This is a genomic window from Curtobacterium sp. VKM Ac-1395 (genome assembly GCF_015350975.1).
GTDB lineage: Bacteria > Actinomycetota > Actinomycetes > Actinomycetales > Microbacteriaceae > Curtobacterium.
On sequence record NZ_JADKRX010000001.1, the window covers coordinates 762,733 to 877,297 of the forward strand.

A 114,565-nucleotide genomic window follows, 5' to 3' on the forward strand; every position below is an offset into this window, starting at 1 on the left:
ACGGGTCACTGGAAGATCGAGAAGTTCCTCGGTACCGGTGCGTACACGATCGACATCACGCAGAAGAACGTCTCGACCGGTGACGTCACCGGTGAGGCGAAGGGCCTGCAGTTCAACCAGCCCGCCTCCTGATCACCACCCTCATCGGCATCGACGTCCGTCGATGACCGCGGCCGGGTCCGGCACCAGCCGGGCCCGGCCTTCACGCTTCCCCCTCGCGGTACGACCACACCGTGAGCTCGCAGACAGGAACGAACAATGCGCACCACCACTCGGATCGGCATCACGATCACCGCCTCGGTCCTCGCGGCCGTTGCCCTCGCGGGGTGCTCGGGCAACGGCGACTCCACGGCCACCAAGACGCCCACCGCATCGCCCACCGTCGCGACCGCGACGGGCGGTGTCGCCGATGACACCGGCGCCTGCGTCGACCGGGTGTCGACGCCGATCAAGAGCAAGGCCGAGTTCTCGATCGACAGCTGCGACTTCGTCGACGTGATGGGCACCGGCAACACGATCACGGCGGGGAAGCTCGAGAAGCTCATCGTCGAGGGCGACGGCAACACGATCACGGTGAAGTCGGTGAAGGAGGTCACGACCTCGGGCAAGGACAACACGATCTACTACAGCGGCTCCGAGCCGACGCACCACGAGGTCGGCTCCGGCACGACGCTTGCACCGGTCTCGAGCAAGAAGTAGGAGCGCGAACGCGCACACCCGGCAACGCAGAACGCCCCCGCAGCCAAGAAGGCTGCGGGGGCGTTCTGCGTGGTGTCAGCGCGTGGGTGTCACGACGATCGGGTCCGAGACCTCTGGGGTGCCGGTGACCGGGGTCATCGTCACGGCGAAGCGGTAGCCACCGTTGCCGACGTACTTGCCGACCTTCCATGCACCAGTCGGGCCGACGACGGTCTCCACCGGTGCGAGCCCGGCGCCCGGGTCGATGTCGATGCGGGCGTCCACCGGTCCGGTGCCGGAGAACTCCAGCACGGTGTTCGGGGTGAAGGTGGACCCGGTCGTCGGTCCGGTGACGGCGAACGGCTGATCGGCGCTCGCGGGGGCCTGGTTGAGGCGGAAGCCCGTGACCTCACCGGTGGTGGTGCCTGCGGTGTTCGTCTGGGTGACGTCGAACGTGTAGGCGCCGGTGCCGAGGTAGCGGCTGGTGGTCCAGGTGCCGTCGTCACGGACCGTGGTCGTCACGTCGGCGGAGGCGAAGTTGCTCACGTGGAGGGTGACGGTGTCGCCGGGCGTACCGGTGCCGGTGAAGGTGACCTGCTTGCCCTTCTGGTCGGAGCCTGCGCCGGGGCTCGTGACCGCGAAGGGCTTCGTCACGGGGGCCTGGTTGAGGCGGAAACCCGTGACCTGACCGGTGGTGGTGCCTGCGGTGTTCGTCTGGGTGACGTCGAACGTGTAGGCGCCGGTGCCGAGGTAGCGGCTGGTCGTCCAGGTGCCGTCGTCACGGACCGTGGTCGTCACGTCGGCGGAGGCGAAGTTGGTCACGTGGAGGGTGACGGTGTCGCCGGGCGTGCCGGTGCCGGTGATGGTGACCTGCTTGCCCTTCTGGTCGGAGCCTGCGTCGGGGCTCGTGACCGCGAAGGGCTTCGTCGTGCCGGCGTCGAACGCGATGTCCCGCATGACCGAGGTGCGTCCGTCGGCAGTGGTCTGCGTGAACGTGATCTGGTACCCGTCACGAGCGGTGAGGTCGGCGTCCGCCTTCCACGTCCCGACGCCGGACCGCGAGCCGGTTGCCTCTGTGCGGAACAGCTGGTGGCCGTCCTGGTCCGTGGCGGTGATGGTCGCACCGGCCTCGGCCTTCCCTGAGAAGGCCCGCGCGCCGGGCTCGTAGGTGTTGTCGTCGGCGATGCCGTCGACCTGCAGGAGGCGGGGGAGGTGCACGCGCTCGGACGTCCCGCTGAAGTCACGGCCGTCGAAGACCAGGTTGACCATGTCGAGTTGCTTGCCGGTCGCGGCGGCGGCGATCGTGTAGCTCCACAGGGCATCGGCGCTGGTGGCATTCCCGACGACGCGGTCGCCGTCGAGGATCCAGAGCCCAGGAGCGCCGTCGTGCTCCCCGACCACCTGGATGCGCCCGTCCGGGTGGACGAACACGGACCGGAGGGACGGTGCGGCAGCAGCCGGGTCGACCGGCAGCTGCTCGAGTGCGACGGGCACGCGGGCCGACGAGGTGCCGTCGGCAGTGCGTCCGACGACGTAGACCGTGGAGTCGACACGGTCCTGCGGGAGCCGTGCGGCGTAGCCGGTCTCGCCGAGGTCGGCGTCGGCGATGGTGGTGCCGGCTTCGTCCTGCACGACGACCGAGTCCATGTCCTTCGCGACGGAACCCGCCACGACGAACGAGCCGTCGAGGACGCGCCCCTTCTGCGCGACCGTCGGCGCCTGCGGCGCGTCCGATGCCGCCGGCGAGAACCGGACGTCGCGGAGCTCGTTCGTCCGGCCGTCGGTCGTCGTCTGCGTGAGGGTGATCACGTGGTCGGAGGCGGTGAGGTGGGCATCGGCGTTCCAGGTGCCGGTCCCGTTGCGCGCCTCGCTGACCTCGGTCGTGAAGAGGGTGGCACCAGAGGTGGTGTCCTTCGCGACGACGGTGGCGCCGGCGGTTGCACTGCCGGCGAAGTGGGTGGTGCCGGGCGTGAACGTGTTCTGCTGCTGCAGTCCATCGATCGTGATGGTGCGGGGGATCGGGATCCGCTCGCCGCGGGTCTGGGTGCCATCGGCGGCGGTGTGTACCCGGATCACCTCGAGACCGGCGTCCTGCAGCCGGTTCTGCACCGTGATGAAGAACGCACCACCGCCGGTCGAGCGGTCGTACACCGTGTCACCGAGGACCAGCCAGAGGTCATCGCCGCCAGCGTCGCCTGCGAGGATCCGGGATCCGAACGGCGTGCTCCAGTCCTGGTGGAACGTCGGCGCCGTCAGCGAGGGGTCGACGGGCAGCGCGTCGAGGTCGGGAGCGTCCTCCTGCGCGGTGGAGTCCGACGACGAGGCGGCTGTGGGAGTGGTGGTGGCAGCGGTGGCGACCGCGGGCGTCAGCAGACCGACGCTGAGTGATGCGGTGACGATGCCGCAGACCACTGCGGTGGTGCGGAAGGGGGAGGGTGCCATGGGGGCTCCTTGTGTTGGGGGAACCAGTAGCATACGCACATGTGGTATTTGGGATTCGAGGGTATGCCGAGAGCAATGGGAACAACCGTTCCAGTGGCCCCGGGTACGCTGACGCGGTGCCAGACTTCGCCGACCGCTTCCGCCGCGACCCCGACGACGAGCCGGACCTCGTCGCCCTCGACGGCACGGACCGCTTCATGCTCGACGAGGCACCGCACGTCCACGGGGACGCGGTCCGAGCCCCGGGTGCCGTCGTCGTGGTCGACGACGTCCGCGGGTTCCTGACGCTCGGCCTCATCGCCCTGCACGGCGCCGCGAACGTCCGGGTGGTGCAGGACTCCCTCGTCGGACAGCGCGCGCTGCAGGCCAACGCTGGGACGTTCGGCCTGCGCGGGTTCCACCACCCCGACTCGTTCGAGGACGCCTTCCGTGACGCCCGACTCGTGCTCCTCCGGCTGACGAAGTCGCACGACCGCCTGGACGAGATCGCCCGCGCGGTCGCCCGCTTCGCCGCCCCGGACGTCGTGCTGCTCGCGGGTGGGCGGACCAAGTTCATGACGCTGTCGCAGAACGACGTGCTCCGGCGGTCGTTCGGGGACGTCGTGGCGTCACGGGGGCGTGCGAAGTCCCGGCTGCTCGTCGCGCAGGACCCGTTGACCGCCGCTGCGAACCGCGCCGCCATCACGTCGCCGTGGCCGAAGCAGGTGCACCTGGACGAGCTCGGCATCACGGTCGCGGCCCACGGCGGGGTCTTCGCCGGGGCGTCGCTCGACCTCGGCACGCGCGTGCTCATCGAGGCGATGGACGCCGCGGTGCCCACCGCCCGCGTCGCCGTGGACCTCGGCAGCGGCAACGGCGTCATCGCGACGGAGATCGCCCGGCGGCGTCCGGCGATCCGGGTCATCGCGACGGACGTGTCCTCCGCAGCGGTGCGGAGCACGCGGATGACGGCGGACCTCAACGGCGTCGGCGACCGGGTCACCACCGTGCGGAGCGACGCCGGTGACGAGCTCGACGAGGGCTCGGCGCAGCTGGTGCTGTGCAACCCGCCGTTCCACGCGGACACCACGGTGAGCACCGACGCGGCCGAGGCGATGTTCCGGAACGCGGCCACGATCCTCCAGTCCGGGGGAGAGCTGTGGTGCGTCTGGAACTCGCACCTGCGCTACCGGCCGGTGCTCGAGAAGGCCGTCGGACCGACCCGTCAGGTCGTGCGGACCGACCGCTTCACGGTCACGGCGTCGCGACGCCCCTGACCGACAGGACCGGAGATGCCGAAGGGCGGCTGCGCAGATGCGCAGCCGCCCTTCGTCGTCCCGCCGGATCAGGCCGGGACGTAGTCGAACGTGTCGGGGTCGGGGCCCGTGCGGTGCCCCTTGTCGAGCGTGGTGATGTCCGTCATGTCCTCGTCGGAGAGCTCGAAGTCGAAGATCGCGAAGTTCTCCTCGACGCGGGCACGGGTGACCGACTTCGGGAAGACGATGTCGCCGCGCTGGATGTGCCAGCGGAGGACGACCTGCGCCGGGGTCTTCTGGACGGCGCCGGCGATCCGGACGATGGTCTCGTCGTCGAGCACGAGGCCCTGGGCGATCGGGGACCAGGCCTCGGTCGCGATGCCGAGCTCACGGTCGACGGCGCGGAGCTCGTCCTGCGCGAGGTACGGGTGCACCTCGATCTGGTTGACGGCCGGCGGCACGTCCGTCTCGGCGATCAGGCGACGCAGGTGGTGCGCCTGGAAGTTCGAGACGCCGATGGAGCGGGCGGTGCCGGCGGCGTAGAGCTCCTCGAAGGCCTTCCACGTGGGGACGAAGTCCGACACGGTCGGGAGCGGCCAGTGGATGAGGAAGAGGTCGGTGTAGCCGCCGAGCAGGTCGGCCGACTTCTTGCCGTTCTCCAGCGCGAGGTCGTGGTCGTGGAAGCCGTTGTTCAGCTTCGAGGTCACGAAGATCTCGGAGCGGTCGATGCCGGACTCCGCGATGGCCTCGCCGACCTCTTTCTCGTTGCCGTACATCTCGGCAGTGTCGATGTGGCGGTAGCCGACCTCGAGCGCGGCCAGTGTGGCTGCCTTCGTCTCGGAGGGATCGATCTGGAACACACCGAAGCCGAGCTGCGGGATGGTCTTGCCGTCGTTGAGTGTGATGTTCGGAACGGTCATGAAGCCAGACAACCAGCCCGCACCCGACGCGCACCCCAGCAACACCCAGACTCAGAGCCGACGGGGGGTCGTCCCCCTACGCCAGCGCCGCCGCGATGTACGCCGCCAGCGCCTGACCGTAGGCGATCGCCGGGTCCTCGGCCGCGAACGTCCGGTCGACCCCGGCGATCGTCGCGGTGACGGTGTGCACGACCCGCTCCCCGGCGGCGACCCGCGTCAGGCCGACGAACGCCGGCCCGAGGAGCTCGCGGAGCTGGTCTTCGCGGGGCAGCCAGAGCGACTCGTCGGCGGTGACGGAGTCGAGGGCCCACTCGGTCGTCCCGTTGAAGCCGAGGATGGTGCCGGAGGGGTGGTCGTGACGCTCGACGGTCATCTCGGAGACGGTGTAGACGTCCTCGTCCACGCCGGGCTTGTCGATGACGAACCGGTCCCCGGTCTCGGGGTGCCAGCGGAGTCCTGCGTCGCGGAGGGTCTTGGCGAGTTCGACGGTGATCACGACACCAACCTGCCACGCTCGGGCGGTACACGTGTTCCGGATGGCAACCCGTACTAGCATCGCGGAGCACCCATCGTGCGCGGGCCGTCGACGCTCCGCGCGCGCGACGCGACGACGCCCGGACGACCGGTGCCGTGCCTCCAGGCCGTTGACCGGCCACGGGACGGAACCGAGACGGGCCAGACCGCGGCGGACCGCACCAGCGGCCCGTCCAGAGAAGGACCCCGCATGACCCTCGACCGCGAGGAACTCCGCGACGCCTGGACGGTCTCGATCGTCGAGGACAGCGCCCCGGCCGGCGTGCCTCCGGAGGTGCGCGACGCGCTCCGCGGCGCCGGGATCAGCGCGACCGTCCCCGGTCAGGTGCACACGGACCTGGAGCGCGAGGGCCTGCTGCCGGACCCGACCCACGACCGGAACGAGGCCGCCACCCGCTGGGTCGGTCGTGCGGACTGGACGTACCGGCGCACGGTCGACGTCGACCCGCGCGGACACGAGCGCGTGGACCTGGTCTGCGAAGGCCTGGACACCGTGACGGAGCTGACCGTCGACGGCGTGCAGATCGGCGCCACCAGGAACATGCACCGGCGCTACCGCTTCGACCTGCTCGACGCCACGGGCGGCAGCAACACCGCCACCGAGCGCGAGCTCGAGATCCTGTTCGAGTCGCCGTACCGCGAGGCCGGCCGGGTCGCCGCCCGCGCCGGCAGCATGCCCGGCCCGTACGACGAGCCGTTCCCGTACGTCCGCAAGATGGCCTCGAACTTCGGCTGGGACTGGGGCCTGACCGCGGTCACGAGCGGCCCGTGGCGCGACGTCGCGATCGAGCGCTGGTCGACCGCACGCCTGCGCGACGTCCGTCCACTCGTCGACGTCGAGGCGGGCGAGGGCGTGCTCGACGCCCACATCGCGTTCGAGCGCTCCGGCATGAACGACCTCGACCAGGACGGCGAGGACGACGACCTGGTGCTCGTCGTGACCGTGTCCGGCGAGACCGTCGAGGGCACGAAGACCCGGCAGCGGTCGCGCGCGCAGGTGACCCCGAAGGAGAACGAGACCGTCGTCACGGTCCGGATCCCCGAGGCGCGTCTGTGGTGGCCGCGGGGCTACGGCGCACAGCCGCTGTACGACGTGTTCGTCGAACTGCAGACCGTGGAGGGCGAGGTCCTCGACCGACAGACCTTCCGCACCGGCTTCCGGTCGACGCGCATCGACACCACGCCGGACCAGATCGGCCGTCCGTTCAACATCCACGTCAACGGCACGCTCATCGACGTCCGCGGCGTGAACTGGATCCCCGACGACGTGATCGTGTCGCGCGTGGACCGGCAGCGGTACCAGGGCCGTCTGGCGGCGGCCGCCGACCTCAACGCGAACCTGGTGCGGGTGTGGGGCGGGGGCGTCTACGAGTCGCACGACTTCTACGAGGCCTGCGACGAGCTCGGCCTGCTCGTGTGGCAGGACTTCCCGTTCGCCTGCTCCGCCTACCCCGAGGACGAACCGCTCCGCAGCGAGGTCGTCGCCGAGGCCCGCGACAACGTCGCCCGGCTGTCCCGCCACCCGTCGCTCGTGGTCTGGAACGGCAACAACGAGAACATCTGGCTGCACGACGCCGACGGCTGGGGCGACGAGCTCGGTGACCGCGGCTGGGGCCTCGACTACTACCTCGACCTGCTCCCGACGATCGTGGACGCCGTCGACCCGTCGCGCTTCTACACGGTGGCGTCGCCGTGGTCCGGCTCCGAGTCGCTGCCGGCGAACGACGTCGACCACGAGACCCACCACTCGTGGGACGTCTGGAACCGGCTGTCCGACGACCACTACCGCGACTCGGTGCCGCGCTTCGTCTCGGAGTTCGGCTGGCAGGCGCCGCCCGCCTGGCGCACGCTCCGCGACGCCGTGTCGGACGACCCGATGACGCCGACGTCACCAGGGGTCGTGCACCACCAGAAGGCCGCCGACGGCATGGGCAAGCTCGCACGCGGTCTGGAACCGCGTTTCGGCACCGTCCCCGACGGCGACCTGGACCGCTGGCACTGGCTGACGCAGCTCCAGCAGGCCCGCGCGATCGCGACGGGCGTGGAGCACTGGCGGTCGCACTGGCCGCGCAACACGGGCGTCATCGTCTGGCAGCTCAACGACCTGTGGTCGGTGTCGTCGTGGTCGGCGATCGACTCGGCGGGGCGGCTCAAGCCCCTCGCGCACGAGCTGCGTCGTCTGTACGACGACGTCCTGCTCGCCATCCGTCCGGTGTCCACGGTGCGGACCGCGCCCGGTGGCGCGCCGGCGGACACCGCCGGTCGGCCTGGAGGCTCGGACCAGTCGACCGCGTCGCTGCCGGTCCCCGACACGGCCGGGTCCACGGCACGTGGGGACACCGCGGTCATCGACCGTCCGGTGGCACCGATCGAGGTCGTCGTGCGCTCGACCCGGCGGGGCCTCGACAGCGTGGTGCGCGTGCGGCGGATCGACATGGCCGGGCAGACCCTGGCCGAGGTGCACCTGCCCGTGCGGCTCGACGGCGCGGGGGTAGGGGTCGTCACCCTGCCCGAGTCGGTCGGCATCGTGCAGGACCGCACCGGCGAGCTCGTCGTCGCGGACATGGACTGGCGTCGTGCGGTCTGGACCCCGTCGGCGGACAAGGACATGCGGTGGCAGCCCGCGCACTACCGCGCCGCGTTCTCCGAGGCGGAGGACGGCGACGGGCTCGAGCTCGTCATCGAGGCGGAGTCGCTCGTGCGGGACCTGCTCCTGCAGCCCGACCGCGTGCAGCCCGAGGGCACGGTCGACCGCGGGTTCATGACGCTGCTGCCCGGGGAGCGGGTGTCGTACCGTCTGCGCGGCGTCACCGAGGCCGACGTGCCACGTCTGACCGAGGGACCGGCGATGTGGACCATCGACCGCGAACTGTCGATATCCGACATACCACAGTGATATCCTGGGCGTCGCGCCGCTGGTGACCGGTACCCGTGGTCTCGGCGCACGGGACGGACGACCTCCTTCCCGCTCGTAGGAGGCCCCTGATGTCACTCGCGATCCGCACGGTTCCCGCAGCACGCCCCGAGTCGCCCCCTCCTGCTCCGCGATCGGCCCGGCGTCGAGTCGGCGGTGCCGGGATCGCCGTCGTCGACCTCGTCCTCCTCCTGGTCGCGTTCACGGTCGCGCACTTCGCCCGGTTCCCGTGGGAGCTGTCCGGTGGTGCGGTGGACGCCGGACGTCTGGAGATCCTGGTGGCCCCGGCGGTCGTCATGGTGTGGATGGTCCTGCTCTCCGCCTTCCGGACGCGTGACCCGCGCATCGCCGGGGTGGGCGGCGACGAGTACCGCCGCCTGGTGACCGCGAGTCTGGTCACCGGTGCCCTCGTCGCCGTCACGGCCTACGCGGCGAGCATCGACATCGCGCGGGGATACGTCGCGATCGCCTTCCCGGTCGGGCTCCTGCTGCTCGTCGTCGGGCGCAAGGTCGTCCGGACGCGGCTGGCAGCCCGTCGTGCCGCCGGCGACCGGTTGATGGACGTCCTGCTCGTCGGTGACCTCGAGGACGTCCGCTACGTCGGTCGTCGGATCGCGTGCAGTCCGGGTGCCGGGTACCGGGTCCGTGCCGTCGTCACCGACTGTGAGCCCTCGGGGTCCGAGGTGCCGCTCGGCTCCGCGACCGCGACCGCGACGGCGACGGCGACGGCGACGGCGACGGTGCCGGTCGTCGGTCGGGTCGCGGACGTGCTCGACCTGGCGAGGACCTCGGGCGTCGCCGCGGTCGTCGTCGCCGGGGCGATCGCCGGCGGGCACGAGCGACTCCGGCGGCTCGGATGGCAGCTCGAGGAGCTCGGCGTCGAGCTCGTGGTCTCGTCCCCGATCGCGGACGTCGCCGCCGGCCGCGTCCACGAGCGACCGGTCGACGGGCTGCCGCTGATGCACGTCGAGACGCCCGTCTACACGCGCCGGTTCGGCAAGCGGATGCTCGACGTGGTCGGTGCCGGTGTCGGGCTGCTGCTCCTGTCGCCCGTCTTCGCGGTGCTCGCGCTCGTGATCCGACTCGACGACGGCGGCCCGGTCTTCTTCCGACAGACCCGGGTCGGGCGGGGCGCCACCGAGTTCTCCATCCTGAAGTTCCGCACCATGTGCACGGACGCCGAAGCCCGCATGGCTGCCCTGCACCGGGAGAACGAGGGCGCCGGACCACTGTTCAAGATGAAGGACGACCCGCGGGTCACGCGCGTCGGGGCGTTCCTGCGACGGACCTCGCTCGACGAGCTCCCGCAGCTGTGGAACGTCCTCGTCGGCACGATGAGCCTGGTCGGACCCCGTCCCGCGCTGCCGCGCGAGGTCGCCCTGTACGAGGACTTCGCCGACCGCCGACTCCTGGTCACCCCCGGCATCACCGGGCTCTGGCAGGTGAGTGGCCGGTCCGACCTCGACTGGGCCGACGGCGTCCGGCTCGACCTGCACTACGTCGAGAACTGGTCCTTCGTGCACGACCTGGTGATCCTCGCGCGGACCATCCCGTCGGTGCTCCGGTCCCGCGGTGCCTACTGACCGCGGTTCCTGAGCGGGAGGTGACCGTTCGACCCCCTGTTCTGGGCATCCAGCGCCGACCGAGTTACCATTGGACGAACACGGGCTTCCGCCGGGTGGATCGACGATGACCCGCTGACGGCGAACAGTTCCAGAATCAAGGAGTCATGATGCTCGGAAACCTCACCGGTATGCACCTGCTGATCATCCTCGGCATCGTGGTGCTGCTGTTCGGTGCGACGAAGCTCCCGGCCCTCGCCAAGGGCCTCGGCCAGTCGATCAACATCTTCAAGAAGGAGATGGACATCGACGACAAGAAGAGCAAGAACGCCGACGGCACGGTCCAGAACACGACCGTCGACCCCACTGTCCCGCAGACGCCGGTGGTCTCCCAGGCCCCCGTCGTGAACCCCGGCCCCTCGGCTCAGCCGAACGCCACCACAGACCACCGGATCTGATCCGGCCCTGCCCCGTTGCTGAAGCCCCGGTGATCCCACACCCGGGCTTCGTCATGCCCGGCGCTGTGCACGCGCGTTGCTGAAGCCCCGGTGATCCCACACCGGGGCTTCGTCATGCCCGGCGCTGTGCACGCGCGTTGCTGAAGCCCCGGTGATCCCACACCGGGGCTTCGTCATGCCCGGCGCTGTGCACGCGCGTTGCTGAAGCCCCGGTGATCCCCCACCGGGGCTTCGTCATGTCCGGGTGACCTGTGACCGCCAGGACCACGCGGTCGGGGCCCAGGGGGCGGATGATGACGGGATGACCTCCTCGCCCGCCCCGGTGCACACCGCGCCACTCCGTGACGACCGCCGCGTGGTGCTCGTCGTCGCGATCCTGTCCTCGTTCGTGGTGGGCCTCGACTCGAGCGTCGTGAACGTGGCACTGCCGGCGATCCGGACGGAGCTCGGCGGGGGACTGGTCGTGCAGCAGTGGACCGTCGACGCGTACCTGGTGACGCTCGGGTCGCTCATCCTCGTCGCCGGCTCCCTGTCGGACCTGTTCGGCCGGGTGCGGATCATCACATGGGGGCTCGTCGTGTTCGGCATCGCCTCGATCGTGTGTGCGATCGCCCCCACCGGTGAGGTCCTCATCGTCGCGCGGGCACTGCAGGGCGTCGGTGGTGCCCTGGTCACCCCCAGTGCCCTCGCGCTCATCGTGGCGGCGTTCCGCGGTGCGGCGCAGGCGAAGGCGATCGGCACGTGGACGGCGTGGTCGAGCGCGGCGTCGATCCTCGGTCCGGTCGTGGGCGGGCTGATCGTGGACGGCATCGGCTGGCGCTGGATCTTCGTCGTCACGGCGGTGCCGATCGCGGTGACGATCCCGCTCGTCCGCCGGATCTCCGGGGACGTGGTCGCCGGGCACCGTCCGCGCGTGGACGTCGTCGGTGCGGTGCTCGCCGTCGTCGGGGTCGGCGGTGTGGTGCTCGGGCTGATCGAGCAGGAGCGCCTGGGCTGGGGCTCGCCGGTGGTCGTCGCGGCGCTGGTCGTCGGCGGGGCGGCGCTGCTGGCGTTCGTGCCGTGGGAGCTCCGGGTGACGCGGACCTCGGGCGCCCCGCTGGTGCCGCTGGAGCTGTTCCGCGCCAGGAACTTCGCGGTGGGGAACATCGCCACGCTGTCGATCTACGGTGCCCTCGGCATGGTCTTCTTCGTGATCACCCTGTTCCTGCAGGAGGTGTGGGCGTTCCCCGCGTGGCTGGCCGGCCTCGCGACGCTGCCTCCGACGGTGGTGCTCCTGCTGCTCTCGACGACGGTCGGCGGCCTGGCGGGGCGGTTCGGCCCGCGGTGGTTCATGGCGGCGGGGCCGGCGGTCGCGGCCGCCGGTGCACTGCTCATGGTGACGGTGGGTGACGACCCGTCGGGGTACTGGTTCGCGGTGCTGCCGGGGCTGGTGCTCGTCGGGCTCGGGATCACGCTCATGGTCACCCCGCTGACGAGCGCGGTGCTCGGGTCCGTGCCGCAGTCCGAGGCCGGCGTCGGCTCCGCCGTGAACAACGCCGTCGCGCGCATCGCCGGTCTCGTGATGGTGGCGCTGGCGGGTGTGGTGCTCGGCGGCGAGGTGAGCGTCGGCGGAGTCCACCGCGCGATGGTCGTGATGGCCGTCCTGCTGCTGGCGGGGGCACTGGTGAGTGCGGTCGGCATCGTGAACGTACGATCACGCGAGGCGGAATGACTGCCAGCGTTGTAAACTTGAGCCAGTAGGACTCAAGTGAGTCCGAGGACTTCGTGACCACACGACCACCGCAACGAAAGGACGACAACGCATGGCGAACCTCCAGGGCGCTCCTGACTCTGCGGAGCAGCAGAAGACCGCCCTCGAGCAGTACGGCGTCGACCTCACGGCGATCGCGAAGAGCGGCAAGCTCGACCCCGTGATCGGCCGCGACGCCGAGATCCGTCGTGTCTCGCAGGTGCTGACGCGCCGCACCAAGAACAACCCGGTGCTCATCGGCGAGCCCGGCGTCGGCAAGACCGCCGTCGTCGAGGGGCTCGCGCAGCGCATCGTCGCCGGGGACGTCGCCGACTCCCTCAAGGACAAGCGACTCGTCTCCCTCGACATCTCCTCGCTCATCGCCGGCGCGAAGTACCGCGGCGAGTTCGAGGAACGCCTCAAGGCCGTGCTCAAGGAGATCAACGACTCCGACGGGCAGGTCATCACGTTCATCGACGAGCTGCACACGCTCATGGGCGCGGGCGGCGGCGAGGGCTCGGTCGCGGCGTCGAACATGCTCAAGCCGATGCTGGCGCGCGGCGAGCTGCGGATGATCGGCGCGACGACGCTCGACGAGTACCGGCAGTACATCGAGAAGGACGCCGCCCTCGAGCGTCGCTTCCAGCAGGTCTACGTGGGGGAGCCGAGCGTCGAGGACTCCGTGGCGATCCTCCGCGGGCTCAAGGAGCGCTACGAGGCCCACCACAAGGTGACGATCAACGACTCCGCCCTCGTGGCCGCGGCGAGCCTGTCGAACCGGTACATCTCCGGCCGGCAGCTGCCCGACAAGGCGATCGACCTCATCGACGAGGCTGCGTCGCGCCTGCGCATGGAGATCGACTCCAGCCCGGTCGAGATCGACGAGCTCAAGCGGAGCGTCGACCGGCTGCGCGTGGAGGAGTTCGCGCTGAAGCAGGAGCGGGACGACGCCTCGAAGGCCCGTCTTTCGACCCTGCGCACCGAGCTGCAGTCGCGCGAGGAACGCCTCCGCGAGCTCGAGACCCGCTGGCAGGCCGAGCGGGCGTCCCTGAACCGCATCGGTGAGCTGAAGCAGCGCATCGACGAGCTGAACATGGCCGAGGCCAAGGCGAACCGCGAGAACGACTTCGAGACCGTGTCGCGCATCCGGTACGCGGAGCTCCCGCGCATCGAGGCCGAGCTGGCCGCCGCAGAGCAGGCCGAGTCCGCCGACCGGATGGTGAACGACAGCGTCACCGACGAGGACATCGCCGCCGTGATCGCGCAGTGGACGGGCATCCCGCTCGGGCGTCTGCTGCAGGGCGAGACCGAGAAGCTCCTGCACCTGGAGAGCGAGCTCGGGCGCCGGATCATCGGGCAGCGCACCGCCGTCAGCACCGTGTCCGAGGCCGTCCGGCGCACGCGCGCGGGCATCTCCGACCCGGACCGTCCGACGGGGTCGTTCCTGTTCCTCGGGCCGACGGGCGTCGGCAAGACCGAGCTCGCGAAGGCGCTCGCCGAGTTCCTGTTCGACGACGAGAAGGCCCTCGTCCGCATCGACATGAGCGAGTACGGCGAGAAGCACTCGGTCGCGCGGCTCATCGGCGCCCCGCCCGGGTACGTCGGGTACGAGGCCGGTGGGCAGCTCACCGAGGCCGTCCGGCGTCGCCCGTACTCCGTGATCCTGCTCGACGAGGTCGAGAAGGCGCACCCCGAGGTCTTCGACGTGCTGCTCCAGGTGCTCGACGACGGGCGACTCACCGACGGGCAGGGTCGCACGGTCGACTTCCGGAACACGATCATGGTGCTGACGTCGAACCTCGGTTCGCAGTTCCTGACCGACATGGCCCTGACGCCCGAGCAGCGCGAGACCGCGGTGCGGGAGCTGGTCCAGCAGGCCTTCCGGCCCGAGTTCATCAACCGACTCGACGACATGGTCGTGTTCCAGGCGCTCACGGAAGAGGACCTCGGGCAGATCGTGTCGCTGTACGTCGACCGGCTGGCACGCCGACTCTCCGACCGTCGCCTGGAGCTCGCGGTCACGCCGCAGGCCCGCGGCTGGCTCGCCGAGCGCGGGTACGACCCGGTCTACGGGGCGCGGCCGCTCCGTCGGCTCATGCAGCGCCAGATCGACGACCAGCTGGCGCGGGCGATCCTGGCCGGGGACGTCCGGGACGGCGACACCGTCCGCGTGGACGTCGCCGCCGGTGGCGACGCACTACTGGTGGAGCCGTTCGAGCTCGCGGAGATCGTCGAGGAGTAGCGCTCCGGACGGGAGGCCCGGTGCCGGTCCCTGGGACCGGCACCGGGCCTCCTGGCCTACCGTCGGCCCCATGCCTGAGATCCGTGCGTTCCGTCGCCTCACCGACGCCATCGAGGGCGCGAGCATCCTCGACACCGCCGTCGACTTCGACCGCAAGCTCGTGCAGTTGACCGCCAAGCCGCGCGCGCTCCGCCAGCTGCTGCACGGGGTGCCGTTCGGGCACCCGATCCACCCGCTCATGGTGCAGGTGCCGCTGGGTGCCTGGATCTCCGCCGCGGTGCTCGACCTGCTCGGCGGCACGGGCAACGCGAAGGCCGCGAAGACCCTGATCGGTGTCGGGATCACCTCCGCGGGCAGTGCGAGCATCGCCGGGTACGTCGACTGGTCCGAGCTCGACCGGGAGCAGCTCCGCACCGGCTGGGTGCACCAGGCCGTCAACTGGGTCGGCATCTCGCTGTACGGGCTGTCCTGGCTGCAGCGGAAGGCGGGCAACCACTGGGCCGGCAAGGTCACCGGGTTTGCCGCGCTCACGGTCGTCAGCGTCGGCGGGTACCTCGGCGGACACCTGGCCTACCGGCAGCGCGCGGGTGTCAGCCAGCACGGCGAGGTCCCGTTCGACGCGTCGCGCTGACGTTGCTCGGTGACGGCTGATGTCAGCCGGTTCAGAGGTATGTCACGTGCAATGTGCGCATGCGCATCCTCGTGGCCGACGACGAAACCGCCCTCGCTGACCTCATCGCGACGGGGCTGACCCGGCAGGGCATGGCCGTCGACGTCGCCTACCGGGGTGACGTCGCCGACGAGCTGTTGGCGGTGAACGACTACGACGTCGTGGTGCTGGACCGGGACCTGCCCGGCGTGCACGGCGACGAGGTGGCCCGACGTGTCGCCGGCAGGGGGAGCGTCACCCGGGTCCTCATGCTGACGGCGGCGACGACCCTGTCCGACCGCGTCCACGGACTCGAACTCGGCGCGGACGACTACCTGACGAAGCCGTTCGAGTACCCCGAGCTCGTCGCCCGGGTCCGAGCACTCGGACGGCGGAGCGTCGCCCCGGTCGCGCCCGTCCTGGAGCGCGGCGGTCTGGCCCTCGACACGAACCGCCGGATGGTCACCCGGCACGGACGGCCGCTCGACCTGACCGCGAAGGAGTTCGGCGTCCTCGAGACCCTGCTGCGAGCCGACGGACGGGTCGTCTCGGCCGAGGAGCTGCTCGAGAAGGTCTGGGACATGAACATCGACCCGTTCACCTCGGCCGTGCGGGTGACGATGTCGAAGCTCCGCCGGAAGCTGGGGGACCCCGACCCGGTGCGGACGGTGCCGGGTCAGGGCTACGCGCTGTGACGCGCACGTGGAGCATCCGGGCCAGGACCGCCCTGGTGTTCGCGCTGGCGTCGATGGCGCTCGCCGTGGCCGTCGTCGTGTTCACGAACCTGATGTCGCAGGCGGCCCTCGGGAGCGCGGGGACGGTCGCGACGCTGCGGGACCCCACGGCAGCAGCGCAGGAACGTGGTGCGGAGCTGGCGTTCGTCCGGGTCGTCGCCGTGCAGCAGTGGCAGTGGGCGGCGGTCGGCGTCGCCGGGGCCGGCGTGGTGGCCGGCGGGATCGGCTGGCTCCTGAGTCGGCGGATGCTCCGGCCGATCGACCGCATCACCGACACCGCGACCAGGATCTCCGCCGCGAACCTGCACGAGCGGATCGCCCTCGACGGCCCCGACGACGAGCTCCGGCGGCTCTCGCGGACCGTCGACGACCTGCTCGACCGACTCGAGACCGCGTTCGAGAGCCAGCGCCGGTTCGTGGCGCAGGCGTCGCACGAGCTCCGGACACCCCTGACCGTGCAGCGCGCGGCGATCCAGATCGGGCTCGCCGACGGGGTCGACGCCGAGGAGCTGGCCACCGTCCGGGCAGGTCTCCTCGAGCAGAACCGTCGCACCGAGCACCTCGTCGAGTCGCTCCTGGTGCTCGCCGAGGCCGACCGGGGACTCGCCGGCGACCTGGCGCCCGTCGACCTCGGCTCGCTCGCCGCGGACGTCGTCGCCGGGGTCGCCGGGCCCGCCGACGAGGCGGGGGTGACCGTCACGCTCCGGAGCCACACCGAGCCTCCAGGCGGTGCCGGTCCGCTCGTCGGGGAGCCGACCCTGGTGCGGCAGCTCCTGGTGAACCTGGTCGGCAACGCCGTCGAGTACAACGTGCCCGGCGGGTTCGTCCACGTCACCACCACGCAGGCCGGGATCGCCGTCGAGAACTCGGGTCCGCTCGTGCCCGGGGACGTGGCACCGCTGCTCGTGGAGCCCTTCCGGCGGTGCGCGGACGCGGTGCCCGGACGACGCCACAGTGGTCTCGGGCTGTCGATCGTCGCGTCCGTCGCACAGGCGCACGGGTGGCACCTGCGGGTCGAGGCCCGCCAGGGCGGCGGCCTGCGTGTGCGCGTCGGTGTTTCGTCGATGTGACCTGACGGGGACGCGGGCCGCAACACCCGTTCCGCTGTGCTGGATGCATGGACACCACCGACACCACCAGGACCACCCGCCGGACCCGCGCGCTCCTCGCCGCTGCGACGGCCGTGCTGCTGCTGCCAGGACTCCTCGCCGCCTGCTCGGGCGGATCGCCCGACGGCGACGACACGGCCACCGGTTCGTCGACGGGCGGATCCGCCGCGGCGGGCTCGTCGCTGGCCGCGTGCATGCGCGACCAGGGCTACGACATGCCGGACCCCGACGGTTCGGGCTCCACCATGCAGCTGAGCACGCCGGACGGTGTCGACCCGGACCAGTACCGCGACGACCTGCAGCGCTGTCTCGGCGACGGGACCGGGGCGGGCGACGCGCAGGCAGCGAAGCCGATGGGACCGAGCCCGGAGCAGGCGCGGAAGGCCGCCGCGTGCATCCGGGAGCACGGCTTCACCGACTACCCCGACGACGAGGCGGCGAAGGCGCAGTACCACCCGGACGACGAGGCGGCGTTCGAGGAGGTCGCACAGACCTGCACCGAGGAGGCCTTCGGCGGGAGCCCGGCCGGGGTCGCACCGTGATCGCCTCGGGACGGACGCGGCTGCTCGTGACCGTGGGACTCGTCGCCGTCCTCGCCGCCGGTGCCGGCACGTGGGCGCTCCTGGAGGCGCGGATGGGGGCATCGGCAGCGGCGTCTGCCGGTGGGGGTGACCGGTACACGGGGCCGACCGGGACCGTGACGCGGGGCGACCTCACCGACTCGGAGGTGTTCGCCGGGTCGCTCGGACACGGGACCCCCACCGGCGTGCCCGGCGCCGCGTCGGGCACGATCACGTGGCTGCCGGAGCCCGGGCAGGTGGTCTCGCGTGACGAGCTCCTGTACGCCGTCGACGAGCGCGCCGTCCGGTCGATGTACGGCACGGTGCCGCTGTGGCGTGACCTGGAGCGCGGGACCTCGGGCACCGACGTCCGGCAGCTCAACGAGAACCTGGCGGCGCTCGGGTACGACGTGGCGCAGGACGACGTGTTCGGCCCTCGGACTGAGCGCGCGGTCGAGCAGTGGCAGCGCGCCCGCGGGCACGACGTCACCGGGGTGCTCACGGCGGACGACGTCGCGTTCGTCGACGGGCCGGTCCGGGTGGCGTCGGTCGACGGGCAGCTCGGACAGCCCGCGAGCGGCGACGTGCTCCACGTGACGAGCACGGAGCGCATCGTCACGGCGACGGTGTCCCAGCGCGACGCCGAACGGCTGGCGGTCGGCACGGCGGTCGACGTCCGCGTGAACGGGGCCGGGGACGCGATGTCCGGCGAGGTCACGGACGTCCGACCGGCCACCGGCGACGACGCCACCACGAAGGTCGACGTGTCGGTGTCCTTCGACGCCGGTGACCGACAGCTCCCCGCGGCGGCCTCCGCCCGGATCGAGGCGCAGGGCACCACGGCCCAGGACGTGCTGTCGGTGCCGGTCGCGGCACTGGTGGCGGCCGACGACGGGCGGTACGCCGTCGACGTGGTGCGTCGCGACGGCAGGACGGAGCGCGTCCGCGTCGTCCCCGGGCTCACGGCGTCGGGGCGCGTCGCGGTCACCGGGGACGTCGCCGCGGGCGACCGGGTGGTGGTGCCAGCATGAGCGGGAGGACCGCTCCCGCGGCGCGGCCGCACCCGGGCAGGCTCGCCGCGGGTGCGGACGCCGCTGGTCCGGTGCTGTCGCTGCGGGACGTGACGAAGGCGTACGGCGACGTGGGAGCGCTCCGCGGGGTCACGCTCGACGTCGGCGCGGGGGAGCTCGTCGCCGTGGTCGGGCCGTCCGGGTCGGGCAAGTCGACGATGCTGAACGTCGTCGGCACGCTCGACCGGCCGACCACGGGCACGGTGACGATCGCCGGGAACGACGTCGCGACGATGACCGACGACGCGCTGTCGCTCCTGCGGGCGCAGCACATCGGCTTCGTGTTCCAGCACTTCCACCTGCAGCAGGGAGCGACCGCAGCGGAGAACGTCGCCGACGGGCTGCTCTACAGCGGCACGACCCGGTCCGAGCGACGTCGGCGTGCACGCGAGGCGCTCGACCGCGTCGGGCTCGGACACCGCGTGCACCACCGCCCGCCGGAGCTCTCCGGCGGCGAGAAGCAGCGCGTGGCCATCGCGCGGGCGGTCGTGGGGGCGCCGACGATCCTGCTCGCGGACGAGCCCACCGGGGCGCTCGACACCGCGTCGGGAGCGGCGGTCCTGGCACTGCTGCGCGACCTCAACGCGAGCGGGACGACCGTGCTCGTGATCACGCACGACCTGGAGCTCGCGGCGTCGCTGCCCCGACAGGTCCGGATGCGCGACGGTCTCGTGCAGGAGGACTCCGCGACCACGCCCACAACCACCACCACGGCCGCCGCGCTCGCCGCGTCGATCGGGGACCCGCGGTGAGCGGGCGTCGGACCCTCGGACCCGGTGACCTGCTCCGGCTCGGGGTGTTCGGGCTCCGCACCCGCCCGGGCCGCGTGGTGCTGTCGGCACTCGGCATCGCCATCGGCATCGCGGCGATGATCGCCGTCGTCGGGATCTCGACCTCGAGCAAGGCGGAACTCGACCGGGCGCTCGACGCCCTCGGCACGAACGTCCTCACCGTCACGACGGCGCAGAGCATCACCGAGACGCCCCCGCTGCCGCCGACGGCGCTCGGGTCGGTGCTGCGCCAGGACGACGTCGAGGCCGCCGCCGCCGTCGGCACGGTCGAGGGAGCCCACGGCTACCGGACCCCGTACGTGCCGGAACCCGAGACGAAGGGCATCGGCGTCATGGCCGCGGAGGGCGACGTCCCCGCGGTGCTCGGCGGCTCGGTGCGGTCGGGGCGCTGGCTCGTGGGCGGGGCCGACGCGCCCGACCAGGTCGTGCTCGGGGCCGCGGCCGCAGCAGCGCTCGGGATCGACCACGTCCGCGCCGACTCCCGCGTCTGGCTCGGTGGTCGCTGGGTGCAGGTCGTCGGGACGCTCGCCCCGATGGCGCTCGCCGAGGACCTGGACGCCCAGGTGTTCGTCCCGCCGAGCACGGCTGCGTCGCTCGGCTTCGACGGGCACCCGACCGCCGTGTACTCCCGCGTCGACCCCGCGCAGGTCGTCGTGGCGCGAGACGTGCTGGCACGTGCGATCAGCCCCGGCTCGCCGCAGGACGTTGGCGTGAGTCGACCGTCGGACGCCCTCGCCGCGAAGAACGCCACGGACGACTCCTTCACCGGGCTGCTCGTCGGCATCGGCGGCGTGGCACTGCTCGTCGGGGGCATCGGTGTCGCGAACACCATGGTCATCACCGTGCTCGAACGGCGGGCCGAGGTCGGTGTCCGACGCGCACTCGGTGCTCGACGACGCGACGTCCGCGACCAGTTCCTCGTCGAGTCGCTCCTGCTGTCGTTCCTCGGCGGCGTCGCGGGCGTGGTCATCGGTATGACGGTGACGGTCGTCTTCGCGATCGGACAGGGGTGGCCGGTGGCGATCCCGCCGTGGGCGGTCCTCGGTGGGCTCGGCGCGACGGTCGTCATCGGCGGGGTGTCCGGGTGGTACCCGGCGGCGCGCGCATCGCGCATCCCGCCGACGAGTGCGCTGGCGGCTGTGTAGGGGTGTCCACTCCACCGCCTGGAGGCCCGGTGCCGGTCTGCGAGACCGGCACCGGGCCTCCAGGCCGTCCTGGTCCGGACCCCGATGTGCACTGCGGATGATCGGTGGTCATGACCAGTTCGTCAAGCATCGGTCGCGATTCGTTCGCCATCCGTGATCCCCCGGAAACACGCGGATCACGGGTGTCCACAGGGACCGATCCAACGGTTGACACGGGGCGTCCCAGGGTCTTCTATTGCGGAATACGCAACGACCTTTCATAAAGGCCGGACCTAGGGAGTCAACGTGACACGCACGCGATTCACTGCACTCGGTGCGCTCGGCCTGGCGGCCGCGCTCGCCCTCACCGGGTGCTCCGCAGGGAGCAACGGCGCTTCCGACAGCGGCACGAAGTCCATCGGCACACCCGATGGGAAGGGCAAGACCATCACCGTCTGGATGATGAACGGCGACCTCAGCGAGAAGGTGCTCGACGCCGCCCAGACGCAGTTCACCAAGGCCACCGGAGCGAAGGTGAAGCTGCAGACCCAGCAGTGGGACGGCATCACCACGAAGCTGACCACCGCACTGGCCCAGTCGGACGCCCCCGACGTCGTCGACCTCGGCAACACCCAGGTGCCGGTGTACGCGGCGACGGGTGGGCTCAAGGACCTGACGCCGTACAAGTCGGAGCTCAAGGGCGGTCAGGAGTGGCTCTCCGGACTCGAGGGCCCCGCCACCGTCGACGGCAAGCTCTACGGCGCACCGCTCTTCGCCGGCAACCGTGCGGTCATCTACAACAAGAAGGTCTGGGCGGACGCGGGCGTCACCGCGGCACCGACGACGTACGAGGAGCTCACCGCCGACCTCGACAAGGTCAAGGGCGCGAACACGCGCAGTGACTTCTCCGCGTTCTACATGCCCGGTCAGTACTGGTACGGCGGGCTGCAGTGGGTGTGGGACGCCGGCGGGCAGATCGCGACGGAGAAGGGCGGGAAGTGGACCGGCACGCTCGACTCCGCCAAGGCCGTCAAGGGTCTGGACGCCTGGAAGCAGTTCCAGAACGCGTACTCGGCGACGTCGACGCAGGACATCAACACGGACAAGCCGGCGCAGTCGGACATCTTCGCGCAGGGCAACACCTCGGCGTTCCTCGGGTCGGCGTGGGAGATCGGCTCGATCACCACCGCCAAGCCGGAGCTGAAGGACCAGATCGGCACGTTCCCGATGCCGTCCGTGTCCGGATCGGGGACGCAGCCGGTGTTCCTCGGCGGCTCGGACCTGGGCATCCCGGCGAAGTCGGCGAACCAGGACCTGGCGCTCTACTACCTGAAGATCCTGACCTCGAAGAAGTTCCAGCAGGACCAGGTCTTCGGGGTGGACGGCTGGGAGCCGAACTCCACGCAGCTGCTCTCGGCGGTCGCCGGTGACGTCGACACGCTGCACAAGCCGTACTTCGAGGCCGCCTCGACGAGCCGTCCGACCCCGGCGACCCCGGGCTGGTCGACGATCGAGGGCGACGCGAGCTTCCAGTCGATGTTCGCCGACGTGGCGACCGGCCGGAAGACGGCGGAGGAGTCGGCGAAGGACTTCTCGAAGCACCTCACCTCGGCGCTCAACGCGAGTCTGTAGTCGATGACCTCGACCGCTGACACGGCGACCGGTCCGGCAGCTGCCGGGCCGGTCGCCGGCGCTGACGCCGTTGGGGCCGCCGGTCCCGACTCCGGACGCTCCGGGCGTTCAGGCCGCACGGGGCGTCCGGGTCGACTCGGACGCCCGGGGCCCGGCCGGCGGCGTCCGGTCACGGCGTCGCGGGCACCGCTGGTGCTCCTGGCCCCGGCCGCCGTGATCCTGCTCGCACTCGTCGTCTACCCGCTGGTCCGGCTCGTCGTCATCTCCTTCCAGGAGTACGGCCTGCGCGCGATCTTCACCGGGCAGGCGGGGTTCGCCGGGGTCACGAACTACACGAACGTGCTCACCGACGCGAGCTTCTGGCCGGTCATCCTGCGGACGATCGTCGTCACCGCGGCGATGGTGATCGGCACGCTGCTGATCGGGATGGCGGTGTCGCAGCTGCTCACGCGGCTCGGTGTCGTGATGCGCACGGTCGTGAGCGTGGTGCTCGTGCTGGCCTGGGCGATGCCGAACGTGGCCTCGAGCCTGGTCTGGCAGTGGCTGTTCCAGCCGTTCTACGGCGTGCTCAACTGGGTCGTCACGCAGATGCGGGTGTTCGGCGACCACACGCAGGACAACTGGGCGTCACACCCGGCGCAGGCGTACACGATCGTGCTGACGCTCGTGATCTGGCAGGCCGTGCCGTTCGTCGCGCTGACGCTGTACGCCGCCCAGTCGCAGATCGCGCCGGAGTACTACGAGGCCGGCTCGCTCGACGGCGCCACCACGTGGGCGATGTACCGGGCGATCACGCTGCCCGCGCTCGCACCGACCCTGCTGCTCGTGACGATCCTGTCGGTGATCTGGGACTTCAACGTGTTCAACCAGATCTGGTTGCTCACCCGCGGCGGTCCCGAGGACGCCACCCTGACGCTCGGCATCTGGACGTTCGTGAAGTCGTTCGTCTCCAACGCCTACGGGCAGGGCGCGGCGATCGCGGTCATCTCGACCGTCATCCTCGGCGTGCTCTCCAGCTACTACATCCGCCGGCTCGTCCGCAGCGGGGAGGAGGACCTGTGACCAGCACCGAGGCACGTCCCGTCGTCCGGAGCCGCCGCAAGCGCCCGCGGGTGCTCGCCAACACCCTGGCGGTGCTGTTCTGCCTGGTGTGGGTGTTCCCGATCTACTGGATGGTGAACACCGCGTTCAAGCCGGCGGACGAGGTCACCACGATGACCCCGATCTGGTTCCCGCTGCGCCCGACGATCGAGAACTTCACCCGCGCGCTGACGCAGGAGGACTTCCTCGGGTACCTGCGGAACTCCGCGATCGTCGTGGTGGCGGCCGTGCTGTTGTCGATCGTCGTCGGGTTCCTGGCGTCGGCGGCGCTCTCGCGGTTCCGGTTCCGCGGGCGTCGGGCGATCCTGGTCGGGATCCTGTTCGTGCAGATGATCCCGTCCGGCGCCCTGCTCATCCCGCTGTTCCTGTCGTTCCAGTCGCTCGGGCTGCTCAACAGCTACCTCGGGCTGATCCTGGCGTACGTCGCGAGCGTGCTGCCGTTCTCGATCTGGGTGATGCGCGGGTTCTTCGTCGCGGTGCCGGTCGAGATCGAGGAGGCGGCGAAGACCGACGGCGCCGGGACGTTCCGGATCATGTGGAGCGTGCTGCTGCCACTCGTCATGCCGGGGGTCATCGCCACGAGCGTCTTCGCGTTCATCGCGGCGTGGAACGACTACCTGACGGCGTACGTGATGCTCAAGGACCAGGCGATGTACACGCTGCCGGTCTGGCTGGCGGGCTTCTCGACGAACAAGGGCACGGACTTCGGCGGGCTGATGGCCGCGAGCGTGCTGTTCTCGCTCCCCGTGGTCGTCTTCTTCCTCATCGTGCAGCGCCGCCTGGTCACGGGCATGACGGCCGGTGCGGTGAAGGGGTAGCACGTCGGGTGCTCTCAGCGGTCGTCGATGCGGTCGAGCACCGGGCCGAGGGCAGCGTCCATCCTCGGCGTCAGGGCACGGGCCATCGTGTCGGTCAGGTGGTTCGTGTCGCGGTAGACCAGGACGTCCCACAGCACCGGTGCGCAGCGGTCCTGGCAGGTCCACGGCACCGGGTCGACGACGGGGACGCCAGCCGCGGCCGCGGCGGCCGCCTGCGCTGCCGAGCGGGCCGTGTCGGTCAGGTCCCGCACCGGTTCGGCACAGGCGGCGACGTCCTCGATCGATGCGGAGAGGCACCGGCCGGGGGTCCGCTCCCACGCAGGCGTGTCACCGATGACCACGACCTCGGCCCCCGTCGCCGTGATCCGCGCGATCGTCCGTGCGACGGCATCGCGCCAGGTGGCGGCGTCGGCGTCGGACCGGTACCCGTTCGCGGCGTCAGCGAGGACCACGAGGTCGGGTCGCATCCGCTCGAGCCGCCTGAACGCATCGCGTCGCCAGACGTCGCACTCGCGGTAGCTCCGTCCGAGTTCCTGCGCACGCACGGACAGGTCCGCGCTCGGGCACGACGACTTGGTCATGGTGACGAGGGCAGCGTCGTGCCGTCCGGCGACGGTCGCGAGCGGTGACGTCCACTGCGCGGCGTGCGAGTCGCCGAAGAGGACCACGCTCCGCTGGCCCGCCCCGTACCGGCAGGCATTCGTCGACAGGGTCGCGAAGTCGCCGTGGCAACCGTCTCGGTAGACGGGCGGCAGGTCGGCAGCTGCGTCGGCGATGCCCGGCGTGAGGTTCGCCGGCACCGTCCGCGGCGCCCATGGACCACGGAGGACCGCCGCCGGGGTCGCTGACGGCGCTGCCACGGTGCTGCGGAGCGGCGGGAGCGCGGTCGCGGGGACGACGAGGACCGCGGTGGCCACGACCCCGGCCACCACCACGAGCGACCGGGTGCCGTCTCGGCGCGCCCAGTTCGACGTCCGTGTCTCGACGAGCGCGTGCCCGCCCCAGGTGAGCACCACGGTGACGGCGAGTGCGGCGATGGTCTCGGCCGGGCCGAGCGGTCGGTCGAGGGCGAGGGCGGGGACGACGAGCACCGGCCAGTGCCAGAGGTACATCGAGTACGACCGGTCGCCGACCCACCGCATCGGTCCCCACGCCAGGGCACGGCGGACCGGGTCGTCGTCGTCGCCGGGCAGGACGACGAGCAGGGCGCCCGCGACGGGGACGACCGTCAGGGGCCCGGGGAACGGCGTGCTCGCGTCGAACAGGACGGATGCCGTCACGACCAGGCCCAGGCCGACCGGGGCGGCGGCTCGTCGGACGAGCCGAGGGCACCGGAGGGCTCGACGGCGTCCGCGGACGGCCGCGATGGCCGCGAGCGCGCCGACCCCGAACTCCCAGGCGCGGGTGTGCACGCCGAAGAACGTCCACGGTCCGCTGACGGTGCTCCCGATGAGGGTGGCTCCGATGCTGAGCGCGCAGAGCACGGTCGTCAGCGCGAACGCGTGACGTCGGAGTGCGGGCACGGCGACGACACCGGCGAGGAGCAGCGCCCACACGACGTAGAACTGTTCCTCGACACCGAGCGACCAGAACTGCTGGAAGGGCCCTGCCGCGTGGTCGGCGAGGTAGTCGGTGCCGGCGCGTGCCAGTCGGAGGTTCTCGGCCCCGACCACCGCCGCGAGCGCATCGACGCGGGCCGCGACCCGGTCGAGCGGGGGCAGCAGGACGTGGACGGCGAGGACGGTCGCCGCGACGGTGACCGTCGCCGCGGGAGCGAGCCGGGCGAGGCGGCGTCGGAAGAACACGACGAGCCGGATGCGGCCGTGGACCGCGTGGTCGCGCAGCAGGTTGCCGGTGATCAGGTACCCCGAGATGACGAAGAACACGTCGACGCCGACGAACCCGCCCTGGACTCCTGACGCGCCCGCGTGGAAGAGCACGACGCCGAGGACGGCGACCGCGCGGAGCCCCTGGATGTCTGGCCGTTGCCGGCGTGCCCCCGTGTTGCGGATCATCCTCCGATACTGGAGTACCAGGTGTCAGTCCGCGACTTGTCCACATGTCGGGAACCAAGTGTTGTGTTTGTGTGGGTTCCTGTCGTAATGTGCTCAAAACCAACGGGAACGAAGGAGTTCGGGCATGTACGCAACGGAGCGCCACGACGCCATCGCCGCCGCCCTGCAGGACGCCGGCCGGGTCTCCGTCGCCGACCTCGCCGAGCACTTCGACGTCACCACCGAGACGGTCCGCCGCGACCTCGACCTGCTCGAGACCGCCGGGGTCCTCCGCCGCGTGCACGGGGGAGCGGTCCCCGTCGGGCGTTCGAGCGTCGTCGAGCTCAGCGTCGCCGAGCGCGAGGGCCAGCACGGCTCCGCCAAGTCCGCGATCGCCCGGGCCGCGATGCGCCTGGTCCCGCCGACGTTCACCGGCTCGATCGCCCTCGACGCGGGGACCACCTGCGCCGCCGTCGCGTCCGAACTGGCACGGTGGGAGCCCGCCGAGGCCGGCGCCACCATCACCGTCGTGACCAACTCGGTCCCCATCGCCGCCACTCTGCAGCACTCCGCGAACGTCGAGCTGCACCTGCTCGGTGGGCGCGTCCGCGGGGTCACGAGCGCCGCGGTCGGCACCGCCACCGTGCAGCAGATCGGCGCGCTCCGCCCGGACATCGCCTTCGTCGGCACGAACGGCCTGTCCGCCGGGTTCGGCCTCAGCACCCCCGACGAGTACGAGGCGGCGGTGAAGGGCGCCTACGTGCTCGCCGCCCGTCGCAGCGTGGTGCTCGCCGACGCGGCCAAGCACGGCGTCGAGGCGCTCATGCGGTTCGCCCGCCTCGACGAGATCGACACGCTCGTCACCGACCAGCAGCCGCCCGCCGACCTGGCCGGGGCGCTCGCCGAGTCCGACGTCGAGGTCGTCGTCGCATGAGCACCCGCATCGTCACCGTCACGCCGAACCCCTCCCTCGACCGCACCATCGAGCTCGCCGGCGAACTGCAGCGCGGGGCCGTGCAGCGGGCGACCCGGTCGACGGCCGAGCCCGGCGGCAAGGGCGTCAACGTCTCACGGGTCGTCGTCGCCAGCGGCGGGGACACCGTGGCCGTGCTGCCCGGGGACGACCTCGACCCCGTGCTGCTCGGCCTCGCCACCCGCGGCATCCCGACGGCAGCGCTGCCGATCGGCGCCCCGCTCCGGTCCAACGTCACCGTCACGGAGCCGACCGGCACCACGACGAAGTTCAACGAGCCGGGCCCCTCGCTCGCCGGACGCCTCGACGACCTGGCCGCCCTCGTCGCGGACACGGCCGACGCCACCGCGACCGGCCCCCGCGCCCGCTGGGTCGTCATCGCCGGGTCGCTGCCGCCGGGGCTGCCCGACGACGCCCTCGCCGTCCTGGTCCGCGCCGTCCGTGCCCGCCACGGCGACGCGGTCCGGATCGCGGTCGACTCGTCCGGCGTCCCGTTCACCGCGCTCCTGCAGTCCGGGGAGCGGCTCGACCTGCTCAAGCCGAACGCCGAGGAGCTCGCCGAGGTCGTCGGCGGAGACCCCGACGCCTACGAGCGGGACCTCGACCTGGCGGCGGCTGCGGCCGAGCGGCTCCGGGCACGCGGGGTCGACACCGTGCTGCTGACGCTCGGCAGCGCGGGCGCCGTCCTCGTCGGCCCCGACGGGGTCTTCGCCGCGACGGCCCCGCGCATCGTCGCCCGCTCGACCGTCGGTGCCGGCGACTCCGCCCTCGCGGGGTACCTCCTCGCCGAGGTCGCCGGGGCACCGCCCGAACGGCGGTTGGCGCAGGCCGTCGCCACGGGAGCCGCCGCGGCCGCACTGCCCGGCAGTGACGTCCCCGCCCTCGACCACACCGACCCGGACGCGATCGTCGTCGTCCGGCGCACCCCCACCGACACGAACAGCACCCCCACCGCAACGCCACTCGCGTCACTGCAAAGGAGCACACCATGACCGCTGAGCGAACCACGAGTCCGGGACTCATCAGCGTCCCCCTCGTCGGCCTCGACGAGGACCTCGGAGCCACCTCGGCCGACGTCATCCGCGTCCTCGCCGACCGCGTCGCCGCCAGCGGCCGCGCGGCCTCGGGCGAGTCCCTGGCCGCCGACGCCATCAAGCGTGAGGCCTCCGTCGGCACCGGCGTCCCCGGTGGCATCGCGATCCCGCACGCCCGGTCGGCCTCGGTCACCGAGCCGACGCTCGCGATGTCCCGCCTGGCCAGGACCGTGCCGTTCGGTGCACCCGACGGCGACGCCGACCTGGTCTTCATGATCGCCGTGCCCGAGGGCGCCGACAAGGACCACCTCACGGTCCTCTCGACCCTCGCCCGTGCCCTCATCCGCGAGGACTTCACCGCTGCCCTCCGCGCCGCGACCACCCAGCAGGAGATCGTCGACCTGGTCGACCGCGAGGTGACCGGCGAGGTCGCCGACGCCGGCGTGACGGGCGCACCCCGAGCCTCCAGCCCGGCCGCGCCGACCACGGCACCAGCCGCCGGCCGGAAGGTCATCGTGGGTGTGACGGCCTGCCCGACCGGCATCGCGCACACCTACATGGCCGCCGACGCACTCGTGGCCGCTGCGCAGCGCGCGGGTGCCGAGATGCACGTCGAGACGCAGGGCTCGTCCCAGGTCGAGCCGCTCGACCCTGCGCTCATCGCCCGCGCCGACGCCGTGGTCTTCGCCGTCGACGTCGACGTGCGCGACCGCTCCCGGTTCGCCGGCAAGCCGCTGGTCTCCGGCCCGGTCAAGCGCGGCGTGGACGAGCCCGACGCGATGATCGCCGAGGCACTCCGCGCGGCCGACGACCCCAACGCCGCCCGGGTCTCCGGCTCCGCGGCCGAGACCGGCACGAGCACCGCGTCCAACGAGCACTTCGGGCAGTCGCTGAAGCGCTGGCTGCTCACCGGCGTCTCCTACATGATCCCGTTCGTCGCGGGCGGCGGGCTGCTCATCGCGCTCGGCTTCCTGCTCGCCGGGTACGGCATCGCGCTGACGCACGGCGACTCCGGCCAGAACAACGCCGTGTTCACCCTGACGAACTTCACGCTCGTCGACCTGCCGCCGCAGGGCCTCGGGTACTACCTCGGCGCCGCTGCGTTCCAGATCGGCTCCGTGTCGCTCGGGTTCCTCGTCGCCGCGCTCGCCGGGTACATCGCGTACGCCATCGCCGACCGGCCCGGCATCGCGCCGGGCTTCGTCGCCGGGTCGATCGCCGTCTTCATGAACGCCGGGTTCCTCGGCGGTCTGGTCGGCGGTCTCATCGCCGGTGCCGCCGCGTACTGGATCGGGCGCATCCCGACCTGGCGCTGGCTGCGTGGCCTGATGCCGGTCGTGATCATCCCGCTGTTCGCGTCGATCATCGCCTCCGGGCTCATGCTGCTCGTGCTCGGTGGGCCGATCGCGTGGCTGATGACCCAGCTGACCGAGTTCCTCAACTCGCTGTCCGGCGCCTCCGCGGTGCTGCTCGGGATCATCCTCGGCCTGATGATGGCGTTCGACCTCGGCGGTCCGGTGAACAAGGTGGCGTACGCGTTCGCCGTCGCCGGGCTGGGTGCCGGCACCGCGACGAACGTCGTGCCGTTCGAGATCATGGCCGCGGTCATGGCCGCCGGCATGGTGCCGCCGCTGGCCCTGGCGCTCGCCTCGACCGTGCTGTACCGGAAGGGGTTCACGAAGCCCGAGCGGGAGAACGGCAAGGCCGCGTGGCTGCTCGGTGCGTCGTTCATCTCCGAGGGCGCGATCCCCTTCGCCGCGGCCGACCCGCTGCGGGTCATCCCGGCGTCGATGGTGGGTGCCGCGGTCACGGGAGCGATCACGATGGCCGCCGGGGTCACCTCGCGTGCGCCGCACGGCGGGATCTTCGTGTTCTTCGCGATCGGGGGCATCTGGATGTTCGTCCTCGCGATCCTGACCGGCACCGTCGTGTCGGCGCTCGTGCTGGTCGCGCTGAAGAAGTGGGTGCGTCGGGCTCCGGCGGCGGACGCCGACGGTGCCGAGGCTGCTGCTGCCGACCAGGCGGCCGTGGCCGGCGAGACGGTCGGGCAGCGGGCGCCGGTGGCTGCGTAGGGCTGCTCGGTCCGACGGACGGGAGGCTCGGTGCCAGCTGGCACCGAGCCTCCCGTCCGTCCGGGGTCCCGTCCCGGCGGTCAGTCGGCGATGTTGGCCGTGACGGCGTCGATGTAGGCGGCGCGCTCCTCGCGGGAGTGCGGACGGCCCGGGACGCCAGGGCGTTCCTGCCACGGGAAGGGACCGGCCTCGTGGCGGTACTCGATGCCCATGGCCTCGAGCCGGGCGAGGTGCTCCACGAGCCGTCCGCGGAAGTCGTCCAGGTCGCGGGGTCCGGCGACGTCCGCGGACCAGAGGGCCTCGGCCAGGGCGGCGACCCGGGGGAAGAGCTGGTAGTCGAGCTTGCGGACGGTGTCCACGTGCTCGGTCCACATGTTGCCCTGGCCGCCGATGACGTGGGCACGCTCGGCCTCGGTCAGCGATGCCGGCACCGGGTCGAACGCGAAGACGTCGTCGACGGTGAGCACGATCGACACCGGGATCGGCTCGTTCGGCAGGTCGCTCTGCCGGTAGTCCAGGTAGGCCTGGTCGTCCGGCACGGAGATGACGTCGTGCCCGCGGCGCGCAGCCGTGACGGCACCCTGCAGCCCGCGCCAGGACAGCACGGTGGCGGAGGGGGAGAGCGTGCCGCCCTCGAGGATCTCGTCCCACCCGAAGGCGCGACGGCCGTGTGACTCGACGTGCGCGGCGAGCTGGCCGATGACCCAGGCCTGCAGCTGCTCCTCGTCGGCCAGGCCCAGCTCGCGGATGCGCTCCTGCGTGCGGGGGTCGGTCTCCCACTGCACCTTCGGGCACTCGTCGCCGCCGATGCCGATGTAGGCGCTCGGGAACAGCTCGACGACCTCGTCGAGGACGTCCTTGAAGAAGGAGATGGTGGCGTCGTCGGCGTTCAGGACGTCGTCCGCGATCCCCCACTCGGTCCAGACGTCGACCGGGGACTCCGGATGCACGCCGAGTTCCGGGTAGGCGGCCAGGGCAGCGCGCACGTGCCCGGGGGTCTCGATCTCGGGGACGACGGTCACGAACCGGTCGCTGGCGTAGGCGACGATCTCGCGGATGTCGTCCTGCGTGTAGTACCCGCCGTGCGGTCGGCCGTCGAAACCGGCCGGTCGGAGGATGCCGTCCGGGCCCTCGACGTGTGCGCCGACCTGCGACTCGGCACGCCACGACCCGATCTCGGTGAGCCGCGGGTACTTCCGGATCTCGATGCGCCAGCCCTGGTCCTCGGTGAGGTGGAAGTGCAGGCGGTTGACCCGGTGTGCCGCGAGCTGGTCGATGACCCGGAGGACCTCGGCCTTCGTGCGGAAGTGCCGGGCGACGTCGAGCATCACGCCGCGCCAGGCGAAGGCGGGGGCGTCCTCGACCTGTTGCGCCGGGATCGTCCACGGGCCGGTGCCGACGCGGCCCTTCCGGTACACGTCGGCGGGGAGGAGCTGCAGGACCGCCTGGACCCCGTAGAAGACGCCTGCGGGGCCACCGCCGACGACCTCGACGTGGTCGCCGTCGACGGTCAGTCGGAAGGACTCGGCGCGGTCGTCGCCTGGCCCGGCGAGGAGGGTGTCGTCCGACTCGTCCACGCGGAGGGAGATGCCCGCATCCTCCGATCGGTCGGCATCACGGACCGGCAGGCCGGTCGAGCCCCGCAGGGTCTGCTGGAGGTACAGTCGGACCGGCTCGCTCGGCGCATCGGCGGCGATGCGGGTCGACGGGGTGATCTCGAACGAGCCGACACCGGGTGTCGACAGGCGCGGGCGGGGGATGAGCATGTCGGCGTCCACCATTCCTCAATGATCTTTCGTAATGTGGAGGCTATGGCCGTGAGCGAGACCCTGTCAACGATCCCGAGCGGGGTCGACGGGAGCTCGCCCGCGACCCTCCGGCTCCTGAACTCCCGTGCGCTCCTCGACGAGCTGTTCCGCGACGACTCCTCGTCCACCGTCACCGAGCTGAGCCGCCGGGTCGGGCTGTCCCGCCCGACGGTCGAGGCAGCCCTCGCCGACCTGGTGGCCGCCGGCTGGGTGCGCGAGGCCGACGCGATCGCGACGCCGAACAAGGCGGGCCGACGGGCCAAGCGCTTCCGGGCCGACGCCGGAGCGGGATCGGTGCTCGGGGTGGACCTCGGGCTGCACGGCATCGTCGGCGTGCTCGCCGACCTCCGCGGGGACGAGCTCGCCCGGGTGGAGGAGGTCTACACGGACCTCGCATCCGCCGACCAGGCATGGGCGAGCGTGCAGGACGTCGTCCACCGGCTGACGGAGCACGTGGACCAGGACCGGCTGCTGGCCGCCACGTTCGGCGTCCCGGCGGTCGTGGACCGCAGCGGCGAGATCGACTACACGGTCGCGGTGCCCGAGTGGGTCGAGCGCCGGGTCCCGGGACGCATCCAGGAGCTGCTGCCGAGCGCGGTCACGTTCTTCGACAACGACGCCAAGCTCGCCGCGACGGCCGAGACGATGTGGGGTGGCCTGCACGGGGTCCGCGACGGCCTCTACCTCGTGATGGGCCGTCAGATCGGCGCCGCCTTCCTGGTCGAGGGCACGCTGGCGCGTGGCGCCCAGGGCGCGGCGGGGGAGATGGGCGGTCTGGCGTCGACCGGGTGGCCGGAGGCGCCGACCAGACTGGAGGCCCGGATCCCGTCCGGCGCGGACGTCGAGTCCGTCATCCTGGCGGCGGGGCAGGGCGACGCTGCCGCCCAGGACGCCGTCCGGGCGCTCGCCGAGGACGTCGCACCGGGGGTGGCGCAGCTCGTCGCGACGCTCGACCCGGAGGTCGTGGTGGTCGGGGGCGAGGTCCTGCCGGCAGCCGAGGTGTTCTGCGCGGCACTCGCCGACGCCGTCACGCCGCTGCTGCGGCACCCGGTGTCGATCGTGCCGTCGTCCGTCGGGCGGGACGCCGTGGCCCGGGGAGCGCTCGCGCGGTCGCTCACGCACGTGCGGGCATCCCACATGGGCCTGGGCTGAGGGATCCGGGCGGCGCACTCCGGCACCTGTCAGGGTGTTCAGGGATGATCGCGGGATGACGACCGCCGTTCTGACGACCGCCACCCGCGCCGCTTCCTCGTCCCCGGACGCCGACATGGGCGGGCTGTCCGGGATGGTGTTGCGGCTCATCGAGGCGCTCGGGGAGTGGGGCGTCGCGCTGATGCTCTTCGTCGAGACGGTCTTCCCGCCGATCCCGTCCGAGGTCATCCTGCCGCTGGCGGGGTTCCTCGCCGGTGCCGGTCGCATGAACCTGGTGCTCGTCCTGGTCCTCGCGACCCTCGGGTCCTACGTCGGGGCACTCGTCCTGTACTGGCTGGGGCGGGTCATCGGCTTCGAGCGCACGGTCCGCTGGCTCGGGAAGCTGCCGCTCGTCGACGAGGACGACTTCCGCAAGGCCGCCGCCTGGTTCCACCGCCACGGCCGCAGTGCCGTGCTGTTCGGCCGCCTGGTCCCGATCGTCCGGAGCCTGATCTCGCTGCCCGCCGGCGCCGACCGGATGAACCTGGCGTCGTTCTCGCTGTTCACGATCCTGGGTTCCGGCCTGTGGAACAGCGTGCTCGTGCTCGGCGGCGCGGCACTCGGCACCCAGTACGACAAGGTCGAGGGCTACACGGAGTGGATCGACCGGGCGATGTACGCGGCGATCGTCGTGGTCGTCGTCGTGTTCGTGGTGCGCCGGGTCCGCCGTGCTCGTGCCGAGCGCGCCGAGCGTTCCGCGCAGGGGCAGACCCCCGCCGCCGGCGTCCACGGTCGTCGTCGTGCGGAGACGACCGGGGACTGACCGGCTCGGGGACGTCCGTTCAGGCCTTGGTGAGCGCCGACTCCTTGTGCGCCGCCTGCTTGCCCGACTTCTCCGACTCGATGATCCAGTACGGGTCGTCGTCCGTCGGCTTGAAGTGCTGACCGTCGAACTCGAAGTCACTCGTGCGCTGCTCGACGAGCTTGCCGGTCGTCTTCCCCTGCGAGGTGTTCCAGTGGACCTCGTCGCCCTTCGACAGTGCCATCGCCTGTTCCCTTCCGTCGTGTCCAGTTCGCGTCCGGTCCGCGGCCTGTACCCCGAGACGGTAGACCCCGCCGATCCCCGTGGTTCCAGGGATGTCGGGCGCGTCACGATGTCATAACGTCGACCCGGATCGAGGACACGGCGCGTACCGTTGCGTGCGAGTCGCGCACGAGCAACGCTCGCCCCCGATGGCTCCCCGAAGGATCGAACCACCCTGATGTCACTCGTCGACAACACCCGCACGGAGACGGTGCTCTCCGGACGTTACCGGTTGGCGCGCCTCATCGGCACCGGGGGCATGGGGTCGGTCTACGAGGCCCGCGACGAGCACACCTACCGTCTGGTCGCCGTGAAGCTCTTCGCGACGCCGCACTCGATGACGACGGCCGATCGGGTCCGCCAGGAGCGCGAGATCCGGCTGCTCAGCATGCTGTCGCACCCGGGGCTCATCCCGCTCTACGACGCCGGCACGCACGAGTTCCCCGACGGACCCCACCGGTTCATCGTGATGGAGCTCATCGCCGACACCACGCTGCTCCGCCGCCTGGCCGAGGGCGCGCTCCACAACTACGAGGCGGCCGACCTCGGTGCCCAGCTCGCCGACGCCCTGGCGTACGTGCACTCCCGCGGGATCGTGCACCGCGACGTCAAGCCCGCCAACATCCTGATCAGCGACGAGGGCTCCTCCGGGTTCGCCCGGACGGTCAAGCTCACGGACTTCGGTGTCGCGCACTTCGTCGACGGCTCGCGCCTGACGAACGACGGCACCGTGATCGGCACGGCCGCGTACCTGAGCCCCGAGCAGGTGGCCGGGGAACCGATCAGCTACGCCACCGACGTGTACTCGCTCGGACTGGTGCTGCTCGAGGCCCTGACCGGCAAGCAGGAGTACTCCGGCACGCTCATCGAGGCGGCGCTCGCGCGACTGCGTCGCAGCCCGGAGATCCCGGACGAGGTCGGTCGCGACTGGCAGGACCTGCTGCTCCGCATGACCGACCGCGACCCGGCCCGCCGTCCGACCGCCGTCGCGGTGGCCCGGGCGCTCCGTGGGGGTTCCATGCAGGTCACCGGGCCCGTGCCGCTCGGCCCGGAGCGGCTGGCGCACAAGCGGGACCACCGCATGCACCGGGCCGCGCACCGGCACGCACGACGTGGCACGTTCGAGGCGGTCAACCGCTGGCGTCGACGCAACATCGCGACCGGGACCGTCGCGGCCGCCGGGGTGCTGCTCGCGTGCGCGCTGAGCTACGTCGCGGGCACGCTGCACTGATCCCCGGGCGGCAGCGACGGTCTGGGCGGGTCAGACCTCCAGCGAGTCGCCGTCCGACAGGGTGACGAGCTCGATGCCGGTGAGCTGACCGCTGTACTGGGCGAACATGCCGCGGCCGGCCTCGCTGAGCATCAGGTCGTGGATCTGCACCGCGCGGGTCGGCTTGACCGCACGGATGAAGTCGACGAGCTCGCTGAGCTTGGCCCACGGGCCGGAGGTCGGCACGAGCAGCGTCTCGACCGCGGTGTCGGGCACCGAGTAGGAGTCACCCGGGTGGAAGACGCGGCCGTCGACCAGGTAGCCGACGTTGCTCATCGCGGGCAGGTCGGCGTGGATCACGGCGTGGTCGCCGCCGTGGACCTGCACGGCGAAGCCACCGGCGTCGATCGTGTCGCCGGGGGCGACCGCCGTGACGCGGCCGTCGTGCTCGCCGAGCGCGGTGACGACGTCGGCCGGTGCCCAGACGTGCAGCTCGGGCTGGGCGTCGAGGGCGGCGGTCAGGACGTCGGCGTCGAAGTGGTCGGGGTGGTCGTGCGTCACGAGGACGGCGGCGGTGCCGGCGACGAGGTCGGCGGAGTTCGGCGTGTAGGCGCCCGGGTCGATCACGAGGGAGCGGTCGCCGTCACGGAGGACGACGGTGGCGTGGGTGTGCTTCGTCAGCTGCATGCTCCGGAGTGTACAGCCTGCCTGTACAGTTCGGTCATGGCCTCCCGCGACCAGGACGACGCGTTCACCCTCGACGACGCCTTCACCCTCGACGACGCGAACGCGCTGCGACGGGCGATCGGCGACAGCGTGCGCGCGATCCGCCGGTCCGAGACCACGCCGGAGGGGCAGATCGAGGCGCTCGGCTTCCTCGCGCGGGACGGCGCCCACAGCATCGCGACGCTGGCACGGCTGCGACGCGTGCGGCACCAGAGCATGCGGGTGACGGTCGCCGACCTGGAGGCCCAGGGGCTCGTCGCGCGGGCACCGGACCCGTCGGACGCCCGCGGGGTCCTGGTCTCCCTGACCCCCGCCGGGACGGCCGTGATCGCCGAGTCACGGACCCGTCGTGCCAACCGGGTGCTCGCGGCAGCCGAGTCGGCGCTCACCCCGGAGGAGCGGGCGGTGCTCGCGCGGACGGCCCCCGCGCTCGACAAGCTCACGGCGGCCCTGCTCGCCCAGGATGTCGACGACGCGCAGGGTTGAGCCGGCACTGCCCGTCCGTCGGTCGTTTCGGGCAGGATGGAGGACATGAGCGACCAGCGATGGATCAAGATCTGCGGCTTGTCGACGCCGGAGACCGTGGACGTCGCCGTCGACGCCGGTGCCGACGCCGTCGGGTTCGTCTTCGCCGCCGGCAGCCCCCGGACCGTCACCGCTGACCGGGCGAAGGAGCTCGTCGAGCGGGTGCCCGACGGGGTCGACGCCGTCGGGGTGTTCCGTGACCAGGAGATCGACGAGATCGTCGGGATCGCCTCGGCCGTGGGCCTGACGACACTGCAGCTGCACGGCAAGGAGTCCGCGACGGACTTCGCCCGCGCGCGGGACGCCGGCTTCTTCACGATCCGGGCCGTCGCTGCCGAGGACTACCTCGCCGAGACCCCCGAACAGCGTGCCGCGTACGACCACGACCTGCTGCTGCTCGACGCCGCGGTGCCCGGCAGCGGACGGCTCATCGACCCCGCGACGCTGGCGGACGGCATCGACGAGGCCTGGATCCTCGCGGGCGGGCTCACCCCCGCCAACGTCGTCGCCGCGGTCGAGAGCCTCGACCCGGACGGCGTCGACGTGTCGAGCGGCGTCGAGTCCGAGCGCGGCGTCAAGGACGCCGCCAAGATCCGGGCGTTCGTCGAGGCGGTCCGCAGCCTGCCCTGACGGAGCCGGGCCGGGCCTCCCGGCCGGGTGGACGCGACGGTCAGACGGACGCGACCCGGAGCGTCGGGATCAGCTCGGTGAGGAACGCGTCGGTGTCCTCCCAGCCCTCCACCGCGTGGCAGGGGACGCCGAGGGCCTTGACGGGGTAGTCGTTGCCCTCGGGGTCGAGCCGGTCGCCGACGAAGAGCATGTCGTCGAGCGCGACGCCGGTGATCTCGGCGAGGCGCTGCATGCCGTAGGCCTTGTCGATGCCCTTGCGGGTGATGTCGACGCTGGTCGAGCCGCCGGAGCGGACCTCGAGGTCGGGGAGTTCGGCCTGCACGCGGCGGCGCAGGTCGTCCTTCTTCGCACCGGTCGGGTCCCACTGCTTCTTGACGTCGACCGGGGCGGCCTGGCCGAGCGCCGAGAAGGTGATCTGGGAGCCGCGGTCCTCGAGGATGTCGCCCCAGGTCTCGGACTCCCAGTAGCCGGCGTCCTTCGCGACGGCCTCGACGGCGGCGAGCGCGCGGGCCTTCTCGTCGTCGGTGAGGTCCTCGGCGTACTGCAGTGCCCAGTCGTCCCCGGCCCAGCGGTAGTACCGCGTGCCGCAGGTGGGCAGCAGGTGCAGGTCGTCGAGGGTCAGACCGGCGCGCTGGCTGAGCGGGGTGACCAGCTGCTGCTCGAACTGCTGGAAGTTGCCGCCGGAGATCACGGCGACGGGGACCGTCTCGAGCAGCGCGGCGAAGGTCTCGAGCATGCGGGGGTCGAGCGAGGACTTCGACGGGGCGAGGGTGTCGTCCAGATCGAAGGCGACGAGGCGTGGTGCGGTCATGGACCCGATTGTGTCATGCGACATGTCCCCGCAGCCGGACGGGTGCGGGGTCACGCCGGTCCTTGCGGGAAGCCGGTCGGCTGGGCCGGGCGCCCCCCGGTGCTCACTCCTTGACGAGGACGACCTCGTCGAGCGGCAGGCGGGTGCGGGGAGCCACCTCACGCGCGGCGGCCTTCTCGTCGAGCTGCGACGGGTGGGCGACCGTGCCGATGGCCGTCACCGTGAACGGCTGGAAGCGCTCCGGCAGGTCGAACGCCGCGCGCAGGCCCTGGGCGTCGATGCCGGCCATCTGGTGCACGTGGAGACCCTCGGCGTGCGCCTGCACCGTGAGGGCGGCGAGCGACTGCCCGAGGTCGTACTGCGCGAACGGGCGGGCGTCGCCGTCCTCTGAGGCCGTCTCGAGCACGCCGACCACCAGGACGCTCGACCGGTGGGCCCAGGTCTGGTTGAAGCCGAGCAGGTGCTCGTTGATCGTCCGGAACGTCTCGGTGCCGCGGCGGCCGGCGATGAAGCGGCGGGGCTGCAGGTTCTGCGCGGAGGCGGCCCAGCGCGCGGCCTCGAGGACGGCGTCGAGCTGGTCGTCCGAGATCGTCGCGGTCTCGTCGTAGGAGCGCGGGCTCCACCGCTCCTCGAGCAGCGGGACGAGGGGCTGGCTCGAATCGGTGGAACGGGAGAGCGTGGTCGCGGCATCGGTCATGCTCTGCACAACGGCGGTCGATGCGTCCGCATTTCCGACTCGTGACCCGGATCCCGGTGACACCACGGATGACACACGGCGCCAGCGGTGCTGTCGGGCTTCGACACCTGCCAGGATGGGGGCGATGGGTGGCGTTCTGATCGGCTTCGCGATCATCGGCGCGATCATCGCGGCCGGGTACGTCGTCGGGCGCGTCGGGTTGCTCGGACCGCACGCCCAGTTCGTGATGAGCCGACTGGCGTTCTTCGTCCTCATGCCGTGCCTGCTGTTCCACACCATCGCGACCGCGGACATCGCGTCGCTGGTGTCCCCGATGCTCTGGGTGTCGCTGTTCAGCGCCGTCACCGTCGCCATCGGGGCAGCGCTCGTGTTCGGCCTGGTCCTGCGGCGGTCGCTCACGGTGACGACGGTCGGCGCGCTGGCGTCGAGCTACGTCAACGCGAACAACATCGGGCTGCCGGTCGCCGTGTACGTCCTCGGGCAGGCCACCGCCGTCGTGCCCGTGATCCTGCTGCAGCTGGTCCTGCTCGCCCCGGTCGCGCTGACGATCCTCGACGCGGCGACGGCGTCCGGGGGCGGGTGGCGGCGCCGGCTCCTCGGGCCCGTCACGAACCCGCTCATCATCGCGTCGCTCCTCGGGCTGCTGTGCTCGGCGCTGCACGTCCGACTGCCCGTCCCGGTGCTCGAGCCCTTCGCGCTCGTCGGGGCCGCCGCCGTGCCGGTCGTGCTGTTGTCGTTCGGCATGAGCCTGCACGGGTCGGCCCCGCTCCGCGACCCGTCGATCCGGACGGACGTGATCGTGGCGTCGGCCGTGAAGCTCCTGGTGATGCCCGCCGTGGCCTACGTGTTCGCCCGGTTCGTGTTCGGGCTCGGCGACCAGCAGGTGTTCGTCCTGACGACGCTCGGGGCGCTGCCCGCGGCGCAGAACGTCTTCAACTACGCGCAGCGCTACGACGCCGCAGTCCCGGTCGCGCGGGACGTCGTGCTCATCTCGACGATCGGCGCGGTGCCCGTGCTGGTGCTCATCGCCGCGCTGCTGCACCCGTAGGTGGCGCCCGGCGTGGCCGGGGCGCCGGCCCGCGCCGGCCCGCGCTGGCCGGTGAGATCGCAGTTGGTGTCGGGTCCAGGGCCGGGGAGGCGACGCGGAGTGCGATCTCGGCGCGGGCGGGACGCGGGGCGGGGCGGACGGGAGGCTCGGGGCGGGGCCGGTGGGGGAGCCTCCAGGCCGGTGGGTGTGCGGTGCCGGTGCCGGCGGGTGGCGCGAGTGGTCGGGACACCCCGACGGGGTGGCGGCCAGTGGTCACGGAGCGTCGGTGGGACGGCGCGGGAGCGACGGGTGGTGACCGCTCGGCGGAGGTGAGCGGGGTGTCGTGACCGGTGAGAGGCGCTCGGCGTGGCCGGCTCGCACCGGTCGTGAGATCGCACGTTCTGTCGGGTGCGAGCCCGGGGAGGCGACACGGAGTGCGATCTCGGCGCGGGCGGGACGCGGGGCGGGGCGGACGGGAGGTTCGGGGCGGGGCCGGTGGGAGCCTCCAGGCCGGTGGGTGGTCCGGTGCCGGTACCGGTGCCGGTGCCGGCGGGTGGTGCGAGTGGTCGGGACATCCCGACGGGGTGGCGGCCAGTGGTCACGGAGCGTCGGTGGGGCGGCGCGGGAGCGACGGGTGGTGACCGCTCGGCGGAGGTGAGCGGGGTGTCGTGACCGGTCGGGCGGCGGCGGGAGGGGACGCGGCGGCGCGGGACCGGACGGGACCGGACGGGGCGGGACCGGTACGGACCAGACCGGACCGGACCGGGACTGGAGCGGACCGGACCGGACCGGACCGGACCGGGTCAGAAGATCATCGGGCGGTCGTCGTCGAGGGCGGTGTCGAGGTCGAGGTCCACGACGACGGGGACGTGGTCGCTCGGGGCGTCGCCCTTGCGCTCGTCGCGGTGGATCGAGGCGCCGGTGACGACGTCGGCGAAGCCCTGGGAGCCCATCACGAAGTCGATGCGCATGCCCTCGTTGCGGGGGAAGCGCAGCTGCTTGTAGTCCCAGTACGTGTAGCCGTCGGGGACGATCGGGCGGACGACGTCCTGCAGGCCGCGGGCCTCGAACGTGCGGAAGGCGGTGCGCTCGGGCTCGCTGACGTGGGTCGAGCCCTCGAAGACGCGCATGTCCCAGACGTCCTGGTCGAGCGGCGCGACGTTCCAGTCACCCATCAGCGCGAGCTTGAGGTCGGGGTCGGCCTGCAACCACTCGGTGGTGCGGTCGGCCAGCTCGGCGAGCCAGTCGAGCTTGTACGTGTAGTGGGGGTCGCCGACCTCGCGCCCGTTGGGGACGTAGAGGCTCCACAGGCGGACGTCGTCGACGGTGACGCCGATGGCGCGGGCCTCCACCGGGAGGTCGGGGCCCTCGTGTCCCTTGAGGAAGCCGGGCTGGCCGGGGAAGTCACGGGTGACGTCGTCCATCGGCAGGCGGCTGGCGAACGCGACGCCGTTCCACTGGTTCAGCCCGTGGGCCTCGACGTGGTAGCCGGCGGCCTCGAACGCGTCGACCGGGAACTGCTCGGGCTTGCACTTGATCTCCTGCATGCCGAGGACGTCGACGTCCTCTCGCACGAGCCAGTCGACCACCCGGCCGACTCGGGTGCGGACGGAGTTCACGTTCCAGGTCGCCACGCGCATGGAACACGAACTTACCCGTCGCCACCGACCACCGGCTCCGGGCAGGCCGACGCTCCGAGCGGTCAGTGACTCCGAGCGGTCAACGCGGCCATGGTGTTCCCTGGACCGAGAGTCCAGACCACCGTGAGGAGCAGCACCATGGCAACGACGAGCAACCGCGTGGACGGCACCGCAGCCACCGCGACCAGCGCCACCACGACGACGCAGGTGACCGGCGCCGGCAGGACGATCATCGACGACCAGGTCGTCGCGAAGGTCGCCGGGATCGCCGCGCGGGACGTCCCCGGCGTGTACGCGCTCGGTGGGAACGCGGCACGCGCCTTCGGTGCCATCCGCGACGCCATCGGGTCGACCGCGCTCGGGCAGGGCGTCCGCGTCGAGGTCGGCGAGACCCAGGTCGCCGTCGACCTGACGATCGTCGTGGACTACCCGACGCCGATGATGGAGGTCGCCTCGGCCGTGCGCACCGCGGTCACGAACGCCGTCACCGAGCTGGTCGGGCTGCAGGTCACCGAGGTGAACATCGCCATCAACGACGTCAACATCCCCGCGCTCGACGGCACCCCCGACGACGTCGACGGCCGCCTCCGATGAGCGCGACCGTCGTCGGCATGGGTGTCGGCGCCGTGCTCGCGGTCGTCGCACTGACGCTCGGCTTCTGGGCACTGCTGGTCGTCGCCGTGTGCATGGCGCTCGGGGCCCTCGTCGCCAGGGTCGTCTCCGGGGACGTCGACGTCCACCGGCTGCTCGACGTGCTGCGCGGGCGCCGGAGCTCGTCGTGAGCGGTGCGGCCCCCGCGACGACCGCGTCTGCCGCTGCCGCTGCCGCTGGCGCTGGGGTGGCCGCTGCCGCTGGCACCGGCCGCGTGCCCGGGTACGACCGGATCGGCACGGCGGCGCTCGTGCACACCGCCCAGGTGGTGGCGGCCGAGGCTCTGGGGAGTTCCGTGCGTGACGTCCGGGCGCGCGTCGCCGACGACGGCCGCGGCTCCCTGGCCGTGACCGTCACGGCGCCGCTGGTGATGCCGGTGCTCGGCGCGCGCTCGACAGCCGGACGGGCTGCGACGGACGCGTCGGACGCGTCGGACGCGTCGGACGCGTCGGACGGCGGCACCACCGCGCCGCCCGAGTCCGTCGTCGCGCGGACCCACCGAGCCCGGGCCACGGTGGCCGAGCGGATCAGCGCGATCACCGGCCGCCAGGTCCAGCGCGTGGACGTCACGTTCACCTCGTCGGTCGTCGACACCCCGAGGCGGGTGCGATGACCGAGCACGACGCCTTCGCCCGCCGGGTCCTGCGCCGCGAGACCCACGAGTCCCGGTCCGTGTCGACGGTGGTCGCGATGCTCCTGCTGCTCGTCGTCGCTGCTGCCGCGGTCGTCGCCGCCGTGCTCGTGTTCCTCGACCAGCGCGTGGTCGGCGTCGATCCGCGGGACGTCGTCGACGCCGCGGTCGCTGCCCCGCGTGCGCTCGACCCGACCGTCGTGGTCGGTGTCGGCGCGGTCGTCGCGTTCGTCGGCCTCGTCCTCCTGGCGAAGGGCCTGCTGCCCGGGCGTCGTCCGCGCCACACCATGCCGTCGGACCGCCTCGCCGTCGTGGTCGACGACGAGGTGCTCGCCTCCGCTGCCGCACGAGCCGCCCGCGGAGCCACGCGACTCGGCCCGGACGCCGTGGTGGGGACCGTGGGGCGGCGGACGGTGGACGTCGTGCTCCGACCCGCCGCCGGGGTCGACGTGCCAGCGGTCGCCGCGAAGGACGCCGTCGACCGCGAGTTCGATGCCATGGACGTCGTGCCCGCGGTGCATGCGCGCGTGCGGGTCCAGCCGACGGGACGGGTCGACGGGTGAACGCCACGAACCGCGTGCTCAGCCGCGTCGCACTGGTCGTCACGGGACTGGCACTGCTCGTCCTCGGCGTCGCGACGGTCCTCGTGCAGACCGTGCCGTGGGCCGCTGAACGCTGGCACGACGCCGCGCGGGCAGCGCTCGGGGACCTCGGAGCGGATGCGCCCCACGAGGGCGCGATCGCCGCCTGGGCGTGGGTGCTCGGCGGCGCGGTGCTGGTCGGTGTCCTGGCCCTCGTCGTGCTGAGCGGACTGGGCGGTGGTCGTGCCGGCACCGTGGTCGAGGACGACGGCAGCGCAGCCGGGCTGCCGGGGGTCGTGCGCATCGACGCCGCCGCCGTGCAGCACGCCCTGTCGTCCGCCGTCGGTGCGATGCCGCAGATCGCGTCCCTCGCCGTCGACGTGCACCGGGTCCGCGGTCGCCGTGCCCTGCGCATCCGGGTCCGTCCCCGGAAGGGTGCGTCGCCCCGCGAGGTCACGACCCGCGTGGAGGAGATCGTCGCCGACCTCGACGCCCTGCTCGGCGGACCGCTGCCCGTGCTGCTCGAGATCGCCCGCGGCGGCGCCGGGTCGTCGCGGCCGGACCGGGTGCGCTGACGTGGGTGCACCGCTGTCGCTCGGGGGCCTGCCGCGCGGCGAGGTCACCATGCCCGACGCCGTGGCCTCGGTGGTCGGCGCGCGCCCCGCGGTCCCGGTGTGGGTGAACGCGATCGGCGGGAAGACCTTCCGACTCGGGGGCACCGACGCCGACAGCGCCGACGAGTACGTGAAGTGGGTGCCGGCGGCCTACACGCCGTGGATCGACGCCGAGGTCGCGCGGCTCACCTGGGCAGGCCGGTGGCTCCGCGTGCCCGAGGTCGTCGACCACGGCGCCGACGAGCAGGGTGCCTGGCTCCGCACCCGGGCGGTCCCGGGGTGGAGCGCCGTCGACCCGCGCTGGCGCGACGAGCCCCGGACCGTGGTGATCGCCGTCGGGGAGGGCCTCCGCGCGCTGCACGACACGCTCCCCGTGGCCGAGTGCCCCTTCGTCTGGTCGAGCGACGACCGGGCGGAGCGAGGCCGTGCGGCGGGCGCGAACCCGTCCCTGCTCGGCCCCGAGCCCGAGACGGACCTGCTCGTCGTCTGCCACGGCGACGCGTGCACGCCGAACACGCTCATCGGCGCGGACGGGCGCTGGGCGGGCCACGTCGACCTCGGCGCGCTCGGTGTCGCCGACCGCTGGGCGGACCTGGCCGTGGCCACGATGGCGCTCGGGTGGAACGTCGGACCCGGGTGGGAGCCGCTGTTCCACGAGGCCTACGGACTGCCAGCCGACGCGGAACGCACCGCCTGGTACCGCGCACTGTGGAACCTCGACGACGACGGGATCCTCAGCGTCGGCGGCAGCAGCGACCGCAGCCGCGGCGACGGCGTCTCCGGCTAGAAGCCCACGCCCCTGGCGGCCATGAAGCCGACCGGGTCCGTCGTGCCGCCCCCGACGTGGGTCTCGTAGTGCAGGTGGCACCCGGTCGAGTTGCCGGTCGACCCGACGAGCGCCACCAGGGTGCCCGCGGCGACCTGCTGCCCCGGGGTGACCCGGAAGCCGCCGCTGACGATGTGGCCGTACGCCGTCGCGACCCCGTTGCCGTGGTTGATGCGCACGTAGTTGCCGTAGCCGCCGTACCAGCCGACGTACTCGACGGTGCCGGCTGACGCGGCGACGATCGCGGTGGAGCAGCCGCTGCCGAGGTCGATGCCGTCGTGGAAGCTCCCGTTGCCCGTGATGGGGTGCACGCGGTAGCCGTAGGAGCTCGAGATGTACCCGCCGGCGGGTCGGACCCACCCGGTGCCCGAGCCCGTGCCGACCGACGGTGACCCGCCGACCGGAGCGCCGCCGCCTCCGCCGCCACCCCCGCCGCTGGTGTTCGCGGCGTTCGCGGCGGCTGCTCGCGCAGCGGCCTCCGCGGCACGACGGGCGGCCGCGGCGGCTTCACGCGCGGCTCGCTCGGCCGCGGCCTTGCGGACGGCCTCGCCCTCGGCGAACTCGGCCTCGGTCCGGACGCGGCCGGAGGTCAGCGTGGCCAGCTGCGCCTGGAGCCGTGCCTTGTTGTCCTGCTGCTCGTCGTAGGCAGCCTGGGCCCGGTCGGACGCGGCCTGCGCCTCGGCCATGCGGTCCTGTGCCGCCTTCGCCAGGTCGGCCAGCGCGGCAGCTGCCCGGTCGGCCTGCCCGGTGAGGGCCCTGGCGACGGAGGCGTCCGCGCTCGCGGCCGTCTCCACACGCTCGGCCTGCTCGGAGAGCTTGCTCAGCGCACCGAGGTCGTAGAGCAGGTCACGGGTGTCCTCACCACCGGTCAGCACGCTGGTGGAGACGTCGGTCCCGCCCGAGCGCGCCATCTGCGCGGCGAACCGGCCGGCCTGGGCGGCGCTCTGCTCGGCGACCTCGGCGTGTTCCTCGGCATCGGCGCGGAGGGCCCGTTCCTTCTCGGCCGCACGCTGTGCCTTGCGCTGGGCGTCGGAGTACTCGGTGCCGCGCTCCTGGGCCTCGGTGGCAGCGGCGCTGGCCTTCGACTCGAGCTGCCCGATGAGGCCCTGGATGTCGGAGATCTGGCTGTTCTTCTGCGACTCCTGCCCGCGGGCGGCGAGGACGTCGTCCCACGACGGGTAGGTCGCCGCCTGTGCCGGGGGAGCGTCGAGCACGACGGTGCCGGTCAGCCCGAGCAGGGCGACGCCGGTGACCGCCAGGCGCAGGCCCAGCCGCTGGCGGAGCCCCGGGCGTCGACCGGACAGCGGGCGCGAGGAGGGGGAGGCAGAGCGAGTCATCGGGAGCGAGCCTATACATCCGTACAGATCCGCCGCGACGTCGCCGCACATCTGTGGAGAACTCGCTCAGAACCCACGCTCGCGTCGGACCACGTCCGCGCTGCCCACGACGTCGCTCCGCAACCGGGCTGCACCGCTCGTCCCGGCGTAGTCCCAGACGTCGAACCCGGTGCAGTGCGTGACCGAGGCGGGCCGTCCGAGGAGGTCCTCCACGGACGTCGGCCACACGTCGCCGGAGCCCACGACCACGAACGTCGGGTCGGCGTCCCGGTAGGCCCCGAGGTCGACGAGCCACGGGTAGACCTGGAACGTGTCACGGACCTGCAGCAGGTCGACGTTGGTCGACGCGTAGGTCGCGAGCGGCCGCACCGTCCAGAACTGCCCGACCCCGACGACGTCCCGGCCGTCCGCCCAGCGGTCGAGGCAGCTCGCCGGCGTGTACGCGGCAGTCCGGACGGCCCGGAGGGTGCTCGGCGCCACCGCGACCCCGGCTGCCAGCACGACGGCGGTGCCGAGCGCGAGCGCCACCCGCACGCCCCGGACCGGCCGGTGCACCCGGGTGCGCCGGACGGCCGTGCGCGTGAGCTCGCAGACCGCGACGAGGGCGATGAGCGGCGCGACCACGACGGGCTCGAGGTAGCGAGGGGTGTCCGACCCGGCGACGACGACCCCGACGGAGACGGCCGCGATCGTCACCGTGGGCAGGAGCGACGCGACCAGGACGGTCCTGGCGGTGCGGACCCGCCAGGCCCACACCGTCCCGCCGACGGCGAGCAGGACCCCGACGAGCATCAGGAACAGCCCGACGTCGCCCTCGCCGGACCCCGCGCGGTCGTCCGTCAACGACGCGAAGAAGCCGAGGGTCGACGCCGCACGCGACGGGTGCACGTACGACGAGGGGTCGAGCGACACGAACGGCCGGAGCGGGATGCGCACGAGGGACCCGACGACGGCGCCGAGCACGACGACGCCGGACAGCCACAGCGCCGGCCGCCACGGCACCCGGCGCAGCAGCGCGACCACGAGCAGCGTCACGACGACCGGGCCGCCGGACCACGGCACGTACAGCGGGTTCGACGCGGTCGTGCACGCGGCGACCAGGCCGAGCGTGACCAGGACCGCCACGGACGCCCGCCCGACCCGGACGGCACGGAGCACGAGCGCCGCCGTGGCGAGCAGCGCCAGCACGACGCCGTAGTAGTAGGTCGTCGTGAGCAGCAGGGACGCGAGCTCGAGCGACGTCGCGGTGGCCGAGGACTCCGTCAGCACCTGCAGCGTGAGGAACCCGACCGCCAGCACCGCGACGGCGATCCGCGCCGACCGGCGGGCGGACGGCATCAGCTCGTTGGCGACCGCCCGGACGAGCGCGTAGACGCCGAGCAGCACCAGGACGCCGTTGAGCGCCAGTGCCTGTTGCGGCGTCGCGGTGACGAGGGAGCAGAGCAGGTAGACCGGCAGCTCGGGGAAGAAGAACAGCGCGGGCGACATCGCCCACTCGAAGGGCTCACCGGCCCGGATCGACCGGACGACCAGGGGCAGCAGCACCGAGTCGCCGTCGTACCAGAGCAGCGAGACCCGGGCCGAGGCGAGCACGTGGCGGAGCGCGACGACCGCCAGGGCGACCGCGACGAGCGCACCGAGCGCCTCACGCCCGAGGGCACCGACGCGGTCCCGCGGTGACCTCCCGCGGTCGAGCCCGCGGTCGGAGCCGGCTCGGCGGGACCCGCCGGCCGCTGGACGCGACGGGCGTTCGAGGGACACACCAGGCAGCGTACCGACGCGTCCCCGACAGCTCCGATGAGCGCCGGACGGGCCGGACCGACTACCCTTGTGCGCTGTGACGGACGCGCGCGAGCAGTTGATCGACCACATCACGGCTGAGGCCGTGTTCCACGGTGACTTCACGCTGACCAGCGGCAAGAAGGCGACGTACTACATCGACCTCCGCAAAGTCAGCCTGGACCACCGCGTCGCCCCGCTGATCGGCCAGGTCATGACCGACCTGATCGCCGGTGTGCCCGACGTCTCCGCCGTCGGCGGCCTGACGATGGGCGCCGACCCGATCGCCGCCGCCGTGCTCCACCAGTCGGCAGCGCGTGGCGGCACGTACGACGCCTTCGTCGTCCGCAAGGAGCCGAAGGACCACGGCCGCGGCAAGCAGGTCGAGGGCCCGGACCTCCGCGGCAAGCGTGTCATCGTCCTCGAGGACACCTCCACCACCGGTGGCTCCCCGCTCAAGGCCGCCGAGGCCCTGGAGCGCGAGGGCGCGATCGTCGTGGGCGTCGCGGTCGTCGTCGACCGGGACACCGGCGCCAAGGAGACGATCGAGGCAGCCGGCTACCCGTACTTCGCGGCGATCGGACTGGCCGACCTGGGGCTGACCGCGTGACCCCGGAGCGTCCGGACGACGCGCGCGAGCCCGACGACGCCGCCCGCCCCGAGCACGGGGCAGACGGCCAGGAGGCCCCGCCCGCTCCCGCCACGGACGCTCGCTTCCCGGGACTCCGCAGTGCCGCCGACATCTTCGGTGCTCCGCGCACCGCCGACGAGTGGCCGTCGCGCCGGGAACGTCGTGAGGCGGAGCGCGCCGCCGCCGAGACCGGCGAGCCGCTCCCGGAGCGCTTCGCGCCCGCCTCTGCACCGGCAGCCGAGCCCGCCGCTCCGACGGGCGACGAGCCCACCGCTCCGACGGACGCCGAGCCCGCCTCCGCGCCCGCTCGCGCGCCGCTCGACGAGGACGCCACCCAGGCCATCTCGATGCCCGAGCAGCTCGCGGCCCCCTCGCACCCGGCCTCCGACCCCGACCGGTCCCTGCTGAGCGGCCGGATCCCGCCGGCCTCCGCGGTCCCGCCGAGCACCACGGCGCCGCACCCCAGCTCGATCCACCTGCCGTTCGCGCAGACGAACCGCGACCAGCGCGCCGCGGAGACCCAGGCGATCGAGGACGAGCGTCGACGCACCGACCCCTTGGGGCTCGGCCGCGACGACGTCGACTTCCTCGGTCGCGCGACGGGCTCCCGGGCCACCCCGACCGGCCCCCTCGCACAGCAGCCGGTCGGCGTGGAGGACACGCTGCCGCCGACCGACGAGCCGCCGACCTTCACCGAGCTCCTGCGCATGCCCGGGGTCGACGGTGCGGACCGACCCGACGCCGGACGTCCCTTCGACTGGGCGGTCAACGACGCCGACGCCGGTGAGGTCCCGACGACGCTGACCTCGAACTCGTTCGACACCACCACCCTCGGCGGCGGGTGGTCGCTGGCGGACGAGGCCGACGACGACGACGTCATCGACGACGAGCCCGTCGGACCCGCGACCACGGCGCTGCCCGTCCCGGAGACGGTCGACCACGACGACCTCGGCAGCTGGTCCCTCAGCGACGACGCCGCCCGCACCGGCGAGGTCTTCCCTGGCGACACGATGGACACCGAGCGCCCGGCCCCGCCCGTCGACCGCCCGGCACCACCCGCCGACCGACCGGCCCCGCCCGTTGAAACCCAGACCCCGCCCGTCGAGCGCCCGGCCCCGCCCGTCGACCGGCCGACCCCGACCGAGCGCCCGGTCACGCCGCCGCCCGCCCGGCTCGACCTCGACGAGCTCGACCAGTCCGAGTGGGACGGTCGCGAGACGAGCGACACGAGCGCGATCAAGGACCTCTTCGGCACCCAGGCGGTCAGCCAGCTCGGCTCCACCGGGTACGACCCGCACGACACCGGCACGCAGATGATGCCGGCGGTCCACACGCCGTCCCCGGCACCCGCCCGGTCGCCGTCCCAGGCCGGCTCGACGGCAGACGGCGGCAACTTCATCAACGAGGGCTTCGCCCGCCTGCGCGACGAGGGCAAGCGCGGCAAGCAGCTCCTCATCGGCGGGGCGGTCGTGATCATCCTCCTGATGCTGCTGGCGGTCGTCCTCATCTCGTTCTGGATCCGGTCCAACACGCTCGACGAGCAGCTCACGCCGACGAAGTCGCCGGCAGCCGCAGCCATGGTGGCCACGGCCGGTCCGCCCGCCTCGACGGCGTAGCCAGCACACGACAGACGGGAGGCTCCCCACCGGACCGGTGGGGAGCCTCCCGTCCGTCGTGGACCGCGGTCAGACCGTGGTCCGCACCTTCGCGGAGGCGTCGGAGAGCGTCTGCAGCTCTTCGACGTCGAGCTCGAGGTCGGCCGAGGCGAGGAGCGCCGGCAGCTGCTCGGTGTTCCGCGCCGACGCGATCGGCGCGACCACGTCGGGCTGGGCCTGCAGCCAGGCGAGTGCGACGGTGGCGATCTCGACGTCGTGCGCGGTCGCGATGCCCTCGAGGGCGTCGACGACGGCCAGGCCGGCGTCCGTGAAGTACCCGGAGACCTGGCCCTCGCGGTCCTTGCCGGCGAAGTCGTCCTTCGTGCGGTACTTGCCCGTGAGGAAGCCGGCGGCGAGCGAGAAGTACGGCACGACGCCGAGCCCGGCGTCGTGTGCGAGCGGTGCGATCTCGGACTCGTACGGCTGGCGGGTCACCAGGTTGTAGTGCGGCTGGATCGCGACCGGGCGGGCCAGGCCGTTCGCCTCGGCGATCCGGATCCACTCGGCGGCACGTTCGCGCGAGTAGTTCGAGATCGCGGTGAAGCGGACCAGGCCCTCCTGCACGAGCTGGTCGAACGCCCGCACGGTCTCCTCGAGCGGGGTGTCCTGGTCGTCGAAGTGCGCGTAGTACAGGTCGATCCGGTCGGTGCCGAGGCGCTGCAGGCTCGCACGCGCGGCCTTCGCGACGTTGTCCGCCGACAGCCCGGGGAACTCGGGGTGCTGGGAGACCTTCGTGGCGATCGTCACGTCGTCGCGCTTGCCCGACGCGGCGAACCACGAGCCGATGACGGTCTCGGACTCACCGCCGGAGTTGCCGTCGCCCCAGGCGGAGTACACGTCGGCGGTGTCGATGAAGTCGCCACCCGCTGCCGTGTAGGCGTCGAGGACCTGGTGCGAGGTGGACTCGTCCGCGGTCCACCCGAAGACGTTGCCACCGAGGGCGAGGGGGAACACGTGGAGGTCGCTGCTGCCGATGCGGGGCATGCGGATTCCTTTCGGATCGGAACGGTCGTCGTCCACGCTAGGCCGGTGCGCTTGACAACGTCGCAGCGTCAGGGTGTCGTGGACCTGGACATGACCACGCTCTCCTCGTACCTCGCCGACCCCCGTCCCGCCGTCCGACTCCGGGCGGTGATGGCCGCCGGCACCGAACCGTTGACGGACGACCTCGAGCTCCTGGTCGAGCAGTGCGCGCTCGAGCCCGACCTGCAGGTGCGGGAGATGCTCACGTGGGCGCTGCTCCGGCTGCCCGCCGAGGTCGTCGTGCCGCGGGTGCTCCGGGAACTCGATCGTCCGGAACCGCAGGCGCGGAGCCAGGCGCTGCACACGCTGTCGAAGATCCGCGACGGGTCGGTGTACCCGCAGGTCGCAGCCCGGCTGGAGGACCTGGACCCGGGCGTCGTCCGCACCGCCTGGCGTGCCGCCGTCGTCCTCGTGCCGGACACCTCCCGCGCCGAGCTCGCCCGGGCGCTCGCCGTCCAGCTCGGGCAGGGCGACCGGGAGACGCGGCTCGCCCTCAGCCGGGCGCTCGCCGGCCTCGGGGCCGAGGTCGTCACGCCCGTCCTCGACGCGGCGGCCGAGCACCGGAACCCCGACGTCCGTGAGCACGCCGCCGACACCGAGCGGCTGCTGCACGACCCGGACGCCGGGTCCGCGCTGGCGCTCGAACGGGCTCGTCGCGAGGTCGCACTCGGGCGCACCCGGTCCGCGAAGGGCTGACTGGAGCCGGACGTGTCGGCGGCGGCCGCCTGCCGCCTGCCGCCGGGCTGTCGGTCTCCGGCGTCAGTCGTCGTCCGGCGCGAGCCAGATCGCCGCGGCGGCCGCTGCGGGCAGGTCGACGAGCGACTCCGACCCGTCGGCGTCCCGACGTGCCACGGCGACCACGCCGGCGTAGTCGCGGACCTGCTCCACCCGGAGGTGCGTGCCGAGCCCCACGCCGAGCTCGTCGAAGTACCGCAGCAGGGACGGGTCGTCGTCGGAGACCCGGTCGACGGTGCCGCACGTCCCGGGCACCACGGTCGTGAGCAGGGCGCCCGGCGAGGACGGCAGCGAGCCGTCGGCGCGGGGGATCGGGTCGCCGTGCGGGTCGTGCGTCGGGTGCCCGAGGTCGGCGTCGACCCGGTCGAGGAACGTCTCAGACACCGCGTGCTCGAGCGCCTCGGCCTCGGTGTGGACCTCGTCCCACGAGTACCCGAGCCGGTCGACCAGGAACGACTCGATCAGCCGGTGCCGTCGGACCATGGCCACGGCGACCTGGTGCCCGAGCGGGGTGAGCACCACGCCGTAGTAGGGGGTGTGCTCGATGAGGCCGTCACGGTCGAGCTTCCGGAGGTTGCCGGACACCGTCGACGCAGACACCCCGAGCGCAGCGGCGATGTCCCGCGTCGCGATGCCGGGGTCACCGCGCTCGGCGGCTTTCCAGATCAGCTTGACGTAGTCCTCCGCCATGGTGGAGAGCGGAGGGAGGCGCATACCGCAATGGTACAAACAGGCATGCCCGTCGATCCCACGACCACCCGGCGTCGCCGTCGCCGGTGGCCCGTCCCGCCGTCGCTCCTCATCGGCCTGGCCCCGCTCGTGCTCTTCGCGGCAGTCAGCGCCTGGCGTGCCCGGCCGAGTGACGACTACCCGTCGCTCGGCCTCACGGTCGACAGCGTCGTCTCCGCCCTCGTCGTCCCCGAGGGCATCGCGGCGCTCGTGCTCGCCGTCATCGTCACCGGGCTCGGGTGGTGGCGCATCGCGACGGTCGACGCGACACGGGGCCGTCCGCGCTGGGCCTGGATCGCCCCGGTGCTCATCGTCGTCGTCTGCCTGGTCCGGCTGCCGCTCGTCGGGTGGGGTGCGCTGCCGTGGCACTACTTCGCGCTGCTCGCCCTCGGGGTGCTGTTCGTCGGGGTCTTCGAGGAGCTGATGACCCGCGGGGTGCTGCTCGTGGGGCTCCGCCGACGCCTGCCCGAGTTCGGCGTCTGGATCGTCTCCTGTGTGCTCTTCGGGCTGCTCCACCTGCTGAACGCGCTCGCCGGCGCGGGCATCGGCACGACGGTCGTGCAGGTCGTCTTCGCGGCGTCGTTCGGGTCGACCCTCTACGTCGCCCGACGTCTGAGCCGCGGTCTGCTGCTGCCCGTGCTGCTCCACGCGTTCTGGGACTTCGGCTCGATCGCCGTCTCCGCGACGGTGCGGCGGGGGTCGGGCGACCCCGTCGCGGCCGGGGGCATCGGGCTGTTCGCGTTCGCGGTCCTGGCGTTCGGCATCGTCGCCGGCGGGATGGTGGCCTGGCGGGACGACCGCCCGCGCCGGCTCCGTCGTCGCTGGCGCGAGGTGCCGCGGAACCCCGACGCCGAGCCGCTCCGCGCGCCCGAGGTCGTTCCGACGTGGAACGACCTGCGAACCCCTACAGACACCCCGGCCGGTTCACCCGGCTGACGGCGACTGTTCTCCTGCTGGACACCGGCTCTCCGCACCATGACGGGGATCCCAGTCGGTCCACAGAGAGGAGCGTCGCCTGCGTCCCAGGCGGCCACCACGAATGCGTTCATCTGCACGCGCGATCGCCACCGGGGTGACGGTCGCAGCGATCGCGACCTCCCTGGTCGTCGGCAACCCCCTCGAGGCGTCCGCCGCCACCCACCCGAGCGACACCACGCCGCCGGACCTCGTCTCGCTGCTGAGCGGCTACGACTCCTTCTGGCACTCGAGCGGGGAGAACGACCTGCACGGCACCGTCGTCGGCCCCGCGACCCTCGCCCAGAACGACGCCCTGACGTCCTGGATCAACCAGCACGCGACCCCGGCGCAGCAGTTCCGTGCACTGCAGGACTCCGAGTACGAGAACACGACCAACACGTCGTACGACCAGTCGTCCACGGTGTCGCAGGGGCTCGGTGACGTCCTCGAGAAGGCCTACGTCCAGGGCCGTGCGACCGGAGCGCTCCCGCTGACGAGCGCGCTGGTCAACAGCTCCACCGGTACCTCCGGGGCCTACGTCGGCACGGGCACCGCGAAGGCGCACTTCAGCTACCCGCGGCCCTACCTGCCCGCGTCGACCACGGCGACGCTGCCAGCTGGCGACGACCAGGCCGGGTGTGCACCCGCGACGGTGAACAGCTCCTCGGTCGCACCGAACCGCGTCGGCAAGCCGTACGCGAGCGCCGACGGCAGCCTCGACATCACCCGCGTGGCCCCGCAGACGGACACCACGAAGGAGTTCTCCCCGAACGACGTCGTGCTCGACGCCGGCTACGGCACGAAGGGCATCTGCACGGGCGGCTCGTTCCCCAGCGGCCACACCACCACCGCCTACCAGGCCGGCATCACGCTCGCCACGCTCCTGCCCGAGCTCGCGCCGGAGATCCTGGCCCGCACCTCCGAGGCCGGCAACGACCGCATCGTCCTCGGCGTGCACTACCCGCTCGACATCATGGGCGGTCGCATCGACGGCGAGGCGGCACTCGCAGCTCGCTGGTCCGACGCGTCGTACCGCACGGACGTGCTCGAGCCGGCGCGCAAGGAACTGGTCAGCTACCTCGAGGCCGCCTGCGGCACCACGCTCTCCCAGTGCATCGCGGCCGAGAAGCCCTACCAGGACGACCCCTACGGCGGGGCAGCGATCCCGGGCGGCACGGCACAGGTCGTCAGCGACCGCGCCTCGGCCGTGAAGGTCTACCACGAGCGCCTGACCTACGGGTTCGCGACGACCGGCACCACCGGCCTGCCCGCGAGCGTCCCCACCGGCGCCGAGAACCTGCTGCTCACCACGTTCCCGACCCTCACCGACGCCCAGCGCACCGCGGTGCTCGCGCAGACCGAGATCACGTCGGGCTTCCCGCTCGACCAGACCGGTTCCGCGAACGGGTCGTGGGAGCGCCTGGACCTCGCCGCCGCCACCAGCGCGACCGTCGCGGTCGCCCAGGACGGCTCCGTGCGGGTCGTCTCGACCGGTGGTCAGGCGCGCGTCCTCGCCGCCGCACCGACGCCCGCGCCCACCCCGGCGCCCACCACTCCGGTGACGCCCGTCACCCCGGTCGCACCGGCTCCGGTGTCCGACCCGGCCACCTCGGGCACCGTCCCGAAGGGCGTCCACCTGCCGGTCGTCAGCGGCTGAGCGAGCACCGGCCGACCGACGTGCGCCTCGCGTCGGTTGGCCGGTCACGTCCCACCCGGCCAGGAGGCGCGGCTCACCTGTCAGGGAACGCGGCGGCGGGCGCGACCCCACCGCCGCGACCGCCGCCGCCGTCACCGCCGTCGACGCAGGACGGTCTTCGTTTTCGGCGGTGACGGATCCGGTGGTCTCGACCCGCGTTCGGTGAACCAGATCCGTCATCGCGCCGGAAGGTAACGGGTGAGTTCTGCCGTCGGCACCGGCACCGGCACCGGCGTCGCGCCGGACAGAGACGGGGAGTTCGTCGCTCGAGTCGCCGTCGCCGTCGCCGTCGCCGTCGCCAACGCCGCCGTCTCCGTCGCCAACGCCAACGCCAACGCCAACGCCAGCGCCGCCGTCGACGCGGGACGGTCTTCGTTCTCGGCGGTGACGGATCCGGTGGTCTCGACCCGCGTTCCGTGAACCGGATTCGTCATCGCGCCGGAAGGGAACGGGTGAGTTCTGCCGTCGGCACCGGCGTCGGCGTCGCACCGGACAGAGACGGTGAGTTCGTCGCTCGAGTCGCCGTCGCCAACGCCAGCGCCGCCGTCGACGCGGGACGGTCTTCGTCCTCGGCGGTGACGGATCCGGTGGTCTCGACCCGCGTTCCGTGAACCGGATTCGTCATCGCGCCGGAAGGAAACGGGTGAGTTCTACCGTCGGCACCGGCGTCGCACCAGACGGAGACGGTGAGTTCGTCGGTCGCGACGCCGACGCCGACGCAGACGCAGACGGTCTTCGTCCTCGGCGGTGACGGATCCGGTGGTCTCGACCCGCGTTCCGTGAACCGGATTCGTCATCGCGCCGGATGGAAACCGCTCAGGAGGCCGAGGGGCGTCGGGTCAGCGCTTGCGGCCGACGGCGAAGACGCGACGGAACGGGTACACGGTGCCGTGGGGGCCGCTCGGGTAGGCCTGCCGGAGACGAGCGGCGTAGTCGGCCTCGAACCCGGCGGTCATCCCACCCGTCGGGTCGGCGGCGTCGAGCGTGGCCAGCGCCGGTCGGAGTCCCGTGCCCCGGACCCAGGCGAGCACCGGGTCCTCGCCCGCCAACAGCTGCAGGTAGGTGGTCTCCCACGCGACCGTCGCGAAGCCAGCGGACTCGAAGAGGTCGAGGTACCCCGCACCGTCGAGGACCGGGTCCGCGCGCAGCACGCCGTCGAGCGCCGACGCCCAGGGGCCCTCGGCAGCGACGGCCCGCATGAGGGCGTGCGACGAGGAGTCGAAGTTGCCGGGCACCTGCATCGCGAACCACGAGCCGTCGGGCATCGCGTCCAGCCACCGCGGGAGGAGCCCGGTGTGGGACGGCACCCACTGCAGCGCCGCGTTCGTCACGACGACGTCGTCCTCGGGGCCGGGCGTCCAGTCCTCGATCGCGCCCAGCTCGAACGACAGGCGGGGGTGGTCCGCGCCCACCGGTGCCGCGTCCGCCAGCATCTCCGCCGAGGAGTCGACCCCGACGACCCGGGCCGTCGGCCAGCGGCCCGCGAGCGTGGCTGTGAGGGCCCCGGGTCCGCACCCCAGGTCGACGACGCGACGGGGAGCCTCCTGGCCGTGCTGGAAGGGACCCGCGATCCGGGCGACCAGGTCGTGGAACGGCCGCGACCGCTCGTCCGTGAAGGCCGCGTAGCGGGCCGGGTCCCAGCGCACCGTCCTACATCTCGACTTCGATGGGCTCCGCGCGGACGAGCTCGTGGACGCCCGAGATGACCTCGCTCGGGCGGAACGGGTAGCGGTCGATCTCGGCCTGGTCGCTGATGCCGGTCATGACGAGCACGGTGTGCAGCCCGGCCTCGATGCCGGCCTGCACGTCGGTGTCCATCCGGTCGCCGATCATGCCGGTGTTCTCCGAGTGGGCGCCGATGCGGTTCATCGCCGAGCGGAACATCATCGGGTTCGGCTTGCCGACGACGTAGGGCTGCTTGCCCGTGGCCTTCTCGATCATCGCGGCGATCGCCCCGGTGGCCGGCAGGACGCCCTCGGCGCTCGGGCCCGTCGCGTCGGGGTTGGTGACGATGAAGCGGGCGCCGTCGCGGATCAGCCGGACGGCCTTGGTGATGGCCTCGAACGAGTAGTTCCGGGTCTCGCCGACGACGACGTAGTCGGGCGAGGTCTCGGTCATGATGAAGCCGGCCTCGTGCAGGGCGGTGGTCATGCCGGCCTCGCCGATCACGAACGCGGAGCCGCCGGGCATCTGGGACTTGCAGAAGTCGGCCGTCGCGAGGGCGGAGGTCCAGATGCGGTCCTCGGGCACGTCGATGCCGGACCAGCGGAGCCGGGCGCTGAGGTCGCGCGGCGTGAAGATCGAGTTGTTCGTGAGCACCAGGAACTCGGTGCCCTCGTCGAGCCACTGCTGGATCAGCTCAGGTGCTCCGGGCAGCGCGTGGTTCTCGTGCACGAGCACGCCGTCCATGTCCGTCAGCCAGCACTCGACTTCGTCGCGGGATGCCATGTGGCACACCCTACTGGCCGTCGCTGCCACGCTCAGGTGCGCCGAGAACGACCTCGCTAGGGTCGTCCGGACACGTCCCGATCCGAGGAGGAGCTCGTGCTCGTCGACCCGACCGCCACGGCCACGTCCCCTGGTCCCGCGACCCAGCCCCGCCGACGCGGGCGCCCGAACGTCCTCAGCCGCGAGCAGGTCATCGACGCCGCGACCGCCATCGCGAACGAGGACGGGCTCGACCGCCTGTCCTTCCGCGCCCTCGGGCTCCGGCTCGGCGTCGCCCCGATGACGGTGCACCGGACCATCGGCGGCCTCGACGACCTGCACGCCGAGCTCGTCCGCCGCACCGTCGACGAGTTCACCGCGACGTTCGTCTGGCCCACCGCGTGGCAGAACGTCGTCCGGACCTTCGCCGTGACCTTCCGGGAGCTGATGACCACGCACCCGCTGGTGCTCGAGTCGCACAGCCGTCGGGCGCCGCTGGTGTCGAGCGAGTCGGACGTCGTCGTCGCCACCGTGGTGCAGGCGCTCCGAGCGGCCGGACTGCCCGACGCCGAGGCGATGTACACGTTCTTCGTCGTCTACGACTTCGTGGTGGGGCACGCGGGCGTCCAGGTCGGACGCGGCGACACCGAGGCCGGACGCCCCGAGCGGCAGCAGCTCGTGGGCGAGATCCTCGGCGAGCACTCGTACGACGACCGCTTCGCCCTCGGCCTCGACATCCTGCTCGCCGGCATCGAGGCCCGCGTGGCCGCCGTCGGCTCCGTGGCCGCCGTACCCTCGGAGTCGTGACAGACCAGCCCGAGCCCTCGCACGAGCGCACCACGCACGGGGTCGGCCCGCACCCGGAGCCCTGGCCGGACGACCCCCGGTTCGACCCGGAGCTGCTGCGCCTCGGCGACACCCGCAACGTCGTCGACGCCTACCGGTACTGGTCGATGGCGGCCATCGTCGCCGACCTCGACACCCGTCGGCACGGGTTCGACGTGGCGATCGAGAACTGGCAGCACGACCTGAACATCGGGTCGATCGTGCGGAGCGCGAACGCGTTCCTGGCCGGCACCGTGCACATCATCGGGCGCCGGCGCTGGAACCGCCGCGGCGCGATGGTCACCGACCGCTACCAGCACGTGCGGAACCACCCGGACGTGGCCGCGTTCCTCGAGGCCATGCGCGCCGAGGGCCGCCCGGTCATCGCGATCGACAACACCCCGGGAGCCGAGCGGATCGAGACCGCCGGAGTCCCGGAGCGCTGCGTGTTCCTCTTCGGGCAGGAGGGCCCCGGGCTGACCGACGAGGCCGTCGCCGGCGCGGACGCCCACCTCGAGATCGCCCAGTTCGGGTCGACGCGGAGCATCAACGCCTCCGCCGCCGCCGCGATCGTCATGCACACGTGGATCGTCCGGCACGCAACGCCGTGACCCGGCCACGTCGGGCGCCTGCGGCGGCCTGACGGACGGCGGGCGGGCCTCCTGGCCGGGTGTGGGTCAGCGCGTGGCGGTCGTGCGCCGCGCGACCAGGTGGGGCTCGACGAGGACCTCCGTGGCGACGAGGCCCGGGTCCGCGATCCGGGCGAGCAGGCGCTCGCCGGCCCCGCGACCGATCTCGACACTGCGGTCGTCGATGCTCGTCAGGCCGACGAACCGCGTCGCGGCGATCGGGGTGTCGTCGTAGCCGATGACCGAGACGTCCTCCGGGACGCGCAGGCCGCGGGCGGCGAGCTCCGACATTGCACCGAGCGCCATCACGTCGTTGGCCGCGAAGACCGCGGTGACGTCGGGATGCTCGTCGAAGAGCGCGCGGGCGGCGCGCATGCCGGCGTCCTCGGTCAGTTCCTCCGGGAGGATCGTGGTGACGACCGTCGCGCCGGTGCGGGCGTCCGCCACCCCGGCCTCGAAGCCGGCCCGCCGCTCGACGGCGGCTGCGGACCGCGCGCCGACGAAGCCGAGCGTGGTGTGGCCGAGGCCGAGCAGGTGCTCGGCGGCCATCCGGCCACCGGCGCGGTCGTCGTTCGCGACGGTGTCGGCGCGGGGGATCGCGACCCGGCCGCCGGCGATGACGATCGGCGTGGACGCGGGGACGGCGAGGTCGGTGTCGGGTTCACCGGCGATGACGATGCCCTCGACGCGCATCGAGAGGAAGCCCTCGACCGGTGAGGCGTCGAGCCCGGTGTTGAGGAACCGGTCGGCGACGACGAGGCGGTGGCCCTGGTCCTGCAGGGACTCGCGGAGACCGGTCAGCAGGTCGACGAACCACTGGTTGCGGAAGTCGTCGAGCACCACGCCGATGGTCCGGCTGCGGGTGCCCGCGAGCGAGACGGCTGCGGTGGAGGGCCGGTAGTCGAGCTCCTGGATCGCCTGCAGCACGGCCGCTCGGCGCTGGTCGCTCACCCGCGGGGACCGCTGCAGCACGAGCGAGACGAGTGACTTCGACACCCCGGCTCGGGCGGCGACGTCGTAGATCGTCGCTGGTCTGGCGTCTCCCACAGTCATCGTCGACCTCTCCGCTCGGGTGATCTGATCGTAGCGGTGCGTCCTGGGGTGGTGTCGATGCCGATGGCGCGCTCCAACGCTGATCGGGGGTTTTCCTTTTCAGCGAGTTGGTCTTATTGTCATGACATGAGCCCGCGGCGGCGCAGCACCACTGCCCGACGTGAGACCGTTTCCTTGACCAACGGAGGACAAGTGGCAACCGCGCAGACCAGCCCAGCATCCGGAGCGGGGGCGCTGCCCCCGCTCGTGAACGGCCCGCACACCAAGCGACTCGGCGTCGTCGCCGTCATCGCGACCTTCGGCGGGCTGCTCTTCGGGTACGACACCGGCGTCATCAACGGTGCCCTGCAGCCGATGCTCGACTCGGGTTTCGTGCCGAACGCCACGGCCGAGGGCTTCATGACCTCGTCCATCCTCATCGGCGCCGCGATCGGGGCGTTCTTCATCGGACGCATCTCCGACGCCTGGGGCCGCAAGCCCACGATCAACACCCTCGCGGTGCTGTTCTTCCTCGCCGCGGTGGCCTGCGTCCTCGCGCCGTCGTGGGAGTTCCTCATGGTGTCGCGGCTCTTCCTCGGCGTCGCGGTCGGCGGTGCGTCGGTCACCGTGCCGGTGTTCCTCGCCGAGCTCGCCCCGACCGAGAACCGCGGCGGGCTGGTCAGCCGCAACGAGCTGATGATCGTCACCGGGCAGCTCGCGGCGTTCGCCATCAACGCGGTCATCGGCACGATCTGGAGCGAGGACGGCAACGTCTGGCGCTACATGCTCTCCGTCGCGGTGCTGCCGGCGATCGCCCTGTTCATCGGGATGTTCACCGTCCCCGAGAGCCCGCGGTGGCTGCTCGGCAAGGGCCGCCGCGACGACGCACTCGCCGTCCTCAAGCAGATCCGCGCAGCCGACCGCGCCGAGGCCGAGATGGCCGAGGTCGAGGAGCTCGCCGCGCAGGAGGCCGAGGCCAAGCGCGCCCGCATCAGCGACCTGCTGGCGGCACCGTGGCTCCGGAAGATCCTGTTCATCGGGATCGGGCTGGCCGTCGCGCAGCAGCTCACCGGGATCAACTCGATCATGTACTACGGCACGCAGGTGCTCACCGAGTCCGGGTTCTCCGGTTCGACGGCCCTGATCGCCAACGTCGGCTCCGGCATCATCGCCGTGCTCGCGATGGTCGTGGCGCTGCGGGTCATCAACCGCTTCGGGCGGCGCACGATGCTGGTCTTCGGGTTCACCGGCACGACGGTGTTCCACCTGCTCATCGGGCTGTCGTCGCTCGTCCTGCCCGAGGGCACCCTGCGTGCGGTCGTCGTGCTCGTGTTCGTCATCTGCTTCGTCGGCACCATGCAGGGCACGATCGGGCCCCTCGTCTGGCTGATGCTGTCCGAGATCTTCCCGCTCAAGCTCCGCGGCGTGGGCATGGGGTTGACGGTGCTCATCCTCTGGCTGACGAACTTCGCGGTGTCGACGCTGTTCCCGATCGTGGTGAGCGCGACGGGCATCTCGACGACGTTCTTCATCTTCGCGGTGCTGAACGCCCTGGCGCTGGTCTTCGCGATCACGAAGGTGCCGGAGACGAACGGCCGGTCGCTCGAGCAGCTCGAGGAGGACTTCTCCACCGGCGCGATCTACACGCAGAAGGCGCGCGGGTAGGGAGTCTGCGAGGACAGATTCGGGCTGCCTCCTCGGCGCTGGCACACCTGGCGGCGCTGGCACACCTGGCGGCGCTGGCACACCTGGCGGCGCTCCTCTGGAGGTCCGCGTAGCCTCCGCCGCATGGCGACGCTGCTCATCACCGGTGCGGCCGGGCGGATCGGGACGGCCCTGCGCCCCCGGCTCCGTGCCGCTGGACACGACCTCGTGCTGCTCGACGAACGGACGCCCGAGGACCCGGTCGTGGCGGGGGAGCGGCTGGTGCTCGGGTCGGTCAACGACCTCGACGCCCTGGAGAACGCACTCGTCGGCGTGGACACGATCGTGCACCTGGCGGGCATCCCGTCCGAGACCGACTGGGACGCCCTCGTCACGGCGAACCTGACGGGGACGAAGAACGTCCTGGAGCGTGCGGCCGAGAACGGCGTGCTCCGCGTGGTGCAGGCGAGCTCCATCCACGCGGTCGGCCGCGTCGAGGAGGACGTCCCCGCCGGGAGCGTCCCGGGCGACCGGCTCCCGCGGCCGGACTGCTTCTACGGCGTCACGAAGGCGGGCATGGAGATGCTCGGCAGCCTGTTCGCCGACCGCTTCGGCATGTCGATCGTCTCCGCCCGGATCGGCGCCTTCGGGGAACGACCGTCCTCGCGCCGGGCCCTGTTGATGTGGACGTCGGCCGACGACCTCGCGCGGCTCGTGCTCGCGACGGTCGACCTCACCGAGCCGGGCCACCACGTCGTGTGGGCGCTGTCGCGGAACAGCGGGACGCCCGCCGACCTCGCCGCGGGAGAGGCCATCGGCTTCCACCCCGTCGACGATGCGCGGACGGTCCTCGACCCCGCGGAGATGGACGCGCTCCCCGACGAGGACACCCGCTGGCTCGGCGGCTCCATGGCCGTCGACCCCCTCGGCCGCCCTCGTCCCTGACGCCGCGCCCTACCCGATCAGGCTCGGGCGCAGGTCGCGGAGCGTGCGGGAGCGACCCTGGCGAGCAGCCACCACGAAGGTGACCAGCAGCGCGCCGAGCATCCAGCACAGCAGCACGCCCGCGTCGGACCACACCGCATCGGTCGACCCGCCGTACATCGTCTGGCGCAGGGCGTCGACGGAGTACGACATCGGCAGGGCGAAGTGCAGCGCTGCCAACGGCCCCGGCAGTGTCTGCCACGGGAACGTGCCGCCGGCCGTGACGAGCTGCACGAGCATGAGCACGAGGCCGAGGAACTGCCCGACGGACCCGAGCAGCACGTTGAGCGCCATCAGGATCGCCGCGAACGTCGCCGAGGCCAGCACCATCACGCCGATCGTCGCCGCTGGCCACTGCACGCCGAGGTCGAGCGCGAACCGCACGATGAAGAACAGCGCCACCATCTGCACGAAGCCGAGCACCACGGGCGTGAGCCACCCGCCGAGGACGATCTGCACGGGCTTCTTCACCGCGGTGATCGCACGCTTGGAGATCGGTCGCAGGATGAGGAACAGCGCGTACATGCCGATCCACGCCGCGAGCGAGATGAAGAACGGGGCCAGGCCGGCGCCGTAGTTGTCGGCCGCCGCCACGTTGTCGTCGCCGACCCGCACCGGGTCGGAGATGACCGACGCCTGCGACGCACGCTGGGACGCGGTGGACGCCGGGATCTTGGTCCGGCCCTGGTCGAGCGAGTCGGCGAGCTTCGACGACCCGGACTTCAGCGAGTGCAGCCCGGACGCGAGCGACTTCGCCCCGTCGTCCGCCGTGGCGGTGCCCGACGCGAGCGACCGGGCCCCGTTCGTCAGGGTCGGCGCGGAGGCAGCCAGCGTCGACGTGCCCGAGGCGACCTGCGCGGCGCCGTCCGACAGCGTGGACGCACCCGAGGCCGCGGTCCCGATGCCGTTCGACAGTGCCGGTGCCGCGGCGGCGAGCTTTCCCGTACCGGCGGCCAGGGCGTCCGAGCCGTCGGAGAGCCGCTGCACGCCCGAGGTCAGGCTCGGGGCCTTCGTCGCGAGCTCCGACGCCCCGGCCGCCACCTGCGCGCTGCCGGTCTGCAGCGCGCCGAGGCTGCCAGAGAGTGCCGTCGCACCGGTGCCGAGCTGCTGGCCCGACGTCGCGAACTGGTCGAGCGTGGCGAGCAGCGCCGTCTTCTGGTCGGCGGGCAGCGCCGAGGCCTCGACCACGGGCTTCAGCTGCGCCGCCAGGGCGGGGGAGTCCGCAGCGACCTGCTGGACGCCGGCGATGAACGGCGCGGCGTCGTCAGCGAGTCGCGCGTTGCCGTCCGCGACACGGGACGCACCCTGCGCGAGCGTCGCGGAGTTGGCCGGCAGGGTCGCCGTCTGGTCGCGCAGCTGGTGCAGCCCGGACTGGAGCTGCGTGGCCCCGGCGTCGAGCTGGTCGGTCTGCGTGGGCAGGGATGCCGTCCCGTCCTGCAGGGTCGACAGGCCGGAGGACAGCGACGCCGCTCCGGCGGCGACCTGCTGTGCGCCGTCGTTCAGCTTCGTGGTCTGTGCCGGCAGTGCCTTCGTGCCCGACGCGAGCTGAGCCGCGCCGTCCCGGAGTGCGCTCGTGCCCGATGCCAGCTGGTCCGCCCCGTTCGAGGCCGACGCCGCACCCGACGCGAGCGTGCCGGCGCCGTCGACCGCGTCGCCGAGGCTGTCCCGCACGTCGGCGAGCCCGACGAGCAGGGTCTTCGCCGCTTCCTTGCCGACCTGCTCGGCCACCGCGGTGCGCATGGTCTTGCCGGCCTGCTCCGCGATGGTGGAGGCGAGGTAGGAGTTCGTGTCCGCCGTCGTCATCACGAGACGAGCGCGCTTGGGGTCGTCGGACCGCGCCGACACGAGCGACTCGGAGAAGTCGTGCGGGATCGTCACCACGAAGTCGTAGGTGCCGTTCCGCACGCCGGCGCGTGCCTCGGCCGCCGAGGCCCGCTCCCACTTGAAGTCGTCGCCGTCGATCGCGCGCCTGGCGACGTCCTTGCCGTAGTCCACCGAGTCGCCGTCGAGCGTGGCGCCGGCGTCCTGGTTGACGATGGCCGCCGGGACCTGGTCGAGCTTGGCGTACGGGTCGCGGTTGGCCCAGAGGTAGGCGCCGCCGTACAGCAGCGGCACCACCATGAGCGCGATGAACGCCAGGCGTGCGAGCGGGGTCGCGGTGAGTCGCGCGAGTTCGGCGCGGACGAGCGAGGTGGTGGTCACGAGCGGGTCTCCAGGGGAGCGGTTGCTGCGGTTGCGTCGGGGTCGGGGTCGGGATCAGACGGGAGGCTCGGGTCGGCCGGCACGGGGATGGTCGCCAGGAGCTGCGTCGCCGTCTCGGCCGCCGCCTTCGAGGTGACGAGCACGATGGTGACGCCGCGCGCTGCCACGTCACGGACGACGGCGAACCAGTCGGCCACGACACCCCCGTGGCGTTCGGGTGACGTGATGACCAGCGCGGTCACTCCCTCGCGGAGCAGGGCGAGCTCGGTCAGGAGCCGCACCCGCACGTCGGTGGGCACGCGCTGCACGTGGGTGTCGGCGTACGCGGACATGCCGAGTTCGTCGAGCACGGTGTCGACGTGCTCGCGGGAGGGTCGGCGCTCGGCGAACGCCAGCTCCTCGCGCACGATCCGACGGAGGGTCATCACCGGGAAGGGCTCGGCGATCCCCGGGGTGTCGACGAGGGCCACCGTGCGTCGGAGCGCAGCGGCGTCCTCGTGGCCGTCGAGGAGCACCCGGCCGCTGTCGGGCTGCATCCGCCCGCCGGCGACGAGCGACGCGAGCACCGGGGCCTGCTCGGTCTCCACGGCCAGGATGCCCGGACGATGCGGACCGGCGACGGCCGAGACGACGGGCAGCGGTGCGCCCGGCTCGTCGCCGATGCCGGCGTGGTCGATCTCGATGGTGGTCATGCTGACTCCTCGGGGACGGAGCTGACGGAGCTGACGGGTCCGGTGAGCATCGCCGTGCGCCAGTCGATGCCCGCCATGCCGAGGGCCGAGACGACCACCATGCGGCGGCCGTCCTCGTCCGACGTGCCGGAGCGGGTGGCCTCGTCGAGCACCGCGATGCACGCGCCCTCGACCAGGCGTCCGAGTGTGGCCGCGTCGACGTCCGAGCGCATCGAGCCGTCGGCGATGCCGAGCGCGCAGGCGTCGCGCACCTGGGTCCGCAGCGGCGCGAAGACCTCGGCGACGGAGGCGCCGAACGGGTCCCGCACGGCGATGCGCGCCATCGACCGGACGTGGGAGACCTCGGACCACAGGGTGACGGCGATGGCCGCGATGCGCGCTGCCGGCGGCAGTTCGCCGAGGTCGGTCGTGGTCGGCATCGCGGCGAGGATCCGGGCAGCGCCGGCGGTCACGACGGCCCGGACGAGGTCGTCACGCGAGGGGAAGTGCCCGTAGACCGCACGGCGCGAGAGCCCGGCATCGGCCGCGATCGTCTCGAGCGATGCGTCCGGATCCCGCTGCAGCGCTGTCTTCGCGGCGTCGATCAGGGCTGCCCGGTTCTCGGTGGCATCGCGGCGGGGAGCGCGCGGAGGTGTCTCTGATCCGGTCATGTGGCCATCGTAATAACCTGCACACACCTGTGCAACTTAACGGCTTCGTGTGCCCCGTTCGGGTGCCGTCCCCCAAAGTGCCGACTCCCTGCCCTGAGAGGAGACACATAGCTTCAGAGGAATTCCCCCAGCATCCCGGACGGAGCAACACGTGCGCCAACCCACTCCATCAGACCCGAGACGCCGCAGCATCAGCAGGATCGCGGTCGCGCTCGCCGCGGCCGGCGCGCTGACGTGCGGCGGCCTCGCCCTCGGCGGGACGGCCTCCGCCGCACCCGCGGGCCTGTCGGCTGCCGACCTCAAGCTCGCGGCGCCGCTGCGGGACGCGAAGCCGCAGAAGACCGTCGCCGCGTTCGTCCGGACCACCGGCGAGGGTGTGCTGGCCGTCGACGCCAAGGCCAAGGGCGGTGACCTCACCCGTTCGAAGACCCCGTCGACGGCCGCGAAGCAGCGCCTGTCCGCGGTGACCTCGACGGTCGCGAAGGTGCGCGCCGCGGTGCAGCAGGCCGACGGCGACGCGACCGAGCTCTACGCGACCGAGTACACCGTCCCCGGTGTCGCGGTCGTCGCGGACGTGTCAGCGCTCAAGGAGATCGCCGAGCGCGCCGACGTCGCCAGCGTCATCCCGCTGACGCCGAAGAAGATCGTCGACCCGACCAGCAGCGAGGTCGCCGGCTCCACCCCGAGCGGCGTCGACCCCGACGCGGTCAAGCCCGGCGTCGACGGCGTCACGCCGAAGAACGCGGCGAGCGACATCTACACGCGCTCGCTCGACGCCTGGCAGCAGACCGGTCACACGGGCAAGGGCGTCAACGTCGCCGTGCTCGACACCGGACTCGACTACACGCAGGCCGACTTCGGCGGCCCCGGCACCACGGCTGCGTACGACGCAGCGCTGGCGAGCACGAATGCGCCGGACCCCAGCTGGTTCGACGCCGACAAGTTCCTCGGTGGCCACGACTTCGCCGGCCCCACGTACAACGCCGACCCGTCGAGCCCCGCGTACGACCCGACCCCGGCACCGGACGAGAACCCCATCGACGGCAAGGGCGGCGACCACGGCACGCACGTCTCCGGCACCATCGCCGGCTACGGCCTGACCGCCGACAAGACGACCTTCACCGGGAGCTACAAGAAGCTCACCGCGCAGAAGGTCCAGGACATGTGGATCGGGCCGGGCACCGCGCCCGAGGCCGGTCTCTACGCGCTCAAGGTGTTCGGTGACGCCGGCGGTTCGACCGACGTCACGGGTGCCGCGCTCGACTGGGTGGGCCAGGCGCTCACCGAGGGCAAGGACATCAACGTCCTCAACCTGTCGCTCGGCTCCGACTACGGCGCACCGGACGACCCCGACAACGCGAAGATCGACGCGCTCACCGCCCGCGGTGTCCTGCCCGTGATCGCCTCGGGCAACGCCGACGACTTCACCGACATCGGTGGCTCGCCGGGCAACGCGGAGGGCGCCCTGACGGTCGCCGCGAGCGCCACCGGCCAGAGCCTGTTCGACGGTGTCCGCGCGACCGCCCCGGCGGACGTCGCGAAGACCTACGCCGCGCAGTACTCGCAGAACTACCAGGGCACGCTGCCGGTCGAGGGTGACGTCGTCGTCCCGACCACGAACATCGACGGGTGTGCCGCGTTCAGTGCCGCGGACGCCGCCGCGATCACGGGCAAGGTCGTCTGGCTGAAGTGGACGGACGGCGCCCTCGAGTGCGGTTCCGGCGTCCGGTTCAACAACGTCCAGGCCGCCGGCGGTGTCGGCGTCCTGCTCGCCGGGACGATCAACACCTTCGACAGCGGCATCGCGGGGAACACGACCATCCCGGGCGCCGAGCTGACCAAGGACAGCGCGGCGAGCCTCCAGGCCGCAGCCCAGGCCGGGACCCTGCACGTGCAGTTCGCCGACGAGCTCAAGGGCTTCCAGCTGGCGACCGACGCCGACGCGGTGAACACGCTCGCGCAGTTCACCAGCCGTGGTGTCCACGGTTCGTTCGACGACATCGTCAAGCCGGACATCGCCGGCCCCGGGGTCAACGTGATCTCCGCGGCCAACGGCACCGGTGACGGCCGCATGTCGATGAGCGGCACCTCGATGGCGACGCCGGACGTGGCGGGCATCGCCGCGCTCACGTTCGAGTCCCACCCGACGTGGTCGGCTCCCGACGTCAAGGCGACGCTGATGAACACGGCGACGCACGACGTCCGCGACGGTGACGGCACCGCCACCGTGCTCCGACAGGGCACCGGCCGCGTCGACGCGCTCCAGGCGGTCACCGCCGGCACCACGGTGCGGAGCGTCGAGAACGACCAGCTCGTCACGGCGTCGTTCGGCGTCGTCGAGGTCGCTTCGCCGACCACCGAGAAGCGCACGCTGCAGATCAAGAACACCGACGGCCGACCGCACACGTACGACGTGGCCTACGAGTCCCGCGTCGCCCAGGGCGGCGTCGCGTTCTCGATCGACAAGCCGCGCGTCACGGTCGTCCCGCACGGCACCGCCACCGTCACCCTGACGATGACGATCGCCGACCCGACGAAGCTGACCCGCACGATCGACCCCACCCAGGAGTCGGTCCAGCAGGGCTACCAGCGCGAGTTCGTCGCCGCGGCCACCGGTCTCGTGACGTTCACGCCGACCGAGCAGCGGTACAACCCGCTGCGTCTCGCGACCTACGCGGCCCCGAAGGCGGTCAGCGCGGTGCACGGCTCGGACGTCACCTTCGCGGCGACGTCGTCCACGGCGGACCTGGCGCTCGCCGGTCGCGGAGTGGAGGGCGCCCTCGTGGCCCCGTTCGTCCTCGGCGGCGCCGACCCGCAGGAGTCGTTCTCGGACGGCTCGGCGAAGCAGTCGCTGCAGGCGGCCGACGTGCGCACGTTCGGTGCGAGCGCGGCTGACGGCACGCTCGCGTTCGGCGTGCAGACGGCCGGTCCGGACGCCGACCCGGGCGCCGTGACCAACGTCGAGGTGCTCATCGACGCCGACCGCGACGGCACGCCGGACTACCTGGTGTACGACGCCAAGTCGGCAGCGGTGGACGCCACCCTCGCGACGACGATCGACCTCGCCACCGGGGACACGCTCGACGCGCAGCCGCTGAACGGCGGAGCGCCCGGACAGGACGTCAACACGTTCGACAGCGCGGTGAAGGTCCTGACGGTCTCGCAGGAGGCGATCGGCGTCACCGGGGCGTTCGACTACTCGGTGCTCACCGAGTCGGCGTACGCACCGGCCCAGGCGACGAGCGGCTCCGCGGTGGTCGACGAGACCTCCACGGCCACGTTCGACCCGTCCGCTCCCGGGCTGGCCTTCGCCCAGGGCGGCACCGCCGGCGTGCTGTTCTCCGACGCCGGCTCGCTCCAGGTGACCCGCGCCGCGGACAGCACCACGACGCCGCGCATCCTGCTGCTGCACCTGCACAACGCGGTCGGCGACCAGGCGGACGTGCTGTCGGCCTCGGTCGCGGCACCGGTCCTGGCGCTCCGTGAGGGCAGCGCGGTGACCGTGTCGGGCACGCCGACGGTGGGCAAGAAGCTGACCGCGAAGCCCGGGAGCTGGAACGCCCGCGGTGTCACGTACGCCTTCCAGTGGCTCCGTGACGGCGTGGCCGTCGAGGGTGCCGACGAGAAGACGTACAAGCTCGGCTCCTCGGACGCGGGACACCGCTTCCAGGTCCGTGTGACCGCGTCGGCGACGGGGTACCAGAACGGTTCGGCGACCTCCACGCCGACCGCGCCGGTGGCCAAGCGCTAGTCAGCCACGTCGAGGGAGCAGGAATCGTCGGGTCGCACGTCCGGGCCCGACGATCACTGCTCCCTCGATCGCGTTCCGCGTGCGATCGCGCGCACGAGATGGCCCGGGAGTGCGGCTCCCGGACAGGTAGTTAGACAAACTAGCGACTGCGTGCCACGGTGGAGCCATGGCAGCGACGAACCACCTGATGCAGCTCCGTCAGAACCCGATCGAGTGGCGCCGCCGCGGGCTCACGCCGCCGGACGTCATCCAGGCGATGATCGAGGAGCGCCTCGCGGAGCCCGGCCACAACCAGCCGATGGGGGACCCCAGCTACGCCGAATTCTTCCGGGTCTGACCCAGGGAGGGCAACGCGGACGCGTTCGGGTCGCGGACCGCGGATGAGAACGACGGGAGGCTCGGTGCCAGCTGGCACCGAGCCTCCCGTTCGTCGTTCCGACCGTCGTGGCGGTCAGTGACCGATCTTGCCGTCAGCGGCGTCGGCCGCCTTGTCGATCTGGTCGCCGTGGCCACCACCGGTGGCCTTGTCGGCCGCGTCCGAGGCCTTGTCGAGACCGGCGTCGGTCGCCTTCTCGCCCTTGTCGCTGTTCATGAAGTCCTTCGCCTTGTCACCGAGGTCACTCACGTGGTGCTCCTTGTCGTCGTGGGTCTGGGACACCCACGGTGCTCGCCGGATGCCGAGAGTCGGTCCAGTGTCGGACGACGACGTCCGTGCGCTACGCGACGATCTGCACGACCGTGCCGAGGGGCAGGGCGTTGACCGCGTCCACCGCGTCACCGTCGAGCCGGACACATCCGTGCGAGACCGCTCCACGTGCGACGGACTCGTAGTGCACGCCGATCAGGCCACCGTCGTGGCCGCCGTACGGTTCGTCCGCGGCGGACGAGTGCAGCGTCGTCAGTTGGATCGGGTGCACCGTCTGGTTCTGCGCCGGGTCGAGGTAGCGGGCCTGGATGTACCCGACGACGCCCGTCGGGGTGGGGGTGCCGCCGGCGCCGACGCCCGCCGGGAACTCCTTGACGGTCTTGCCGTCGGTCCCGACGATGGCGACGGTCTGCTTGCCGACGGAGATCACGACGTGGTCCGCCAGCGCCGTCTTCTTCGTCAGCAGGTCGCGACGGATCCACGCGGCACTCTGCGCGGCGGCGCCGGACTGCACCGCTGACGGGAGCGCCTGCCGCGCCGGCGTCATCACCATCGCCCACGCACCGGACACTTGGACGGGGACGACCACCGTCGGGTCGCCCAGGAAGTTCTTCGCCGCCAGGCGGGCGACCGGCTCCGCGCGGTCGTCGCCGTACAGCGGCGCGTCGGCGCTGATCGTGTAGGACTCGTCAGCGGCCTTCGGGATCGTGGCGTCGTAGTAGGGGAGCAGCCCGCCGATGACGGCGTCGTACTGCGCCTCGGGCAGGGTCGACACGACCGCCGCGCTCGGTGCCCGGTACGGGTCCGCGGTCGGGGTCGGGGTCGCGCTCCGGGACGTCGTCGGCTTCGTGCTCGTCGTGGTGCTCTGCGTGGTGCAGGCGGTCAGGCCGAGGGCGAGCAGGAGCGCGGCGGCGAGCGTGGTGCTCGCCACCCGGACGGTGCGGGTGCGGGGCATGCGGGGGTTCCTCCGGTGGAACGCGAACGGGAGCACGACCGATGGTCGTGCTCCCGTCTGCGGATCTGGTGTGACTAGCCTGCGACGACCGGGAGGGTGCCCGCGGGGCGGGTGCCCGTGGTCGGCGCGGTGCCGGCGCCGGGCGTGGTGCCGGCGACCGGCGCGGTGCCCGTCGCGACGGCGGGCAGGGTGATCGAGAAGTCGATCGAGTCGACGACGGTGAGGTCGGAGTCGACCTCGCCGACCGTCAGGTCCTGCGTGGTCGCCGCCGAGTCGGAGAACGTGCCCGTGGTGGTCCACGAGCCGTCCGCCGTCACGATGGTGGCCGGGGCGACGACGTCGCCGGTGGCGCTGACCACGGCGATCGCGTCGCCGGGGGTGCCCTTGCCCGAGTACGTCACGGTGCGCGACGCGACCTTGGAGCCGTCGGTCGGGGTGACCAGCGTCAGGGGCGTGGCGACCGGGGCGGTCGCGGCTGCGGGGAGGGTGATCGTGATGGTCGTGTCGCCGGCACCGCTGCCGCCGCGCACGTCCGTCACGCGGACCGGCTGCTGCCGCGCTGCGTCGTCCGGGAAGGTGACCGAGAGCGACCAGGTCTGGTCGGCGCCGACGCGGGCGATGTTGCCGAAGCCGCCGAGGCGGTTGCCGTCGGTGTCGAGCAGGTTGATCTGGTCGCCCTCCTGGCCGGTGCCCGTGAAGGTGACGGTGCGGGAGCTGACGGTGGCACCGTTCTTCGGGCTGGTGACCGAGAACTGCGCCGGGGCCGGGGTCGCTGCCTCGGCGGCGGCGGTGAAGCTGCCCTGCGCCTGGATCTGCAGGTTGTCGTTCTCCTCGAGCACGTTGTACGTCACCGGGGTGGTGCCGGCGCTCGCGGGGATGTCATAGGTGAAGGACCAGTTGCCGGTGGCGTCGATGCGCGTGCGGGCGATGGGGGCCGACTGCGGGTCGATCTGCACCGTGTTGCCGGGGGTGCCGGTGCCGGACGCCGTGATCGTGCGGCCGGAGACCGTGTGGCTCACGATGGCGAAGGCCGGCTGCGCGGCGACGGTGATCGTGGTGCTGCCGTCGGAGTTCAGACCCTTCTGCTGGTCGAGCTCGTAGGTGTGCGCCGCGGTGTCGGGCAGCGTGTACGTGATCTTCCAGGTGCCGTCGGCGGCGATCACGAAGCGCTCCGCCGGGAAGCCCTTCTGCAGGATCACGTTCTCGCCGGGGGTGCCGAGGCCCGTGAGGGTCAGCACGCCGCCGGTGACGGTCTGGCTGGTGACCTTGAGGTCAGCCGGGTCGGCGTTGGCGGGGGTGGCGACGAGGGCGACGCCGCCGACGACGATTGCGGCACAGACCGGCAGGGCCATGGCCTTCTTGGTCCAGAAGGACGTGTTCATCGTTGAACTGCTCTCTCCGTGCGGCAGGTGGCACGGCGATCGGGCACCGGGGCTCGGGCGAGCACCGGTTGATGCCGCACGGGTGTGGCACCGGGAGGACGGGGAGGGATACCCCGAGGCATCGTCAGTTGAACGCTGCGCTCCGAACACTACGTCGGAACCGGGGGATCGTTCCGATTCGGAACGAATTGTCCCCCGTTCTGGGGCCAGCGGGTGTCGGGGGCGGCGAACGCGATCCGGCTCGCGGTCGCCGTGCGATCGGCAGACGTCCCGGTGACGCGGAGATGGACGTCCGATAGACTCGGGTGGACCACCGGCCCGACGCCGTGTGAGGTCCTCCGCCAACGTGAGGAGAACCAGATGCCCGCAGCAGTCATCATCGGCGCCCAGTGGGGCGACGAGGGCAAGGGGAAGGCCACCGACCTCCTCGGCAGCCGCATCGACTACGTCGTGAAGTTCAACGGCGGCAACAACGCCGGGCACACGGTCGTGGTCGGCGGCGAGAAGTACGCGCTGCACCTGCTGCCCTCCGGCATCCTCACGCCCGGGGTCACCCCGGTCATCGGCAACGGCGTCGTCGTCGACCTCGAGGTCCTGTTCCAGGAGCTCGACGCCCTCAAGGCCCGCGGCGTCGACGTGTCGAAGCTCCGCGTCTCCGCGAACGCCCACGTCATCACGCACTACCACCGCACCATCGACAAGGTGACCGAGCGGTTCCTCGGCAAGCGCCAGATCGGCACCACCGGCCGTGGCATCGGCCCGACCTACGCGGACAAGATCAACCGCGTCGGCATCCGGGTCCAGGACATCTTCGACGAGAACATCCTGCGGCAGAAGGTCGAGGCAGCACTCGACCAGAAGAACCACCTGCTGGTGAAGGTCTTCAACCGCCGGGCGATCGACGCCGAAGAGGTCGTCGAGTCGCTGCTGTCCTTCGCCGACCGGCTCCGGCCGATGGTCGCGGACACGGCCCTCGAGATCCACCGGGCACTCGAACGCGGTGAGACCGTCCTGTTCGAGGCCGGCCAGGCCACCATGCTCGACGTCGACCACGGCACCTACCCGTTCGTGACGTCCTCGTCCGCCACGGCCGGTGGCGCCGCGACCGGCTCGGGCATCGGCCCGGGCAAGCTCGAGCGCATCATCGGCATCGTCAAGGCGTACACGACCCGCGTCGGCGCCGGCCCGTTCCCGACCGAGCTGTTCGACGAGTCGGGCGAGTTCCTGCGCGCCAACGGCTTCGAGTTCGGCACCACCACCGGGCGCCCGCGTCGCTGTGGCTGGTACGACGCCCCGATCGCCCGGTACACGGCGCGCATCAACGGCGTGACCGACTTCGTGCTCACCAAGCTCGACGTCCTGACCGGGCTCGAGACGATCCCCGTCTGCGTCGCGTACGAGGTCGACGGCCAGCGGGTCGACGAGGTCCCGGTCTCGCAGTCGGACTTCCACCACGCGAAGCCCGTGTACCAGGACTTCCCGGGCTGGACCGAGGACATCACGGGCGTCCGCGAGTTCGAGGACCTGCCGAAGAACGCGCAGGACTACGTGCTCGCGGTCGAGGCCATGTCCGGCGCGCGGATCTCCGCGATCGGTGTCGGCCCGGGCCGTGACGCCATCGTCGTCCGGCACGACCTGCTCGGCGAGCGCGGGGCCTGATGCGCGTCCTGTTCGTCTGCAGCGGCAACATCTGTCGGTCGCCGCTGGGCGCGCAGGTCCTGGAGGCTCGGCTGACGCCCGGCGCATCGGCGGCGGTCGGGTCCGGGGCTGCGTCCGGCTTCGTCGTGGAGTCCGCGGGGACCATCGCCGACGACGGCGCCGCCATGGACGAGACCGCCGCGGCGCAGTCCCGTCGGCTCGGCGGTGACCCGTCGGCGCACCGGTCCCGGTACCTGACCGCCGAGATCGTCGAGGGTGCGGACCTCGTCCTCACCGCCGAGCGCTCGCACCGGGCGGCCGTCGTGTCGCTCGCGCCGCGGGCCTCGCGGCGGACGTTCACGATCAAGCAGTTCGCGCGGGTGCTGGACGGGCTCGAGCCCGGCGACCTGGCGGACGTGCGGTCCCCGCAGGACCTGGTCGACCGGGTCGCTCGGCTCCGCGGGGTCGTGCCGCCGCCCGCTGATCCCGCGGACGACGACGTGGACGACCCCTACCGCCGCTCCGAGGGCACGCACGAGCGGGTCGCGGACGAGATCGACGCGGCGCTGGCGACGGTCGCGGACGCGCTCCGGGCGGTCAGCTAGACGAACCGACCCGGGCGGCGTCGCCGAGGTGGCTCGTCCTCCCGGTCGGCGACGCCGTCACTCGGGCAGGCGGTACGACCCGACCGTGACCGCGTGCGCACCCTGCCCGGCGAGGACCCGGACGACGGCGTCCGCCCGGGCACGGTTCGGCACCGAGTCCTTCGCCGCCCAGGCCGCGAGCGCGGACTGCAGCTCGTGGTCGTTCGTCACGACCCGGGTCGTCACGGTGCCGCTGCGGTCCTCGGACTGCACGAACGCAGTCGCGGACGACGACGAGTAGTAGACGCACGTGTCGAACCACGTCCGGGCGGTGCCGGTGTGCTCGTCGACGAACTTCGCGAGCCGCCGGGCCTGGGTCCGGACCTGCTGCGCGGGGGAGGCCCCCTTCGCCTGCACCCGGACCTGCCACCAGTTCTCGGCCTCGTCCTCGTGGTTGAGCACCTTGCGGCTCCGCACGTGGACTGCGAACGGCGGTACGAGGGACGACTCGTCGACCAGGGAGCGGAACGCTGGGTGCACCGCGCTCGGCTTGCGGCCGTCGAACACGATGCCGCTCCAGCGCTTGCTCTCGATGACCAGGCCCCGGCCGGACTCCGAGACGAGCACGTGGTCCGCCTGCGCGACGAACTGCCGCTGCGACCCCGACTCCGTCTCGCCGACGGGCATGAAGACGACGTTGGTCATCAGCACGCCGTTGACGCCGGCGGCGCGGCAGGCCTGGAGGATCGCCTGCTCCGACCCGGCGTCCCACTGCATGCCGCGGCGGGCGAACGCGCGGCTCTGCTCCGCCTCGGCGTGGGCGTCGCGCCGTTCGGCATCGGCCGCGGCGACCTGCCTGTCACGGTCCGCCTCGACGCGGGCGGTCGCTTCGCGGTGGTCCGCTTCACGGCGAGCGAGTTCGTCGCGGCGGGTCCGCTCAGCGGCCTCGAGTGCGGTGCGAGCGGTGGAGCGGTGGCGTTGCAGGAGGAGCACCAGGACGACCACCACGACGGCGAGCCCCCCGGCGACCACCCACGGCACGAAGGCGTCGGTCATGGGACCACCACACCACGCGGACCGGCCTGGAGGCTCGTCCCACGTCGGCGCGTCCGCTCGACGCCGTCGTCGGTACGGTGAGCGCATGACGGAATCGGTCGAGACCGACGCGCAACAGGACCGCGACCGCAAGCGGGCGTCGGTTCGGTGGTGGAGCTGGTTGGTGGGGATCCTGATCGTGTGCATCGTCGTCCTGGCACTGCTCAGTCAGGTGTTCCCGGTCGCGATGGCGGTGATCGCCGGTTTCGGTGCGAGCGCAGTGGGAAGCAAGCGCGGCACGGAGCTGGCGTGGTCCGGTCGCGCACTGTGGGTCAGCATGGCGCTCCAGGCAGCCGTGTTCATCGGGCTGGCTCTGCTCCTGGGAGCGGCTGGCCTCGGTGTCGAGGACCACCCGAACAACGCCGGGACCGGCGCACTGCTCGGCGGCGGGCTCGTCGTGGGCGCTGCCCTGGTTGTGCTCGTGATGGTGTTGCGGGTCCGTCGTCGTGCGGTCGACCGAGAGGTCGAGCGCTTCGCGGCTGCGGAGGATGCGCGCGTCGCCGACCGACCCGACGACGGATCTGACGTCAGTGCGGCCGGGTGAGGACGACCGCCAGGACGGTGGACGTCGACGACGGCCGACGACCCCGCCTGACCGCGTCGGTCAGCCCGCGGTGCCCGCGAACCGGTCGGTCGTCTCGATGAGGGCGTCGAGGATCCCCGGCTCGTCGAAGGCGTGCCCGGCGTCGTCGATCATCCGGAACACGGCGGACGGCAGGGCCCGGTGCAGGTCCCACGCCGTGACCGCCGGCGTGCAGAGGTCGTAGCGCCCCTGGACGATGACGGTCGGGATGCCCTCGAGCCGGCCGGCGTCGCGGATCAACTGGCCGTCCTCGAACCAGCCGTCGTGCGTGAAGTAGTGGTTCTCGATGCGGGCGAAGGCCAGCGCGTACGTCGGGTCCGCGTACTGCGCGACGAGGTCCGGGCGGGGCAGCAGCGTGATCGAGGCCGCCTCCCAGCTCGCCCACGCAACGGCTGCCGGCCCGTGCACGGCGGGGTCCGGGTCGGCGAGCAGCCGTTCGAACGCACGGACCAGCCGGCCGGGGTGCCGCTCGTCCTCCGGCACCGGAGCGAGGTAGCCCTCCCACAGGTCGGGGAGCACGTTCGCGGCACCGCCCTCGTAGAACCAGTCGATCTCGCTCTGCCGCAACGTGAAGATGCCCCGGAGGACGAGCTCGGTGACCCGGTCCGGGTGCGTCTCGGCGTAGGCCAGTGCGAGCGCGGAGCCCCACGAGCCGCCGAACACCTGCCAGGCGTCGATCGACAGGTGCTCGCGCAGCCGTTCGATGTCCTCGACCAGGGTCCACGTCGTGTTCGCGGACAGGTCCGTCGCCGGGTCGCCCGCGTGCGGCAGGCTGCGGCCGCAGTTCCGCTGGTCGAACAGCACGATCCGGTAGCGGGCCGGGTCGAACAGGCGGCGGTGGTCCGGCGAGCACCCGGCGCCCGGGCCGCCGTGCAGGAACACGACGGGCTTGCCGTCGGGGGAGCCGCACTCCTCCCAGTACACCTGCTGTCCGTCGCCGACGTCGAGCATGCCGGAGCGGGTGGGTTCGAGCGGTGGGTACAGCTGGCGCACGGCGGGTCCTCTCGGAACGACACGGGTCCCGGTCACCGTACCGCCGCGTGGGGCCGATCGGATGCGGAGATCTACCCGTCGCTGAACTGACGGGCGATGACGCGTTCCACTGCGGCGGGCTGCTGCCGTGTCGCGATGAGGGTCTGCAACGCGCGGGTCACCACGTCCCGGTCGGTGCGGGCGCCGGTGAGCTCCTTTGCGGTGTCGAGCAGCTCGGGATCGAGATCGATGGTCGTGACGGTCATGGTTGCCTCCCGGTGGGGCCGCCCGAATCGCACCTCACATCGTACGGATGAGCAGTGCCACGGGCGCGCTCCTCCGTATGCGACCTGAGCAGGTGGCGCCGCCTCCGGAGGAAGGAGCATGACGGCCTGGAGGCTCGGTGCCAGCTGGCACCGAGCCTCCAGTCCGGTGGTCAGACGGTGCGGGCCGAGACGTCGACGACGGGGGCGACCGCGGGCACCTGCGCCGCCTCGCGCCGGAGCACGACGACCGTGACGTCGTCGTCGTGGGGGACCTCGCCCGCTCGCGCGGACAGCGCATGCACCAGGGCCTGCGGGTCGCGGTGCTCGCGGCTGAGTGCTGCGACGGCCTCGACCGCGTCGCCGTCGAAGAGGTCGAGGACGCCGTCGCTGAAGGTCACGAGCATGTCGCCCGGCTGCAGGACCGTGGTGGTCGTGCGCCACGCGTTCAACAGCTCGAGCCCGAGTCCCAGCGGCAGGTCGCCCGACAGCAGCCGCTCGACCTGGCCGTCCGCGCGGATGATCGAGCTCAGGCCGTGTCCGGCGTCGGCCCACTGCAGCACGCCCTCGTCGGAGACCCGGGCGTGGAAGAGCGTGGTGAAGGTCACCTCGGAGGTCAGGGTCTCGGCGGCCAGGCCGTCGGAGGCACGCTTGAGTGCCTCGGACGCGTCGTCCACCGTGCGGGCGCTCCGCAGGGTCGACCGGACGGCGGCGGCGATCAGGCCGGCCCCGACCCCCTTGCCCATCACGTCGCCCAGGCTGAAGGCGATGCCGCCCGGGGTCGGGTACCAGTCGAAGAAGTCGCCGCCGACGGTCTTCGCCGGCAGGCAGGCGCCGGCGATGCTGACGGAGTGGGCCGCGTCCAGGCTGGTGCTCGGCAGGAGCGAGCGCTGCACGGTTGCTGCCCGGTCGATCTCGGCCCGGACGGCGTCCTCACCGACCTGAGCGGCGGCGACGCTCCGACGGGCGTTCCGCGCGAGTTCGTGGATGATGACGGCCACGGTGCCGAAGACGACGACGGTGATGCCCAGACGGACGAGTTCGCTGCCGGCCGGGGGCTGGCTCGGGTTGATGACGAACGGCGTGAGGATCACGACCGCGACGCCGACCGCGGCGTAGGCGATGTTCCACCGGCCGGGCCGCGACGCCGCCCACACGACCGGCAGGATCACGAGCGACGTGAACACCGAGGCGCCGTTGCCGGTGCCGGCACGCAGCAGGGCGACGGCGACGAAGTCGATCGCGGGCAGGACCGCGCCGAGCAGCACGAGGCGGGGCAGGCCGGCCGCGGTCGCCGCCACCAGGGTCGCGAGGGCCGTGACGACGAAGCTGGCGAGGAAGGCCTGGGCGTGGGTGATCTCGAGGACCGGCAGCGCCACGGTGAGCAACGCGGAGAGTGCGACGAACGCGCTGATCGGGGCCTGACGGACCAGCGGGTTGTCGTAGATGCTGGTTCGGTTCGGCATGCTCCCTGAAGTCTAGGGATCGTCAGTGTGGGCGTTGACCCCTCTTCGGGGGCCCGACGGGGCCGGGCCTGGGGTGCTGGCCGAGGGCCGCTTGCCGCTTGCCGCTTGCCGGTCAGCGCGGCCAGGTCAGGACGACCGCCACCGTGTTGAACAGCACGTGCGCCAGGATCGCCCCGCCGATGCGCCCGGTCATCGCCACGAGCGCGCCGGTGAGCAGGCCGAGCAGGAACGTGGTCGTGAAGATCTCGAAGCCGACCAGCGACGACGCCGGGCTGCTGATCAGGACGTGCAGCAGTGCGAAGAGGAACGCGGTCAGCAGGACCGCGAGGAACCGGGTGCGCGGCGTCAACGCGTCGGCCAGCCGGGGTTGGAACAGGCCGCGGAACACGACCTCCTCGAGCACGGGGCTGACCACGCACACCCCTATCGCCGACACGACGAGCAGGACCACGTCCGGCTGGCCGAGCGTGGGGGCCGGGCTCAGCCCGGACGTGCCGAAGAACGAGATCGACATGGCGGCGTCCACAGCGCGGCACACGATCACGATGCCGAGGGCGGCGATCGCGTCACCCATGCCGAGGCCGAAGCTGAGACGGCTGGGTGCGGTCGGCCCGCCGGCGTCGGTGGCGTCGCCGGCACCGTTCGGCCTGGAGGCTCGGCGCAGCACCCACAGGGCGCCGGCCGTGAGCGGGACCCACACCGCCAGGTCCGCGGCCAGGACCTGCAGGACCGGAGCGGGGATGCCGCCGCCCCGGGCGAAGCCGGTGACGAACCGTGCGAGGACGACCGCCACCCCGACGGCGACGAGCAGCGTGAACAGGTCGCGCTGGCGGGCGGTCTCGACGTCGGTGGTCGTCCGGTCGGGGGCGCTGCTCATGGCGACACCGTAGGGGACGCGGGGCCCACATCACGGAAACAGCCGAGGTCGACTCATTCGTGTGGCACTATTTCCATGCCGCTCGCTGGGACTACCCCGGTGTGCCTGTTCTCGGGACAGAACAGGGATGCGGCTCATCGTCGGGGAAGGCGGGCCGCGTGGAGCTACGCGACTACATCACAGTGCTGCGCAAGGGATGGGCTCTCATCCTGGTCCTGGCACTGATCGGGGTGGCCGCGGCCGCGGGGTACTCACTGCTGAAGAAGCCCGTGTACTCCACGTCGGCGCAGGTCTTCGTCTCGACGCAGACGAGCGGCAGCGCGAGCGACCTGGCGCAGGGCAACACCTTCACGCAGCAGCGAGTGTTGACCTACTCGAACCTGGTCACCACGCCGATCGTGCTCCTGCCGGTCATCTCCAGCCTGAAGCTCGACATGACGACGGACCAGCTGGCGTCCAGAGTCACCGCCGATGCACCGTTGAACACCACCTTGATCGCCATCACCGTCAACGACACGGATCCGGTGCAGGCAGCGGAGATCGCGAACGCGGCCTCGCAGAGCCTGACGAACGTCGTGCAGAACATCGAAGCGACCGACGCCGACGGGCAGAGCACCGTCAAGCTCACCCGCGTGAAGCAGGCGGACGTGCCGAGCGTGCCGGTCAGCCCCAACGTTCCCGTCAACGTCGTGCTCGGACTGCTCATCGGTCTGGCTCTGGGCGTCGGTCTCTCGGTTCTCCGACAGGCGCTCGACAACCGTGTGCGTACCGAGGCCGATGTGGAGCGGATCAGCGCGAAGCCGATCGTCGGCGGCATCGCCTTCGACAGCAAGGCGTCTGAACGCCCCCTGATCGTTCAAGCGGACCCCAGAAGTCCCCGCGCAGAGTCGTTCCGCACACTCCGCACCAATCTGCAGTTCGTCGACATCGGCAGCAAGGCACGCACCTTCGTCATGACGTCGTCAGTGCAGTCCGAAGGCAAGAGCACGACCGTGGCGAACCTCGCCATCGCGCTCGACAGTGCCGGGTACCGCGTCATCCTGATCGACGCTGACCTCCGTCGTCCCCGAGTCGCTGAGTACATGGAGGTGGAGACGAACGCCGGCCTCACCGACGTGCTCATCGGGCGTGCCGAGCTCGAAGACGTGGCGCACCCCTGGGGTCGTGGCAACATGGTGGTGCTCCCGGCGGGACCCATTCCGCCGAACCCGTCAGAACTCCTCGGTTCCCAGGCGATGCAGAAGCTGATCGAACGTCTCGAGTCAGAGTTCGACTACGTCCTCTTCGACGCGCCGCCGCTCCTGCCCGTGACGGACGCAGCGATCCTGTCGAAGAAGGCTTCGGGCGCGATCGTCGTCGTGGCCTCCGGGAAGACGTTGAAGGGCCAGCTGGCTGGAGCCGTGCAATCGCTTGAGAACGTCGACGCCCCGATTGCTGGCTTCGTCATGACGATGATGCCGACGAAGGGTCCTGGGGCGTACGGGTACGGGCGGTACGGCTACGCATACGGCTATGGAATCGAGGAAGACGCAGATCGGCAGACGGCCTCCAAGCAGCCGAAGCAGCCGAAGCGCGGTCGACTCAAGGCCGCTCGCGGCACAGAGCGATGAGGGGATCGCGAGCGTGAGTCCACGCCGCGGAACCCGCAGCCTCGGCGAGGTCCTGACGAGCAGGTCGCTCGTCTGGGTGGCTGCGATCGTCGTCGTCCTCGTGGTCGTCGACGCGGTCCTCGTGGCGATGGCACTGTCCCGTACGGCCCCGGAGGCGAACAGGGAACCAGGTCCGGTACCGACCTTCACGAGCACACCGTTCCCGTCCCACGGGTCCTCTGGCACCCCGACGCCGTCGGCCAGTGCGGGGAGTTCGGACACGGGCGAGCCGGCGGCTTCGAGCCGGCTGCTGACCGCGGTGGACGGCAAGCAAGCTTGGCGGGCTGTCAGCGGGACCTGCGGGGGTGACGCGGGCACGCTCGAACGTTCCGTTGACGGGGGTGCGACGTGGTCGCCGGTCGGCCTCGGCGTGGGATCACGGACAGTCCTGGCTCTCAGGGCGGACGGTGCATCGGTGTCGGCGCTGACGGGTACCGGCGACAACTGCGCGCCCTCCGTCCGGACCTCGAAGGACGACGGGGCGACCTGGGACACCGGAGTCGCCGGTGCGGCCGGAGCTGGCGTGACTCCGACGGGTCTCGTGCTCGACACGGGAGCCGTTGCCTCGCCGTGCCCCGACCCGGCTGCGGTCTACCAAGGGCAGTACACGACAGCGGTCGTGTGCGACGGCTCGGTCTCGTGGCGCAAGGGCACGGGGGCGTGGGTGTCCGTCGCGTTGTCCGGCGTGCAGTCCTTGGCCGATGCGGGGGACGAGTACACCGTTGCGCGCACCGGCGTCGCCGGGTGCGAGGGCGTCCGCATCGACTCGATGCGCGCGACGGGCGTCACGGCGTCCACGACAACCTCCCGACTCGGCTGCGCCGACGACGCTGCGGCAGACGGAGTCGTCGTCGCGCGAGCAGGACAGTCCGTGTGGCTCTGGTCCGGCGACGTCGTGCGTGTGTCAGCAGATGGTGGGGCCACCTGGTGACCCACGGGCCGAGCCTGGCTTCGGGACTGGCGGGGAGCCCTGCACGCGGCACGACCGAGGACTGGGAACGCGTCTACGCGAGGCGAGTGCTCTTCACCGACTTCCTGGTGCTCGTATGGGTCGTGTTCGGTGTGCAGATCGCCTGGCTCGGCATCGACTCTCGGCTGGCCACGAACCAGAGTGAGCTCCGACTGAGCTACACCGGCATCTCGATCATCGTCATCGTGGTCTGGCTCGCCGCCCTCGCCGTCTACGACACTCGTGGTTCGCGGGTCATCGGTCTCGGGAGCTCTGAGTACCGGCTCGTCGCCGACTCCAGCGCGCGTGTCTTCGGACTGATCGCCATCGCGGCGTACCTGCTCAACGTGGACCTGGCTCGTGGCTACGTACTGATCGCGTTCCCGGTCGGGATCGTCGTGTTGCTGATCTCGCGATGGATGTGGCGCCAGTGGCTGGTGGCGCAACGCAAGAGCGGCGGGTACTCCGCTCGTGTCCTGTTGGTCGGTTCGACGGCCAGCGTCCTGCACATCGCCGGCGAGCTGAACCGCACGCCGGCGGCCGGGTACCGCGTCCTCGGGGCGGTCGTCTCCTCGGGGACGAGAGGACTCCTCCCCGGCTCCACCATCCAGGGCCACGGGGGCTTCGCGGACATCCTCCGGGCGGTCGAGGAGACCGGGGCCGACACGGTGGTGATCACCAGCGCGGACGACCTGCCGCCGGAGCGGGTGCGGCAGCTCAGCTGGACCTTGGAACCCGGCAAGCAGCACCTCGTCGTGGCGCCGAGCTTGACGGATATCGGCGGTCCGCGGATCCACACCCGGCCCGTCCAGGGTCTGCCCCTCATCCACGTCGAGACCCCGACGTACGGCGGTAGCCGGCTCTACACCAAGCGTGCCTTCGACATCGTCGGATCTGCGGCCCTGATCGTCGTCCTGTCGCCCGTTCTGGTCGTCCTAGCGCTGCTCGTCCGGTTTACGTCGCAGGGCCCGGTCCTCTTCCGGCAGGAACGGGTCGGACTCAACGGGGAGCCGTTCCGGATGATCAAGTTCCGGTCCATGGTCGTCGACGCCGAGGCACGGCTCCAGGAACTCAGCGCGCTCGACCGAGCCGAGGGCAACGACGTGTTGTTCAAGATGCGCAAGGACCCGCGGATCACGACGGTGGGCGCCATCATGCGTCGATTCAGCCTCGACGAGCTCACCCAGCTCTTCAACGTCCTTGCCGGCCACATGTCGTTGGTCGGGCCGCGTCCGCCGCTCCGGCGCGAAGTGGACCAGTACGACGTCCACGTCCACCGGAGGTTCCTGGTCAAGCCAGGGATGACCGGACTCTGGCAGGTCAGCGGGCGATCCGACCTGTCGTGGGAGGACTCAGTACGACTCGACCTCTACTACGTGGAGAACTGGTCGATCATGGGAGACCTGGTGCTCCTCTGGCGCACAGCCCGCGCGGTTGTCAGCTCTTCTGGGGCGTACTGATTCTGCCCAGGGAAAGTGTGGTGCCACGGGAATCGGGTGACTACGCGCGAGGCAAAAGTTCGTAGCGCAAATCGCCGATCCCCTTGCGCAAGTAATCGCACCTGCTGGTTCATTTCGCACGGAAACACCGACTCATGAACAGTGTCCGACTCCTACACACGACCTGCTGAGGGCACTGTTGGCGTAGATCGTCGACCGGGTCCTCGCGCTCGGGACCGCGCCCCGTGCGCACGGCGCGGACACGGTGGGGATGCCGAACGTGGTCGGGAAGGCGGCGAAGACCGATCGGGCGCTCCTCCGCGATGGGAATCGAGCGGTGCTGAAGCCGGAGGCGATAGGGCACGTGATCTTGTTGTCGCACTGAAAGGTGACGAAGCAGAGCGTGAGACCTGGCACGAGGGAACCGGAGGGTGGGGAGGTTCGTCTCATGGTGAAGCTGAATAAGAAGTACGCGCCCGCCGCAGGAGACGTCGGCAGCGGCTGAGAAAGCCAACCAGACAATGACTTCCGCAGGCTTCGACGCTGGCCGTACTGGGCTCTTTTGCGACCGGTACGGGAGAGCGAGGTTCCCCTACGGGTGAGACGTTTACGTCATCCTCGGCATCATCAACCTTGAGTTGCAGGGCGACCGCCACTTCTAGAAGCTCAAAGCGGACATCACGAACGAGTGCGACGCGACGGCTGCGGCCTGAACGGCGGGCGGCTCGAACGACGCATCGCACGTCACCGCGCGCGACAAGGACTGAGATCGACACGGGTCCTAGCTGCTCCGACGCGCGTCCGGGCGTCAGGTAGCGGGGGCCCGGGTTCTATCTGGTCCAGTGGCAGATTGCCACGCTCAGCTTCTGCCCGCACACCCGCTGGTCGGCGCATAGTGAAGACAACGACGACGAAGAGTGCGCCCGCCGACGCCCACTGCAGCACGTCGAAGCTCAGCATCATGACCACCATCGGGAGCAACGCGACGCGGCCCGCGCGACTGGCGTGAACGAAACTCGCGATTATGAAGGCGATTATCAGCAGAAAGCCAGTGATGCCGGCCGCCATCATCGTCGTCGCGAACATGTTGTCGACGGTGTAGAAGTAGTCGTTCTTCAGGAATCCCAGCCGATAGTTGGTCTCCTCTGAGCCCCACCCGGACCCGACCAGGCCCTGCGCAAGCGGCCTGAGGGTTAGCAGGTTCGGGATCGCCTGGATCGAGTTCAGGCGATGCGTCGAGTTGATGCCGCTCACGTCGTTCACGACGGGCTCGAAGATCTCCCGGTGGCCCAGGAGCCATGCCCCGACTGCCACGAGCAGACTTACCTTGATCACACGAGAAGCCGCACGGCCGACGAAGACCAACGGCCCGACGACGGCGACGAGCGCAGCGATGTAAACGCTTGAACTGCCGGTCGTGAAGATCCCAACAAGCAGAACCGCAGAACCGACAAACTTCCATCGCCCTGGCATCGATGCTGCAAGGAGAACCACCATCCCGCCCAGCATCGCGACGCCAGCAACGATCGGATGGCCCAACGTACCCTCGGTGCGCGTGAAGCCGGAGAGCACGGGATGGTAGCCGCTGGCATCGTCGAACGGGTCTCCCCGGAAAACGGCGAACTCGGCGAGACAGAGCAGCGCCTCGATCAGCGCAAGGGCAACCACCCCGTTCCGCACAAGGCGTGCGTCTTCGGGGACCAGGCCGCGGCCGAGAAGCGCGACGGGAAGGAGGTAGAGCAGAGCGATCGCCACAAACGGAAACGGGCGGATCATCAGAGACCCGCCGACTCCGACGAGCACAGTTGCGGCCAACAGGATGAACGGAACCCATCCACCCGCTCGCCTGCGATTCGGCAGGAACACTCCGAACACGAGCATCCACAGGCCGCCCCCTGCCATGCCGGTCCAGCCCGGCAGGGGCGTGTGGAGTGCGGGAACCAACACGACCGCTCCCACCCCGCCGAGCACCGCAACTCCGCGGTATCGTCCGCGGCCCTCGAACAACGCCCATACGGTCACGGCAGCAGCCACCCCGCCGGCGACCGCGACCAACGGCGAGACCAGGAACGCGAGAGTGACGATGACAACGACGACCGCCCCTGCCGTGAACCACAGTACGTTCCCCCGGAGTTCTGACACGGGCTCAGGGTAGCCGACTGGTCAGCCGGCTCAAAGGTCGCGACCCACGTAGGATTCTTCCGTGAAGCTGACCCGGAATCGCGCCATCGCACTCGGTTGCGCGATCGTTGCCATCGTCGGCCTGACTGCCGGAGCGTACAAGGCCCGCGTCGCCTACATCAGCCACGAAGGCTGCGAGTCCGTCCGCGCCTACGAGAAGTCAGTCGGGCCCGTACAGGTCATCGGCAAAGGTGCGAAACGAATCACCGTGATTGGGGATTCCTACTCGACTGGCGACATGCTGTCAGACCGCGCCGACGCGTGGGTCGATGACTTCGCGTCAGAACAGGACGCCACCGTCAGCGTCTTGGCACAGGGCGGTACCGGCTACACGAACGCAGGGTTCTGCGGAGACAGTACCTTTGGCTCCCGGGTGAGGCAGGTTGCTGCCACCGATCCTCAGCTGGTCATCGTGGAAGGTGGCTTGAACGACACCGCAGCCACCGAGGACGAAGAGCGCACCGCAGCTGAGCGTGTGTTGCGCAGCCTTCGCGGCCACAACGTGGTCGTTATCGGTCCGGTAGACGTGCCCGTCCTCGAGGGCGAGGGCGCGGTCGACCTGGCTCTCTCCGGCGCCGCTCGGGCGGAAGGCGCACGCTACATCTCTGCTCTCGGTTGGCCGATTGCTCTCGGCGCCGACAAGAAGCACCCAACGGCGGCCGGGCATGCAGAGTTCGCTCAGCGAGTAGCGGCAGCAATCGCGTCGGCCTGAGCACGGCGGAACCCCCTCCGGCCCACAGGGGGTCAGCGTCACTGCAGCTACTGCTCGTACCGTCGTCTCACTCATGACCGCGTCGTGCTCCGAGCGTTCGCGCCGGAACGCCCGCCACCGTTTCCATCGCCTGCACGGATCGCGTGACGACAGCGCCAGCGGCGACGATGGCGCCACGTCCGATGGTGACTCCGGGCATGATCTTCGCACCTGCACCGATCCAGGCGCCGTCCTCGACGACGATCGGAGCGGAGGTCTCACGACCAGCCCGCTGCTCGGGTCCACCGATCTCGTGCGAACCCGTGACGAGCAACACCTGCATGCCGATGCGGACGTTGCGTCCGATGGTGATCGCGGCCGAGCCGTCGAAGAAGCAGCCGTAGTTCACGAACGTGCCCGCGCCGATGGCGATGTTGCGGGCACCGAAGAAGCACCGCGCCTGGATGTACGAGCGTTCTACTGGCATGCCCGCTGCTCTGAGCATCCGCCACCGCCCGCGCGGGGGAACTACCGTGCTTGCGATGAAGCCATTGAGTGTGGCGTCACGAGCGGCGCGCGCGAGCTCCTTCGTCACTCCGGTCAGGGTGTTCACGCGGATCTCGTTTCGGTCGAGGGGAGCGGGCGGGCCTGGGCACGGAAGATGACGACACCGACGAGGAACTTGACGACGGCCATGGCGATGAGCGCGCCGACGAGTCCCGAGAGCCCCAACGTCAGAGTCAGGGCGAGCTGTGTGACGAGGTCGACAGCGACCACCGCCAGACGGATCCGGTGCGGCACGCGGGAGTCGGCATTGAAGCGGAGCAGCAGCAGGGCCGTGTCGAGTACGAGGTTCCCCGCGAGCGCGGCCCCGACCGGCACGAGGAACGGCGCCGTGTGTTCGTAGGTCTCGCCCGCGGCTCCGGTCGTTGCGATGACCCAGCCGATGACGCCGGACAACAGGACTCCGCCGAGCCCGCCGAGTATCCAGAACGTGGCGGTCCGAGCCCTGCGCGACGATGCACCGGAACCGAGATCGCTCATCTTGACCAGCAGGAGTGGGGTGAGCGCCTGGATGATGCTGAACACCGGCGCGAAGACCACCGAATACGCCAGTCTGATCCCGGCGGTGGCCGCGGGCACGGCGATGAGGTAGATGATGAGGATGCCGAGTTGCGATCCGAGCGCTGAGTAGAGGGCTTCCGCCGAGATGCGGAAGGAGGTCCCGACGACTGCAGGCACGTCGCGGTCGGCGGTCGGGAGCCGAGAGGCCGCGACCCAGGACAGTGCGAGCGCGATCGCGAGTCCGATCATCCAGATGACGACGACCGGCTTCACTGGGTCGAGCAGTGCGAGGGTCACGGCAACGGCGCTTGCCAGGGCGTACGGAACTGCGCCGAGGATGGCGGACGCGAAGCGCTTCCGCAGTGTCAGGAGGTAGTGCGGGCCGTCCGCCAGCACGATGAGGGCCGCCAAGACCGCGAGGAACAAGTCCGGACCACCGGAGCCGAGCGCGAGCCACGCCGCGCTCGCGGCGACTGCGAGGACCGCGAAGGCGGCCGACGTGAGCGCGACTGAACGGGATGACAGCGCCTCGTCGACTCGCAGCCCTGCGCGTGCGCCCGCCACGATCCGACCGTCCATCGCGAACGCCCGGGAACATGCCGCTGCAATCACACCGATGGAGGTGACCACCGTGAGACTCGCGAAGTCAGAAGTCGGAAGGACGTGGCTGGATGTGAGCGTGAAGAGGAAGAACGCAGCGGACCACGATCCCTGGTCAACGAGCCGGAGTGCGATCGGGTGTCCGGCCGCGCCTCGGACTCGTCCGGCGATGCTCACTTCGCGCTCCGCAAGGCAACTGCACGGTCGAGGAGGACCCGTTCCTCGTCGATGAGGCGCGTTTCCGTCCACACTGTGCTTGCATCTCGCGGGAGAAGCGCAGCCGCGGTGACCGCCTCGGCGACGCTGGCGCTGGTGCGAGGTTCCTCTCGGCCGATGGCGACTCCCGGGGCGTCAGCGAACTCGAGCACGGCTGCTGCCCCGGTCCCAGCGAAGACCACGACCGGGAGGCCGACCGCGGTGGCCTCACCGACCACGCCTGAGCCGCCTTCTCGCGCCGAGAGATGTATGAGGACATCCGCTGCGATCATCTCGGTGACGACCGCCTCTCGCGGGATCTGGCCGAGGAACCGGACGCGTTCGTCGACGCCGAGTTCGCGGGCCAGGGCGGCGAGTTCGTTCGGCCGTCCTGGAGCGGGTTTGCCGGCGATTCGCAGAGTCGCATCGGCGAGCTCGGGAACCGACAACGCGGCGATCGCCAGCTCGAAACGCTTGAGGGGGACGAGGTTCCCCACGCACAACAGGCGCAGCGCTCCGCTCGTGGCGGTCCGTCGTGCATCGGTGTCCGGCGGTCGGATCGGTCTCGTGTTCGGGAACACCTCTGCGCGTGCTCCAACTGAGCGCACGACCTCGGCGAGGATGTTCGATGTCGTGAGCGTGAGGTCGACCTGTCGGGCGACACGTCGTGCGGACTTCCTGCTGATGAAGTCGCGGAGGCGCTGGATGACGTACCGCTTGCGCCAATCGGCAGGGCGAGGCGCGAAGAGGTAGGCATCGGCGCGGCCGGTCGAACCGACCGGCCCCCAGACTGCGTAGGTGGTGGCCGGTAGCCAGGTGATGGGAGGGGCGAGGAGCTCGCTTGCGAACGTCACATGACGAGCGAGGACCACACGCGTCGTGTCGATGGTCGCGCGGACAGCGGCGGGGACTCGCCATGCCCAGACCATGTGCTCGAGCCGCGTCAGCCGGTGGTGGTGGAGGAACCGGAGGTACCGGGGTTCTGCCGGACTGACGAGGATGAGTCGGGACACATCGCGCTTGATCTCCTCGAGCCGGGCGATCGTCGCTACGCGGGACCGCTCGTTCATCACCGCCACGACCTGAAGGTCCCGCTCGTCGGCGATGGTCAACCACGACAGCAGGTACTCCCAGCCGATGGTCGGCTCGCTCGGGAGCCGCGGGTCGCAAGCGAAGGCCGTCAGCAGAACGACGTCTCGGTTCGAGGAGTTCATCGTCCGCCCCGGATGAGCGCAGCGCTGTACGCGCGGAATGCCCGTGCGGTCGGGTCGGCGCCGCCCCGGCGGACGGTGGCCACGAGGGCGCGGGACGAGAGACCGCCCGCAACGATAAGGGTCCAGATCCACACTGCGAACGGGCGACGGCGGAGCGAGGTCGCGTAGAACTCACGGAGGTTCAACACCCAGGCCGCGTTCATCGACATCGAGTGCGAGCTGTCGCTCCCGCCGACCATGTGCGTGGCACGAGCTCGAGGAACGATCCAGACGCTCTGACCAGCCTCGCCGACACGGTGACAGAAGTCGATGTCCTCGGCGTACATGAACCACCGTTCCGAGAGCCCGCCGACGGCGCTCCATGTCGTCATCGGCACGACCAGACATGCTCCCGTCACCCACTCGACCCGAGTCGTCCCAGTCACCTGTGCCGGCAGCAGGTAGTGCCCCTGCAGGGCCTCCGACCACTTGCCCAGGCGAGAGAGCCCGGAGTAGTGCGTGAACATCCGCCAGCACGACGGCATCCAGCCCGCTGAGACGATGCGTTGCGGCGCGGGCTGTTCGATGAACGGCGCGACGACGTCGCCCGGGTGCGAGTCGGAGGTCTCAGCCAGCAGTCGGACGTCATCGACGCCGATTGAAGCGTCGGGATTGAACAGCATCAGCATGCGTCCGTGTGCACGTGCTGCGGCGCGGTTGACCGCTTTGGCGAAGCCGAGGTTCTCAGTGCTCTCGATGAGCTCGACGTGTGGGAGCTGGTGCCTGACGAACTCTTGGGTGCCGTCGGTCGATGCGTTGTCGAACACGATCACCTCGACGTCGGGCATCGAAGCCAGCCGCGACAGGTTCTCGCCGAGGACGTGGCGGCTGTTGAACGTCACGACCACGACCGAGAGCAGGATCGGCTCGCGTTCAGTCATCGTCGGCTTCGGGCTGCGCGGTTCTGGAACCGCGGTCTCGAGCGGGCACCCCCGCGACGATGTGGAAGGGCTCGACGTCCTTCGTCACGACCGAGCCGGCGGCGATGACCGCACCGTCACCGATCGTGACGCCCTTGAGCACGGTTGCACCGGCACCGATCCACACGTCGTCACCGATGACGATCGGAGCCCGGCGGGAGCCCTGTGTCCGGATGGGGGTGGAGGGATCCTCGAAGACATGGTCCTCGCTCACCATCGTCACGTTCGGTCCGAGCAGGCAGTCGTTCCCGATGGTGACGCCGCCTTGCCCCCAGATCAGGTTCGCGGCGCCGATCGCAGTCCGTGCTCCGACGCGGATGAACTCGCCGCGCTCGCTGATCACACCGCTGCCGAGGAGACGGGCACCGGGACCCACGGTCACGTTCGGACCCAGCGCTACCCCTCGACGGCAGAACGCGTCGATCAGCACACCCTCGCCGAGGGCGACGCCAGCGCCGACCGCGAGGTGGCTGCTGTTGCGGATCCGCACCCCGGCGCCGCGGAAGCGCAGTCCCGCCCGGTCCGATCTGCGTGGTAGTGACAGCCCGCGGATCGCGTCCACACCCTTGTCGAGGACGAAGCTGCCGAGGACGGACGGGGGGATGTCACCGGGCAGCGGACGGCCGCGAAGACGCTCGTAGACGATTGCGATGATGTTCACGTCAGTCCGTCGCTGTCCTTCGGGCGGTCTCCACCAGCCGGTGCCAGCCGATGGATGTGGAGGGGAGAGGCATCGAAGGATTCTGTCGAGCCGAGACCAACGCCGTGATCTGGTCGGCGATCGCGGCGACGTCCTGGGGATCTGCGTAGGCGGCGCCGGTGCCGAGCGTCTCGTGGAACACCGGACGATCACTCGCCAGCACTGTTGCTCCGAGGTTGGCGGCTTCGAGCGGAGGAAGCCCCCAACCCTCGTCGAGCGACAAGAAGAGGAAGAGGCGGCAGTGCTCGTACAGCCACCGGAGCATTGCGTCCGAGACGCTCCCGAGGAAACGGACTGATCCCTCGGCAACGGCCGCCTCGGCTCGAGCCGAAAGCTGCTCACCACGCCCAGATGCGGCCCCCACGACGATGAGGGGCTTCGTCACGTTGATCGTCCCGCTCTGCACCGCCGCCTCGATGGTGTTGCGGAGGTTCTTCCGGACGTTGAGCCTCCCGACGGTGAGGAGGAAGCTCTGAGCCTGGAGACCCTGCACCGGCTCCGCGAGCGCGTCCTGACCGAGGGACGCAGCAATGCCCAGGCCGACGGCCTGGACGTCTCGCACTCGCCGGTTGTGGCTCCGGATTCGGCGCACCTCGTTCTGTGAACTGGTCAGCACTCGGCTCGCCCTGGTCATGAGGGGCGGGAGCAACGACAGGTAGAGCCGCTCGGCCGGTGTGAACCACCGCGGGTTCGTCTGGAAGAGCACGTCGTGCACGAACACGACGGATGGACGGGCTCGAGAGAACGGAGCGAAGTTCTGCGCGACGATGAGATCGGCGTGCACCCGCCTCGCGACGCGAGGCAGGACCAGCACGTTCGCGAGCGGATGGAGCGGTGCAGGGGTGCCGATGACTGTCGTGCTCGGGAACAGCACGCGGCTCTCGCGTTCAGCGCGCTCGGGCACGACGAGGAAGAGTTCGTCGTGCGGGTGCGCGATGAGCCATGCGGTGATCGATTCGCGGAGCACCATACGACCGGACGGCGGTCCGTCGACGAGCCAGAAGGCGTCGATGACGACCTTCATCGGATTGGTCCTCGTCGGATGGTCTCCAGAGCGTCCGAGTACGCGGCACCCACTCGTTCCCAGGTGTACTCCGCCTTGGCACGTTCGCGTGCACGCGTGCTCATCGACTCCTGGCGTTCCGACGACGAGAGGACAGATCGGACACCGGCGATGATGCTCGCGGCGTCTGGCTGGACGAACACACCGGTGTCCGCCAGTACCTCGCGGTTGTAGACGGTGTCGCGGGCGACCGTGGGAGCACCCGAGGCCATTGCCTGCACGAGCGCTGGATTCGTCCCACCGACGCTGTGGCCGTGGAAGTACGCGCCTGCGTCCTCCCAGAGTCGGTGGAGGTATGCGTCGTCGCGGACGTGACCGAGCCAGTGCACCCGTGGGTTCGTCTCGCTGAGGCGAGCTACCCGCTCGTCGAAGACCCCTCCGTACCCGGAGGACCCAACCACGACGACGTCGTGGTCCTCAGCGAGCGTCGGAGCTGCGCCGAGGAACTCCTCGATCGTGTTCTCTGGCACGAATCGTGCGACGACCAGCACGTACTGGCGTCGGCCGAACTGCGTCGGCGATGCCTGGGCTGGACTGAAGTCGCCGCCGTAAGGGATGAACAGGCTCGTGCGCCCGAAGTTCCGCTTCCAGTAGTCCCCAAGAGCACGCGCATCGACCACGAGCCGGTCGGCGAAGGTCGCGGTGAGCCGAGCGCCGGCGCGGAAGACGGTCCGAGCAACACGACCCCACTTCGCGCGCTCCCACTCGATGCCGTCGACATTGACGACCACGCGGATACCGCGGAGCTTCAGGAGCGGAAGCCAGAAGCCGTTCGCCACGTTCATGACGAGTGCGACGTCAGGCTTCTTCAAGATTGCGTGGAGGGCTGACGTGAAGCCGTACGAGAGGGTGCTGATCGACTTCTTGTCCGAGCCGACTGTGGTGACACGGCGAACACGGGGATCGGCGCCCGCGTCGATCGTGGCTCCGGGGCGCCCGTACACGGTGACGTCCCATTCGTCGTCAGCGAGATACGGGGCGATGTGACGCACGGCTGTCTCGAATCCGCCGTAGTAGCTGGGATATCCCCTGGTACCGATGATCGCCACCGATCGCCGTTTCGACTTCGCCAACGATCCCCCGGGTTCCGCGGCTCGGACCCGTACCGACCGCTCGCAGCAGGATGACCATAACGCACGCGAGGAATAGCCGTGGTGAGGCCAGAGCGACACCGCCGGAGTGTCCCGGCGAAAGACGGCGGCTGCCACGGGTGCCGCTGATCCGGTGCGGCTGTGACACCCGCCGGTGTCGTCATCGCAAGGCCGCCTCGGTGGCGCGACCGTAGGATTGCGCCCATGTCCGACCTTCCCGAGTCGCGACGGACCACAGCACGCCGAGGTTCCAGGGGCCGGCCCGTGCTGTGGATCGTGCTCGCGCTCGTCCTGTTGTTGATCCTCGCCGTCGCCTGGGTCGGCGTGCGTGGCCTGATGGCCAAGCGCGACCTCGAGCAGTCCGTGCAGCTCGTCAGCACGCTCCGGTCGGAGCTGGTCAGCGGCGACAGCGCCGCGGCGCAGAAGACGGCGGACGACCTGCAGGACCACGCGGCGGCGGCCCGGTCCCTGACCGGCGACCCGGTCTGGAGCGCGTTCCAGGTCCTCCCGTTCGTCGGGTCGAACCTGCGTGCCGTCCGCGAAGTCGCTGTCGTCGTGGACGATGTGGCGACGGGAGCCGTGAAGCCGGTGGCCGGCGTGATCGGTGATGTGAACGTGAAGGCGTTTGCGCCGAAGGGCGGCAAGCTCGACCTCGCTCCGCTGGTGAAGGCGCAGCCGGCCGTCCAGCGTGCGACGACGGCGCTGGCGAAGGCCAATCGGGACGCAACGGCGATCGACACGTCAGACACGTTGTCCCCGGTCGTCAGCGCGGTGAACCAGCTCCGCAACGCCCTCTCGTCGGTCTTCGCACAAGCCGATGCTGCCAACCGGGCGGTACAGCTCGCCCCGGCGATGCTCGGGCACGGCGGTGACCGTCGGTATCTGCTGCTGTTCCAGAACAACGCTGAGCTCCGCGCCGCGGGCGGTATCCCTGGAGCCGTAGCGCTCCTCGACGTCCGCGATGGCGCCGTTCACCTCTCGAACCAAGCCGCGGGTTCCACCTTCGACCAAGCTGACGGTCCGGTCCTCCCGCTGACGGTCGACACGCAGGGCCTGTACGGCGCCATCACCGGCGAGTACATGCAGGACGTCACCTTGACGCCGCGCTTCGACGTTTCGGCAAAGCTCGCCCGCGAGATGTGGAAGCAGAAGTACGGGCAGCAGGTCGACGGCGTCCTCGCGATGGACCCGGTCACGCTGGCGTACATCCTCAAGGCCACCGGGCCCGTGCAGCTGCCGACCGGTGACACCCTGACGTCGGAGAACGCGGTGAAGCTGCTCCTGAGTGACGTCTACGCCAAGTACCCGGACCCCAAGGTTCAGGACGCCTTCTTCGCGTCGGCCGCGAGCGCCGTCTTCGACAAGGTGTCGAGTGGCGCGTTCGATCCGAAGGCCTTCATCAGCGCGTTGACCGACGGAGTGCAGGAGAACCGGCTGCGCCTGTGGAGCGCGGACAAGTCCGAGCAGGACCGGCTCGAAGGGACCGCCGTGACCGGCCCGCTGCCGACGAGCAGCCCCTCTGAGCGGCAGTTCGGTGTCTACCTCAACGACGCCACCGGCGCGAAGATGGACTTCTACCTGCAGAAGACCGTCGCCGTCGGGAGCGCGGTGTGCCGTGCAGACGGCCGCCCGACGTCCGTGGTCCAAGTCACGCTGAAGAACACGGCTCCGGCCGACGCCGCGACGGGTCTCCCCGATTACGTGACGGGTGCAGGGAACTTCGGAGTGGCGCCGGGCAAGGTCCAGACGAACGTCGCGGTCTACGCGGCCAAGGGCGAGATCTACCTCGGTTCGACGCAGGACGGCAAGGCAGCCGCTCCGCACACCGCAGTGGACGGGGACCACCCGGTCGTGCAGGTCCAGACGCTGCTCGCGCCCGGCCAGAGCACGACCTTCCGTGCGACGTTCCTCGGGTCCGCGAAACAGGCAAAGGCGGCGGTCACGGCCGTGTCCACCCCTACGATCGCGCAGTCCCCGGTGCTGCCGGCGACCGTCGATTGCGGGAATCCTGCGGGTTGACGACACGGATTCTGGACTTTTCGGTGCCGATCGTGCCCCCATTCCGGGGGAGTTTCGGGCTTCGGGGCGGCCGGTGCGGCTCCACTCGGATGACCTGTCCACAGCCGATGCCGCGGACCGAGAACTGACCAGACGGCCCTGACCAGGGAAAACCTAGTGGTTGCCATGAGAACCATCGGAGCTGACCCTCTAGACCGCCTCTTCTGCCAACACGAGAGTTCACGCGTTCGTCACAAACTCCTTGCGTGGCACCTGTGAACTTCGGCTACTTTGAGGGAACTTCGCCAACCGCACTTCAGGGAACCAGTGTCGCTCGGTTGTCTTGCGAGGGGTCAGGGCTCTGGGTCTCAGGGTCTGAAGGATCAGATTCTTAGGGGAACAACTTCATGAAGAAGCTCATTGCCGCGGTCGTGCTGGCTGGCGCCGCACTCATCGCGACCCCGGCTGCTGCCAACGCCGCCGGCTACGTCCCGACGTCCAACGTCTCCGTCACCGGCAGCACCGTCGCCGGCGGCACCACCGTCGTCAACTTCGGCGCGGGTTCCTTCGTCGGCAACGAGACCGTGAACATCTCGGTCACCGGTGCCGGTGCCGTCACGCTCGGCGCCCTCCCGACGACCACCGTCTCGAAGGCGTACACCGCCTCCGCGACCGGCGCCGTCACCCCGCGCATCACCCTCCCGGCCGGCGCCTCCGGCACCTACACGCTGACCGCCACCGGTGCCACCTCGGGCAACGTCGGCACGGCTGCGCTCACCGCTGCTCCGGCCGCGGGTGCTGCCGCTGGTGGCGCAGCAACCGGTGCAGGCACCGGCTCGCTCGCCTTCACGGGTGGCACCATCTCCGCTCTCGCCCTCTGGGTCGGCGGCGGCGCTGTCGTCCTCGGTGGCGGCCTGCTCGTGGTCCGCGGTTCGGTTCGTCGCCAGCGCGACGGCCAGATCGCAGCCTGAGCACCTCTGCACGAACGAAGCCGCTGGGACCTCGGTCCCGGCGGCTTCGTCGTTCCCGGAAGCTCCGTCAGCCAGGAACTCCGGATGAACGGACCCCGTCAGCGCGACAACAGCGCGACCACGACGAGCCCCACCGCCACGACACCGAGCACCGCGATCACGACGAACACCCACGGCCGCGTGCCAGGACGGGTCGGAGGACGGGGACGATCACGAGGGGCCATGCCCGAAGCCTGGGTCACCGAGATGTGAGCGACCCGCTCCGCCCCACCACCACGACCCCCACGAGCGCCCCGATGACCGCCCCGCACGTGTTCGAGACGACGTCGTCCACGGACCCGAACCGCGACGGCAGGAACAGCGACTGCGACACCTCGATCACGACGCTCAGCAGGAACCCCGTCCCCGCGCCGACCCACCACCGGCGCGCACCGAGCAGCAGCACCACGAAGACGCCGAGCGGCACGAAGAACACCACGTTCGCCGAGAACTCCGTCGCCGCGTAGTCGAACCACCCCGGCAGTCCGATCCCGTGCAGGCGCTCGAGCGTCCGCAGCAGCCACGGCTGCGCCCCGGCGTCCACCGGTGACCCCGTGAACGCGATGACGCCCACGACCGCCGCGTACACGGCCCCGAGGACCACGGCAGCCCGCCGACTCCGTCCGTCCGCCCGCAGCGCGCTCCTGCCCGCGTCCCGCAGCGTCCGGTGCGCGGCCAGCCCCAGCGTCCCGAGCGCCACCCCGACGGCGGCAGCGGTCACCAGGGACCGGAACGTGGTGAACGGCGCAGCGTGCACGAGTGCGAGCGCGACGGCGCCCACCACCGCCACCAGCAGGCTCACGAGCGCGGCTCGCCGCACCGGCAGGGGCTCCGGCCTGGAGGCTCGACCCGCCCCCGCCATGAGCGCCGGCAGACAGGCGGTCACCCCGGTGACGACCGCGGCCAGGACGAAGTCGACGGACAGGGTGAGCGTGCCGTGCCCGACGCGGGTCCGGAGCGCGTTCGCGACCCGGAGCACGGCGGACACCGCGGCCTGCGCTGACGCGGGGACGAGGACCATCGCCACCACGACCACCCCGAGCACGACCAGGAGCGCCCGCGCGAGCAGCTCGGTCCGTCGCGGCGTCATGGGAGCGACCGTATCGCCCGCGGGGCGGTGTCCCCCGATCCGCGATTGTCCGAACCGCGAGTACCCCGGTGGGGGACGTGTACCCCGGTCTGGGGTGCATCAGCCCCGCGAAACCGGGGCCGTCTGATGGAGGGCATGAACGCAAGCCGTGAATGCCCGGGGCTGGATGGCGGCGGGCATCGCCGAGGCCATAGATTTCTGGGACAGCACGATGTACCCCGGATCGCGACAGGAGCAGCGCCATGAGCATCACCGCCAGCAGCACGCAGACGCACCGTGAACTCACCCTCGACACCGAGACGGTGGACACGATCGCGATCCTCGAAGCCGGGGTCGCCCCCAGCGCCCGTCCGGCCCGCGCCAAGCTCACCTGGACGCAGGAGGACGACGGCGAATGGGTCGCCAACTACGGCGGGTACTTCGGCGGCTCGGTCGACAAGGTCGCGAACCGCTACGTCGCATCGGACACGTTCGGCCTGGTCGTCGGTGACTTCGCCTCGCTCGAGGACGCCCAGACGAACCTCGCCGACCGCCTGCACGTGATGCTCCCGCCGGTCATCCGCCCGGTCGACTGACCAGCGTCTCGACCGCACCCGCACGAACTGCAGCACCCGCACGACACGAAGGAACGACCATGAGCTTGATCGACGACCACCACGCGACCACCGAGATCACCCTCGACACCGAGACGATCGAGGTCATCGCGGCCATCGAGGCCGAGGTCATCGCACCCGCTCAGCCCGCGCGCGCCACGATCCTCTGGACCCGACCGGACACCGGGCTCTGGGCCGCGAACTACGGCGGCTACTACGGCGGCACCGTCGACAAGCAGGGCTCGCACTACTTCGTGTCGGACACCTTCGGCCAGTACGTCGGCGACTTCCGCTCGCTCGAGGAAGCCCAGGCGAAGCTCGCCGAGCGGCTGCACATGGTCCTGCCGGACGTCATCCGGACCACCTCCTAGTCGTCCTCCACAGCACGCCCCGTCGGTCTCCGGCGGGGCGTTCGTCATGTCCGGGGCAGCAACCGTCGGGCCGTCCCCCGAACGAGTGGTCCCCCCTACTGGGGACCAGCACTGTCCCCAATTCCTCTGGGTTTCCTGTCAGGATCAGGCCAGCGCGAACGTCCGTTCTCCCGGCCCTGCGGGATCGAGCGGGTCGCGTTCCGTCGACCCGACCCGGAAGTGATCCATGCTGTCTGCAACCCAGCGCTCTGCTGTGCCCCGCCGCCGTGCGGGCGTCCGGCCCCTCGCCGTGCTCGCTGCCGCCCTGCTCGTGGGGACCGGACTCAGCACGGCCACGGCCGTCGTCGCGGCGACACCGGCGTCAGCGGTCACCGCGACGACCGACGGCCACTTCGTCTGCGACCAGAACACGCTCTACGCGACGAACGGCGCCGGCAAGGTCGTCGCCGTCGACATCACGACGGGCGACACGAAGGGCTCGACGGTCGACGTCGCCGACCTCGGGACGGGCGCGAACAACGGCCTCGGCATCTCGCGTGAGGGCAAGTCGCTGTTCGCCGCAGGCAACGGCACCACCGCGACGATCCGCTCGTTCGACCCGGCGACGAACACCGCGTCCGACCCGATCGCCACGGACAAGGTGCGGCCGATCATCCGCGGTGCCGTCAACCCGGCGACCGGCATCTACTACTACGGCGACAACACCGGCTGGCTCGGCGCGTACGACCCGGCGACGAAGCAGTACCTCGGCCAGGTCGGCCAGGTCAACGGGCTCAAGTCGGGCAACGGCGACTTCGCGTTCAGCTCGCGCGGCCTGATGTTCGTCGTCGCCGCCGACACCGTCTACCGCGTCAACACCGAGACGGTCCCGACGACCTCCGGCACGACGGCCCTGGCCACCACCGCCATCGCGACCCTGCCGTCGGGCACGAACAGCCCGGGCATCGCGTTCTCGTCCGACGGCTACCTCTACGTGTCGAACTCGGTCACGACGAACAACGTCGCGACCACGACGATCTACCAGCTCGACCCGACCGCGGGCACGCAGGTCCGGAGCTTCCCGATCGTCGGCAACTACGGCGCCAGCGACCTGGCGTCCTGCAACTACGCGGACACGGTCACCGGCCAGGCCTCGATCGACGAGCGCTGGGCGGCCGGCGACCAGTTCGGCCTCGCGATCACCGGCGACGGCATCACCGGCTCGAACACGGGCACGAGCGACACCACGACCGGTTCCGACACCGGCGTGCAGACCCGCAAGGCCGGCGCGATCCTGACGACGCCCGGCAAGAACTACACCGTGACCCAGACCCCGTCGGGCACCACCGACCCGGCGAACTACAGCACGACGTGGAAGGCCGTCGACCTCGGCAGCAACCGCACCGTGGCGACCGGCACCGGCACGAAGGCGTCCTTCGTGTTCCCGCAGGCCGTGTCGAGCGACGGCACCGACGTCGTCGTGACCTTCGCCAACGTGATGAAGGCCACCCACGTCAGCACCAGCCCCGACACCCGCACCACGCCCGCCGGCACCCCGGTACGCGTCCCCGCGGCCGGCGTGCTCGCGAACGACAGCGGCACCGGTCTGTCCGTCGTGTCGAACACGACTCCTTCCCACGGCTCCGCGACGGTCGCCGCCGACGGCTCCTGGACCTACACGCCCGCCGACCGGTTCTCCGGCACCGACGCGTTCGACTACACCGCGAAGGACTCCTCGGGCCGCACCGCGACGAGCACCGTCACGGTCACCGTGACCCCGAGCGCCGCGGCCGACGCCGTCACCGTGCACGCGGGTTCGACCACGACCGCCGGGGCCAGCGACGGCCTCCTCGCCAACGACGCCGGCAAGGGCCTGACGGTCACCGACCACACCGATCCGACCCACGGTGTCCTCGACCTGCACGCCGACGGCTCGTACACGTACACCCCGGCCGCCGGCTGGTCCGGCCCGGACACCTTCACCTACTCGGCGACCGACGCCTCCGGCACCACGACCACCGCGACCGTGACGGTCACCGTCCTGCCGACGGCGGGGGCCGACACCGTCACCGCGACGGCCGGACAGCCGACCGTCGGAGCCGCGCCGGGCCTCCTGGCCGACGACCTGGGCCACGACGTCCGCGTGAGCGGGTCCACCCAGCCCGCCCACGGCACGGTCGCCGTGCAGCCGGACGGCTCGTACACGTACACGCCCGCTGCTGGGTTCTCCGGCACGGACACCTTCACGTACACGGTGACCGACGGCTCCGGCTCCGACACCGTGACGGTCACCGTCCACGTCGCCCCCCGGGCCGTGGCCGACACGGTCAGCGTCGCTGCCGGCGGTTCCGCCGCAACGACCGACCGCGCGACCGGACTGCTCGGCAACGACCTCGGCGACGGCCTCGGCGTGACGGCGCACACCACGCCGGCCCACGGCTCGCTCGAGCTCGACGGCGCCACCGGCACGTACACGTACACGCCGGCCGCCGGGTTCTCCGGCACGGACACCTTCGAGTACACGGTCGTCGACCGGTCGGGCACCCCGGCCACCGCGACCGTCACCGTCGTCGTCCAGCCCACGGCGAGGGACGACCGCGCGACGACCACGGCGAACGTGCCGGTCACGGTCGACGTGCAGGGCAACGACCTCGGAACGGAGCTCGTCACCACGATCGTCACCGGGCCGACGCACGGCACCGCGGTCGTCGCGGACGACGGCAGCGTCGACTACGCACCGACGACCGGCTCCTCCGGCACCGACACGGTCACCTACCGGGTCACCGACGGCGCCGGCCGGACCTCGGGCACCGCGACCGTGACCATCACCGTCGCACCGCACGCCCTGCCCGACACCGCCACGACGACGGTCGACCAGGCCGTCACCATCGCCACGAGCGCCCTGACCGGCAACGACGTCGGCACCGGCGTCACCGTGACGGACGTGCGTGACGCGCAGCACGGCACCGTCGCCCTCGGGCAGGACGGCACCGTCGTCTTCACCCCGACCACCGGGTTCTCCGGCACCGCGACCTTCCACTACGACGTCGTCGACGCGGCGCGCGGCACCGCCACCAGCTGGGTCGTCGTGGTCGTCGGACCCCAGGCAACGCCCGACACCGCGACGGCGACCGCTGGGTCGACGCTGACGGTCGCTGCGTCAGCGGGCGTGCTGGAGAACGACCACGGCACCGGTCTGACGGCGACGATCGACGAGCAGCCCCTCCACGGCACCGTGGACCTGCACGCCGACGGCTCGTACACGTACACGCCGAGGGACGGCTGGTCCGGCCCGGACACCTTCACGTACACGGCCACCGACGCCGAGGGCAACACCTCGACCGGCATCGTGCGCGTCACGGTGCGGCCGAGCACGGTGGAGGACGCGATCACCACGGCCGCCGGGCAGCCCGTCACCGTCACCTCGCGTGACCTGACGGCGAACGACCACGGCACCGGCCTGACGGTCACCGCCGTCGGCCCCACGACCACGGGCGCCACCACCACCGGAACCGTCGTGCGCAACGCCGACGGCACGGTCACCTACACGCCGGCACCCGGCACGTCGGGCACGGACACCTTCGGCTACGTGGCCACGGGGTCCGACGGCACCACGGCGACCGGCACCGTCACGGTGACGGTCACCCCGGTCGTCGTCGCCGCCGACACCGCGGCCACCGCGGACGGCACGCTCGTCGTCCCCGCCGACCAGGGCGTCCTCGCCGGCTCGACCGGCACCGGCCTCACCGTCACGGACGCCACGAAGCCCGCACACGGCGCCGTCGACGTGGCCGAGGACGGGTCGTACACGTACACCCCGACCCCGGGGTACTCCGGCCCGGACTCCTTCGACGTGACCGTCACCGACGGCACCGGCACCACCACGACCGGCACCGTGACGATCACCGTCACCCCGAAGGCGCTCGCCGACACGGCCACCACGAGGGCGTCCACGCCCGTCGACGTCCGCGTCACGAAGAACGACTCGGGCACCGCGCTCACGGTCACCGCGGTCGGCACGCCCGGCCACGGCACCGCGACCATCGGCGGCCCCGGGACGGTCACGTACGTCCCCGCGTCCGGGTTCTCCGGCACGGACACGTTCACCTACACCGTGACGGACCCGACCTCGGGCACGGCCACGGCGACCGTCACCGTGACGACCACCCCGACGGCCGTCGCCGACGTCCTCCGCACCCCGGCGCGCACGGCACTGCGGATCGCCGGCACCACGCTCACCGGCAACGACCGTGGCACCGGCCTTCGGGTCACCGGTCACGGGAAGGCCGCCCACGGCACCGTGACGGCCGGCCCGGACGGGTCGCTCGTCTACACGCCCGGCGCCCGCTTCTCCGGCACGGACACCTTCACCTACACGGCGACGGACGCATCCGGGCAGCCGACGACGACCACCGTCACCGTCCTGGTGGGCGCGGTCGCGACCGACGACTGGAGCACCACGACGACCAACGGCGTCGTGCGCATGTCCGCGGCGAAGGGCGTGCTGGCCGACGACGCCGGCACCGGCCTGTGGGCGTCCATGGAGACGAAGCCCCAGCACGGCGTGCTCCGCCTGGCGAAGAACGGCTCCTACGTCTACACGCCGAGCTCCGGCTGGTCCGGTCGTGACTGGTTCACGTACGCGGCGCACGACACCGACGGCAACACCGCCACCGCACTCGTCGCGATCGACGTCGTCCCCACCGCGAAGCCCGACGCTGCCCGCACCACGACCGGCACCCCGGTGACGGTCAAGGGCCCCGGCGTGCTCGGCAACGACCACGGCAGCCGCCTGCGGGTCGTCGCGGTCGGTGCGGCAGCGCACGGCACGGCGACGATCGCCGCTGACGGCACCCTCCGGTACACGCCGGCCGCCGGGTTCTCCGGGACCGACCGCGTCACGTACACCGCGCAGGACGCCTCCGGCCAGCGGGTGGACTCCGCGGTGGACGTCACGGTGGGCATCGCGGCCGCGGACGACCACGGCAGCACCATCGCCGGCGTCGCCCTGCCGGTGAGCGCACCCCACGGTCTGCTCGCCAACGACCGCGGCACCGGCCTGACCGTCGCGCTCGACGGCAAGCCCGCGCACGGCACCGTCACCGTGCACGCCGACGGCTCGTACGTCTACACGCCGGCCGCCGGGTTCACCGGCACCGACACCTTCACGTACCGGGTGACCGACGCCGCGGGCCAGCGGACCACCGCGACCACGACCATCACCGTCGTCGCGCACGCCGTCGCCACCGACGACCGGGTCGTCGGCACCCAGGGCCGCGCCGTCACGATCGCCCCGATCGGCAACGACGACGCCACCGGAGGCGCCCGCTTCCGGACCGCCTCACTGCGCCTGGTCGACCCCGCCACCGGCGCCCGCGTCTCCCGCGTGGCCGTCGACGGCCAGGGCGTCTGGATCGTCCGGGACGGCACCGTGCGCTTCACGCCGTCGGCCGACCGCCCCGGCACCGTGCAGATGCCCTACACGGTCACGGACACCGACGGGCAGTCCGTGACGGCGACGATCACCGTGGTCTACCCGGTCGGGCTCGCTGCTGCGGCGCATGCTGCACAGCTCGCCTTCACGGGTGCCACCGGCCTGGTCGGGATGGGCCTGGCGGCCCTGGCCGCGCTCCTGGCGGGCGCAGCACTGCTGCTCCGCCGTCGTCAGCCCACCTACGGTCCGATGCGGCGCGGCTAGCAGGTCCTGACGGGAGGCCCCGACCACCTCCGCCACCCGGCGGACGTGATCGGGGCCTCCTGTCGTGCGCCGTCAGGCGACGGGGTCGATGAGCTGCGGGCCGTCGTTCCGCACGCTGTTGACCGCGCGGGAGACCTCGTACTGCTCCAGGCCCGCGGCGACGGCCAACGACTCGTGGTCGAGCAGTGCGAGCAGGTCGTCGCTGCCCAGGTCGGCGCCGAGCCAGTCGTCGTAGCCGTCGGGCGTGAGGAACGCCGGCATCCGGTCGTGCACCTCGCCCGGAGCCACGTGGGCGTCCCGCGTGATGATCGCCAGCGACAGCCGCCACTTGTCCGGGTCGTCCTCGGGCTTGGTCGGGTCGGGCCAGGCGCTCACGACGCCGGCCATGGCGAGTGCGCCGCCGGGTTCGTGCACGAAGTGGGGCTCCTTGCCGTCCTCGCGCACGACCCACTCGTAGTAGCCCTGCGCGGGGACGATGCACCGGTTCGTCGCGAAGGCCCGCTTGAACATGCCGCTCGTGGCCACGGTCTCGATGCGGGCGTTGATCGGCTTCGGCCGCTGCTTCTGGAAGTCCTTCGCCCAGCTCGGCACGAAGCCCCAGCTGATCTGCGGGAGTTCACGCTCCCCGTGGCGCTGGCGGACGGCGGAGACGGGGTCCGTCGGCGCGACGTTCCAGCTCGGGACCAGCCCGGTGCTCACCACGCCGGTGTCCTGGTTCACGTGTTCGGTCCGGGCGGCGAGCTCACCGATGAGTTCCGGGAGCAGGTCGGCGGTGGTGTCGGAGACGACGAAGCGGCCACACATGCGCCCAGTGTGCCCGTCCCCGCCGACACCGGTGCGGGCCCGGCGGCGTGCGTGCGCGCGTGCCTGCCGGCGGTCAGGCGCCGGGGCGAGTCTCGGCTGGGCGGACATCGTGCGCCGTGATCGGCGCGCGATCTGTCCGTGGCGGCGAGACTCGGTCCGTCCGGATGGCCGTGGCCGTGGCCGTGGCCGTGGGCGTGGGCGTGGGCGGAGTGGGCGGTGTGGGGCGTGCGTCGGTCGGGGGCAGGGCAGCGGCGGCACGGCGGGCTCGTTCGGCGCGGCCGAGTTCGCGGACCCGGTCGAGCGTGGCGACGGACCAGAGGGCGAAGTACACCAGCATGTACGCCGGCAACGCCCCGGCCGTCCACCCGGCCACCGCGGCGAGCAACCCCGCGACGAGGAGTGGCGCCCACCGCGACAGGTCGAGCACGATGCCACGCCGGAGCAGCGCGGTGTCGACGAGGACCGCCTCCCGGTCCTCCGGGCGCACGGCGGGAGCCTTCGCCCGCAGGTACGGCTTGACTGCTGCCCGAACGGTCCGCGCGGTGTCGGGCCGGACCTGCCGACCGTTGATCGTCGCCGCCGGGTCGAGGGGCCGGGCGATGGGACAGCAGCTCAGCGCGAGCAGGCCCGTCGCGACCGCCAGCAGCACGATCACGACGACCGTCAGGCCCGTGCTCGTCGATACCCACCGGAAGGCGGCTTCGGTCGCGACCATGACAACGGCAGCGACCACGGCCGCGAGCACGCCGATGCGGATCGCACGCCGGAACCGGTCGACGGAGACCGCGTCCGCGACGTGCGCGCGGAAGACCTGCCAGCCGAGTCGGAACACGTGGTCAGTCCTACCCGGACCAGCTGAGCATCGCTCGGACCGGTGGGGCGATGGCGGCGTTCTGGTCGCGCGCTGACGAATCCGGAGGACGAACCCCGCGTTCCGCGAACCGGATCCGTCACCGTCGCGAACGAGAACTGCCGTCCAGGTCGCTCACCCGAGCCGCCGGTCAGTCCTCGGGCAGCCCGAGCTTCGTGCCGCGCGCTGTGGGGGAACGCGGTGCGCCGTCGCGGCGCTGGCGCTGGCGCTGGGGCTCGGCCTCGGGGGACGGCAGTGACTCGGCCAGTCCTCGGGCACGCTCGACGCGTCCGAGCCGCCGTGCACCCGCGATCGACCACGCCGCGGACATCACCGCGACCCAGAGCACCACGCGCCCGGGGAGGTCGAGGACCACGGCGGCCCCGAACGCCACCACCGACGCCGCGATGAGGACGAGGCTGCGCCAGAGCTCCGGCACGATGGCGGTGCGGAAGGCCTCGGCGTGGCGCAGCACCTGGTCCCGGTCCTGTGCCGCGATCGTCGGTGCCGACCGCGTCCGGAAGTACCGCTCGGTGTCGTCCGGCGCCGGGAGCAGACTGCCGGACCAGTCCACGCGCGACCCGTCAGCGGACCGCGGTCGCACCGGGACCGCAGCGACCCCGACGAGACCGACGGCGATCGCGAGCAGCACGATGCCCACCCACGTCACGGGCTCGCCGAGGTCCGGCCACGGCGCGACTGATCCCACGATGACGAGCACGGCCAGGGCGAGGGCGGCGACGAGGGCGCCGATGCGGGCGGCCCGACGCCTCCGGTCAGCGGGGACGCACCGGCTGACGTGGTCGCGGAAGGCGCGCCAACCGAGGGAGAACATCCTCACGTTCTACTCCAGGGTCCCGTACGGCCGCGGTGCGAGCGGCCGCCGACGCGGGACACGCCCGGTCAGCCAGGCCGGGGGAGCGGCGGACACCGGTCGTGGTGCCGGGGTTCAGCGATCGTCCAGACAGAGGCGGTCACCTGGCTCCATGAGTCTCGACATCGTCTACACCGCCGTCGCCCACGCCTCCGGGGGTGGCCGCGACGGACACGTCCGCAGCGAGGACGACCGTCTCGACCTCGACACCCGTCCGCCGAAGGAGATGGGCGGCAGCGGCGAGGGCACCAACCCCGAGCAGCTCTTCGCCGCCGGGTACGCCGCGTGCTTCCTCGGGGCCCTGCACGCCGCGGGCCGCGAGCTCGGCGTCGACACCACCGGCGCCGAGGTCTCGGCCGAGGTCGGCATCGGCGGCACGGGCACCGGCGAGTTCGGGCTGGCCGTGGAGCTCGACGTCTACACGCCCGCCGTCGAGCAGTCGCAGCGGCAGCGCGTGGCCGAGCGTGCGCACGAGATCTGCCCGTACTCGAACGCCACCCGCGGCAACATCACGGTCACGCTCTCGCTCGTCGACTGATGAGCCCGCTGCCGGCGAACACGACGCGCTGCCCCTGCCTCAGCGGCAACCCGTACGACGAGTGCTGCGGGCCGCTCCACGCCGGCGCTGCCGCCCCGACTGCGGAACGCCTGATGCGCTCCCGCTTCTCGGCCTTCGCGCTCGGGCTGCCCCAGTACCTGCTCGACTCGTGGCACCCGAGCACCCGCCCGGCGTCCCTCGAGCTCGACCCCGAGCAGCGCTGGACGCGCCTGGACATCGTGGGCACCCGGGACGGAGGCCCGTTCGACACCCGGGGACAGGTCACGTTCCGTGCGTGGTGGCGGTCCGACACCGACCGTGGCACGCTCGAGGAGACGAGCGACTTCGTCCGTGAGCGGGGCCGCTGGTCCTACGTCAACGGGGTCGTCTCCTGACGGGAGCCCCATGGCCATGCGAGACATCTCCACCTTCGGCGCCCGCACCACCGCAGCCGAGGTCGTCGACGGCATCGATCTGACGGGTCGCACCGTTCTGGTCACCGGAGCGGCGTCGGGCATCGGGGTGGAGACCGCGCGGGCCCTGGTCGGTGCCGGGGCGACCGTGACCCTGGCGGTGCGGGACGTCGCCGCGGGGCAGCGCGTCGCCGAGGACATCGCGGCCACGACTGCCCGAGCAGCACCGACGGTCGTCGAACTGCACCTCGACCGGCCCGCCTCGATCGCATCCGTCGCTGCTGCCTGGTCCGGCCAGCTCGACGTGCTCGTCGCCAACGCCGGGATCATGGACGCCCCCGAGTCGTACACGGCCGCCGGGTGGGAGTCGCAGTTCGCGACGAACCACCTGGGCCACTTCGCCCTGGCGCTCGGGCTGCACGACGCCCTGGCAGCGTCCGGCTCCGCGCGGATCGTCGCCCTGTCGTCGAGCGGGCACGGCTCCTCGCCCGTCGTGTTCGACGACCTCTTCTTCCGGCGGCGTGCGTACGACCCCGGTCTCGCCTACGCGCAGTCGAAGACCGCGAACGCGCTCTTCGCCGTCGGGGTCGGGCGGCGCTGGGCGGCCGACGGCATCACCGCCAACTCCTGCATGCCCGGCGGCATCTGGACCGGCCTGCAGAAGCACTGGGACCCGGACGTCCTGGCGGCGACGAAGGTGGCTGCCGGCGACATCGTGAAGACCCCCGAGCAGGGCGCCGCCACGTCCGTCCTGCTCGCCACCGCGCCGGAGCTGGCCGACGTCACCGGTCGCTACTTCGAGGACTGCCACGAGGCCGAGGTCGTCGACGCCGTGCGCGACGGCCTGTACGGCGTGGTGCCCTGGGCGCTCGACCCGGTGGACGCCGACCGACTGTGGGACGTCTCGCTCGCCCTGGTCGACGCCGAGGCCCGCGCCCGCCGCTGAGCGCCCGCGCCGGAACGCTACGCGGTGATCGCCGCGGGCAGCCCCACGGCCGTCCGCATCGCCCGCCGCACCGCGGCCTCGTCGGGCAGCAGCTCCTCCTGGTCCCCGCTGAGGAAGAACCGGATCTGCCCGATCGCCTGCTCGGTCAGCATGTCGAGCCCGCTCAGCACCCGACCGCCGCCGGCCTCCCACCGCGATGCGACGGCAGTGGGCCACGGCTCGTACGCGACGTCGAACAGCACCGCGTCAGGCCCCGACGGCGTCAGGTGCAGGTCGTCCGCCGCACCACCGGGGAGCGTGGAGATGACGAACCCGAGCGGCCCCGCGGCGTCGAGCTCGTCGAGCGGGTGCAGTTCGAGCGTGACGCCGAGCCGCGTCGCGAGCCGCACGAGCGCACCGGCCCGCGCGGTGTCCCGCACGAAGACCCGCACGAGCTGGGCGCCGAGTCGCAACGACGCGGTCATGGCGCTCGCCGCGGTCGCCCCGCCACCCAGGACGGTGGCCTCGCCGGGCACGTGCCCGAGGGCCTCGACCGGACGGACGAGCCCCTCGACGTCGGTGTTCGCGCCGACTCGACGCACGCTCTCACCGACCTGCCGGAACGCGATCGTGTTGGCGACGCCGAGCTCGTCGACGAGCGGCGTCGTGCTGTCGAGCATCGGCAGCACCTCGCGCTTCAGCGGCATCGTCAGGCTCAGGCCACGCAGCCCGGGCTGCCCTGGACCCAGCCCCGTGACGAACGCGTCCAGCTCGCCGGACGCGACCTCGTGCCTCCCGTACGTGAACGGCACCCCGAGGGCGGCGTAGGCCGCTTCGTGCAGGGCGGGGGAGAGCGAGTGCGCGATCGGCGAGCCGAGAACGGCGAGGTGGGTGCGGTGCGGATCCGCGTACGACGGTGTCACGGTCGGACAGCCTAGCCATCCCCGTTCCGAGTGCGGTTCTTAGGGTAGCCTTACCTCTGTGATCCGTCCTTCCTCCCCCAAGCAGCGCCTCCGCCGCGTGCTCGCCGCTGTCGGCGCCGTCGTGGCCGCCTCGCTCGTCCTCGCCGGGTGCTCCTCCGGCTCCTCGTCCGACTCCGCGTCGTCGTCGTCGACCTCCGGTGGTTCGACCTTCCCGGTGTCGATCACGACCGGTCTCGGCACCACGACGATCAAGTCCGAGCCGAAGCGCGTCGTCGCCCTCGGCTGGGGTGACGCGGAGACGGCGCTCGAGCTCGGCGTGCAGCCCGTCGGCGCGAGCGACTGGCTCGCGTTCGGTGGCGACGGCGTCGGCCCGTGGCTCAAGGGGGCCTACACGAAGTCGCCGAAGATCATCAACACGCTCGAGCCGAGCTACGAGGACATCCTCAAGCTCAAGCCGGATCTGATCCTCGACGTCAAGTCCTCGGGCGACAAGGACCGCTACAGCAAGCTCTCGGCGATCGCCCCGACCGTGGCGATCCCGAAGGGCGGGGAGAACTACCTCGCCTCGACCACGCAGCAGACCACGATGATCGCGAAGGCCCTCGGCAAGGAAGCCTACGGCAAGAAGCTCCTGTCCGGGGTCGACGACGCCTACGCCGCCGCCCGCAAGGAGCACCCGGAGTTCCAGGGCAAGTCCGCCGTCATCGCCGCGTACACGTCCGAGGGCTTCGGCGCCTACGCCTCCCGCGACAGCCGCGCGACCTTCATGCGGAACCTCGGCTTCGAGATCCCGCCGAAGATCGACCAAGAAGCCGGCAAGGAGTTCTCCGTGCGGCTGTCGAACGAGAACCTCGACCTGCTGGACGCCGACCTGACCGTCGTGCTGCCGATCTACGTCGAGGCCTCGGCCGCCGAGTCCGACCCGCTGTTCCAGAAGGTGCCGTCCGTGCAGGCCGGCCACGACATCGTCTTCGACGACAAGGACGTGTCGTCCGCGTTCTCGATGGGCACCACCGCGGCGATCGAGTGGGCGCTGGACCGGCTGCCCGCCGAGTTCGCGAAGAAGCTCGGCTGACACGGTCGGTCGCGTGCTCTGACAGACAGGAGGCCCGACCCGCCATCTCGGGACCGCTCGCGGTCCGTGGGTGGTGGGGCGGGCCTCCTGGCCGTTCGGGTCCGGCGGTGTGCCGGGGCTGCGCCGATCCGACTGGCCGTTGGGGTCCGGCGGTGTGCCGGGGCTGCGCCGATCCGACTGTCCGTCTGGGTGGATCCGCTCAGTTGGCGAACATCGACCCGAGGAAGGCGAACAGCAGGGTGATGAGCGGCAGCGATCCCTGTGCGAAGGCGGAGTTGAGGTACCGACGGCCCGTGCCGGCGAGGATCACGGCGGCGGCCAGCATGCTCGCGGTGGAGAACACCACGAGGGTCCAGCCGGTCGCGGGGTTGCCCGTGGCGACGAAGACGACACCCAGGACCGCGCCGATCGCGAGGAACAGGTTGTAGAAGCCCTGGTTGAAGGCCAGCGAGCGGGTGGCTCGGGCCTCGGCGTCGGAGGCGATCCCGAAGATCTTCCGCACGCGGGGGCTGGTCCACGCCACGGACTCGAGGAAGAAGATGTAGACGTGCACCAGTCCGGCGAGGACTGCGCACACACACGAGATCACGAGGAGCGCTGACATGCGTTCCATTGTCACAGACGCCGCGCGCGCTGGGGTTCGGGGTCGGGGTCCGGGGTCCGCCGCTAGGCTCTGTCCATGAGCGAGTACGACGACGAGGCCGTGGCGGAACTCCAGAGCATCCGGCAGAGCATCGACAACATCGACGCCGCTGTGATCCACATGCTCGCCGAGCGGTTCAAGTACACCCAGCGCGTGGGCTACCTCAAGGCCAGCGCCGGCATGCCCGCCGCCGACCCGGGTCGCGAGCAGATCCAGGTCGCACGCCTCCGCTCGCTTGCTGCCGAGTCCCACCTCGACCCGGCGTTCGCGGAGAAGTTCCTGAACTTCATCGTCGCCGAGGTCATCCACCACCACGAGCGGATCGCCGTGGGCGAGGAGATCGCTGCGGACGCTCCGTGAGCGACAGCAGTCCCGAGGCGGCTGGGGCTGCCGCTGGTGTTCCGTCGGCTGCGGCCGCTGCGTCCGCTGTGGCAGGACTGCGGTTGCTCGTCGGGTCGTACACGGCCACGGGCGGTGGGAACGCGACCGGCATCTCCTTCGTCGAGAACGGTGTCGCCGCGACGGTGGCCGTCCTCGACGACCCCTCGTTCCTCGCCGTCTCCGGCGACCGCGTCTACGCCGTGTCCGAGACCGCCGAGGGCAGCGTCAGTGCGTTCCGGCGCTCGGGCTCCGCACTCGAGCACCGCTGGACCGCGACCGCCGGCGGGAACGCGCCCTGCCACGTGCAGGTCGATCCCTCGGGGGCCCTCGTCGTCACGAACTACGTCTCCGGCACCGTGACCGCGGTGTCGTTGGCGGCTGCCGAGTCGTTCGCTGCCTCGGTCGCGGCGAGTGACGGGGTCGTGGGGGCGCGGGGGTCCGCCGGTGCCGTGGTGGTGCCGGCGTCGGCGATCGCGACGGTGGCGTTGCCTGCTGCTTCCGGTCCCGTTGTCGATCGGCAGGACGGGCCGCACGCGCACCAGTCCGTGCCGACGCCGGAGGGCACGGTGCTCGTCGCCGACCTCGGCGGGGACACGCTGCACGAGTTCCGGGTCGACATGTCGGACGGCGGTGCCGGTGCCGGTGCCGCTGGTGCTCATGCTGGTGCTGGTGCTGGTGCCGTGTCGCTCGTGCCGGTGCGGGTGCACGACGTCGCGCCGGGAGCCGGACCGCGCCACATGACCTGGTTCGACGGTGACCTCATCGTCGCCGGGGAGCTCGACGGCCGCGTGTATCGTCTCCGTCGCGACGACAGCGGCGTGCTGCGGCTCGTCGCCTCGGTGGACACCTTCGACGGGCCGACGGGGGATTCCCTGCTGAGCCACATCGAGGCCGACGAGTCCGGCCGCGTGACCGTCGCCGTCCGTGGTCGTGACGTGATCGTCGTGCTCGACGCCGCGGATGGTGGACTCACCGTCGTCGGCAGCGCCCCGTGCGGTGGGGCCTGGCCGCGGCACTTCGCGCGGGTGCCCGGGTTCGTGCTGGTCGCGAACGAGCGCTCCGACGCGATCGCGGTGTTGCCCGTCGGGGACGACGGCGTGCCAGGGGAGGCCGTGGCGCAGATCGCCGTCGGCACCCCGACGTGCATCGTGCCGGTGTAGCCGGTGTAGCCGGTGTAGCCGGTGTCGTTCGGGTCGTTCGGGTCGTTCGGGTCGTTCGGGCCGTTCTTGTTGTTCGGCCCTGGCTCGGTTCGCTGCGACCCGGTTCGGTCAGCGTTCGATGAGGTTCTCGAACGTCCGACCCTCGGCCAGCGCGGCGACCTGCCGGCGCATCAGCTCGATCGACCGCGGCACGCTGAGGTCCGTGTTGCCCCCGACGTGCGGCGTGAGCACCGTGTTCGGCGTCGTCCACAGCGGGTGCCCCTCGGGCAGCGGCTCCGGGTCGGTGACGTCGAGTCCTGCCGAGAGCCGGCCGCTCTGCAGCTCGGCGACGAGTGCGTCCGTGTCGACGACCTTGCCGCGGGCGACGTTCACCACGACCGCTCCGTCGGGCAGTGCTGCCAGCAGGTCGGCGTCCACGAGCCCCTCGGTCTCGTCGGTGAGCGGTGCGATGAGCACCAAGACGTCGGTCGTCCGGGCGAGCTCGGCGAGTTCACCGAACGCGTGCACGTGGCGGCCGTCCTGCTCCCGGGCGGTGCGGGCGACGACGCGGACGTCGGTCTTGAAGGCCTCGAAGCGGGTGGCGATCGCGCCGCCGATGGCCCCGTACCCGACGACGGTCACGCGACGGTCGGCGAGCG

At 71.5% G+C, this 114,565-nt stretch carries 106 protein-coding genes (1 of these 106 cut by a window edge); 62 read left to right on the forward strand and 44 right to left on the reverse strand.

Translation table 11 applies throughout. The features are described 5' to 3' along the window. Positions 1-258: 258 nt before the first annotated feature. On the forward strand, positions 259-699 hold the full coding sequence (locus ITJ68_RS03860; RefSeq protein ID WP_194659980.1) for a DUF3060 domain-containing protein: 441 nt from the start codon (positions 259-261) through the stop codon (positions 697-699). A gap of 75 nt (positions 700-774) precedes the next feature. On the opposite strand, the gene ITJ68_RS03865 is transcribed toward ITJ68_RS03860, so the two are convergent. Then, positions 775-3,120, reverse strand: a complete 2,346-nt coding sequence (locus ITJ68_RS03865) for a hypothetical protein (protein WP_194659981.1) — start codon at positions 3,118-3,120, stop codon at positions 775-777. Positions 3,121-3,236: 116 nt separating this feature from the next. Between ITJ68_RS03865 and ITJ68_RS03870 the strand changes: the two genes are divergently transcribed. Beyond that, positions 3,237-4,376, forward strand: a complete 1,140-nt coding sequence (locus ITJ68_RS03870) for a class I SAM-dependent methyltransferase (protein ID WP_323743206.1) — start codon at positions 3,237-3,239, stop codon at positions 4,374-4,376. Positions 4,377-4,444: 68 nt separating this feature from the next. Here the strand turns inward: ITJ68_RS03870 and ITJ68_RS03875 are convergent, their stop codons facing one another. Together ITJ68_RS03875 and ITJ68_RS03880 are read right to left on the reverse strand one after the other, a co-directional pair. After that, complete coding sequence (locus tag ITJ68_RS03875; protein ID WP_194659982.1) at positions 4,445-5,275, reverse strand: aldo/keto reductase; 831 nt, start codon at positions 5,273-5,275, stop codon at positions 4,445-4,447. Positions 5,276-5,351: 76 nt separating this feature from the next. Further along, positions 5,352-5,771: a pilus assembly protein CpaE gene (locus tag ITJ68_RS03880; protein WP_194659983.1), complete on the reverse strand. Its 420-nt coding sequence runs from the start codon at positions 5,769-5,771 to the stop codon at positions 5,352-5,354. Positions 5,772-5,999: 228 nt separating this feature from the next. Between ITJ68_RS03880 and ITJ68_RS03885 the strand changes: the two genes are divergently transcribed. The 15 genes from ITJ68_RS03885 to ITJ68_RS03955 all read left to right on the forward strand — a co-directional run bounded on the left by ITJ68_RS03885 (position 6,000) and on the right by ITJ68_RS03955 (position 24,302). After that, complete coding sequence (locus ITJ68_RS03885; protein WP_194659984.1) at positions 6,000-8,705, forward strand: glycoside hydrolase family 2 protein; 2,706 nt, start codon at positions 6,000-6,002, stop codon at positions 8,703-8,705. An 89-nt stretch (positions 8,706-8,794) separates the two neighbouring features. After that, positions 8,795-10,306, forward strand: coding sequence for a sugar transferase (locus tag ITJ68_RS03890; protein ID WP_194659985.1), 1,512 nt, complete (start codon positions 8,795-8,797; stop codon positions 10,304-10,306). A gap of 146 nt (positions 10,307-10,452) precedes the next feature. Further along, the gene (gene tatA / locus ITJ68_RS03895; protein ID WP_416354634.1) at positions 10,453-10,743 is read left to right on the forward strand and encodes a twin-arginine translocase TatA/TatE family subunit; all 291 of its coding nucleotides are present in this window, start codon (positions 10,453-10,455) and stop codon (positions 10,741-10,743) included. Positions 10,744-11,044: 301 nt separating this feature from the next. Beyond that, positions 11,045-12,454: an MFS transporter gene (locus ITJ68_RS03900; RefSeq protein ID WP_194659986.1), complete on the forward strand. Its 1,410-nt coding sequence runs from the start codon at positions 11,045-11,047 to the stop codon at positions 12,452-12,454. A gap of 91 nt (positions 12,455-12,545) precedes the next feature. Then, the gene (locus tag ITJ68_RS03905) at positions 12,546-14,714 is read left to right on the forward strand and encodes an ATP-dependent Clp protease ATP-binding subunit (protein ID WP_194659987.1); all 2,169 of its coding nucleotides are present in this window, start codon (positions 12,546-12,548) and stop codon (positions 14,712-14,714) included. A 70-nt stretch (positions 14,715-14,784) separates the two neighbouring features. Then, the gene (locus ITJ68_RS03910) at positions 14,785-15,345 is read left to right on the forward strand and encodes a DUF2231 domain-containing protein (RefSeq protein WP_194659988.1); all 561 of its coding nucleotides are present in this window, start codon (positions 14,785-14,787) and stop codon (positions 15,343-15,345) included. Positions 15,346-15,404: 59 nt separating this feature from the next. Next, complete coding sequence (locus ITJ68_RS03915) at positions 15,405-16,058, forward strand: response regulator transcription factor (RefSeq protein WP_194659989.1); 654 nt, start codon at positions 15,405-15,407, stop codon at positions 16,056-16,058. Next, positions 16,055-17,167: a sensor histidine kinase gene (locus ITJ68_RS03920; RefSeq protein WP_194659990.1), complete on the forward strand. Its 1,113-nt coding sequence runs from the start codon at positions 16,055-16,057 to the stop codon at positions 17,165-17,167. The genes ITJ68_RS03915 and ITJ68_RS03920 overlap by 4 nt, the downstream gene beginning before the upstream one ends. A gap of 47 nt (positions 17,168-17,214) precedes the next feature. Then, a complete protein-coding gene (locus ITJ68_RS03925; protein WP_194659991.1) occupies positions 17,215-17,748 on the forward strand; it encodes a hypothetical protein in 534 nt (177 codons plus the stop codon). Beyond that, positions 17,745-18,797 carry a peptidoglycan-binding protein gene (locus tag ITJ68_RS03930; protein ID WP_194659992.1) on the forward strand — a complete coding sequence of 351 codons (1,053 nt, stop codon included), beginning with the start codon at positions 17,745-17,747 and terminating at the stop codon, positions 18,795-18,797. The genes ITJ68_RS03925 and ITJ68_RS03930 overlap by 4 nt, the downstream gene beginning before the upstream one ends. After that, positions 18,794-19,588 (forward strand): ABC transporter ATP-binding protein, encoded by a 795-nt coding sequence (locus tag ITJ68_RS03935; RefSeq protein ID WP_194659993.1) that lies wholly within the window; start codon positions 18,794-18,796, stop codon positions 19,586-19,588. The genes ITJ68_RS03930 and ITJ68_RS03935 overlap by 4 nt, the downstream gene beginning before the upstream one ends. After that, positions 19,585-20,772, forward strand: a complete 1,188-nt coding sequence (locus tag ITJ68_RS03940) for an ABC transporter permease (RefSeq protein WP_194659994.1) — start codon at positions 19,585-19,587, stop codon at positions 20,770-20,772. The genes ITJ68_RS03935 and ITJ68_RS03940 overlap by 4 nt, the downstream gene beginning before the upstream one ends. A gap of 285 nt (positions 20,773-21,057) precedes the next feature. Then, positions 21,058-22,383: a sugar ABC transporter substrate-binding protein gene (locus ITJ68_RS03945; RefSeq protein ID WP_194659995.1), complete on the forward strand. Its 1,326-nt coding sequence runs from the start codon at positions 21,058-21,060 to the stop codon at positions 22,381-22,383. 3 nt (positions 22,384-22,386) lie between these two features. Further along, the gene (locus tag ITJ68_RS03950; RefSeq protein ID WP_194659996.1) at positions 22,387-23,445 is read left to right on the forward strand and encodes a carbohydrate ABC transporter permease; all 1,059 of its coding nucleotides are present in this window, start codon (positions 22,387-22,389) and stop codon (positions 23,443-23,445) included. Beyond that, positions 23,442-24,302 carry a carbohydrate ABC transporter permease gene (locus ITJ68_RS03955; RefSeq protein WP_268096264.1) on the forward strand — a complete coding sequence of 287 codons (861 nt, stop codon included), beginning with the start codon at positions 23,442-23,444 and terminating at the stop codon, positions 24,300-24,302. The genes ITJ68_RS03950 and ITJ68_RS03955 overlap by 4 nt, the downstream gene beginning before the upstream one ends. A gap of 14 nt (positions 24,303-24,316) precedes the next feature. On the opposite strand, the gene ITJ68_RS03960 is transcribed toward ITJ68_RS03955, so the two are convergent. Next, the gene (locus tag ITJ68_RS03960) at positions 24,317-26,317 is read right to left on the reverse strand and encodes an acyltransferase family protein (RefSeq protein WP_194659997.1); all 2,001 of its coding nucleotides are present in this window, start codon (positions 26,315-26,317) and stop codon (positions 24,317-24,319) included. Positions 26,318-26,441: 124 nt separating this feature from the next. Between ITJ68_RS03960 and ITJ68_RS03965 the strand changes: the two genes are divergently transcribed. From ITJ68_RS03965 to ITJ68_RS03975, 3 genes are read left to right on the forward strand one after another with little or no spacing between them, the layout of a single operon-like run. Next, positions 26,442-27,230, forward strand: coding sequence for a DeoR/GlpR family DNA-binding transcription regulator (locus tag ITJ68_RS03965; protein WP_194659998.1), 789 nt, complete (start codon positions 26,442-26,444; stop codon positions 27,228-27,230). Next, entirely contained in the window at positions 27,227-28,261 is a 1,035-nt protein-coding gene (locus ITJ68_RS03970; RefSeq protein ID WP_194659999.1) for a 1-phosphofructokinase family hexose kinase, read from the forward strand. The genes ITJ68_RS03965 and ITJ68_RS03970 overlap by 4 nt, the downstream gene beginning before the upstream one ends. Continuing rightward, entirely contained in the window at positions 28,258-30,375 is a 2,118-nt protein-coding gene (locus ITJ68_RS03975; RefSeq protein WP_194660000.1) for a PTS fructose transporter subunit IIABC, read from the forward strand. Before ITJ68_RS03970 ends, ITJ68_RS03975 begins: the two co-directional genes overlap by 4 nt. Positions 30,376-30,455: 80 nt before the next feature. On the opposite strand, the gene ITJ68_RS03980 is transcribed toward ITJ68_RS03975, so the two are convergent. After that, positions 30,456-32,156 carry a beta-N-acetylhexosaminidase gene (locus ITJ68_RS03980; RefSeq protein WP_194660001.1) on the reverse strand — a complete coding sequence of 567 codons (1,701 nt, stop codon included), beginning with the start codon at positions 32,154-32,156 and terminating at the stop codon, positions 30,456-30,458. Positions 32,157-32,192: 36 nt separating this feature from the next. Between ITJ68_RS03980 and ITJ68_RS03985 the strand changes: the two genes are divergently transcribed. After that, positions 32,193-33,335 (forward strand): ROK family transcriptional regulator, encoded by a 1,143-nt coding sequence (locus ITJ68_RS03985; protein WP_194660002.1) that lies wholly within the window; start codon positions 32,193-32,195, stop codon positions 33,333-33,335. 55 nt (positions 33,336-33,390) lie between these two features. Continuing rightward, the gene (locus tag ITJ68_RS03990) at positions 33,391-34,137 is read left to right on the forward strand and encodes a DedA family protein (protein ID WP_194660003.1); all 747 of its coding nucleotides are present in this window, start codon (positions 33,391-33,393) and stop codon (positions 34,135-34,137) included. Positions 34,138-34,156: 19 nt separating this feature from the next. Here ITJ68_RS03990 and ITJ68_RS03995 read toward each other — a convergent pair whose 3' ends face one another. Further along, complete coding sequence (locus tag ITJ68_RS03995) at positions 34,157-34,360, reverse strand: DUF2945 domain-containing protein (RefSeq protein WP_194660004.1); 204 nt, start codon at positions 34,358-34,360, stop codon at positions 34,157-34,159. Between the two features lie 216 nt (positions 34,361-34,576). On the opposite strand from ITJ68_RS03995, the gene ITJ68_RS04000 reads away from it, so the two are divergent. Beyond that, the gene (locus ITJ68_RS04000; protein WP_071279724.1) at positions 34,577-35,629 is read left to right on the forward strand and encodes a serine/threonine-protein kinase; all 1,053 of its coding nucleotides are present in this window, start codon (positions 34,577-34,579) and stop codon (positions 35,627-35,629) included. A gap of 30 nt (positions 35,630-35,659) precedes the next feature. Here ITJ68_RS04000 and ITJ68_RS04005 read toward each other — a convergent pair whose 3' ends face one another. Then, entirely contained in the window at positions 35,660-36,295 is a 636-nt protein-coding gene (locus ITJ68_RS04005) for an MBL fold metallo-hydrolase (RefSeq protein ID WP_194660005.1), read from the reverse strand. A gap of 36 nt (positions 36,296-36,331) precedes the next feature. Between ITJ68_RS04005 and ITJ68_RS04010 the strand changes: the two genes are divergently transcribed. Further along, positions 36,332-36,820, forward strand: coding sequence for a MarR family winged helix-turn-helix transcriptional regulator (locus ITJ68_RS04010; RefSeq protein WP_194660006.1), 489 nt, complete (start codon positions 36,332-36,334; stop codon positions 36,818-36,820). A gap of 45 nt (positions 36,821-36,865) precedes the next feature. Further along, positions 36,866-37,489 (forward strand): phosphoribosylanthranilate isomerase, encoded by a 624-nt coding sequence (locus ITJ68_RS04015; protein ID WP_194660007.1) that lies wholly within the window; start codon positions 36,866-36,868, stop codon positions 37,487-37,489. Between the two features lie 40 nt (positions 37,490-37,529). Here the strand turns inward: ITJ68_RS04015 and ITJ68_RS04020 are convergent, their stop codons facing one another. Further along, entirely contained in the window at positions 37,530-38,300 is a 771-nt protein-coding gene (locus tag ITJ68_RS04020; RefSeq protein WP_194660008.1) for an HAD-IIB family hydrolase, read from the reverse strand. Between the two features lie 103 nt (positions 38,301-38,403). After that, on the reverse strand, positions 38,404-38,997 hold the full coding sequence (locus ITJ68_RS04025) for a nitroreductase family protein (RefSeq protein WP_194660009.1): 594 nt from the start codon (positions 38,995-38,997) through the stop codon (positions 38,404-38,406). Between the two features lie 124 nt (positions 38,998-39,121). Here ITJ68_RS04025 and ITJ68_RS04030 point away from each other — a divergent pair, with 124 nt between their 5' ends. Further along, positions 39,122-40,045 carry an AEC family transporter gene (locus tag ITJ68_RS04030; RefSeq protein WP_194660010.1) on the forward strand — a complete coding sequence of 308 codons (924 nt, stop codon included), beginning with the start codon at positions 39,122-39,124 and terminating at the stop codon, positions 40,043-40,045. Between the two features lie 782 nt (positions 40,046-40,827). On the opposite strand, the gene ITJ68_RS04035 is transcribed toward ITJ68_RS04030, so the two are convergent. Then, complete coding sequence (locus ITJ68_RS04035; RefSeq protein WP_194660011.1) at positions 40,828-41,664, reverse strand: exodeoxyribonuclease III; 837 nt, start codon at positions 41,662-41,664, stop codon at positions 40,828-40,830. A 138-nt stretch (positions 41,665-41,802) separates the two neighbouring features. Here ITJ68_RS04035 and ITJ68_RS04040 point away from each other — a divergent pair, with 138 nt between their 5' ends. Genes ITJ68_RS04040 through ITJ68_RS04065 form a run of 6 tightly spaced genes read left to right on the forward strand, consistent with a single transcriptional unit; the run spans position 41,803 to position 44,928 of the window. Next, a complete protein-coding gene (locus ITJ68_RS04040; RefSeq protein WP_194660012.1) occupies positions 41,803-42,258 on the forward strand; it encodes an Asp23/Gls24 family envelope stress response protein in 456 nt (151 codons plus the stop codon). Beyond that, positions 42,255-42,446 carry a DUF2273 domain-containing protein gene (locus tag ITJ68_RS04045; protein ID WP_194660013.1) on the forward strand — a complete coding sequence of 64 codons (192 nt, stop codon included), beginning with the start codon at positions 42,255-42,257 and terminating at the stop codon, positions 42,444-42,446. The genes ITJ68_RS04040 and ITJ68_RS04045 overlap by 4 nt, the downstream gene beginning before the upstream one ends. Continuing rightward, positions 42,443-42,928 carry a hypothetical protein gene (locus ITJ68_RS04050; RefSeq protein WP_194660014.1) on the forward strand — a complete coding sequence of 162 codons (486 nt, stop codon included), beginning with the start codon at positions 42,443-42,445 and terminating at the stop codon, positions 42,926-42,928. The genes ITJ68_RS04045 and ITJ68_RS04050 overlap by 4 nt, the downstream gene beginning before the upstream one ends. Beyond that, positions 42,925-43,509 carry a DNA/RNA endonuclease G gene (locus tag ITJ68_RS04055; protein WP_194660015.1) on the forward strand — a complete coding sequence of 195 codons (585 nt, stop codon included), beginning with the start codon at positions 42,925-42,927 and terminating at the stop codon, positions 43,507-43,509. The genes ITJ68_RS04050 and ITJ68_RS04055 overlap by 4 nt, the downstream gene beginning before the upstream one ends. Continuing rightward, the gene (locus ITJ68_RS04060) at positions 43,506-44,102 is read left to right on the forward strand and encodes a hypothetical protein (protein ID WP_194660016.1); all 597 of its coding nucleotides are present in this window, start codon (positions 43,506-43,508) and stop codon (positions 44,100-44,102) included. The genes ITJ68_RS04055 and ITJ68_RS04060 overlap by 4 nt, the downstream gene beginning before the upstream one ends. A 1-nt stretch (position 44,103) precedes the next feature. Further along, positions 44,104-44,928, forward strand: coding sequence for an aminoglycoside 3'-phosphotransferase (locus ITJ68_RS04065; RefSeq protein WP_323743207.1), 825 nt, complete (start codon positions 44,104-44,106; stop codon positions 44,926-44,928). Here ITJ68_RS04065 and ITJ68_RS04070 read toward each other — a convergent pair. Both ITJ68_RS04070 and ITJ68_RS04075 read right to left on the reverse strand, forming a co-directional pair. Beyond that, positions 44,925-46,304: a M23 family metallopeptidase gene (locus ITJ68_RS04070; protein WP_194660017.1), complete on the reverse strand. Its 1,380-nt coding sequence runs from the start codon at positions 46,302-46,304 to the stop codon at positions 44,925-44,927. The genes ITJ68_RS04065 and ITJ68_RS04070 overlap by 4 nt on opposite strands. Before the next feature lie 66 nt (positions 46,305-46,370). Then, on the reverse strand, positions 46,371-48,065 hold the full coding sequence (locus ITJ68_RS04075; protein WP_194660018.1) for a hypothetical protein: 1,695 nt from the start codon (positions 48,063-48,065) through the stop codon (positions 46,371-46,373). Between the two features lie 76 nt (positions 48,066-48,141). On the opposite strand from ITJ68_RS04075, the gene pyrE reads away from it, so the two are divergent. Further along, a complete protein-coding gene (pyrE, locus tag ITJ68_RS04080; RefSeq protein WP_194660019.1) occupies positions 48,142-48,693 on the forward strand; it encodes an orotate phosphoribosyltransferase in 552 nt (183 codons plus the stop codon). Next, positions 48,690-50,330, forward strand: a complete 1,641-nt coding sequence (locus tag ITJ68_RS04085; protein WP_194660020.1) for a hypothetical protein — start codon at positions 48,690-48,692, stop codon at positions 50,328-50,330. Before pyrE ends, ITJ68_RS04085 begins: the two co-directional genes overlap by 4 nt. 69 nt (positions 50,331-50,399) lie before the next feature. Here ITJ68_RS04085 and ITJ68_RS04090 read toward each other — a convergent pair whose 3' ends face one another. Continuing rightward, a complete protein-coding gene (locus ITJ68_RS04090) occupies positions 50,400-51,353 on the reverse strand; it encodes an aldo/keto reductase (protein ID WP_194660021.1) in 954 nt (317 codons plus the stop codon). A gap of 90 nt (positions 51,354-51,443) precedes the next feature. Here ITJ68_RS04090 and ITJ68_RS04095 point away from each other — a divergent pair, with 90 nt between their 5' ends. Beyond that, entirely contained in the window at positions 51,444-52,088 is a 645-nt protein-coding gene (locus ITJ68_RS04095) for a HEAT repeat domain-containing protein (protein WP_194660022.1), read from the forward strand. Positions 52,089-52,151: 63 nt separating this feature from the next. Here the strand turns inward: ITJ68_RS04095 and ITJ68_RS04100 are convergent, their stop codons facing one another. After that, positions 52,152-52,841, reverse strand: coding sequence for a metal-dependent transcriptional regulator (locus ITJ68_RS04100; RefSeq protein ID WP_194660023.1), 690 nt, complete (start codon positions 52,839-52,841; stop codon positions 52,152-52,154). A gap of 21 nt (positions 52,842-52,862) precedes the next feature. On the opposite strand from ITJ68_RS04100, the gene ITJ68_RS04105 reads away from it, so the two are divergent. The 3 genes from ITJ68_RS04105 (at position 52,863) to ITJ68_RS04115 (ending at position 55,929) form a co-directional block, all read left to right on the forward strand. Further along, a complete protein-coding gene (locus ITJ68_RS04105; protein ID WP_194660024.1) occupies positions 52,863-53,792 on the forward strand; it encodes a CPBP family intramembrane glutamic endopeptidase in 930 nt (309 codons plus the stop codon). A gap of 103 nt (positions 53,793-53,895) precedes the next feature. Beyond that, the gene (locus tag ITJ68_RS04110) at positions 53,896-55,470 is read left to right on the forward strand and encodes a phosphatase PAP2 family protein (RefSeq protein ID WP_194660025.1); all 1,575 of its coding nucleotides are present in this window, start codon (positions 53,896-53,898) and stop codon (positions 55,468-55,470) included. Between the two features lie 237 nt (positions 55,471-55,707). Continuing rightward, the gene (locus ITJ68_RS04115) at positions 55,708-55,929 is read left to right on the forward strand and encodes a hypothetical protein (protein ID WP_194660026.1); all 222 of its coding nucleotides are present in this window, start codon (positions 55,708-55,710) and stop codon (positions 55,927-55,929) included. Between the two features lie 419 nt (positions 55,930-56,348). On the opposite strand, the gene ITJ68_RS04120 is transcribed toward ITJ68_RS04115, so the two are convergent. Together ITJ68_RS04120 and ITJ68_RS04125 are read right to left on the reverse strand one after the other, a co-directional pair. Further along, on the reverse strand, positions 56,349-57,155 hold the full coding sequence (locus tag ITJ68_RS04120; protein ID WP_194660027.1) for a methyltransferase domain-containing protein: 807 nt from the start codon (positions 57,153-57,155) through the stop codon (positions 56,349-56,351). Between the two features lie 4 nt (positions 57,156-57,159). Continuing rightward, positions 57,160-57,957, reverse strand: coding sequence for an HAD-IIA family hydrolase (locus ITJ68_RS04125; RefSeq protein ID WP_194627812.1), 798 nt, complete (start codon positions 57,955-57,957; stop codon positions 57,160-57,162). Between the two features lie 96 nt (positions 57,958-58,053). On the opposite strand from ITJ68_RS04125, the gene ITJ68_RS04130 reads away from it, so the two are divergent. Continuing rightward, positions 58,054-58,743 (forward strand): TetR/AcrR family transcriptional regulator C-terminal domain-containing protein, encoded by a 690-nt coding sequence (locus ITJ68_RS04130; RefSeq protein WP_194660028.1) that lies wholly within the window; start codon positions 58,054-58,056, stop codon positions 58,741-58,743. Continuing rightward, positions 58,740-59,372: a TrmH family RNA methyltransferase gene (locus ITJ68_RS04135; RefSeq protein WP_194660029.1), complete on the forward strand. Its 633-nt coding sequence runs from the start codon at positions 58,740-58,742 to the stop codon at positions 59,370-59,372. Before ITJ68_RS04130 ends, ITJ68_RS04135 begins: the two co-directional genes overlap by 4 nt. Positions 59,373-59,438: 66 nt before the next feature. Here ITJ68_RS04135 and ITJ68_RS04140 read toward each other — a convergent pair whose 3' ends face one another. Then, positions 59,439-60,443, reverse strand: a complete 1,005-nt coding sequence (locus tag ITJ68_RS04140) for a LacI family DNA-binding transcriptional regulator (protein WP_194660030.1) — start codon at positions 60,441-60,443, stop codon at positions 59,439-59,441. A gap of 192 nt (positions 60,444-60,635) precedes the next feature. On the opposite strand from ITJ68_RS04140, the gene ITJ68_RS04145 reads away from it, so the two are divergent. Together ITJ68_RS04145 and ITJ68_RS04150 are read left to right on the forward strand one after the other, a co-directional pair. Beyond that, positions 60,636-62,087, forward strand: a complete 1,452-nt coding sequence (locus ITJ68_RS04145) for a sugar porter family MFS transporter (RefSeq protein WP_323743208.1) — start codon at positions 60,636-60,638, stop codon at positions 62,085-62,087. 123 nt (positions 62,088-62,210) lie between these two features. After that, positions 62,211-63,011 carry an NAD-dependent epimerase/dehydratase family protein gene (locus ITJ68_RS04150; RefSeq protein WP_194660032.1) on the forward strand — a complete coding sequence of 267 codons (801 nt, stop codon included), beginning with the start codon at positions 62,211-62,213 and terminating at the stop codon, positions 63,009-63,011. A gap of 9 nt (positions 63,012-63,020) precedes the next feature. On the opposite strand, the gene ITJ68_RS04155 is transcribed toward ITJ68_RS04150, so the two are convergent. From ITJ68_RS04155 to ITJ68_RS04165, 3 genes are read right to left on the reverse strand one after another with little or no spacing between them, the layout of a single operon-like run. Beyond that, positions 63,021-65,252: a YhgE/Pip family protein gene (locus tag ITJ68_RS04155; protein ID WP_194660033.1), complete on the reverse strand. Its 2,232-nt coding sequence runs from the start codon at positions 65,250-65,252 to the stop codon at positions 63,021-63,023. Beyond that, positions 65,249-65,944, reverse strand: coding sequence for a hypothetical protein (locus ITJ68_RS04160; RefSeq protein ID WP_194660034.1), 696 nt, complete (start codon positions 65,942-65,944; stop codon positions 65,249-65,251). Before ITJ68_RS04160 ends, ITJ68_RS04155 begins: the two co-directional genes overlap by 4 nt. Next, the gene (locus ITJ68_RS04165) at positions 65,941-66,594 is read right to left on the reverse strand and encodes a TetR/AcrR family transcriptional regulator (RefSeq protein WP_194660035.1); all 654 of its coding nucleotides are present in this window, start codon (positions 66,592-66,594) and stop codon (positions 65,941-65,943) included. Before ITJ68_RS04165 ends, ITJ68_RS04160 begins: the two co-directional genes overlap by 4 nt. 151 nt (positions 66,595-66,745) lie before the next feature. Here ITJ68_RS04165 and ITJ68_RS04170 point away from each other — a divergent pair, with 151 nt between their 5' ends. Next, positions 66,746-70,345 carry a S8 family peptidase gene (locus ITJ68_RS04170; RefSeq protein WP_194660036.1) on the forward strand — a complete coding sequence of 1,200 codons (3,600 nt, stop codon included), beginning with the start codon at positions 66,746-66,748 and terminating at the stop codon, positions 70,343-70,345. Positions 70,346-70,511: 166 nt separating this feature from the next. Next, on the forward strand, positions 70,512-70,682 hold the full coding sequence (locus tag ITJ68_RS04175) for a hypothetical protein (protein ID WP_194660037.1): 171 nt from the start codon (positions 70,512-70,514) through the stop codon (positions 70,680-70,682). A gap of 114 nt (positions 70,683-70,796) precedes the next feature. On the opposite strand, the gene ITJ68_RS04180 is transcribed toward ITJ68_RS04175, so the two are convergent. The 3 genes from ITJ68_RS04180 to ITJ68_RS04190 form a co-directional block, all read right to left on the reverse strand. Next, positions 70,797-70,970, reverse strand: coding sequence for an antitoxin (locus ITJ68_RS04180; protein ID WP_194660038.1), 174 nt, complete (start codon positions 70,968-70,970; stop codon positions 70,797-70,799). A gap of 91 nt (positions 70,971-71,061) precedes the next feature. After that, positions 71,062-71,946, reverse strand: coding sequence for a L,D-transpeptidase (locus ITJ68_RS04185; RefSeq protein ID WP_194660039.1), 885 nt, complete (start codon positions 71,944-71,946; stop codon positions 71,062-71,064). Positions 71,947-72,020: 74 nt separating this feature from the next. After that, entirely contained in the window at positions 72,021-73,328 is a 1,308-nt protein-coding gene (locus ITJ68_RS04190) for a hypothetical protein (RefSeq protein ID WP_194660040.1), read from the reverse strand. A gap of 360 nt (positions 73,329-73,688) precedes the next feature. On the opposite strand from ITJ68_RS04190, the gene ITJ68_RS04195 reads away from it, so the two are divergent. Together ITJ68_RS04195 and ITJ68_RS04200 are read left to right on the forward strand one after the other, a co-directional pair. Continuing rightward, a complete protein-coding gene (locus ITJ68_RS04195; RefSeq protein WP_194660041.1) occupies positions 73,689-74,987 on the forward strand; it encodes an adenylosuccinate synthase in 1,299 nt (432 codons plus the stop codon). Further along, positions 74,987-75,571 (forward strand): low molecular weight phosphatase family protein, encoded by a 585-nt coding sequence (locus ITJ68_RS04200; RefSeq protein WP_194660042.1) that lies wholly within the window; start codon positions 74,987-74,989, stop codon positions 75,569-75,571. Before ITJ68_RS04195 ends, ITJ68_RS04200 begins: the two co-directional genes overlap by 1 nt. A 57-nt stretch (positions 75,572-75,628) precedes the next feature. Here ITJ68_RS04200 and ITJ68_RS04205 read toward each other — a convergent pair whose 3' ends face one another. Then, positions 75,629-76,606: a nuclease-related domain-containing protein gene (locus ITJ68_RS04205; protein WP_194660043.1), complete on the reverse strand. Its 978-nt coding sequence runs from the start codon at positions 76,604-76,606 to the stop codon at positions 75,629-75,631. An 85-nt stretch (positions 76,607-76,691) separates the two neighbouring features. Between ITJ68_RS04205 and ITJ68_RS04210 the strand changes: the two genes are divergently transcribed. Beyond that, positions 76,692-77,189: a hypothetical protein gene (locus tag ITJ68_RS04210; protein WP_194660044.1), complete on the forward strand. Its 498-nt coding sequence runs from the start codon at positions 76,692-76,694 to the stop codon at positions 77,187-77,189. Between the two features lie 60 nt (positions 77,190-77,249). On the opposite strand, the gene pip is transcribed toward ITJ68_RS04210, so the two are convergent. The 4 genes from pip to ITJ68_RS04230 form a co-directional block, all read right to left on the reverse strand. After that, on the reverse strand, positions 77,250-78,221 hold the full coding sequence (gene pip, locus ITJ68_RS04215; protein ID WP_194660045.1) for a prolyl aminopeptidase: 972 nt from the start codon (positions 78,219-78,221) through the stop codon (positions 77,250-77,252). A 71-nt stretch (positions 78,222-78,292) separates the two neighbouring features. Beyond that, positions 78,293-78,466: a type II toxin-antitoxin system VapB family antitoxin gene (locus ITJ68_RS04220; RefSeq protein ID WP_194660046.1), complete on the reverse strand. Its 174-nt coding sequence runs from the start codon at positions 78,464-78,466 to the stop codon at positions 78,293-78,295. A gap of 170 nt (positions 78,467-78,636) precedes the next feature. After that, on the reverse strand, positions 78,637-79,929 hold the full coding sequence (locus tag ITJ68_RS04225) for a PP2C family protein-serine/threonine phosphatase (RefSeq protein WP_194660047.1): 1,293 nt from the start codon (positions 79,927-79,929) through the stop codon (positions 78,637-78,639). A gap of 112 nt (positions 79,930-80,041) precedes the next feature. Next, positions 80,042-80,806: a CPBP family intramembrane glutamic endopeptidase gene (locus tag ITJ68_RS04230; RefSeq protein ID WP_194660048.1), complete on the reverse strand. Its 765-nt coding sequence runs from the start codon at positions 80,804-80,806 to the stop codon at positions 80,042-80,044. A gap of 158 nt (positions 80,807-80,964) precedes the next feature. Here ITJ68_RS04230 and ITJ68_RS04235 point away from each other — a divergent pair, with 158 nt between their 5' ends. From ITJ68_RS04235 to ITJ68_RS04245, 3 genes are all read left to right on the forward strand, one after another. Next, positions 80,965-82,416 (forward strand): polysaccharide biosynthesis tyrosine autokinase, encoded by a 1,452-nt coding sequence (locus tag ITJ68_RS04235; protein WP_194660049.1) that lies wholly within the window; start codon positions 80,965-80,967, stop codon positions 82,414-82,416. A 454-nt stretch (positions 82,417-82,870) separates the two neighbouring features. Next, positions 82,871-83,386 (forward strand): hypothetical protein, encoded by a 516-nt coding sequence (locus ITJ68_RS04240; RefSeq protein ID WP_194660050.1) that lies wholly within the window; start codon positions 82,871-82,873, stop codon positions 83,384-83,386. 86 nt (positions 83,387-83,472) lie between these two features. After that, positions 83,473-84,864: a sugar transferase gene (locus ITJ68_RS04245; protein WP_268096313.1), complete on the forward strand. Its 1,392-nt coding sequence runs from the start codon at positions 83,473-83,475 to the stop codon at positions 84,862-84,864. 723 nt (positions 84,865-85,587) lie between these two features. Here the strand turns inward: ITJ68_RS04245 and ITJ68_RS04250 are convergent. After that, entirely contained in the window at positions 85,588-86,985 is a 1,398-nt protein-coding gene (locus ITJ68_RS04250; protein WP_194660051.1) for a hypothetical protein, read from the reverse strand. 61 nt (positions 86,986-87,046) lie between these two features. Here ITJ68_RS04250 and ITJ68_RS04255 point away from each other — a divergent pair, with 61 nt between their 5' ends. Then, the gene (locus ITJ68_RS04255; RefSeq protein WP_194660052.1) at positions 87,047-87,736 is read left to right on the forward strand and encodes an SGNH/GDSL hydrolase family protein; all 690 of its coding nucleotides are present in this window, start codon (positions 87,047-87,049) and stop codon (positions 87,734-87,736) included. A gap of 67 nt (positions 87,737-87,803) precedes the next feature. Here ITJ68_RS04255 and ITJ68_RS04260 read toward each other — a convergent pair whose 3' ends face one another. From ITJ68_RS04260 to ITJ68_RS04290, 7 genes are all read right to left on the reverse strand, one after another. Continuing rightward, the gene (locus ITJ68_RS04260) at positions 87,804-88,328 is read right to left on the reverse strand and encodes an acyltransferase (protein WP_323743209.1); all 525 of its coding nucleotides are present in this window, start codon (positions 88,326-88,328) and stop codon (positions 87,804-87,806) included. Further along, positions 88,325-89,344: a hypothetical protein gene (locus tag ITJ68_RS04265; protein WP_194660053.1), complete on the reverse strand. Its 1,020-nt coding sequence runs from the start codon at positions 89,342-89,344 to the stop codon at positions 88,325-88,327. Before ITJ68_RS04265 ends, ITJ68_RS04260 begins: the two co-directional genes overlap by 4 nt. A gap of 209 nt (positions 89,345-89,553) precedes the next feature. Beyond that, a complete protein-coding gene (locus tag ITJ68_RS18930) occupies positions 89,554-90,789 on the reverse strand; it encodes a glycosyltransferase (RefSeq protein ID WP_323743210.1) in 1,236 nt (411 codons plus the stop codon). Next, positions 90,786-91,709, reverse strand: a complete 924-nt coding sequence (locus ITJ68_RS04275) for a glycosyltransferase family 2 protein (RefSeq protein ID WP_194660055.1) — start codon at positions 91,707-91,709, stop codon at positions 90,786-90,788. The genes ITJ68_RS18930 and ITJ68_RS04275 overlap by 4 nt, the downstream gene beginning before the upstream one ends. After that, positions 91,702-92,409: an acyltransferase gene (locus tag ITJ68_RS19480; RefSeq protein ID WP_323743211.1), complete on the reverse strand. Its 708-nt coding sequence runs from the start codon at positions 92,407-92,409 to the stop codon at positions 91,702-91,704. The genes ITJ68_RS04275 and ITJ68_RS19480 overlap by 8 nt, the downstream gene beginning before the upstream one ends. A gap of 1 nt (position 92,410) precedes the next feature. Next, the gene (locus ITJ68_RS19485) at positions 92,411-93,163 is read right to left on the reverse strand and encodes a glycosyltransferase family 4 protein (protein ID WP_194660056.1); all 753 of its coding nucleotides are present in this window, start codon (positions 93,161-93,163) and stop codon (positions 92,411-92,413) included. Positions 93,164-93,468: 305 nt separating this feature from the next. Further along, positions 93,469-94,719 (reverse strand): glycosyltransferase, encoded by a 1,251-nt coding sequence (locus ITJ68_RS04290; RefSeq protein ID WP_323743213.1) that lies wholly within the window; start codon positions 94,717-94,719, stop codon positions 93,469-93,471. 87 nt (positions 94,720-94,806) lie between these two features. Here ITJ68_RS04290 and ITJ68_RS04295 point away from each other — a divergent pair, with 87 nt between their 5' ends. Both ITJ68_RS04295 and ITJ68_RS04300 read left to right on the forward strand, forming a co-directional pair. Further along, entirely contained in the window at positions 94,807-96,621 is a 1,815-nt protein-coding gene (locus tag ITJ68_RS04295; protein ID WP_194660057.1) for a DUF4012 domain-containing protein, read from the forward strand. Positions 96,622-97,007: 386 nt separating this feature from the next. After that, a complete protein-coding gene (locus tag ITJ68_RS04300) occupies positions 97,008-97,571 on the forward strand; it encodes a sortase (RefSeq protein WP_194660058.1) in 564 nt (187 codons plus the stop codon). Between the two features lie 98 nt (positions 97,572-97,669). On the opposite strand, the gene ITJ68_RS19330 is transcribed toward ITJ68_RS04300, so the two are convergent. Together ITJ68_RS19330 and ITJ68_RS04305 are read right to left on the reverse strand one after the other, a co-directional pair. Further along, positions 97,670-97,795 (reverse strand): hypothetical protein, encoded by a 126-nt coding sequence (locus tag ITJ68_RS19330; protein WP_267238440.1) that lies wholly within the window; start codon positions 97,793-97,795, stop codon positions 97,670-97,672. 14 nt (positions 97,796-97,809) lie between these two features. After that, positions 97,810-98,700, reverse strand: coding sequence for a VanZ family protein (locus ITJ68_RS04305; protein ID WP_194660059.1), 891 nt, complete (start codon positions 98,698-98,700; stop codon positions 97,810-97,812). A 242-nt stretch (positions 98,701-98,942) separates the two neighbouring features. On the opposite strand from ITJ68_RS04305, the gene ITJ68_RS04310 reads away from it, so the two are divergent. From ITJ68_RS04310 to ITJ68_RS04320, 3 genes are all read left to right on the forward strand, one after another. Next, complete coding sequence (locus ITJ68_RS04310) at positions 98,943-99,275, forward strand: hypothetical protein (RefSeq protein WP_194660060.1); 333 nt, start codon at positions 98,943-98,945, stop codon at positions 99,273-99,275. 59 nt (positions 99,276-99,334) lie between these two features. After that, entirely contained in the window at positions 99,335-99,664 is a 330-nt protein-coding gene (locus tag ITJ68_RS04315) for a hypothetical protein (protein ID WP_194660061.1), read from the forward strand. Between the two features lie 226 nt (positions 99,665-99,890). Then, positions 99,891-105,341, forward strand: coding sequence for an Ig-like domain-containing protein (locus tag ITJ68_RS04320; RefSeq protein WP_194660062.1), 5,451 nt, complete (start codon positions 99,891-99,893; stop codon positions 105,339-105,341). 72 nt (positions 105,342-105,413) lie between these two features. Here the strand turns inward: ITJ68_RS04320 and ITJ68_RS04325 are convergent, their stop codons facing one another. The 3 genes from ITJ68_RS04325 to ITJ68_RS04335 form a co-directional block, all read right to left on the reverse strand. Beyond that, a complete protein-coding gene (locus ITJ68_RS04325; RefSeq protein WP_194660063.1) occupies positions 105,414-106,145 on the reverse strand; it encodes an SOS response-associated peptidase in 732 nt (243 codons plus the stop codon). Between the two features lie 73 nt (positions 106,146-106,218). Continuing rightward, positions 106,219-106,977: a hypothetical protein gene (locus tag ITJ68_RS04330; protein WP_194660064.1), complete on the reverse strand. Its 759-nt coding sequence runs from the start codon at positions 106,975-106,977 to the stop codon at positions 106,219-106,221. 169 nt (positions 106,978-107,146) lie between these two features. Then, the gene (locus ITJ68_RS04335; protein ID WP_194660065.1) at positions 107,147-107,830 is read right to left on the reverse strand and encodes a hypothetical protein; all 684 of its coding nucleotides are present in this window, start codon (positions 107,828-107,830) and stop codon (positions 107,147-107,149) included. 151 nt (positions 107,831-107,981) lie between these two features. On the opposite strand from ITJ68_RS04335, the gene ITJ68_RS04340 reads away from it, so the two are divergent. The 3 genes from ITJ68_RS04340 to ITJ68_RS04350 are packed head-to-tail and all read left to right on the forward strand — an operon-like array spanning position 107,982 to position 109,766. Then, entirely contained in the window at positions 107,982-108,407 is a 426-nt protein-coding gene (locus ITJ68_RS04340) for an organic hydroperoxide resistance protein (RefSeq protein WP_194660066.1), read from the forward strand. After that, a complete protein-coding gene (locus ITJ68_RS04345) occupies positions 108,407-108,802 on the forward strand; it encodes a YchJ family protein (RefSeq protein WP_194660067.1) in 396 nt (131 codons plus the stop codon). Before ITJ68_RS04340 ends, ITJ68_RS04345 begins: the two co-directional genes overlap by 1 nt. A gap of 10 nt (positions 108,803-108,812) precedes the next feature. Continuing rightward, positions 108,813-109,766 (forward strand): SDR family NAD(P)-dependent oxidoreductase, encoded by a 954-nt coding sequence (locus ITJ68_RS04350; protein WP_194660068.1) that lies wholly within the window; start codon positions 108,813-108,815, stop codon positions 109,764-109,766. 17 nt (positions 109,767-109,783) lie between these two features. Here the strand turns inward: ITJ68_RS04350 and ITJ68_RS04355 are convergent, their stop codons facing one another. Then, on the reverse strand, positions 109,784-110,668 hold the full coding sequence (locus tag ITJ68_RS04355) for a shikimate dehydrogenase family protein (RefSeq protein ID WP_194660069.1): 885 nt from the start codon (positions 110,666-110,668) through the stop codon (positions 109,784-109,786). 58 nt (positions 110,669-110,726) lie between these two features. On the opposite strand from ITJ68_RS04355, the gene ITJ68_RS04360 reads away from it, so the two are divergent. After that, positions 110,727-111,743: an iron-siderophore ABC transporter substrate-binding protein gene (locus ITJ68_RS04360; protein ID WP_323743214.1), complete on the forward strand. Its 1,017-nt coding sequence runs from the start codon at positions 110,727-110,729 to the stop codon at positions 111,741-111,743. 199 nt (positions 111,744-111,942) lie between these two features. Here ITJ68_RS04360 and ITJ68_RS04365 read toward each other — a convergent pair whose 3' ends face one another. Beyond that, the gene (locus ITJ68_RS04365; protein WP_194660070.1) at positions 111,943-112,347 is read right to left on the reverse strand and encodes a DUF1304 domain-containing protein; all 405 of its coding nucleotides are present in this window, start codon (positions 112,345-112,347) and stop codon (positions 111,943-111,945) included. A gap of 75 nt (positions 112,348-112,422) precedes the next feature. Here ITJ68_RS04365 and ITJ68_RS04370 point away from each other — a divergent pair, with 75 nt between their 5' ends. Then, positions 112,423-112,746, forward strand: coding sequence for a chorismate mutase (locus ITJ68_RS04370; protein WP_194660071.1), 324 nt, complete (start codon positions 112,423-112,425; stop codon positions 112,744-112,746). 68 nt (positions 112,747-112,814) lie between these two features. Further along, the gene (locus ITJ68_RS04375) at positions 112,815-113,927 is read left to right on the forward strand and encodes a lactonase family protein (RefSeq protein ID WP_194660072.1); all 1,113 of its coding nucleotides are present in this window, start codon (positions 112,815-112,817) and stop codon (positions 113,925-113,927) included. Positions 113,928-114,035: 108 nt separating this feature from the next. On the opposite strand, the gene ITJ68_RS04380 is transcribed toward ITJ68_RS04375, so the two are convergent. Further along, a protein-coding gene (locus ITJ68_RS04380) for a 2-hydroxyacid dehydrogenase (RefSeq protein WP_194660073.1) crosses the window boundary here: on the reverse strand, positions 114,036-114,565 show its 3' portion. 391 nt of this gene lie beyond the right edge of the window; the window shows 530 of its 921 coding nt (coding positions 392-921); the start codon falls outside the window, past its right edge; it ends in the stop codon at positions 114,036-114,038.

Coding starts and splice junctions, on each gene's coding strand:
- ITJ68_RS03995 (WP_194660004.1), bottom strand. CDS start 34,360: ATGGCACTGTCGAAGGGCGACGAGGTCCACTGGAACACCTCGCAGGGG.
- ITJ68_RS04095 (WP_194660022.1), top strand. CDS start 51,444: ATGACCACGCTCTCCTCGTACCTCGCCGACCCCCGTCCCGCCGTCCGA.
- ITJ68_RS03900 (WP_194659986.1), top strand. CDS start 11,045: ATGACCTCCTCGCCCGCCCCGGTGCACACCGCGCCACTCCGTGACGAC.
- ITJ68_RS04340 (WP_194660066.1), top strand. CDS start 107,982: ATGAGTCTCGACATCGTCTACACCGCCGTCGCCCACGCCTCCGGGGGT.
- ITJ68_RS04125 (WP_194627812.1), bottom strand. CDS start 57,957: ATGGCATCCCGCGACGAAGTCGAGTGCTGGCTGACGGACATGGACGGC.
- ITJ68_RS03965 (WP_194659998.1), top strand. CDS start 26,442: ATGTACGCAACGGAGCGCCACGACGCCATCGCCGCCGCCCTGCAGGAC.
- ITJ68_RS04010 (WP_194660006.1), top strand. CDS start 36,332: ATGGCCTCCCGCGACCAGGACGACGCGTTCACCCTCGACGACGCCTTC.
- ITJ68_RS04195 (WP_194660041.1), top strand. CDS start 73,689: ATGCCCGCAGCAGTCATCATCGGCGCCCAGTGGGGCGACGAGGGCAAG.
- ITJ68_RS04275 (WP_194660055.1), bottom strand. CDS start 91,709: ATGACTGAACGCGAGCCGATCCTGCTCTCGGTCGTGGTCGTGACGTTC.
- ITJ68_RS03865 (WP_194659981.1), bottom strand. CDS start 3,120: ATGGCACCCTCCCCCTTCCGCACCACCGCAGTGGTCTGCGGCATCGTC.
- ITJ68_RS04090 (WP_194660021.1), bottom strand. CDS start 51,353: ATGCCCCGCATCGGCAGCAGCGACCTCCACGTGTTCCCCCTCGCCCTC.
- ITJ68_RS04070 (WP_194660017.1), bottom strand. CDS start 46,304: ATGACTCGCTCTGCCTCCCCCTCCTCGCGCCCGCTGTCCGGTCGACGC.
- ITJ68_RS03975 (WP_194660000.1), top strand. CDS start 28,258: ATGACCGCTGAGCGAACCACGAGTCCGGGACTCATCAGCGTCCCCCTC.
- ITJ68_RS03860 (WP_194659980.1), top strand. CDS start 259: ATGCGCACCACCACTCGGATCGGCATCACGATCACCGCCTCGGTCCTC.
- ITJ68_RS03890 (WP_194659985.1), top strand. CDS start 8,795: ATGTCACTCGCGATCCGCACGGTTCCCGCAGCACGCCCCGAGTCGCCC.
- tatA (WP_416354634.1), top strand. CDS start 10,453: ATGATGCTCGGAAACCTCACCGGTATGCACCTGCTGATCATCCTCGGC.
- ITJ68_RS04205 (WP_194660043.1), bottom strand. CDS start 76,606: ATGACCGACGCCTTCGTGCCGTGGGTGGTCGCCGGGGGGCTCGCCGTC.
- ITJ68_RS04365 (WP_194660070.1), bottom strand. CDS start 112,347: ATGTCAGCGCTCCTCGTGATCTCGTGTGTGTGCGCAGTCCTCGCCGGA.
- ITJ68_RS03935 (WP_194659993.1), top strand. CDS start 18,794: ATGAGCGGGAGGACCGCTCCCGCGGCGCGGCCGCACCCGGGCAGGCTC.
- ITJ68_RS04190 (WP_194660040.1), bottom strand. CDS start 73,328: ATGAACACGTCCTTCTGGACCAAGAAGGCCATGGCCCTGCCGGTCTGT.
- ITJ68_RS04000 (WP_071279724.1), top strand. CDS start 34,577: ATGTCACTCGTCGACAACACCCGCACGGAGACGGTGCTCTCCGGACGT.
- ITJ68_RS03925 (WP_194659991.1), top strand. CDS start 17,215: ATGGACACCACCGACACCACCAGGACCACCCGCCGGACCCGCGCGCTC.
- ITJ68_RS03875 (WP_194659982.1), bottom strand. CDS start 5,275: ATGACCGTTCCGAACATCACACTCAACGACGGCAAGACCATCCCGCAG.
- ITJ68_RS04110 (WP_194660025.1), top strand. CDS start 53,896: ATGCGTTCATCTGCACGCGCGATCGCCACCGGGGTGACGGTCGCAGCG.
- ITJ68_RS03990 (WP_194660003.1), top strand. CDS start 33,391: ATGACGACCGCCGTTCTGACGACCGCCACCCGCGCCGCTTCCTCGTCC.
- ITJ68_RS04325 (WP_194660063.1), bottom strand. CDS start 106,145: ATGTGTGGCCGCTTCGTCGTCTCCGACACCACCGCCGACCTGCTCCCG.
- ITJ68_RS03885 (WP_194659984.1), top strand. CDS start 6,000: ATGACCCTCGACCGCGAGGAACTCCGCGACGCCTGGACGGTCTCGATC.
- ITJ68_RS04055 (WP_194660015.1), top strand. CDS start 42,925: ATGACCGAGCACGACGCCTTCGCCCGCCGGGTCCTGCGCCGCGAGACC.
- ITJ68_RS04150 (WP_194660032.1), top strand. CDS start 62,211: ATGGCGACGCTGCTCATCACCGGTGCGGCCGGGCGGATCGGGACGGCC.
- ITJ68_RS03950 (WP_194659996.1), top strand. CDS start 22,387: ATGACCTCGACCGCTGACACGGCGACCGGTCCGGCAGCTGCCGGGCCG.
- ITJ68_RS04370 (WP_194660071.1), top strand. CDS start 112,423: ATGAGCGAGTACGACGACGAGGCCGTGGCGGAACTCCAGAGCATCCGG.
- ITJ68_RS04025 (WP_194660009.1), bottom strand. CDS start 38,997: ATGACCGATGCCGCGACCACGCTCTCCCGTTCCACCGATTCGAGCCAG.
- ITJ68_RS03905 (WP_194659987.1), top strand. CDS start 12,546: ATGGCGAACCTCCAGGGCGCTCCTGACTCTGCGGAGCAGCAGAAGACC.
- ITJ68_RS03980 (WP_194660001.1), bottom strand. CDS start 32,156: ATGGTGGACGCCGACATGCTCATCCCCCGCCCGCGCCTGTCGACACCC.
- ITJ68_RS04345 (WP_194660067.1), top strand. CDS start 108,407: ATGAGCCCGCTGCCGGCGAACACGACGCGCTGCCCCTGCCTCAGCGGC.
- ITJ68_RS03910 (WP_194659988.1), top strand. CDS start 14,785: ATGCCTGAGATCCGTGCGTTCCGTCGCCTCACCGACGCCATCGAGGGC.
- ITJ68_RS04015 (WP_194660007.1), top strand. CDS start 36,866: ATGAGCGACCAGCGATGGATCAAGATCTGCGGCTTGTCGACGCCGGAG.
- ITJ68_RS03970 (WP_194659999.1), top strand. CDS start 27,227: ATGAGCACCCGCATCGTCACCGTCACGCCGAACCCCTCCCTCGACCGC.
- ITJ68_RS04225 (WP_194660047.1), bottom strand. CDS start 79,929: ATGCCGAACCGAACCAGCATCTACGACAACCCGCTGGTCCGTCAGGCC.
- ITJ68_RS04220 (WP_194660046.1), bottom strand. CDS start 78,466: ATGACCGTCACGACCATCGATCTCGATCCCGAGCTGCTCGACACCGCA.
- ITJ68_RS04350 (WP_194660068.1), top strand. CDS start 108,813: ATGGCCATGCGAGACATCTCCACCTTCGGCGCCCGCACCACCGCAGCC.
- ITJ68_RS04305 (WP_194660059.1), bottom strand. CDS start 98,700: ATGACGCCGCGACGGACCGAGCTGCTCGCGCGGGCGCTCCTGGTCGTG.
- ITJ68_RS04030 (WP_194660010.1), top strand. CDS start 39,122: ATGGGTGGCGTTCTGATCGGCTTCGCGATCATCGGCGCGATCATCGCG.
- ITJ68_RS04230 (WP_194660048.1), bottom strand. CDS start 80,806: ATGAGCAGCGCCCCCGACCGGACGACCACCGACGTCGAGACCGCCCGC.
- ITJ68_RS04320 (WP_194660062.1), top strand. CDS start 99,891: ATGCTGTCTGCAACCCAGCGCTCTGCTGTGCCCCGCCGCCGTGCGGGC.
- ITJ68_RS04175 (WP_194660037.1), top strand. CDS start 70,512: ATGGCAGCGACGAACCACCTGATGCAGCTCCGTCAGAACCCGATCGAG.
- ITJ68_RS18930 (WP_323743210.1), bottom strand. CDS start 90,789: ATGAACTCCTCGAACCGAGACGTCGTTCTGCTGACGGCCTTCGCTTGC.
- ITJ68_RS03960 (WP_194659997.1), bottom strand. CDS start 26,317: ATGATCCGCAACACGGGGGCACGCCGGCAACGGCCAGACATCCAGGGG.
- ITJ68_RS19330 (WP_267238440.1), bottom strand. CDS start 97,795: ATGGCCCCTCGTGATCGTCCCCGTCCTCCGACCCGTCCTGGCACGCGG.
- ITJ68_RS04300 (WP_194660058.1), top strand. CDS start 97,008: ATGAAGAAGCTCATTGCCGCGGTCGTGCTGGCTGGCGCCGCACTCATC.
- ITJ68_RS04040 (WP_194660012.1), top strand. CDS start 41,803: ATGGCAACGACGAGCAACCGCGTGGACGGCACCGCAGCCACCGCGACC.
- ITJ68_RS04160 (WP_194660034.1), bottom strand. CDS start 65,944: ATGACCACCATCGAGATCGACCACGCCGGCATCGGCGACGAGCCGGGC.
- ITJ68_RS04140 (WP_194660030.1), bottom strand. CDS start 60,443: ATGACTGTGGGAGACGCCAGACCAGCGACGATCTACGACGTCGCCGCC.
- ITJ68_RS04020 (WP_194660008.1), bottom strand. CDS start 38,300: ATGACCGCACCACGCCTCGTCGCCTTCGATCTGGACGACACCCTCGCC.
- ITJ68_RS04165 (WP_194660035.1), bottom strand. CDS start 66,594: ATGACCGGATCAGAGACACCTCCGCGCGCTCCCCGCCGCGATGCCACC.
- ITJ68_RS04105 (WP_194660024.1), top strand. CDS start 52,863: ATGCCCGTCGATCCCACGACCACCCGGCGTCGCCGTCGCCGGTGGCCC.
- ITJ68_RS04005 (WP_194660005.1), bottom strand. CDS start 36,295: ATGCAGCTGACGAAGCACACCCACGCCACCGTCGTCCTCCGTGACGGC.
- ITJ68_RS04310 (WP_194660060.1), top strand. CDS start 98,943: ATGAGCATCACCGCCAGCAGCACGCAGACGCACCGTGAACTCACCCTC.
- ITJ68_RS04045 (WP_194660013.1), top strand. CDS start 42,255: ATGAGCGCGACCGTCGTCGGCATGGGTGTCGGCGCCGTGCTCGCGGTC.
- ITJ68_RS04335 (WP_194660065.1), bottom strand. CDS start 107,830: ATGTTCTCCCTCGGTTGGCGCGCCTTCCGCGACCACGTCAGCCGGTGC.
- ITJ68_RS04315 (WP_194660061.1), top strand. CDS start 99,335: ATGAGCTTGATCGACGACCACCACGCGACCACCGAGATCACCCTCGAC.
- ITJ68_RS04210 (WP_194660044.1), top strand. CDS start 76,692: ATGACGGAATCGGTCGAGACCGACGCGCAACAGGACCGCGACCGCAAG.
- ITJ68_RS03915 (WP_194659989.1), top strand. CDS start 15,405: ATGCGCATCCTCGTGGCCGACGACGAAACCGCCCTCGCTGACCTCATC.
- ITJ68_RS04035 (WP_194660011.1), bottom strand. CDS start 41,664: ATGCGCGTGGCGACCTGGAACGTGAACTCCGTCCGCACCCGAGTCGGC.
- ITJ68_RS04200 (WP_194660042.1), top strand. CDS start 74,987: ATGCGCGTCCTGTTCGTCTGCAGCGGCAACATCTGTCGGTCGCCGCTG.
- ITJ68_RS04185 (WP_194660039.1), bottom strand. CDS start 71,946: ATGCCCCGCACCCGCACCGTCCGGGTGGCGAGCACCACGCTCGCCGCC.
- ITJ68_RS04295 (WP_194660057.1), top strand. CDS start 94,807: ATGTCCGACCTTCCCGAGTCGCGACGGACCACAGCACGCCGAGGTTCC.
- ITJ68_RS04100 (WP_194660023.1), bottom strand. CDS start 52,841: ATGCGCCTCCCTCCGCTCTCCACCATGGCGGAGGACTACGTCAAGCTG.